Genomic DNA, 112,758 nt, shown 5'->3' with positions numbered 1-112,758 from the left:
CGAGAAGCGCGAGAAGCGCTGCGGATCGCCGGCAAAGGCGGCGCGCAGATCGAAATCCCGATTCTCCTGACGATGCCGCTCAAGCGCGGCGAGTGCGGTCTCGTAGGCGCTCATGTCGATGCTACTCCTTGGCTTGCGGCGCGGACATTAGGTCGCGCGGGGTCAAATGTGAAGCGGCAATGCCGGCGCCGCGCCGGTGGCGCAACAGCTTAGTCCAGGGTTGCGGCGCGGTGGCCATGGGGTTAGGCTCCGCGGCCGGAGAGGAAGCCATGCCGACCAGAAACGACGATGCCCTTTGGGCGGGCCTTTTCAAGATATCCCCCGATTCGAGCCAGACCCTGCAGGCGCAGATCCGCCAGGCGATCGTCTCGGCGATTCTCGACCGGCAGATCGCGCCGTCCATGCCGCTGCCCTCCTGCCGCGTCCTGGCGGAAAAGCTGGGCGTGGCGCGCGGCACGGTGGTGCTGGCCTTCCAGCAGCTTGTCGACCAGGGCTTCCTGATCGCCCGCGAACGGCGGGGCCATTTCGTGAACCCGGAGGTCCTGGCGGCACCCCCGCCCGCCCCCCTCAAGGAGGCGCGCCCGGCGGCGCAGGTGGACTGGAAGGCGCGCCGCCAGGTGGCGGCGAGCGACATGCCGGACGCGCCCAAGAACGAGAACTGGATGCAGGCGGCCTATCCCTTCGTCTATGGCCAGTTCGATCCGGCTCTCTTTCCCACCGCCGAGTGGCGCGAGTGCAACCGCATGGCGCTGGCGGTGCTCGAAATCCGCAACTGGGCGGCGGACATGGTGGACCGCGACGACCCGCTGCTCATCGAGCAGATCCAGGCGCGCCTGCTCCCGCGGCGCGGCATCTTCGCAAACCCTGACGAGATCATCATCACGCTTGGCGCCCAGCACGCGCTCTACATGCTGGCCACGCTGCTGATGCGCCGCGGCGCGCGGGTGGCCATGGAAAATCCCGGCTTTGCCGATGCGCGCTCCATCTTCCGGCTTGCCGGCGCCGACATCCTGCCGGTGCCCGTGGATGGCGACGGGCTGGACGTCGCCGGCGTGCCGCCGGAGTCCGATTTCGTGTTCGTCACGCCCAGCCACCACTGCCCGTCCATGGTGCCGCTCAGCCGCGCCCGCCGCGAGGCGCTGCTTGCACGGGCGGAGAGAAACGACTGGATCGTCATCGAGGACGATTACGACAGCCAGCTTGCCGAGGAAACGCCCCAGGAAGCCCTGAAGGGACTCGATCACACGGGCCGCGTCATCTATGTCGGCTCCATGTCGAAGACGCTGGCACCCGGCCTGCGCCTCGGCTACATCGTCGCCCCGGCGGAGCTGGTGGCCGAGCTCAGGGCCTTGCGCCGCTTCATGCTGCGCCACCCTCCCGCCAACAACCAGCGCGCGGTGGCGCTATTTCTGTCGCTCGGCCATCACGATGCGCTGGTGCGTCGGCTGTCGGCGGCCTTCGAGGAACGGCGGCGCGAACTGCTGGCCGCCGTGCGCCGCCACATGCCCGGCTGGCAGGCGGCCGACGTTCCCGGCGGCATATCGGTGTGGCTGAAGGGACCGGCGGGCACCGACACCACCGCGCTGGCCCGCCATGCGCGGGCGCGCGGCGTGCTGGTGGAGCCGGGTGCGCGCTTCTTCGACGGGCCGGAGCGGCCCTCGCCCTTCATGCGGCTCGGCATCTCCTCCATCGCCCTGCAGCACATCGAGCCCGGCATCCGCGAACTGGCGGCGGTGGCGGAACGGCGCTCGCAGGCGGCGTGAGCAGACGGCGCCCTCAGCCCTCCTCCTCATCGAGCCTTGGCACTGCCACGCCGGCAAGCTCCGCCGCGGTCAGGCGCGCGGCGCCGGTGCGCGCAAAACGCAGCATCAGCGCCCTGCGCGTGGCCGGCGCCAGGCGATGCTCCGGCGCCTCGCGCAGGATTTCCGCGCCATAGCCGTCGGAGAGAATGAAGCCGCATTCCTCGGGAAAGATCTCGGCAGGCACCTCCGGGTGCGAAGCGAAGAAGAAGCGGTCGGAGTGCAGCCGATAGTCCGGCCATTTGCGATCCACCCGGAAATCCTCCACCGAGGACTTGATCTCGATGATCCAGATGTCGCCCCTGGCCGTCAGAGCCACCAGGTCTGCGCGGCGGCCGGTGGCAAGCGGCAGCTCCGGCAGCACGGCCGCCCCCATGTCGAGCAACAGCCGCTGCACACCGCGGCGGATGACGAGCGCACGTTCGGACTGGCGACCGTCGGCGAGCGGGTTTACGGGAACGGGCGACACGATGGGCATGGAGCAAGAATGCCAGCAAAGGCGACGCGAGGAAAGATCAGCCCTGGCCTGCCATGTCGTCGAGGATCGGGCAGTCCGGCCGCTCGTCGCCGTGGCACGCCTCGATCAGCCTTTGCAGGGTGGCGCGCATGGACTGCAGCTCGCGGATCTTCTGCTCGATCGCCCCGACATGGGCAACCGCGATGCGCCGCACATCCTGGCTGGCGCGCCCCTTGTCGGCATAGAGCGCGAGAAGCTGGCGGCACTCCTCGATGGAGAAGCCGAGGCTGCGCGCCCGTTTCAGAAAGGCGAGCCGGTGCGCATCCTCCTGGCTGTAGGCGCGGTAGCCATTGCCGGCTCGCGCCGGCGCGATCAGGCCGATGTCCTCATAGTAGCGGATGGTCTTGGGCGGCAGGCCCGAGCGGCGGGCCACATCTCCGACATTCATGAGCTTCTCTCCGTTCGATCGGCACTTCCGTGTTGCCGAATTGCCATAGGGGGCGGGTCAAGGACCAGGTTTGCGTGTGCGCGAGCCGGCTGTTCTTGGCAAAATGTTAACCTTCATTCTAATAATTCTGGAAGGGGCGGTTGCTTTATGGCGCTCGTGACCACGGGGGATTGAGAACTTCATGAATTGGAAACCTTTCTTCGTAGCCGCCACGCTGGGACTGTCGGCGGCGCTCGCCGGCTGCAGCAGCGACGGCAGTCTCAGGCTTTTCACATCCGAGTATGGCGCGGTCACGGATGCCGGCTACCGCCTGCCGAGCGTGCCGATCTCCCAGATACCACGCAAATACCATCGCCAGATCGTCTCCTACGAGACCAAGGAGAAGCCGGGCACGATCATCGTCGACACCAAGGAGAAGTACCTCTACTTCGTCATGGACGACGGCAAGGCCATGCGCTACGGCATCGGCGTCGGGCGCGAGGGCTTCGAGTGGTCCGGCGTGGCGCGCGTGGCGATGAAGCGCGAATGGCCGACCTGGACACCGCCGGCCCCGATGATCCGGCGCCAGCCCGAGCTCGCCAAGTGGCGCGGCGGCATGCCGCCCGGCCTTTCCAACCCGCTCGGGGCGCGGGCGCTCTATCTGTTCGACCGGGGCGGAGACACCGGCTACCGCCTGCACGGCACACCGGAGTGGCAATCCATCGGCCGCGCCGTCTCCTCCGGCTGCATCCGGCTTCTCAACCAGGACATCATCGACCTCTACAATCGTGCCGAGATCGGCGCGAAGGTGATCGTCAGGTAGTTTCGGGAGGGCGGAACCAGCCACGCTTCAGCGCGGCGCGCGCTTGGCCAGAATGCGCTGCAGCGTGCGCCGGTGCATGTTCAGCCGGCGCGCGGTTTCGGAGACGTTGCGGTCGCACATCTCATAGACGCGCTGAATGTGCTCCCAGCGCACGCGGTCGGCCGACATGGGATTTTCCGGCGGCTCTGCCTTTTCTCCCGGCTGGCGGGTGAGCGCGGCATAGATGTCGTCCGCGTCAGCCGGCTTTGCGAGATAGTCCACCGCGCCGAGCTTCACCGCCGTCACCGCCGTGGCGATGTTTCCGTAGCCCGTCAGGATGATGGCGCGCGCGTCCTCGCGCTTCTCGCGGATGGCGGAGACCACGTCGAGACCGTTGCCATCGCCAAGCCGCATGTCCACGACCGCAAAGGCGGGGGCCGCCGCCTTCACCTTGGCCAGCGCCTCGGCCACCGTCTCGGCCGTTTCCACGGCGAAACCGCGCCCCTCCATCGCCCGCGCCAGCCGCGCCAGGAAGGGGCGATCATCGTCGACGATGAGCAGGGTGCGCTCCTCGCCGGGAGCGGTTTCGGCCTGTCCGTTTGCTGCTTCGGTCATGGTGCACTTGCCTCTTTTTCGGCTAGATTTAGCCTCACCGGCGAATCTTTTCCACCTTTCGCCCTCATGAGCCGCCGCTTTCGACCGCCAGGAAGCGTTCGCGCGGCCAGCGGATGTCCACCGTGGCGCCCTTCCCCTCGCCGCCCGCATTGGCAAAGGCGATGGTGGCGCCGGAGCGCTCGAGAAGCGTCTTGGCGATGAACAGCCCCAGCCCGAGCCCGCCGCCGGCGCTGCCCGCCGGGCGGCGCGACATGTAGGGCTCGCCGATGCGGTCGATGATGTCGGCAGGAAAGCCCGGCCCGTCGTCGGTGATGGTGATTCGCACGGTGTCGGCATCCCACCACCATTTCACCGTCACCACCTCGCGCGCGAAATCGACGGCGTTTTCCATCAGATTGCCGAGACCGTAGAGAACGCCGGGATTGCGACGGCCCACCGGCTCCGGCCCCTCCGTCCCGCCCGGCTCCAGCCGGATCTCGATGCCGAAATCGCGGTGCGGGGCGGCCGTCTCCTCGATCAGCGAGGTAAGCGGCAGCCGGGCCATATGGGCCTCGCCCGCCGAGGAAAGGCTGGTGAGCTGTTTCAGGATTTCCCGGCAGCGCTCGCTCTGGGTGCGCAGCAGCGTCACGTCCTCCTGGAAGCGCGGGTCGTCGCCCAGCGCCTTCTCCATCTCGCGCGCCACGAGCGCGATGGTCGCCAGCGGCGTGCCCAGCTCGTGGGCTGCCGCCGCGGCCAGCCCGTCGAGCGCGGAGATGTGCTGCTCGCGCTGCAGCACGAGCTCCGTGGCGGTCAGCGCATTGGCCAGAAGACGTGCTTCCTCCGCCACGCGATAGGCATAGATGCCGGTGAAGGCGATGGACGAGACGACGGCGATCCACATGCCGGCAACGTAGAGGAACGGCATGGCAAGCTCGGTGCCCGGATACCACGGAAGGGGCATGTGGAAGACGGCGAGCAGGCTCGTCAGCCCGACCACGAGCAGCCCGAGAAGGCTGGTCCACAGGAGCGGCAGCGAGGTGGCGGAAATGACCACCGGCACCGTCATCAGCAGCGAGAAGGGGTTGGTGAGCCCGCCGGTGAGGAACAGGAGCCCCGCAAGCTGCAGCGCATCGAAGGTCAGGATGGCAAGGGCGGCCATGGGCGGCAGAAGCTGCGAGGCGGGATAGCGGAAGGTGAGATACAGGTTGAGCCAGGCGGAAGCCGCTATCAGCACGAAGCAGGGGCCGACGGGCAGCGGAAAGCCCATCCAGAAGGCGACGGCAAGCACCGCGGCACTCTGGCCGACGATGGCAAGCCATCTCAGCCGGATCAGCGTGTTGAGCCTCAGGCTGCGGCCCTGGCGGGTGTCGGGTGTTCTCAGGTCGTCCAGCATCGGCGCCTTTATGGGCTGGAGATCGTCGATGGCCAAGCGTTATTTGAGCGCCGCGATGCCACCTGCCACCGCAGCGCCCGCCGTCAACCCGAGCGGGACTTTGCCCGCCGCGTGGGCGCGGCGCGGGCGGGGTCTTCCGGCCAGACGTGTTTGGGATAGCGCCCGCGCATCTCGGCACGCACGTCCGCCCAGGAACCGCGCCAGAAGCCCGGCAGATCCTGCGTCTTCTGCAGCGGGCGGTGGGCCGGCGACAAAAGCTCCAGCGTGAGCGGGACACCGCCCGCCGAGGGATGCTCGGTCAGGCCGAAAAGCTCCTGCACGCGCACGGCCAGCACCGCCTCGCCATTCTCGTAGCGGATGGGAAGCCGGCTGCCTGTCGGTGCGGTGAAGTGGCTGGGTGCTTCGCTGTCCACGCGGCGCTGCAACGCGAAGGGAACGAGCGTCATCAGCCCGTCGGCCAGGGCGCGCCCCGAAATTGCGGAGAGTGCCGCCTCGCCCTTCAGAAAGGGCAAAAGCCATTCCTCCAGCCGCGCGGTCAGCGCCGCGTCCCCGACGTCCGGCCACGGCGCCCCCTGCCTGACATGCAGAAAGGCAAGCCGGGCCCGCAACTGCTCCGCCTCGCGGCTCCAGGGCAGGATGGCAAGGCCGTGCGCGCGCACCGCATCGAGGACCGCCCGGTCCGCCGCCGCACCCCGGGGCGCCGGCAAAGCCTGCTCGCCAAGCAGGATGGCCCCGAGCCGCCGCACCTCGCGCTGGCGCACCGCGCCCCTTTCGCGGTCGAACAGGGTTTCCACCCGGGTCTCGATGCGGTGGCCGAGGCCAGCCAGCACCTCCTCCTCGCGCACCGCCGCTGCCGCTGCGATGCGGGCATTGCGCGCGCGGCCCTGCAAATCCGCCACCACCAGAAAGGGCTCGCGAACCAGCCGCTCGGCAGGGTCGATCTCTCCGCCGCGCCCATTGGCAAGCAGGAAGCGCCCCGGGGCGCCGCGCGCCTTTGCCACGCGATCCGGCCAGGCATGCAGCAGCAGCGGCCCGGCGGTTGCCGCGCCGTCCTGCGCGCTCTCGCCGCCGGCCTGCCGCGCCAGCCTTTCGGCCAGACTGTGCGCAGCCTTCGCGCGGGGGCCGCGCTCCGAGGCGAAGCGCGAAAGCCGCTCGTCGAGATCGACGCCCGGCCCGCCCAGCCCGCGCTCCGACAGGACAACGGCCAGCCTGGCCGCCGCCAGCGCCCGGCCATGGCGTGCCGCGACCGTGACCATGTGCGCCAGCCGCACCGGCAGGGCCAGGCGACGCATCGCCCTGCCCTCCTCGGTCAGTCGGCCGGCATCGTCCAGCGCGCCCAGCGTGCGCAGGAGCGCGCGCGCCTCGTCGAGCGCGGCCTGCGGCGGCGGGTCGAGAAACGCAAGGCTTGCCGGATCGGTGACCCCGAACGCGGCGCAATCGAGGAGAAGACCGGAAAGGTCCGCCTCCAGGATTTCCGGCGGGGTGAAGGCCGGCAGCGCCGCCGTCTGCTCCCTGCGCCACAGCCGCACCGCCACACCGGGTGCGGTGCGCCCGGCGCGGCCTGCCCTTTGCTGCGCCGAGGCGCGCGAGACGCGCACCGTCTCAAGCCGCGTGAGCCCGGTGTCCGGCTCGTATCGGGGCAGCCGCGCAAGCCCGCTGTCCACCACAGCCGTAACGCCGTCGATGGTGACGGATGTCTCGGCGATGGCGGTTGCCAGAACCACCTTGCGACGCCCTTGCTGCGCCGGGCGGATGGCGGCATCCTGCGCGCGCCCTTCGAGGCCGCCGTGAAGGACCACGAGGTCGATGTCGCCGGGCAGGCGGCCCTCGAGCGCCTGCTGCGTGCGCGCGATCTCGCGCTGGCCCGGCAGGAAGGCGAGCACGCCGCCGGCCCCCTCCGCCACCAGCCCGCGCACCGCAGCCGCCACGGCCTCTTCCACCGGCTGATCGGGCGGCCTTTCCACATGGCGGATGTCGACGGGAAAGCTGCGCCCCTGGCTTTCGAGCACCGGGGCATTGCCGACGAGCCCCGCCACGCGCGCGCCGTCGAGGGTGGCCGACATGACGAGAAGGCGCAGGTCCGGCCGCAGCGCGCCCTTCACGTCGATGGCCAGCGCCAAGGCGAAATCGCCATCGAGAGAGCGCTCGTGAAACTCGTCGAAGATCAGCGCCGAGACGCCTTCGAGCCCCGGATCGTCGACGATCATGCGGGCCAGGACGCCCTCGGTGACGACGAGGATGCGCGTGCGCGACGAGACCTTGCGCTCCATGCGCATGGCATAGCCCACCGTGCCGCCCGGCTCCTCGCCGATGAGCGCGGCCATGCGCCGCGCGGCCGCCCGCGCGGCAAGCCTTCTGGGCTCCAGAAGCACGATGCGCCCGCCCGCGCTCCATGCCTCGTCGAGCAGGGCGAGCGGCACCAGCGTCGTCTTGCCGGCGCCGGGCGGCGCCACAAGAACGGCCCGGCCTTGCGTTTCGAGCGCGGCGCGCAGCGCCGGCAGCACGGCGCAGACGGGCAGCGAAGGAAGCGGGCGCGCGCTCATGCGCCGATCTTCACGATCTCGCCGCCGGCGGCACGGGCATCCGCCATGTCGTGGGTGACGAGCAGGACCGGCAATCCGCTCTCGCGCGCCTTGGAAAAGACAAGCTGGCGCATCTGCTGGCGCAGCTGCGTGTCGAGCTTGGAGAAGGGTTCATCGAGAAGCAGCATGCGCGGCTCGGAGACCAGCACCCGGGCCAGCGCCACCCGCGCCTTCTGGCCGCCCGAAAGCGTGGCGGGGTCGCGCCCGCCCAGGCCGGCCATGCCGACGCCGCACAGTGCCGCTTCGGCGCGGCGCCGGCGCTCGGCCCGGCCCTTCACGCTTTCGGGCAGAGCGAACATCAGGTTGCCGGCGACACTCATGTGCGGAAAGAGCAGGGGATCCTGGAAGAGGATGCCCACATGCCGTTCCTCCGCCGGCAGCGCCGTGATCTCCACGCCGTCCACCAGCGCCCGTCCGCACGCCGTGAAGGCAGGGTCGAGAAAACCGCCGAGATAGGCAAGAAGGCTGGACTTGCCCGCCCCCGAAGGCCCCATCACGGTAAGCACGGCACCGGGCGGCACATGGCGGGTGAGCGAGACGAGCAGGCGCCCGCCAAGCGCGATCCGCACTCCGTCGAGGAAAAGCCCTTCCATCCTCAATGTGTCTCTCTCACACCTGCATGTCGCGGAAGCGCCGGAATATCAGCGCCGGCACGAGGGTGGCAACGGCAAAGCCCAGCATCGGCAGAAGCATCTGCCAGAAGGCATAGACGCCGACGACGCGCCTGTCGCCGCCGGAGGCCAGCGCCACCGCCTCGGAGGTGATGGTGGTAAGCCGGCCCGCGCCGACGAGCACCGTAGGCAGATAAAGCCCAACGGACACGGCAAAGCCGATGGCGCCCATGGTGAGGATGGCGCGCGTCATCATCGGCAGGCGGACCAGGAACAGCCGCTGCCACCGCTGCTTGCCGAAGCCCGCCGCCAGCCGATCGAAGCGCCGGTCGAAGGCATGCCAGGGATCCTTGAGCGCCAGATAGGCATAGGGCATGACGAAAACGAGGTGCGAGAGCACCAGCGCGGGCATGGTGGCAAGCGTTCCCGTGTAGATGAGAAAAAGCTGGAGCCCGAAGACGAAGGCCACCTGCGGCACCAGAAGCGGCAGGTAAAGCAGCATCAGGGCCGGCCCCGGCCGGCGCCCCGTTTCCTCCTCGCGCATCAGGCACAAGACGGAAAGCAGCCCGGCGATGAGGGTGGATAGAAACCCGGCGGCAAGCGTCGTCAGCAGGGGATCGGCGATGCGCGGCAGAACGCGGATCCAGCTCTTCAGCGTGAAGGTCGCAGGCAAGGCGTCGGGAAACTGCCAGAGCCCGGCAAAGGACCAAAGCGCCAGCGTGGCGAGCCCGGCGAAGACGGCACCGGCGGAAAGCACCATCGCGCCGAGCGCCATGCCGCGCACGGCGGCATCGCGCCGCATGCGCAGGCCGCCTTCCACGGCCAGGATGCACAGGGCCCGCCCTGCCCGCTCCAGCCCCACCCAAAGGGCAAGGGCGAGCGCGGTGACGGCGAGCTGCAAGAGCGCACCGGCCGAGGCGAGATGACGCATGGCGAGATTGGGATCGTTCATCCACTCGACCAGCCGCACGGCAAGCGGCGCCGGCCGCGTCGGCCCCAGGATCACGGCCACGTCGACCACCGAGGTGGCGAAGGCGATGACGGCGAAGACCGGCAGCCGAATCTGCCGGTAGACCGCCGGCCACAGGCCACCGAGGAAACCGGCCACCCGCCCGTAGCCCATGGACGCGGCGAGCATGCGCGTCTGGGCGAGCGGCACCTGCGGCAGGGCGGCAAGCACCATGAGAAGCAGGAACGGCACCTCCTTGGCCACGAGCCCCGCCATCATGGAAAGCCCCATCGGATCGTGCACGATCAACAGGTCCGGCGGGCGCTGCCAGCCCGTCAGCCATGGCGAGGCCAGACGGGCCAGCATGCCCGAAGGCGCGATGAGGAAGGCCAGTGCAAAGGCGGCCGCGGCATGCGGCAGCGAAAGCAGCGGCGAGACGAGATGCTGCAGACGCGCAAACAGCCGCGTGCCCGCCCAGCCCGCCACGAACAGCATGACGATGGCAATCGACAGGAGGGTCGAGGCAAGACCCGTTGCCAGGCTGATGGCCGCCGACGTCCAGATCGCCGGCTGCGCCAGGAGCGCGCGCAGATGATCGAGCGTCAACGTGGTGCCGCCCAGCGCAGGCAGAAAGCCGAAGGCGGGAAGGACGGTCCCGGCCAGGCCGAAGGCGACCGGCCCGGTCAGCAAGACCACGGTGAGGAGCGGGCCGAGGCGTGTCAGCATGGGCAGGCCCCGCAGATTCGCGCGCCGCTCAATTCTCCGCCGTGTAGCGCCGCTTCCACTCCTCCTCGATGCGCTCCATCCAGCTTGGATGCGGCTCGGGCAGTGCGGGGCCAAGCTCCTCCGGCGCCAGCGTGGCGGGCCCCAGCTCAAGCGCGGCAAAGCGCGCGCGGTCCTGCGGCCCGAGCTTGTCCATCGCCAGCACGGTGGGATCTCCCCACACGGCGGGGTCCTGCTTGCGCGCCTGGGCCTCGGGCGACAGAAGGAAATTCGCCGTCACCAGTGCTCCGGCCTTGGCGGAGGCATTGTAGGGGATGGCGACAAAATGCGTGTTGGCCAGCGTGCCGGCGGGGAAGGTGAAGGAGCGCACGGTGTCCGGCAGCTCGCCATTGGCGATGGCGCTCGAAGCCTCCGCGGGATTGAAGGCGAAGATGATGTCGAGCTCGCCGTCGGCCAGCAGCTGCTTCATGGCCGGATAGTTCCGGGGAAAGATGCGGCCGGACCGCCAGGCGACCGGGTGCAGCGCGTCGAGATAGGCAAACAGCGGCGCGGTTACCGCCTGGAAATCCTCCTCCACCACGGGCTTCAGGAGAACGGAGGCGTCTTCCACCTTCTCCGTGAGCACCTGCTTGAGGAAGGACGAACCGATGAAATCCGGCGGTCGGGGATAGGAGAACCGCCCCGGATGCGCCTCGGCCCATCGCAGCAGCGCCTCGGCGCTGTCGGGCAGCGCATTCTTCTCCACGCGCGCCGAATCGTAGAAGAAGACCAGCTTCGCCATGCCCCAGGGGCTCGCCAGCCCGTCCACCGGGATGGTGAAATCGGTAAGAATCGTCGGCTTGTTCTCGTGATCGACATGGCGCCAGTTGGGCAGCGCCTGCGCCCAGCCCGGCGCGAACAGAAGGCCGCGCCGCTTCATGGCGGCGAAGTTCTCGCCGTTGATCCAGACGAGGTCCACCGCGCCGCCCGTGTCGCGCCCGGCCGCCTTCTCCGCCACCACCGTGGCCACGGCCTTGGCCGTATCATCGAGCTTCACATGAACCAGCCGCACACCATGGCGACGCTCAAGCTCGCCCGCTGCCCATTCGATATAGGCGTTGATGTTCTCCGACCCGCCCCAGGCGTTGAAATAGACCGTCTGGCCCCGGGCCTTCTCCACAACCTTGTGCCAATCGGCGGGATCGACCTCCCCGGCCCGCGCCGAGACGGCGGCAACCACAAACAGGATGGCGGCGAAGATTCGTGTCGGCAAGGCGATGTCCTTTCCCGTCGATGCTTGTGTCGCAGATTGGGCACGGGCCGCCGGCAAATCAATGCCATGGCACTCGCGCCGCGCTCACTTCGCCGTGAAAGCGCGCTGGCGCGTTGCGACATTTCCGCCCCTGCGCGTCCAAGCATGACATGTGCAGTCAGGTTTATGTTGACAGCGCCCCGCAAGACAGGTTTTTATGCCGCCATCCGAAGGATGCGTTCCTTTGATCTCCGGGCCTTGAACCCGCTGCATCGGAGAACGCCATGCCGGCCGGAAGCCGACAACGGGGCGCGCTCCCCGCCCGGGTCGGTGCCCGCCGATGGCATTTTCCCGCTACAGCTTCAAGACCGGACAAAGGGCCGCGGTTTCGGTTTGCTCCTGGAGACCAGCGCGGAAGCCATGCTCGTCTGTCATTGCAACCTCATCACGCAGAAGGAGATCGAGGAAACCATCGTCTCGATGCTCGACGAGGATCCCTGGCAGCTCATCGTTCCCGCGAAGGTTTATCACGCGATGGCCAAGCGTGGTCGCTGTTGCGGCTGCTTTCCAAATGTGGTGGAAACGATCATTCGAGTCACCGAAGAGTATCACCGCGATACCCATGGCGGCGATGCGGAGATCGTGACATATTTGGACCGTGTGCGCGCGCTGCGCGAGAAATTCGGGAGCAGATTCAGTGAAAGGCGACAAAAAGGTTATCGAGCGGCTTAACGAAGCGCTGTTCCTCGAGCTCGGTGCGGTGAACCAGTACTGGCTTCACTACCGTCTGCTGGAGGATTGGGGCTACACCAAGCTCGCCCGCAAGGAGCGGGCCGAATCCATCGAGGAGATGCACCACGCCGACAAGCTGGTGGAGCGCATCATCTTCCTCGAAGGACACCCCAACCTGCAGACCGTGGCGCCGCTGCGCATCGGCCAGAACGTGAAGGAAGTGCTGGAAGCCGATCTCGCCGGCGAGTATGACGCGCGCGCGTCCTACAAGGAGTCCCGCGACGTCTGCTACAAGCAGGGCGACTATGTCTCCATGAAGCTTTTCGAGGAGCTTCTGGCCGACGAGGAGGGCCACATCGACTTTCTGGAAACCCAGCTCGAGCTTCTGAAGACCCTGGGCGAGGCAAAATACGCCCAGCTCAATGCCGGCCCCGCCGACGAGGCGGAGTAGGCGCCGTTTCGTGCACCGCCGGCAGGCACAGGGTGTGAGGAAGGCTGCGGCGCTGCGACTTGCGCCGCGGCCCATTGCGCGGAAAGGGCATGAGCCAAGCCGTCAACAGCCTGCTCGATCGCTTCGGACGCTTCCTTGCCCGGCGCCTGCAGCGCGAGTCCTCGGGTTACCAGCCCTACACGCCTTCCGACCCGGAAACGCTCCACCGCACCCTGCAGCCCGGTGACATCCTGCTTGTCGAGGGCAACCAGCATATCTCGGCGGCGATCAAGTATCTGACCCAGTCGACGTGGAGCCATGCGGCGCTCTTCGTTGGCGATGTGCTGCCCGAGCCCGCCGATGGCGGCGAACGGCCGCGCCTGATCGAGGTCAATCTGGGCGAGGGCTGCGTGGCCGTCCCGCTGTCCAAGTACCGCACCTACAACACGCGCATCTGCCGGCCGAGTGGGCTGACGCCGGAGGACCGGGACGCCGTCATCGCCTTCATGGTGGAGCGGCTGGGGCTGAAATACGACATGCGCAACATCATCGACCTGTTGCGCTATTTCCTGCCCACGCCGCCCGTGCCCGTGCGCTGGCGGCGGCGCATGATCGCGCTGGGCTCCGGCGATCCGACGCGGGCCATCTGCTCGTCGCTGATCGCCCAGGCCTTCCAGTCGATCTCCTATCCCATCCTGCCGCGCGTGGTGCGCGAGCCGGGCGAGGCATCGGCCGAATCCACCTACTCCCGGCAGGAGATCCTGCAGATCCGCCACCATTCGCTGTACACGCCGCGTGATTTCGACCTTTCGCCCTATTTCCAGATCGTCAAGCCGACGCTCGCCTTCGGCTTCGACTACAAGACCCTGAAGTGGGCGCGGGAGGAGCGGGCCGAGAGCGACAAGCAGCGCCAATAGGCAAGGCCCGCACGGCGGGGCGAAAATCACACCTTCCCTTCGCAGCCGCATTTGCTCTATACGCGCCTTCATGACCGAGACGCCCATTTCCCGCATCCGCAACTTCTCCATCGTCGCGCACATCGACCACGGCAAGTCGACGCTCGCAGACCGGCTCATCCAGATGACCGGCAGCCTGGAGGAGCGCGAGATGAAGGAGCAGGTGCTCGACGCCATGGATATCGAGCGCGAGCGCGGCATCACCATCAAGGCGAACACGGTTCGCCTGGAATACGACGCCCGGGACGGCCAGCACTATGTGCTGAACCTGATCGATACGCCGGGCCATGTGGACTTCGCCTATGAGGTCTCGCGGTCGCTGGCCGCCTGCGAAGGCTCGCTCCTGGTGGTCGATGCGAGCCAGGGGGTGGAGGCGCAGACGCTGGCCAATGTCTATCAGGCGCTCGACAACGACCACGAGATCGTGCCCGTGCTCAACAAGGTGGACCTGCCGGCGGCAGAGCCCGAGCGCATCAAGCAGCAGATCGAGGACGTCATCGGGCTGGACGCCGCCGACGCGCTGGAAATCTCCGCCAAGACCGGCCAGGGCGTCGAGGATGTGCTGGAGGCCATCGTCCATCGCCTGCCGCCCCCCAGGGAGGGCGACGCGACGGCCCCCCTGAAGGCCCTTCTGGTCGATTCCTGGTACGACGCCTATCTCGGCGTCATCGTCCTCGTGCGCATCATCGACGGCGTGATGACGAAGGGCCAGACCATCCGCATGATGGGAACGGGCGCGAAGTATCAGATCGACCGCATCGGCGTCATCACCCCGAAGATGGTGATGGTCGAGTCCCTGGGCCCGGGCGAGATCGGCTTCATCACCGCTTCGATCAAGGAAGTGGCCGATACACGCGTGGGCGACACCATCACCGAGGACAAGCGGCCCACCGCCAGGCCGCTGCCGGGCTTCAAGCCGGCGCAGCCGGTGGTCTTCTGCGGCCTCTTCCCCGTGGATGCCGCCGATTTCGAGGACCTGCGCGCGGCGGTGGGCAAGCTGCGGCTCAACGATGCCAGCTTCTCCTACGAGATGGAAACCTCCGCCGCCCTCGGTTTCGGCTTCCGCTGCGGGTTTCTGGGGCTTCTGCACCTGGAAATCATCCAGGAGCGGCTGGCCAGGGAGTTCGACCTCGATCTCATCGCCACCGCGCCGTCCGTGGTCTACCGCATGCAGCTGACCGACGGCCGCACGGTGGAGCTCCACAACCCGGCGGACATGCCGGACCCGGTGAAGATCGCTGCCGTGGAGGAACCCTGGATCCGCGCCACCATCCTGACGCCGGACGAACATCTGGGCGCCATCCTGAAACTGTGTCAGGAGCGGCGCGGCATTCAGGTGGATCTCTCCTATGCCGGCAACCGTGCCATGCTGGTCTACGACCTGCCGCTCAACGAGGTGGTGTTCGATTTCTACGACAAGCTGAAGTCGATCAGCCGCGGCTATGCCTCCTTTGACTACCAGCTCACCGACTATCGCGAGGGCGATCTGGTGAAGATGCAGATCCTCGTCAACGGCGAGCCGGTGGACGCGCTGTCGATGCTCGTGCACCGCTCCCAGGCCGAGCGGCGCGGCCGCGCCATGTGCGAGAAGCTGAAGGACCTCATCCCCCAGCACATGTTCCAGATTCCCATTCAGGCGGCCATCGGTGGGCGCATCATCGCCCGCGAGACCATCCGCGCGCTGAGGAAGGACGTGACGGCCAAGTGTTATGGCGGTGACGTGACGCGCAAGCGCAAGCTTCTGGAAAAACAGAAGGAAGGCAAGAAGCGCATGCGACAGTTCGGCAAGGTGGAGATCCCGCAGGAAGCCTTCATCCAGGCCCTGAAGATGGGGGATTGAGGCCGGCGGGCAGCCTGCCCTTCCGCCCGCCTCAGCACCCGGTCGTCCATCGCCCTGCCGCTTCAGCACGCCCCGGGCTTGACGATGCGATGGTCCGCGGCGCGGGCCTCGCATGCATTGGGGAAGGTGCGGAAGCGGCTGCCGCGACGGGCACAGACGGGGTTGTATTCCCGCGTGCAGGCCTGCGGACGCTGCGGCCTGCTCGACTGCGGCCGGCAGGCACCGGAATAGACCGGGCGGTAGCCCTCCGCCTGTGCGCGGCAGGCGTTGGAGAAGGTGCGCTGGCGCTCGCCGCGGCGGGCGCAGACCGGCGCATATTCCTGGGTGCAGACCTGCGGACGCGGCGGAGGATAGGAACCGACCCCTTCCTCCACGACGACGGTGCAGGCGGCGAGAATGGCGCCCGCAAGGGCTGCGGCGATGCCGGCGGACGATTTGAAGACCTTCACGGAACAATCCCCTCTTCTAGACCGGTTCATCGTTTCAATGAAACGCTGATCCGGTTCATCTCTTTGTTTTTGCCGCATTTGTGCGACGCCAGATGATTCCATCTGGCTGCAAAATGCTGTGGCTGATCGCGCCTGAAGCGTTTCCGGCCGCCCCACCGGGCCTCGGCCACGGCAGCTTAGCGCAAGTCTCGCACGAGGTCTTCATCGGGAAAGCACGTGGCAGGCCGGCCAGCCTGCTCCTGCCAGCGGCCGATGGAGCGGCGCGTCTTGAAGCCGGCAAGCCCGTCGGCGCCGCCGACATCGTGGCCACGGGCCTGCAGCGCGCGCTGCAAGGTGGCGATGTCGGCGCGGCTCAGCCGGTCGACCGGCTGCCAGGGCGCGGCGAAGACGATGTCGCCATACATGATGCGGTCGGCCGCGTGACCGACGAAGAGGGCGTAGAGATCGCTCTCGTTGTAATCCTTGAGGCGGTAGAAATTCGGCGTGACGAGGAAAGCGGGGCCGCGCCGGCCGGCCGGCATCATCAGATAGCCCTCGCCCCGCAGCTCATGGACAGGGAAAGCCCTGCCGCCCATGCGGACGACGCCCATCGCCGCCCAGTCAGCGATGGGCCGGCCCTGGTCCGGCCCTTCCAGCGTGCAGGAGACCCCGGGCGGCACAATCACCTCGAAGCCCCAATCGCGCCCGGCAAGCCAGCCATGGCTTGCCAGATAGTTGGCGATGGAGGCGAGCGTGTCGGGCACCGAGTTCCAGATGTCGGCGCGGTCGTCGCCGTCGAAATCCACGGCGTATCTGAGATAGGAGGTGGGCAGAAACTGCGGCTGGCCCAGCGCGCCGGCCCAGGACGAACGCATGGTCTCGGGCCGCACCCCGCGCCTTTCCACCATCTCCAGCGCCGCCAGCACCTCCTCCCGGAACATCGCCTTGCGCGTGGAAAGAAAGGCCTTGGTGGCCAGCACCTCGAAGGCATCGTGCGGGATGCTGGCGCTGCCGAAGCCCGATTCGCGGCCCCAGATCGCCAGCACGATGCCGCGCGGCACGCCATAGCGCCTCTCGACCGCGGCGAGGGTGGCGGCGTGGCGCCGGGCCAACCGCCGCCCGCCGGCAACCACGCCCTCGACGTGCCGGAAATAGGCGGCGGGCGCGCGGAACTCGGCCTGATGCTGGACGCCGCCACGCGGCGCGCTCTCGCCCGGCAGCACGAGGTCCGGCAGTTCCAGATTGGGCTTCACGCCTCCCAGCGCGGCATTGAAGGTGGCTGCGGAGATGCCCCGCGCCTGCGCCTCCTTCCACAGGTCGCCCGCGAGCCACCGGGCAAAGAGTCGGTCCACATTCTGCGCCATGGCGGCAGGGGATGCCAGGAGCGCGGCGAGCAGAAGAATGCCGGCGCCGAGGATCGCCGGCAGGGGCCGGCGCGACTGTCTTTCCGTGAGACGAAACATTCCTCCCATCTCAGAACGCCGTTCGCGACTTCAGCGCCGCGGCGAGCGTGCCCTCGTCGAGATAGTCGAGCTCGCCGCCAACCGGCACGCCATGGGCCAGGCGGGTGACCTTCACCTCCAGGCCGGCCAGCCGGTCGATGATGTAGTGCGCCGTCGTCTGGCCCTCCACGGTGGCGTTGACGGCCAGCACGATCTCGGCGACGCCGCCTTCTGCCACGCGGGCCACCAGCCCGGCAATGTTGAGGTCGTCAGGCCCGATGCCGTCGAGAGGCGACAGGGTGCCGCCCAGCACATGATAGCGCACGTTCATCGCGCCGGCCCGCTCCAGCGCCCACAGATCCGCCACGTCCTCGACCACGATCAGCGTGGCCTGCTCCCGGCGCGGGTCGGTGCAGATGGTGCAGGGGTCTGCGGTGTCCACATTGCCGCAGACGGAGCACACCCTGACCTTTTCCAGCGCCTCGGCCAGCGCCGCCGACAGCGGCGCGAGAAGCAGCTCCTTCTTCTTGATGAGATGCAGCGCGGCCCGCCTGGCCGAGCGCGGCCCCAGTCCCGGCACCTTGGCCAGGAGCTGTATCAGGCGTTCGATCTCGGGGCCGGCAATTCGCTTGGACATGGCAACAGGCGGTGAATGGTGAATGGTGAATGGTGAATGGTGAATGGTGAATGGTGAATGGGAGGTTCCGGAAAGGCTCGATCCCGTCAATCTCCCATCGGTTCACCGCCTGCCGCTCGCATCATCCCTTGACGGCCGCCTTCAGAACGGCAGCTTCATGCCCGGCGGGATGGGCAGGCCGGCCGTCATCTCCTGGGTCTTCTTCTGCATTTCCGCTTCCACCTTGGCCTTGGCATCGTTGTGGGCGGCCAGAATCAGATCCTCCAGAATCTCCACCTCGTCCTCCTTGAAGAGCGAGGGGTCGATGTGAAGCTTCTTCATCTCGAAGCGGCCGGAAAGCGTGACCTTCACGATGCCGCCGCCGGACTGGCCTTCCGCCTCCATATTGGCGATCTCCTCCTGCATGGCCTGGAATTTGGCCTGCATTTCCTTGGCCTTGCTCATCATGCCCATGAGGTCGCGCATCTTCTTCTCCAATCGCGCTTAGATGTCATCGTCGTCTTCGGCGTCCGGCTCGGGCGGCAGCGGCTCGCCGGCCGCCGGCTCCCCGGCCGCCACGTCGGGAATGCGCACATCGAGGATGCGCGCGCCGGGAAAGCTTCTTAGAATTGCCGCCACCGTGGGATCGGTGCGCGCATCGGCAAGTGCCGATTCGCGGCGGCCCTGTTCTTCCTCCGCCAGCGTCTTGCCGCCCTCCTCATGCGAGAGGGAAACCACCCAGCGCCGGCCCGTCCAGTTCTGCAGGCGGTTGTTCAGATCGCCCAGAAGGGTCTTCGGCGCATCCGGCGTCAGGTTGACGGTCAGGCGACCGGGCTCGATGCGCACCAGCCGCACGCAGCGCTTCAACTGCACCTTGAAGGCCAGGTCCCGGTGGGTCTCGGCCAGAGAGGCGATGTCGGCAAGACCGGTGAGCGCGACGGCCTCCGCCGCCGGCACCTCCCGAGCGGCAGGAGCGGGATCCGTCTCCTCAAGGGTCGCCTCGCGCAGAAGCCGCATGGTCTGTCCGCTGCCGACGGCTGCCGGAACGGAAGCGGCGGCGACGGCGCGCGCCCCGCCGCCCGGCGGAAGGGAAGCCGGCCTTGCCCCTGCTGCCGGGGGCGTGGATGTGCCTGCCGGCAGATCCTCCAGCGCTTTCAGCGCCTCGTCGAGGGTGGGCAGGTGGGCGGCATGGGCGATGCGGATCAGCACCATTTCTCCCGCTGCCACGGGGCGGGCGGCGGATTGCACCTCCTGAATGCCCTTGAGCAGCATCTGCCACGCGCGCGAGAGCACACGCACGGAAAGCGCAGCGGCGAACTCCCGTCCGCGCTCGCGCTCGGCCTGCGAAAGGGCGGCGTCCTCCGCGGCCTCGGGCACGAAACGCAGCCGCGTGACCAGATGGTTGAACTCCGCCAGGTCGGCAAGCACGGTTGCCGGGTCGGCGCCCGTGTCGTACTGGGCGCGGAACTCGGCCAGCGCCGCCGCCACGTCACCCTTCATCAGATGCTCGAACAGGTCGATGATGCGCGCCCGGTCGGCAAGGCCCAGCATGTCGCGCACCGTCGCGGCCGTTACCCTGCCCGCCGAATGGGCAATCGCCTGGTCGAAAATCGACTGGGCATCGCGCATCGAGCCTTCTGCGGCGCGCGCGATCATCGCCAGCGCTTCGTCCTCCGCCTCCACCCCTTCGAGCCCGGCAATGCGCGCCAGGTCGGCCTTGATGAGCGCCGCATCGATGCGGCGCAGGTCGAAGCGCTGGCACCGCGACAGAATGGTGATCGGAACCTTGCGGATCTCGGTGGTGGCGAAGATGAACTTCACATGCGGCGGCGGCTCCTCCAGCGTCTTCAACAGGCCGTTGAAGGCCTGGTTGGAGAGCATGTGAACCTCGTCGATGATATAGACCTTGTAACGCGCCGCGACGGGAGCATAACGCACCTGGTCGATGATCTCGCGGATGTCGTCGATGCCCGTGTGGGAGGCAGCGTCCATCTCGATCACGTCGACATGGCGCCCTTCCAGGATCGCCTCGCAATGCTCGCCCATCTCTTCCAGATGGATCGAGGGCGCGTCGACCGTGGCGGTCTTGTAGTTGAGTGCGCGCGCCAGAATGCGCGCCGTCGTGGTCTTGCCGACGCCGCGCACGCCCGTCAGCATCCACGCCTGGGCAATGCGGCCGGCGGCGAAGGCGTTGGTCAGGGTGCGCACCATCGGCTCCTGGCCGATAAGCGCGGAGAAATCGCGCGGCCGGTACTTGCGGGCCAGAACCCGGTAGGCGCCGGCACTGGTCTTGTCCATCTGCCCGGCGTCGTTCATCGGCTCGTCGCGCTCCCGTGATGGCATTTGCGGAAGGAAAGGCTCCGCAGCACCCCGAGTTTCCCCTTCGAGGCGTGGCCGCGTCAATGGGTCGAGCGGGGAAAAGGTGGGAGGCTGGCACGGTGACCCGTGCCGAAGCTCGTTAGGGCTGCTTCCTTCCGGACCTGACCCGGTTGGCGAGTGGCGCGTCCACCACCAACCTCCCGCGCCCCATATCGTCAATCGTGCCGGCAAATGCAAGGGCAATCGGCGACAAAGGAAAGGCTTGCAGCGGAAACGCGCGCACTCTAGCCTTCCGGGAAAAAGGGAGGGAAACGCCATTGCTGCCGGGTGGGAAGGGAGGATTCGAGCTCGATCCGCGGCTGGAGGAGGAAAGCCTGCCTGTCGCGTGGCTGGGCCTTTGCGAGCTGCGCATCCGGGACGACCGGCGCTGGCCCTGGCTCTTGCTGGTGCCGCAACGGCCGGGCGCGGAGGAGGTGCACGATCTCACGCCGCTCGACCAGGCGATGCTGAGCTTCGAGACCAATCTGGTGGCCAAGGCGCTGAAGGAGATGACGGGCTGCACCAAGATCAACTGCGCCACGCTCGGCAATGTGGTGCGGCAGCTTCACGTGCATGTGATTGCCCGCAGCGAGGGCGATCCCGGCTGGCCCGGCCCGGTGTGGGGCCATGGCATGCGCGAGCCCTATCGCAGGGAAGACCTCCACAAGGTGGCCGCGCAGATACGCAGCCGGCTGGAGGAAGACGCCGGCTGAGGATGAGGGCACATGGATTCGACATGGCCGGGTAGCGGGCCGCAGATGCAGGCGCAGATCGCGTTTGCCGGCAACCGCATCGACCCGCAATCGGAGAAGCGCGGCGACGATGCCGCCGAGCAGGCGCTGGCCGCCCCCGGAGCGCGGCTGATGCTGATGCGCGAGGGGCGGCTGTGCCTGAAGACGGGACAGGGCGCCTTCGACGCCTATTTCTCGCCTGCCGAGGCAGCCGGCCTGTCGGCGCGCATGGACGAGGCGGTGCTGCTTGGCCACACCGAGGGCGGCCCGGTGCTGGCCGCTCCCCACGACCACGACAGGGAGTCGCTTCCCGAGGGCATCAAGGCCATCGACTTTCGCTCCATCTACATCCAGGGGCTTCTCGACGCGCCCGACCTGGGCGCGCTGGCGCAGGGGGCGGCCCTCCTCGCCTGGCACGAGACACACCGCTATTGCGGACGTTGCGGCGGCGGGACGACGATGCGCGCCGGCGGCTACCGGCGGAGCTGCCCGCGCTGCGGGCGCGAAAACTTCCCGCGGACCGACCCGGTGGTCATCATGCTGGCGGTGCGGGGCGAGCGGTGCCTGCTCGGGCGCAGCCCGCACTTCGCGCCCGGCATGTATTCCTGCCTCGCCGGCTTCATCGAGCCGGGCGAGACGATCGAGCGGGCGGTGCGCCGCGAAACCCTGGAGGAATCGGGCGTTCGCATTGGCCGCGTGCGCTATTGCGCCAGCCAGCCATGGCCATTTCCCCACTCGCTGATGATCGGCTGCATCGCCGAAGCCGAAAGCGCGGCGGTGGACCCGGATCTGAGCGAGCTGGAGGATTGCCGCTGGTTCGCCCGCGACGAGGTGATGCGCATGCTCGCCGGCACCCACGAAGCCGGGCTGACCGTGCCGCCCGAAGGCGCCATCGCGCGCTATCTGATCGCCGGCTGGGCGCACCGGTCCGCCACCGAGACCTCGGGTGCGTGAAGCATCCTGCAGCCGGATGAAATCATCTGGCGTCGCACAAATGCGGCAAAAACAAACGGATGCACCGGATCAGCGTTTCAAGGAAGCGATGAACCGGTCTAGTCATCGTCCTCGCTCTGCGTGGCGCGGAAGGGGTGGGCGGCATAGACGCCCAGAATGCGCACCTCGCGCGAGAAGAAGCCGAGCTCTTCCAGCGCCAGCGCCACGTTGCGATCGTCGGGATGGCCCTCGATGTCGGCATAGAACAGGGTGGAGAAGAACTTGCCGCCGAGCTGATAGCTCTCCAGCTTGGTCATGTTCACGCCATTGGTGGCAAAGCCGCCCATGGCCTTGTAGAGCGCGGCCGGCACGTTGCGCACCCGGAAGATGAAGGTGGTGACCATGGGCTGGTCCGGCGTCGTGCGCTGCGCCCATCGCCGCTCCTTGGACAGGACCACGAAGCGGGTGACGTTGTTTTCCGTATCGTCCACATTCTCGGCCAGGATCTCGAGCCCGTAGAGCTCGGCCGCCAGGCGCGGCGCAAGGGCTGCGTTGCTGCGCACCTTCTCCTCGGCCACGAAGCGCGCCGCCCCCGCCGTATCGCCCGCCACGCACGGCTTCCAGCGGTGCCTGCGAATGATCTTGCGGCACTGGCCCAGCGCGTGGATATGGCTGTAGACGGCCTTGATCTCCGACTGCCGGACCCCCGGCAGCGCCATGAGCTGGAAGCGGATGGGCAGGAAATACTCGCCGACGATATAGAGCCCCGAATGCGGCAGCAGGTGATGGATGTCGGCCACCCGCCCGGCGATGGTGTTCTCGATCGGGATCATGGCGAGATCGGCCTTGCCGGTCTCCACCGCGTTGAAAGCGTCCTCGAAGGTGGCGCAGGGCAGCGGCTCCATGTCGGGATACATGTTGCGGCACGCCGTGTCGGAGTTGGCTCCGGGCTCTCCCTGGAAGGCGATCCTGTTGGTCTTCTTCGGCCCCATTCCTATTCTTCCGTCCTGCCTGTCAGTATCCGCCTGGCACGCTCCAGATCCGCCGGCGTGTCGACGCCGAGCGGCACCGAGCGCACGATCTCGGCATCGATGCGCATTCCCGCCTCCAGCGCCCGGAGCTGCTCCAGCCGCTCACGCCGTTCAAGCGTCGAGGGGCCGAGCCGCACGAAACGCTCGAGTGCGGCGCGACGATAGGCATAGATGCCGACATGGTGATAGAGCGGCCCCTCACCCCATGGTGCGGTGGCGCGGGTAAAGTAAAGCGCGCGCAGCCTGGTGGCGGGCATGTCGAGCGGCGTGCCGACGATCTTGACCACGCTCGAAGCCGTCTTCTCCGCCTCGTCCTCGATCTCCACGCCCAGCGTGGCGATGTCCACCGCGTCATCCTCGAGCGGCCGCATGACGGCGTGGATGTCGGAGGGCGGGATGGTGGGCAGGTCGCCCTGCAGATTGATGACCAGATCGGCGCGGCGGTCGGGGTCGATTCGCTCCAGCGCCTCGAAGATGCGGTCCGAGCCCGATTCGTGATCGGCGCGCGTCATCACGCTTTCCACCCCTTCGGCAGCGAGGGCAGACGCGATTTCCGCCGTATCCGTGGCCACGACGACGCGCCCGACATCGCTTTCCAGCGCCCGCCGTGCCACATGCGCGATCATCGGCTTTCCGGCGATCTCCGCCAGCGGCTTTCCGGGCAGCCTTGTCGAGGCCATGCGGGCGGGTATGAGGACGATCGTTTTCATGGAAGCTCGGGCTGGTTTGGCGGGCTTTTCGAAAAGTGGCAAAAGGTCTCACTGGAAGGAGCCTTATATGTGTTGCAAGACGCAAGCAAAAGACCTAGTTTCCGCGCGATTTTACCGGCAGCGGCCGAACGCGGGGGACACGGGGAAACGGTGTGGATGACGCCGCCTCGCCGCGGGCGTCCGGAAAAGGGAACCTCAGGTCGAATGGACTCTTTTGAACTCAACAAGATCATCGGCGCATTTCTCGGCGTGGTTTTCGTGGTTTTTACCGTCAGTCTCGTCTCTGACGCCCTGTTTCACGCACCCGCGCCGGAAACGCCAGGCTATGCAATCGCCGTGCCCGAGGAGGGCGAAGGCCAGGACCAGGGTGGCGAAGAGGCACCTCAATCCGTGCTGCCGCTTCTGGCCTCGGCGGACGCCTCGGCCGGCGCAAACGTCTTCAAGCGCTGCCAGGCCTGCCACACGGCGGAAGAGGGCGGCCCCAACAAGGTGGGCCCGAATCTGTGGGACATCGTCAACCGCCCGGTCGCCGGCCATGAGGGCTTCAGCTACTCCTCGGCCCTGCAGGAGTTTGCGCAGGGCGGCGAGGTCGTCTGGGACTACGAGCATCTCGATCATTTCCTGGAGAGCCCGAAGGGGTTGGTGCCAGGCACCGCGATGGCCTTCGCCGGCCTCAAGAAGATCGAGGATCGTGCCGATCTGATCGCCTATCTGCGCAGCCTGTCCGACAGCCCGGCCCCCCTGCCGGAGGTGGCGGAGGAAAGCACCGACGAAGGGGCCGCCCAGGAAGCAGCACCGGCCGTCGGAGGCGCGCAGGCCGCGCCCATGGAAAACGGTGCTGCCGACGGCGAACCGGCCGCCCAGGAGGGCGATGGCGCGACGGACCAGGGCGCGGAAGACGGCGGCGCCGGACAGGATGCCACCGTGCCGGCCAGCGAAGCGCAGGCACCGGATGCGGAAGAGCAGGCGCCGGCCGGCGACGGCCAGTAGAAGCCTCGGGATCTTCGCAGAAGAAACCAGGAAAGCCGGCCCCGCGCCGGCTTTTTCGTTGCCTGCTCCGGCAGGCGGCGCGCCGCGCCGCGAAGCCCGTGGCCGACACCATTTGTCTTTGTTATCCGATGCACTACTCTACGCGTAAGCGATGGGAAGTGGGAGGCTGGAGACCATGCACGTTTCGGACCATGCATCGGGCGCAAGCAGAAGGCTTTCGGGCCTTTTCAGCCTGCTTATGGCACTGCTCGTCGCCGCTGCCCTTCCGGCGGGCGCACAGGAATGGCGAACCTCCTCCTCCCTCATCCACCCGGAGGCGGAAACGGCGCCTTTCGAGCGCTACGACCATGTGAACCCCGACGCCCCGAAGGGCGGGACGCTGAACGCCTCGGTGATCGGCACCTTCGACAGCTTCAACCCCTTCATCGTGCGCGGCAATCCGGCGGCGGGGCTCACCTTCTTCGGGGGATTTCTGTGGGAAACGCTGATGCAGCAGTCGCCGGCGGAGCCCGGCACCAGCCACCCGCTGATTGCCGCGGCCTTCCGCTATCCCGACGACTATTCCTCCGCCACCTACCGCCTCAACCCTGCAGCACGCTGGCACGACGGCACCCCGATCACGGCGGAAGACGTGGTTTGGTCGCTCGCCACGCTGAAGGAGATCAGCCCGCAGCACAGGCACTACTTCGCCAATGTCGAGGAGGCCGTGGCGCTGTCCGAGCACGAGGTGGAATTCCGCTTCGACCAGGCGGGGAACCGGGAGCTGCCCCATATCATGGGCGACCTGCCGGTGCTGCCCAGGCACTGGTGGGAGGGAACCGACGCGCGGGGCAACCGGCGCGACATCACCCAGCCCACCCTGGAGCCGCCCCTCGGCAGCGGCCCCTACCGGATCGCCAGCTTCAGGGCCGGTTCGGAGATCGTGTGGGAGCGCGTGAAGGACTACTGGGGAGCGGCGTTGCCGGTGAACATCGGGCGCTACAATTTCGACCGCCGCCGCTACACCTATTTCCTCGACGACAATGCGGAGTTTCTTGCCTTCACCAAGGGCGGAACGGAGGACATTCGCCGCGAGGTGAGCACGCGGCGCTGGTCGCAGAACTACGACTTCCCCGCCGTGCAGGCGGGCGACGTCATCAAGCGGGAGTTCACGAGCACCGGCATCGAGGCGATGCAGGCCTTCGTCTTCAACCTGCGCAAGCCGCGCTTCGCCGATCGGCGGGTGCGCAGGGCCCTGACGCTCGCCTACAATTTCGAGGAGCAGAACCGCACCCATTTCTTCGGTCTCAACCGGCGCTTCAGCAGCTATTTCGAGAAGTCGGAGCTGGCGGCGACCGGCCTGCCCGAAGGCAGGGAGCTGGAAATTCTGGAGATGTACCGGGACCAGCTTCCACCGGAGCTTTTCAGCGAGGAATTCACGCTGCCGGTCTTCGATTCGCCGCGCGCCGAGCGCGAACATCTGCGCGAGGCCGTGCGCCTGTTCGGCGAGGCGGGATGGGAGATCCGTGACGGGCGCATGGTGAACAAGGAAACGGGGCGGCAGTTCACCATCGAGTTCCTCGGCATCGCGCCGACCTCCGAGATCATCGTCAGCGGCATCATCCCCAACCTGCGCAAGATCGGCATCGACGCCCGGCTGCGCATCGTCGACACCTCGCAATACATCCAGCGCGTCCAGAACTTCGATTTCGATGCCACGACGGGACGCTTCGCGCAGTCCATGTCCCCCGGCAACGAGCAGCGCGACTACTGGAGCTCGGCTGCCGCAGACATTCCCGGCTCGCGCAACCTCGCCGGCATCAAGGACCCGGTGGTCGATGCGCTGGTGGACAGGATCATCTACGCCGAGGATCGCGAGGAGCTGGTGGCGGCCACGCGGGCGCTCGACCGGGTGCTTCTTTGGAACCACTACATGGTGCCTCAATACTATCAGCCCACGCTGCGCTATGCCTACTGGAACAAGTTCGGCATTCCCGAGAAGCAGCCGGCCTATGCGGGCGTGGACATCGAATCCTGGTGGGTTGACCCGCAGCGTCAGGCCACACTTGCGGCCAAATATGACAGCATCAATTGAGCCCATGACGATTCGCTCTTCGATCCCTTCGCGCCGCGCCTTTCTGAAGCTTTCGGGGGCTGCCGTGGCCTCCTCGCTGGTGGGCGGCAGTGCCTTTGCGCAGACGCCGGCAGACCGGCCGCTGCACGGGCTTTCCGCCTTCGGAGAGCTGAAATATCCGCCGGGCTTCACCCAGTTCGACTATGCAAGCCCCGATGCGCCGAGGGGCGGCACCTTCGTCTTCCAGCCCGGCTACTGGGTGCACAACCAGAACGTCACCACCTTCAACACGCTGAACAGCTTCGTGCGCACGGGCGATGCACCGCCGCGCATGGAGCTGTGTTTCGACTCGCTGATGGTGCGGGCGTGGGACGAGCCGGACGCCGTCTACGGGCTCGTCGCCGAAACCGTCACGCTGTCGCCGGACCGCAACAGCTTCACCTTCCGGCTTCGCCCGCACGCCCGCTTCCACGACGGCTCGCCGCTCACCGCGCAGGACGTGGCCTTCAGCTATCTGCTCCTGAAGGAGAAGGGGCATCCCGATTTCGTGCTCCCGCTGGGCGAGATGGAGGCCGTCGAGGTTCTGGGGGCGCATGAGGTGCGCCTCGCCTTCAGCGGCAGACAGTCGGCGCGTTCCATCCTCGACATCGTGCTCTTCCCCATCCTTTCCAGGGCTTCTCTGGAAGGCAGTTCCTTCGACAGCTCGACGCTGGAGCCGCTTCTGGGCTCGGGTCCCTATCGGGTGGGGCGTTTTTCCGCCGGGCGCTACGTGGAATATGATCGCGTGGAGGACGACTGGGCGCACGACCTGCCGGCGCGGCGCGGCCTCTTCCACTTCGACCGCATTCGCGTCGAGTTCTACGCCGACCGCAACGCCGCCTTCGAGGCGTTCAAGAAGGGCGAAACCCTGTGGCGGGAGGAGTTCACCTCGCGCCTTTGGGCCAATGGCTATGACTTTCCCGCCATGTCCGAGGGGCGCGTGGTGCGGCGCGAGTTTCCTTCCGAGCTGAGGCCCTCCTTGTATTGCAAGGCGCTCAACCAGAGGCGGGCGCGCTTTCGCGACCCGCGCGTGCGCGAGGCAATCGCGCTGTGCTTCGACTTCGAATGGGCCAACCGCACCTTGTTCCACGGCCTCTACCAACGCTCCCAATCCCCCTTCGAGCGATCGCCCTACCGGGCGGAGGGACGGCCCTCCCCCGAGGAGCTTGCTCTTCTGGAGCCATTGCGCGGACGGATTCCCGAGGCGGCCTTCGCCGAAGCGGTCACGCAGCCGGCCTCCGATGGCTCGGGCCGGGACCGGAGACTGCTGCGCCGTGCAAGCCGGCTTCTGGAAGAAGCTGGCTGGAGGCGGCGCGACGGCGGCCTCTACAATGCCGAGGGCGAGCGCTTCACCCTGGAATATCTGGTGCGCGACGAGGTTTTCCTGCAGTTCGAGTCGAGCTTCATGGCGAATCTGCGCGCGCTCGGCATCGACGCCCGCATCCGCCGGGTCGATCCGGCGCAATACCAGGCGCGCAAGCTCCGCTTCGATTTCGATCTGATCGAGGTCGCCTACCTGCTGGGCGCCACCCCCACCCATGACACGCTCGTCCAATTCTTTCACTCGCGCTCCGCGACGGTCGAAGGCTCGAACAATTTTCCCGGCATGGCCGACCCTGCGGTCGATGCGCTCGTCGATGAAGTCGGCCGCGCGAAGACACGCCAAGCCTTCGTCACCGCCATGCGCGCCCTCGACCGGGTGCTGCGGGCACGCCGGGACTGGATCCCGAACTGGCACTCCGCCCACCGCCGCGTGGCCTATTGGGACATGTTCGGCTTCAAGGAACCGAAGCCCGATTACTTCTTCCCCGTCGAGGCGCTGTGGTGGTACGAGGAAGAAAAGGCGAAGGCGATTGGCAAAGCGTAGCGGCGGCGTGAGAACCATCCTGTTGACGAGACCCCTGCGCGGAGCGAACGGCTGATGGGCGCCTATATCCTTCGTCGGCTTCTGCTGATGATTCCCACCCTGTTCGGCATCATGGCCATTTCCTTCATCGTCGTGCAGTTTGCACCCGGAGGGCCGGTCGAACAGGTGATCGCCCAGCTTACCGGACAGGGCGGCGGTGCCGACGCGCGACTGGGCGGCGGCGGCGCGGACCTTGGCGCGCGGGAGTTCGAGGCATCCGAAGGCTCCTCGCGCTATCGCGGCGCGCAGGGGCTCGATCCCGAATTCATCGCCCAGCTCGAGAAGCAGTTCGGCTTCGACAAGCCGGCGCATGAGCGCTTCCTCCTCATGCTGTGGAACTATATGCGCTTCGACTTCGGGGAGAGCTATTTCCGCGACATCTCGGTGGTCGATCTGATCGTCGAGAAGATGCCGGTATCCATCTCGCTCGGCCTGTGGATCACACTGATTTCCTACGGGATTTCCATTCCGCTGGGCATCCGCAAGGCGGTGAAGGACGGCTCCCCCTTCGACGTGTGGACGAGCGGCGTGGTGATCGTGGCCTATGCGATTCCCAGCTTCCTGTTCGCCATCATGCTGATGGTGCTGTTTGCCGGCGGCTCGTTCTTCGACTGGTTCCCGCTGCGTGGACTGACCTCCGACAACTGGCACGAGCTTTCCTGGCCGGCGCGCATCGTCGACTATTTCTGGCACCTGACGCTGCCGCTCACCGCGCTCGTGCTTTCGGCCTTCGCAACCACGACGCTTCTGACCAAGAACTCCTTTCTCGACGAGATCCGCAAGCAATATGTTATCACCGCGCGGGCGAAGGGGCTCAACGAGCGGCAGGTGCTCTATGGCCACGTCTTCCGCAATGCCATGCTCATCATCATCGCCGGCTTTCCCGGTGCCTTCATCTCCTCCTTCTTCACCGGCGCCCTGCTCATCGAGAGCATCTTCTCGCTCGACGGGCTGGGGCTGCTCGGTTTCCGGTCGGTGGTCGACCGGGACTATCCCGTGGTCTTCGCCACCCTCTACATCTTTTCGCTCATGGGCCTTCTCATCAATCTCCTCTCCGACATCATCTACACGCTCATCGACCCGCGCATCGACTTCGAGCGGAGGGACGTCTAGATGCCGGCGGTTCGGGTGGAAAGACGGGCCGAGGCCAAGGGGCTGCCCGCCCGCCGGCCATGGCTTTCTCCCATCAATCAGCGGCGTTGGCAGAACTTCAGGGCCAACCGGCGCGGCTACTGGTCGTTGTGGATCTTCCTTGTCCTGTTCGTCCTTTCGCTGTTTGCGGAATTCCTGGCCAACGACAAGCCCATCCTGGCTTCATACAAGGGGGAGATCCTGTTTCCGGTGCTCGTCGACTATCCGGAAGAGAAGTTCGGCGGCTTCCTGGCCGTCACGAACTACCGCGACCCCTTCATTCAGGAGGAGATAGAGGCCAATGGCTGGATGATCTGGCCGCCCATCCGCTATTCCTACCGCACCGTCAACAGCGAGATCCCCGAGGCCGCGCCGGCCAAGCCCTCGTGGCTCTACACGAAGGAGGAACGCTGCCAACGCTACGAAGAGGGCGTGGACGACCCGCGCTGCACGATTGGCAACTGGAACTGGCTGGGCACCGACGACCAGGCGCGCGACGTGCTTTCGCGCGTCATCTACGGCTTCCGCATCTCCGTTCTCTTCGGGCTGGTGCTCACCGCCGCTTCGGCGATGATCGGCGTTTCCGCGGGGGCCGTGCAGGGCTACTTTGGCGGCTGGACGGACCTTCTCTTCCAGCGCTTCATCGAGATCTGGTCATCGGTTCCGGTGCTCTACCTGATTCTCATCATCGCCGCCGTCCTGCCGCCCGGCTTCTGGGTGCTGCTCGGCATCATGCTGCTTTTCTCATGGGTGGCCTTCGTCGGCGTGGTGCGCGCGGAGTTCCTGCGTGCGCGCAACTTCGAGTATGTGGCGGCGGCCCGCGCGCTCGGCGTGCCAAACCGCACCATCATGTTCCGGCACCTGCTGCCCAACGCCATGGTGGCCACGCTCACCTTCCTGCCCTTCATCCTCAACGGCTCGATCACCACGCTCACCTCGCTCGATTTTCTGGGCTTCGGCCTGCCGCCAGGTTCGCCTTCGCTCGGCGAGCTTCTGCGCCAGGGTCAGCGCAACCTGGATGCGCCGTGGCTCGGCATCACGGGCTTCTTCAGCCTCTCCATCATGCTGTCGCTTCTCATCTTCATCGGCGAGGCCGTACGCGACGCCTTCGATCCCAGGAAGACGTTCAAATGAGCGAGGCGCTGCTTTCCATTCGCGACCTTTCCGTTGCCTTCGCCCAGGGCGGGGAGCAGACGCTGGCTGTCGATCGCGTCTCCTTCGACATCGCGCCGGGCGAGACGGTGGCGCTTGTCGGCGAGTCTGGCTCCGGCAAATCCGTCACGGCGCTGTCGGTGCTGAAGCTTCTGCCCTATCCCGCGGCCAGCCATCCGTCCGGCCAGATCCTCTATGGCGGCCGCGACCTTCTGGCCGGTGACGAGCGGGAGCTGCGCCGGGTGCGCGGCAACGAGATCACCATGATCTTTCAGGAGCCGATGACCTCGCTCAACCCGCTGCACACGATCGAGAAGCAGATCGGGGAGGTGCTGAAGCTGCATCGCGGCATGGGCGACGCCCAGGCCAGGGCGCGAACGCTGGAGCTTCTCGCCCAGGTGGGCATCCAGGAGCCGGAGCGCCGCCTGCAAGCCTTTCCGCATCAGCTTTCGGGCGGGCAACGCCAGCGCGTGATGATCGCCATGGCGCTGGCCAACGAGCCCAAGCTGCTGATCGCCGACGAGCCGACGACGGCGCTCGACGTCACCGTGCAGGCGCAGATCCTGGCGCTCCTCGCGCGGCTCAGGCGCGAGAACGACATGTCGATGCTCTTCATCACCCACGACCTGGGGATCGTGCGCAAGGTGGCGGACCGGGTGTGCGTCATGACGGGCGGCAGGATCGTTGAGAGCGGACCGACGGAGACGATCTTCTCCCGCCCGCAGCACGCCTATACGCGCCATCTCCTTGCCGCCGAACCGAAGGGCGAGCCGCCGAGGCCGGACCCGAACGCCGAGAAGGTGATGGAAGGCGAGCGGATCAAAGTGTGGTTTCCCATCAAGAAGGGGCTGCTTCGGCGCACGGTCGACCATGTGAAGGGTGTCGACGGGGTGGACGTGACGGTGCGGGCCGGCCAGACGCTGGGGGTTGTGGGCGAGTCCGGCTCGGGAAAGACGACGCTGGGCCTGGCGCTTTCGCGCATGATCGCCTCGCAAGGCGAAATCCGCTTCGCAGGCGCGCGCATCGACGACAGGTCGTTCCGCCAGATGCGGCCGCTCAGGCGCCAGATGCAGATCGTCTTCCAGGATCCCTATGGCAGCCTCAGCCCGCGCATGTCCGTCGCCGAGATCATTCAGGAGGGGCTGCGCATCCATGAGCCGCGCCTTTCCGCCGAAGAGCGCGACCGCATGGTGGTGGACGTGCTCGAGGAGGTCGGCCTCGACCCGGCGGCGCGGTTCCGCTATCCGCACGAGTTCTCCGGCGGGCAGCGGCAGCGCATCGCCATCGCCCGGGCGATGATCCTCAAGCCCCGCTTCGTGATGCTGGACGAGCCCACCTCCGCGCTCGACATGAGCGTGCAGGCGCAGGTGGTGGACCTTCTGCGCGACCTGCAGAGGCGGCACGATCTTGCCTATCTCTTCATCAGCCACGATCTCAAGGTGGTGCGCGCGCTGGCCAACGAGGTGATCGTCATGCGCGCCGGCAAGGTGGTGGAGGCCGGCACGGCGGAGCAGATCTTCCATTCGCCCAAAACCGATTATACGAAGGCCCTGATCGCCGCCGCCTTCGACATCGAGGCGGTGCCCGGCGGCGTTGTGAGCGAGTAGCGACGAGGTCATGGTGAAAGACAGAAAGAGCGGCGGCCGCGTTCTCCTTTCGGTGACGGGCATGCACCCGCAGCCCTGGTATGCGCTTCTGTCGAAGGAGCGCGAGGTCGTGCTCGAACCGGAAGGACCGGAGGACCCGACCATCGACTATGCGGTGGTGTGGAAGCAGCCGCGGGGGCTTCTGAAGCGCCTGCCCAACCTGAAGGTGATCTTCTCCATCGGTGCCGGGGTGGACCATATCCTTGCCGACCCCACCCTGCCCGATGTGCCCATCGTGCGCGTTGTCGCCGACAATCTCACCCAGCACATGGTCGAATATGTGTGCTGGCGCGTGCTCGACCATCACCGCCAGGGCAGGCTCTATCGCGCGCAGCAGCAGCGCCGTCTGTGGCACGAGCCGGCGCAGCCGCCGGCAGAAGCCGTGAGCGTGGGCATCATGGGGTTTGGCGCGCTGGGGCGGGCGGCCGCGCGCGCCCTGCGCGGGCTTGGCTTTTCCGTCAATGGCTGGAGCCGGCGCCCGCACCCGATGGAAGGGGTGAGAAGCTTTGCCGGCCAGGAGGCGCTGACGCCGTTTCTCAACGCGACGGATATTCTCGTGGTGCTTCTGCCACTGACCGCCGCGACGCAGGGCATTATCGACTATTCGCTGCTCGGCCGGTTGCGGCGCGACGGGCCGCTGGGCGGCCCCTGCCTCATCAACGCTGGGCGCGGCCGGCTGCAGCGCGAGGCCGACATTCTGCGTGCGCTCGAAGAGGGGATATTGAAGGAGGCGAGCCTGGACGTCTTCGAACAGGAGCCGCTGGCGCGGACGAGCCCGCTGTGGGAGCATCCACGCGTCTTCATAACGCCGCATGCGGCGGCCACCTCCGATCCGGTGCACCTGGTGCCGCCGATGCTTGCGCAGATGGCGGCGTTCGAGCGGGGAGAAAAGCTCGAAAACCTGGTGGATCGCGCGGCCGGTTATTGAGCGCCGGCGCGCGCGCCATGGGAAAAGCGAGCCGGGCCGGGCGATTCGCTACGCAGGGCGTTCAACGCGACACGGAAGACCTTTCATGCTCATCGCCTTCGACATCGGCGGCACCACCATCAAGGCGGCGGCGGTGCGTTCCCTCGATTCCGTCGAGCCGCTGCGGCGCGTGCCCACTCCCACCGGGGATTTTGAGGCGTTCGTGGCCTGCCTGAGGGGCATCGTCGCGGCGGCGGCGGAAAGGCCGCGCGGTATCGCGGTCTCCATTGCCGGCGTGATGGACCCGGAGACGAAAGCCGCCATCTGCGCCAACATCCCCTGCATCCACGGGCGCAGGCTGGAGGCCGATCTGCGGCGGGAGCTGGGCCTTCCCGTGGTGCTGGCCAACGACGGCGACTGCTTTGCCCTGGCCGAGGCGGCCGTCGGCGCGGGCCGCGGCCACCGCATCGTCTTCGGCGCCATTCTGGGCACCGGCGTGGGCGGCGGGCTGGTCGTCGAGGGGCAACTTGTCAACACCGAGGGCGGATTTGCCGGCGAATGGGGGCATGGGCCGGTGGCCGCCGCCCATGCCGGCAATCCGCCGGTCGCCATTCCGCCCCTCGCGTGCGGCTGCGGACAGAAGGGCTGCCTGGACGCCGTGGGCGGCGCACGCGGCATGGAGCGACTGCACCACCTCCTGCACCAGGAAAGCCGCACATCCGAGGAGATCGTCGCCGCATGGCAGGGCGGCGAGCCGCAGGCCGGGCGCACGGTCGAGGTGTTTGTCGATCTGGTGAGCGGGCCGCTCGCCATGGTCGTCAATGTCACCGGCGCCGGCATTGTGCCGGTGGGCGGCGGGCTTTCCAACGCGCATCCCCTCATCGCCGCGCTGGACCTTGCGACGCGCCAGCGCACGCTGCGCCGGTTCGACCGTCCTCTGGTGGTGCCGGGCGCCTGCCGGGTGGAGCCGGGGCTGATCGGAGCCGCGCTGCTGGGCTTCAGGACACTGGACGATGCGCGACATCCTGCTTGAAGTGTGTGTCGACAGCCCGTGCGGGCTTGCCGCCGCCATCGAGGGCGGGGCGGACCGAATCGAGCTCTGCAGCGCGCTGTGCGCGGGCGGCCTCACGCCCTCGGCGGGGCTCGTGGCGGCAGCGGCCGGGGCGCCCGTGCCGGTCTATGCCATGATCCGCCCGCGGGCGGGCGATTTTGCCTATTCGCAAGCCGAGCTGGAGGTGATGGCACGCGACATCGAGGCAGCGCGGGATGCCGGGCTCGCCGGCGTCGTCTTCGGCGCCGTGGGGCGCGACGGACGCCTCGACCAGTCGGCGCTGCGGCTGCTGATGGCGCGCGCGGCGGGGCTGGGAACCACGCTGCACAGGGCCTTCGACCTCGTTTCCGAGCGCGCTCAGGCCATCGAGACGGCGGTTGCCCTCGGTTTCGAGCGCATCCTGACCTCCGGCGGCGCGCCCACGGCATTGCAGGGCCTCGACACGCTGCAAGAAACGGTTGCGCTGGCCGGCGGGCGCATTGCCATCATGCCGGGGGCGGGGATAAGGCCGGAGACGGTGGACACCCTGCTGGCGCGGTTGCCGGTGGGTGAAATCCACGCCTCCTGCTCCGTGGCGGAGGCATCTCCCGATCCGCGCCTTGCCGCGCTCGGCTTCCAGCCGAAGGCGGACCGGCGGACGGACGCCGGCCTGGTCCGCGCGCTGAAGAGGCGCCTTATGGCCGCCTGAAAGGCCGCCCGCCATGCGGCCGGGCCGTCAAAGGCGCGGCGCAAGCGGCGCAAGCGCACAGAAGCGTTGCCAGTCCTTTGCCGCGCGCGGCGTCCACGCCGCCTCGGCAACGGCGCACAGGCGCGGAAAGACCAGATGGTTGAAATAGGCCCTGGAGATGAAGTTCTCGGTCCAGATGCAGGCCTGGATGCCCTTCATCCGTTCCTTCAGCCGGGCGGGGAAATCGCCCTCAGCCTCGTATTCATAGGTGCGGCGGGGCGGCACGGTGCCGGCCCAGCTTGCCCCCGGTTCCTGCCAGGCATCCGCCTGAACCATGTCGAGATAATATGCCTGGCCCGGCGTCATGACGACGTCATAGCCCTGCTCGGCGAGCGCCATGCCGATCTCCGGGCTCTGCCAGGCCATCAGCAGCGTTCCCTCGGGTTCGACCCCACCGCCATGGGCAACCTCGTTCCAGCCCGCAAGCAGGCGCCCGCGCTCGGCCAACATCGCCTTGATCCTGCGCAGGAAAAAGGATTGCAGGCCGGAGGTGCCGGCGATGTTCTCCCTCTCCATCAACGCCCGGGCGAGCGGCGAGGCGAGCCACGCCCCCTCGGCCACCTCGTCGCCGCCGACATGGATGTAGCGGGAGGGGAACAGGGCCACGAGCTCGTCGAACACCCGGCCCAGCACCTCATAGGTGAAGGGCACGGCCGGGTTGAGCGCGTTGTTTGGATAGCCCTGGACGGAGAAATAGCTCTCCGGCGCTTCCTGGCCGTCCACCAGCTCCGGCAGGGAGACGAGCATGGCTTCCGAATGGCCGGGTATGTCGATCTCCGGCACCACCTCCACATGCAGGGCCGCGGCATGGGCCACCAGGGCCCGCACCTCGCCCTGCGTGTAGTATCCGCCGCGCGGCGCGGCGCCATCGCCGAGCTGGGGCAACAGCGGACCGTCGGGGCTGCGCCGGCTGCCGATCTCCGTGAGCCTCGGATAGGCCTTGATCTCGATCCGCCACGCCTCGTCATCCGTCAGATGCCAGTGGAAGACGTTGAGCTTGTTCCAGGCCAGGATGTCGATGAAGCGGCGCACATCCTCCACGGGGAAGAACTGGCGCGAGACATCGAGATGCGCGCCGCGCCAGGCATGGCGCGGCGCGTCCGCCACCGCGCCGGCGGCGGGGAAGCGGAAGCGTTCGGGGTTCCTGCGCGCGCCATGCAGAAGCTGGGCAAGGCTGACGAGGCCATAGAACCGGCCGGCCGGCCCGCCGAAGCCGAGGACGATCTTCTCGGGAGCGATGTCGAGCGTGTAGGCTTGCGCCGCAAGATCCTGGCGCTCCCGAAGAGCGAGCGCCCGCCCCGCAGGCACCCGTGCAAGGCTGAAGGGAACATGATCGTTGGGGAAAAGCCGATGGAAGAGCGACAGCACCTCGGACACGGCCTGCAGGCTGCCGCCCGGCGTGCCGACTTCGGGATAGAGGGCTACGGGAACATCCTGACCGGGCTCGAGCCTGCAGGCCGCCGGCCAGGGCAGCAGGGCGAAGGGCTGTGCAACCCGCCCCTCGGGCAGGAGCGGCGGCGGCGGCGCGCTCTCCCCCATTTCCAACATGAGGTCGCCGAAGGCGACGGGCAGATGGCGCCCGTCTGCCAGGGTTACATAGGCGGATTTGACGCCGTCCGTGCGGTGAACGGCCGGGCGCGTGAGCCCCTCGACCGTGAAGGTCCACGCACCGCCGGACGCCAGCTCGAAGCCCGCCGGTGGCGCGTATTGGTGAAAATTGGCGTGGCGGCGAAGCAGCGTGGCGTTGCCGCAGCGGTGTTCTTCGGCGGTGCGGGTGAGCGAGGTGTAGGCGAATCTGAAATCGCGCATCGCCTCGCCCGACAGGTTGAAGAGGGTGAATGTGAAGCGGCCGTTCGCATTCTCGACCGGCATCCAGGAACATTCCACGCGGAAAGGGGCGACGGGCATCGCAAACCTCGACTATCGGCAGGATCGAAAGGATCGCCTCGGCGGCAGGGGCGGCCGACATCCGGTTTCCGGCGCGCCGGGTGCGGGGCGAACGGTGGAGCACCGGAGACCCCGCTCGATGCGGAAGCGCCACCCGGCGACGGACGTCTTCAAGAAACGAGGCCATCCCTCAGTCGCCCAGCGGCTGGCGGTCGTCCTCGTCCCTGTGGGTGACGAGTTCCTTCTTGATGCGCCTCAACGTCACCGCCGCATGATCGCGGATGCGGTAGGCGACGATGTTGGCGACGATATCGACCAGCGCCAGATAGGCGTAGCGTGTCGATGTCGGTCTGTAGATGTTGCTTCCCTCCGGCAGGTCCACCGGCACGGTCAGGTCCGCCGCCTCGGCGAGCGGGCTTTCGCTCTGGGTGAATGCGATGGTGAAGACGCCGCCGTCCTGGGCGAGGCGGAAGGCGCGCACGAGCTCCGCATTGCGGCCGGAGAAGGAGGAGCCGACCAGCACGTCGTCGGGCTGGGCGGCGGCCGCCAGCATGAGCTGCATGCCGTGGTCGGTGCTGGCGGAGACCCGCAGGCCGAGCCGGAAGAGGCGGTTCTGGATCTCGTTGGCAATCATCGAGGAATTGCCGCCGGAGCCGAAGGCATAGATCATCGGCGCTGCGGCAATCCGCTCGGCCGCCTGTTCCAGCCGCGCGACATCGAGCGCGCGGTGGAAGGAAAAGAGCGCCGACTGCGCCTTGCTGACGATGTCCTCGGCAACCTCGGCGGGAGAGGCGGCCCTGGCCTCGGGATTGAGATAGCGCGCGCCGATGAAGGATGTCTTGGCCAGGCGCACCTTGAAGTCGGAGAAGCTCTGGCAGCCGAGCCTGCGGCAGAAGCGCGTGACCGTGGGCGGCGAGACCTCCACCCTTCTGGCAAGTTCGATGATCGAGGCATTGACCGCGAAATCGAAATCGTCGAACAGGATGTCCGCGATGCGCTGCTCGGCCTGGGAAAGCTGGTCCCTGCGCTCCTGCAGCATCATCAGAATGTCCATGCGCGCCTCCCCGGCTCTGCTTCCGCCAACCGCCCCCGCAGGGCGCGGCCCCTGCCATCCCGCCGCCAACCGCCAGGGACGGTCTGGGATCCGCCGCCATCGCCTCGGGCCAGGGAAGACAGGGTGCCATCTACGCAAATTATTTTCTGCATCAATTGACAATTCACCACACAGAAGCGATTTTGGCTATAACAAAGCGGAATTTATGAAAAGAATTTAGATGCGCGATCCCTTCGCCAACCCGTTTCCCGGCTCCGACACCGCCCGCCATGCCATCTGGACCATGCTGGTCGAACGCGACATCGACGCCTTCCTCGCCACCGACTGGAACATGGTCGCGGAGGATTTCATACAGGACGGCTTCATCGGCATCGACGCCTGCGGCAAGGAGAATCCCGACCTGTGGCGCCTCAACTTTCCCACCCTTGCCGCCTATCGCGACGAGTGGCTGCGCCAGGCGCGGGCGTTTGCGGCCCGCAGCTATGGCGAGGACCCGAGGGCCGCGCTCTTTGCCACCACCACGCTGGAGGACATCGAGATCGAGGGCGAGACGGCGCTGGCGCGCAAGAAGTTCGATGGCAGCATCCAGCTTGCAGACGGCACCCGCGACATTCTGAAGTGGCAGACGCTCTATTATTGCCGCCTGCACCAGGGCAGATGGAAGATTGCCGGTTTCACCGGCTATCTTCCCCACCCGATGGGCGCCTCGTGACGGTGCACAGCAAGAAGAAAGGCCGAAAGGGTGCGTCTGTTCACCGCTGCACTTGCCACTGAGACCAACACGTTTTCGCCCATCTGCATCGACCGCCGGGCTTTCGAGGCTTCGCTCTACGCACCGCCGGGCCGGCACCCGCCGACGCCGACGCTTTGCACGGCACCCATCACCGTCGGGCGCGGGGTGGCGGCCCGGAAGGGCTGGACGCTGATCGAGGGAACAGCCGCCTGGGCAGATCCGGCGGGGCTCATCAACCGCGAAACCTATGAAGAGCTGCGCGACGAGATCGTGGAGCAGCTCAGGGCCGCCATGCCGGTCGATGGCGTGGTGCTGGGTCTGCACGGCGCCATGGTCGCGAACGGCTATGACGACCCGGAAGGCGACCTTCTGGCCCGCATCCGCGAGATCATCGGCCCCGACGTTCTGCTGTGCGCCGAACTCGACCCGCACAGCCATCTGACGGCAAAGCGCACGGCGCTCGCCGATTTCTTCGTTGCGTTCAAGGAATTTCCGCATACCGATTTCGTGGAGCGCGCGGAGGACCTCTGGCGCATCGCGGTGGCAGCGCTGGAGGGGCGGGCAAGGCCCGTCATGTCCGTCTTCGACTGCCGCATGATCGACGTCTTCCCCACCTCGCGCGAGCCCATGCGCTCCTTCGTGGACCGGCTGACGCAGATCGAGGCGCGCGACCCCGACATCCTGTCCCTCTCGGTCATCCACGGTTTCATGGCGGGCGATGTGCCCGAAATGGGCACCAAGATCATCTGCGTCAGCAACGGCAAGGCGGAGAAGGGAGCACGGCTGGCACGCGAGCTCGGCATGGAGCTGTTTTCCAAGCGCGGCTCCTTTCTCATGCCGCAGGTGGACGAGAAGGACGCGGTGGCGGAAGCGCTGGCCGCGCCGGAAGGGCCGGTCGTCATTGCCGACATGTGGGACAATCCGGGCGGCGGCACGGCGGGAGATGCCACCATCGTGCTGGCCGAGCTGCTGCGCCGCGGCGCGAAGGATGCCGCCGTCGGCACCATATGGGACCCCATCGCGGTTCAGATCTGCATGGCGGCGGGCGAGGGAGCGGAGATTCCGCTGCGCTTCGGCGCGAAATCGGCACGGGGAACGGGCGATCCCGTCGACGGGCATGTTGAGGTGGTGCGGCTGGTGCGCAATGCCCAGATGCGCTTCGGCGAAAGCCTGGCGCCCTTCGGCGATGCCGCCCATATCCGGCTGGCCGGGATCGACATCGTTCTCAACACGACGCGCGCGCAAAGCTTCGATCCCAGCCTTTTCGAGGTGATGGGCATCGACCCGCGCACGAAGAAGATCCTCGTCATCAAATCGACCAACCATTTCTACAGCGCCTTTTCCCGCATCGCCACGAAGATCATCTATTGCGCCGCCGGCACGCCCTATCCCAACGATCCGGCAAGGACGCCCTATCGGAAGGCGCGGCGCGACATCTGGCCGATGGTGGAGAACCCGCACGATCAGGAGGCTGCTTCGGCATGATTTCGGCCCATCCCAGCAATCACATCCTGAGCCTTTCGACGCCACGGCCGGTCATCGACGAGGACGTGATGGCGGCCAACATCGCGCGCGTTCAGGCCTACATGGACGCGCATGGCCTTGCGTTCCGCCCGCACATCAAGACACACAAGATCATTGCCGTGGCCGAAGCGCAGAGGATGGCGGGCGCGGCCGGCATCAACTGCCAGAAGGTGAGCGAGGCGGAGGTCTTCGCCGCGGCCGGCTTCGAGGACATTCTCATCACCTACAACATCCTGGGCGCGGAGAAGCTCGAACGGCTTGCCGCGCTCAATCGCCGCATCCGGGCGCTGAAGGTCACGGCCGACAGCGCGATCGCGATCGAGGAGCTGGCACGCCGCTTCTCGCCCGAAAGGCCGCTTGCGGTGCTCGTCGAGTGCGACACGGGCGGCGGGCGCTGCGGGGTGCAGACGCCGCAGCAGGCCGCAGCGCTTGCCAGGCAGATCGCCGGCAGCGGCGGCCTGCGCTTCGGCGGGCTGATGACCTATCCGAAGCCGCGAAGCGCGGCGGCGGTGGAAGCCTGGCTGTCGCAGGCCGCGGCGCTCTGCGCGCGCGAGGGCCTTGCCTGCCCCATCGTCAGCAATGGCGGCACGCCGAGCCTGTTCGAGGCGCATCTGGTGCCTTCCGCCACGGAGCACCGGGCCGGCACCTATGTCTACAACGACCGGGCGATGGTGCGCGCGGGGCACTGCGCCCTCGCCGACTGCGCCATGCACATCCTGGCCACCGTGGTCTCGCGGCCGACCGCCGAGCGGGCGGTGATCGACGCCGGTTCAAAGGCGCTGACCTCCGATCTTCTGGGCTTTGCCGATTTCGGTCACGTGATCGAATATCCCGATGCCGCCATCACCGGCCTTTCGGAAGAGCACGGGGTGCTGGACCTGTCGCGCTGCATGGACGCGAGGCCCACAATCGGCGAGACGATCCGAATCGTGCCCAATCACACCTGCGTGGTCTCCAACCTGTTCGACGAGATGGTCTTCCACCGCGGCGGGGTGGTGACACGGGTCGAGAAGGTGGCGGCGCGCGGCATGGTCTGGTAGGCGCCGCGCTTTCCCGCTCACCCGGCAGCGGCCAGAAGTTCCGGGTCGATCTGCGTCATCTCGACACGCCGCTCGAAGGCGACGCCGTTCTCGTCGAACAGGTGGCAGTCGGCTGCCATGATGCCGGTCTGCAGCGGCTCGTCAGCGCGCACCGGGGCGGCGCCGTCGACAAGCGCGCAATAGTTCTCGCTCTCGCTGCCCGGCAGCGCGGCATAGACCACGGTGCTGGCGCCCAGCCTTTCGATGACGGTGGGGGTGACGGTCATGGCGAGATCGCCGCCGCCGAGCCGGATGTGCTCCGGGCGAATGCCAAGCGTGAGCGGCCTGCCCTCCATGCCGGGACGCGGTGCGACGGGCACGGTGATGGCGCGGCCTTCATACTCGACCTCCATGCCCTCCGGTCCCGCCGCCTTGCACTTGACGGGAAGGAAATTCATCTTCGGATTGCCGATGAAACCGGCCACGAACAGATTCTCCGGCTTGTGATACAGCTCCAGCGGCGCCCCGTTCTGGGCGATCTCGCCGGCGTTCAGGACCACGATGCGGTCGGCCATGGTCATGGCTTCCACCTGATCGTGGGTCACATAGATCATCGTTGCCTTGAGCCGCTTGTGCAGCTTTGTCAGCTCGATGCGCATCTCGGCGCGAAGGGCCGCGTCAAGGTTCGAAAGCGGTTCGTCGAAGAGGAATATCTTGGGCTCGCGCACGATGGCGCGGCCGATGGCCACGCGCTGGCGCTGGCCGCCGGAAAGCTGGCCGGGCCTTTGCTGCAGCCGCTCCTGAAGCTGCAGCACGCGGGCTGCAGCCTCGACCTTCTCGCGAAGCGCGTCCTCCCTCATTCGTTCCACCCGCAGCGGGAAGGCGATGTTCTCGAACACCGTCATGTGCGGATAGAGCGCATAGGACTGGAAGACCATGGCGATGCCGCGCTTGACCGGCGGCAGTTCGTTCACCGTCACGCCGTCGATGCGGATCTCGCCGCTGGTGATCGCCTCCAGGCCCGCCAACATGCGCAGCAGCGTGGACTTGCCGCAGCCGGAAGGGCCGACGAAGACGACGAACTCACCCTTCTGGACATCAAGGTCGATGCCCTTGATGATTTCGACGGCGCCGAAGCACTTGCGGAGATTGGAAAAGGTTAGCTGACCCAAGGCACCTCACTTGCCGCCGTCCCCGGCCGCCCTGGGCGGGGGATGTGGCGGACCGATGTCGTCTCGATTGCGCGATCAACCTGCATTCTGCCATCCGTGCTGCGCGGCGCGACGGCCGCGGGCGGCGAAGCCGCAGCACGGGCAGCGGCTTCGCCCATCGCCGGTGCAGGCTACCTGTAGGCTTCGATCTCCCCGGCGGTCTCCTTGAGCGCCGCCTCGGGCTCCTTCGTTCCCGTCACCACCGCCTGCACCATGTCGATCATGGCGTTCTGGAACGCCTTGTAGTCGGTGAAAAGCGGCTCGGGCCCGCCGAAGGCGATGCCGTCGAGGAAAGGCTTCCAGGTGGGATCCTCCTCCACCATCTGCTCCACACCCGGCACGGGGCGCAGCGGCGTGAGGCCATGCGTCTTCTCGTAGAAGAACTGGTGCACCGGGTTGGTCAGCCATTTGGCGAGGTCGATCGCCTTGTCCTCATAGCCGGTGCCCTTGAAGACGGCCAGGCTGTCGGTGATGAGCAGCGTGCCGGGACCCTTTGCCTGGGGGCCGAGCGGCAGGGGCGCCACGCCCCAGTTGAGCTCCTCGTTGAGGCGCACGCGCACCCAGGGGCCCTGCTGGATCATGGCGACCTTCCGGTCGTTGAACAGCGCGGTCAGATCGTCCTGCTCATAGGCCGTCGGCCCCTCCTGGGCGACGTCGACCATCTTGCCGTACCAGGCGAGCGCCTCCAGGTTCTGCGGGCTGTCGAGCACGATCTCGCCGTTCTCGTCGATCACCTGGCCATTGTTGGTGTACACCCAGTGCAGATACTGGTGCATGGTGTTGTCGAAGGTCTTGGCCGAAAGGCCGTAGCCCGCCGCGTCCGTCTTTTCCTTGATTGTCGCGGCCATGTCGTAGAGCTCCTGCCAGGTTTTCGGCGGCGTCTCCGGGTCGAGGCCGGCCTGCGCGAACAGATCCTTGTTCCAGTAGAGCGCCTTGGTGGAAAAGGCGACGGGAACGCCCCATTGGGTGCCGTCATAGGTGACGGTGGAAACGATGTTGGGATAGTAGGACGCCTTCTCCTCCTCGCTCATTGGAACGGGCACGATGAGGTCGTTCTCGGCGAACTGCTTCAGCGTGCGCGAGCCGACATAGGCCAGCCCCACCGGCGTGCCGGCGGCGGCCAGGGTGGTGATCTTCTCCTGGCACTGCGACCAGCCGATGATCTCCACATCGACCGTGTAGCCGGGGTTGTTTTCCTCCCACTCGGCAATGAAGCGGTCATAGCCCTCGGCCAGCGAGTCGCCGCACTGGATCATGGTGATGGCCGTGTCCGCCTGCGCCGTGGCTGAGGCGGCCGCCAGAAGGGCGGCCGTGGCCGCGCCGAGCAATCCTGTTCTGATCATGTCCGTTCCCTTTCTTGGTTCCCTGAAGGTGGAGGTTTCCTGCGGTGTGTTCATCTGGTTCTTGTCTTCCTTTTCTCCCCATTCGCCGCGCAGTGCCGTTCCGCGCGGTGAATTCACGTTTTCAAGGCGCCGGCGGTCATTCCCGCCACGAGATAGCGCTGCAGAAAGATGAAGACGACGAAGACCGGCAGGACGCCCAGGAAGCTTGCCGCCATGAGTTCGTTCCAGATCACGTCCTGGCGGCCGAAAAAGGCGTAGAGGCCAACCGGCAGCGGCATGTACTCGGTCTTCGAATTGAAGGTGAGCGCATAGATGAACTGCTGCGCATAGATGGTGAGAAACGAGTAGATGGCCACCACCGAAATGCCGGGCATGGCGAGCGGCAGGATGACGCGCCGGAAGGTGTAGAAGCGGCTGGCGCCGTCGGCGAGCGCCGCCTCCTCCAGCTCCTGCGGGATGCGCAGCATGTAGGTGCGCAGCAGCCAGATGCCGGTGGGAATGATGAAGGCCACGCCCGGCACGATCATGGCGAAATAGGTGTTGAGCAGGCCGAGGGTGCGCATCAGCCGGAAGAGCGGGATGAGCAGCACCGCGCCGGAAAACATGTTGACGGCCAGAAACGCGCCGAGCAGCGGGCCGCGCCCGCGAAACTCGAAACGGGCGAAGGCGTAGGCCGCCGGCGTTATGAGGATCACGCCGATCAGCGTGCCCACCGAGGCAATGAGGATGGAGTTGAAGATGTAGCGCCCGAGCAGCGGCACCCGCTCCCACATGGTGAAATAGGCATCGAAGGAGGCCTTCTCCGGCCAGAACCTGTATGGCGAGGAGAACAGGTGGGTGAGCGGCTTCAGCGAGACCAGGAACCCCTCGACGAAGGGGGCCAGCACGAAGCCCAGAAACAGCGCCACGCCGGCGTAGATGCCCGCCAGCTCATACCAGCGATAGCGGTCGATCATGGTGTTGGGCTTGCTCATCATCGTATCGTCGCTCCCGAAAAGCGGCTGACGAGGCGGAAATAGAGGAAGCAGAAGACCGACAGGAAAATGCAGATCAGCACGGCGCGCGCGGCACCCTCGCCGAACTTGTAGGAGCCGATGGCCGTGCGGTAAGTGTCGATGATCATCGTCGTCGTCTGGCCGGAAGGCCCGCCCTGGGTCAGAATCCAGATGATGTCGAAGGAGTTGAAGGTGGCGATCAGCGACAGCATCGACATGGTGATGAGCGCCGGCACGATGAGCGGCAGGGTGATGCGGCGGAAGCGGTAGAAGCGGCCGGCACCGTCCACCCACGCCGCTTCGTAGAGGTCGCGCGGGATCGACTGGATGGCGGCCAGCAGATAGATCGTCACCATGGGCACGCCGATCCACACATCGGTGACGATGGTGGCCCAGAAGGCGGTGGTGCCATAGGCGAGAAAGGGCAGCGGCCCCTCGACGATGCCGAGGCGCTGAAGCAGGCCGGAGATCATGCCGAACTCGCCGTTGTACATCCAGCCCCACATGAAGATGCCGATGGCCATCGGCACGATCCACGGCGGCATGGTGAGCACGCGAAAGAGGGTGCGGCCAGGCACGGCGGCATTAAGCATCACCGCGCCGAAGGTGCCGATCAGCATCTTCAGCGCGACCGAGCAGAACGTCCAAACGAGCGTGCGCACGATCACGTCTGAAAAGCCGCGCTGGAAGATGTTGCGGTAGTTCTCGAAGCCCACCCGGTCATAGGTGCGCCGCAGCGAGGCATTGGTGAAGGAGAGATTGATGGTGTCGACGAGCGGATAGGCGACGATCACCAGGACGTAGAGCAGGGCTGGCGCAAGCAGGACCCAGGCGAAGACAATGGCGCTTTGTCGGATCGTCATCGCCACGCCTCACGCCGCCTGCGGCATGAGCGCCTCGTCGAAGCGCTCCCAGAGGGGAGAAAGATCGACCACCTGCCTCTTGCGCCGCGCCTCGTCGATCGCCAGCGCCAGAACGCCCGCCTCCATGGCCTCGACGGCGGAGACGGGCAGCGGCGCGCCGCTGCGCATGTGGGCGATGATGTCTGCCGCCATCTGCTCGTCGGCGCCATAGTGTTGGGAGAGCGCCGTGCGGTTGGCGTATCTCTCCTCCACCAGCTTGCTGCCGGTATGCGCGTCGTGAATGTCCAGATAGCCGCGGATGAAATCGCCCTCGGCCATGCCCTTCGAGCCGATGATGCAGAAACGGCGGAACTGGTCCGGCACGTTGAGATTGGTGTGGAAGGCCATGGCGGCCCCGCTCGCATATTCGACGATCGCCGTCTGGAAATCGACGATGTCGGCATCGCTGTCGAACACCCTGTCGCTGCCGAGCCAGCCGCTCGGCTTGCGGTGATAGACGCCCATATCGTCGATGCCGTCATTGGCCGGCGCATTCTCGGGCACGAAGCTCTTGCGCCCGCCGAAGCTTGCCGCGCGCAGAGGCCGTGCCCCCACGATGCCGTTGTAGAGATCGAGGTCGTGGCAGCACTTCTCCAGCATGAAGCTGCCGGAAAATTGCTCGTAGCGACGCCAGTCGCGCATGAAGAAGGCGCCATGCGCCGGCTCGATATGCTCGCAGGCTTCGATGGAGACGACGTCTCCCAGAAGGCCCTCCTCGCGCGCCGCCATGACGCGGCGGAAATGCGGCGAGTAGCGCAGCACCAGACCGACCATCAGCCGCTCCTGCCCATGGCGGGCGAGAAGACGGGCAAGGGCGTAGGTCTGGTCCAGCGTCGTGACGATCGGCTTCTCGCAGAACACCTTCAGACCGGCATCGAGGCCGCAGCGGATGTGCTCCAGATGCATGTGGTTGGGCGAACCGATCATCAGAAGATCGAGCGTCTCGCGGGCCACCAGTTCCTGCGGCGAGGCATAGGCCCGGCCAGCGGAGATCCCGTGCTCCCTGAGGGTCGCCAGGCCGGCGGGCGCCGGGTCCACATAGCCGGCGATCTCGAATGTCGCGTCGAGGGCGCTGAACACATGCCCCAGATAGCCGAGACGAAACCCGAGCCCGATAATGCCAACTCTCATTTCCGGCTGTCCCTCGGAAGCGCTTTGACGTAATTATTTTTCTTAGGTTGTGACAGATTTCCCCTTCAGTCAACGTTTCCGCGCAAATTTTTAGGAAGACATGAAATTGATTTTCATACCTGGTCGAACAAAGCGGCGCAGGCGCCCGCTCACCAAGGGGGCGGGCCTATCGCGGCTGCGGCAGCTTGCGCGGGCGGGTCGGCTGTTTGGCCGCTTCCGTGGGCTGTTCGGTGAAGCCTTCGATGTCGGAGACATCCTCCACGTCGCGCTCGATCTCCAGCGGGCTCACGACATAGGCGGTGGTGAGCTCCGCCACCGAGCGCAGGGCGTGGACGTGGATGCGCTCATAGCCGTGCGAGGCATCGACGCCGAAGGCGATCAGCGCCGTGCGCACGTCGTGGCCGGCCTCCAGCGCGGAGGCGGAGTCGGAGCGATAGTAGCGGAAGATGTCCTTCTGGAAGCGGATGTCCTCCTCCCGGCACAGGTCCACCAGCTTCTTGGTCAGATGATAGTCGAAGGGCCCCGACTGGTCGGCCATGGCGATGGTGACGCCGAATTCGGAGGAGTTCTGCCCCGGGGCCGTGGTGCCGTTGTCGATGGTCACCATGGAGGCGATTTCCGGTGTGACGATGGCGGCCGCACCAACGCCCACCTCCTCGGAGATGGTGAACAGCCAGTGCGTGTCCACCGGCGTGCGCGCCTTGTTCCGGCCCATGGCCTCCAGCGAGGCGAGCGCGATGGCCACGCCCGCCTTGTCGTCGAGATGGCGCGAGACGATGAAGCCGTTGTCGAGAAACTCCGGCTGCGGGTCGATGGCCACATAGTCGCCGACGTCGATGCCGAGCGCCAGCGTGTCTTCGCGACTCCAGGCCAGGGCGTCGATGCGCAGTTCCACATGCTCCCAGCCGACGGGCTGTTGGTCCACCCCGTCGTTGAAGGTGTGGCCCGAAGCCCTGAGCGGCAGGATCGAGCCGCGGAAGCTGCCTTTCTCGGTGTAGATGGTGGCCCGCGCACCCTCCGCGAAGCGGGCCGACCAGTGGCCGATGGGCACGAGCTCCAGGCGGCCGGTCTCCTTGATGCGCTTGACCTGGGCGCCCAGCGTGTCGACATGGGTGATGATGGCCCGCGCCCCGCGCCGGCTTTCGCCGCGCCAGATGGCGCGGATGGCGCCGCGCCGCGTCAGCTCCGGCTCAAGGCCCAGCCGCTCCAGCTCCTCCGTGACGTGGCGGACGATGGTGTCGGTGTATCCGGTGGGGCTGTCGATGGCCAGAAGGGCCCTGAGCTGCTCGGTGAGGTAGTCGACGTCGATCTTCAGTCGCGCCACGAATCACTCCTTGGAGCCGAGCGCCTGCTTCGCAGATTTCGGGCCCGAGCGGGGAAACAGAAGATCGACGAAGCGTTCGGCGGTGGGTTGCGGTTCGTGATTGGCCAGGCCCGGCCGCTCATTCGCTTCGATAAAAACATATTCGGACCGGCTTGGCGACCGTACCATGAAGTCGATTCCCACAACCGGAATGTCGATGGCGCGCGCGGCCCTGCAGGCCGCGTCCACCAGCGCGGGGTGCACCTCCTCCGTCACGTCGTGGATGGAGCCGCCGGTGTGCAGATTGGCCGTCTTGCGCACCACCACTTCCTCGCCCTCGGCCGGTACGGAATCCAGCGCATAGCCCGCCGCAGAGAGGCAACGCCGCGTCTCCTCGTCCACCGGGATCGAACTCTCGCCGCCCGTGGCGGCCGAGCGGCGGCGGGAGAGATGGGCGATCAGCTTCTCGATGCTGCTCACGCCGTCGCCGACCACGCGCGGCGGCCGGCGCACCGCCGCCGCCACGAGCCGGTAGTCGATGACGACGAGCCGCAGGTCCTCCCCCTCGAAACAGGCTTCCACGAGAACCCGGTCGCAAACCTCGCGCGCCGCGGCCACGGCCTTTTCCAGATCCTCGATCGTCTCGATTCCCACGGCAACGCCGCGCCCCTGCTCGCCGCGCGCCGGCTTCACGACGACACGCCCGTGCCTGGCCAGAAACGCCGCCAGCTCGTCGCGCCCGCTTGCCGCGTCGATCTGCTCGGGCACGGCAAGTCCGGCCCGCTCCACCACGCGGCGCGTCACCGCCTTGTCGTCGCAGATCGACATGGCGACCGCCGATGTCAGCTCCGAAAGGCTCTCACGGCAGTGGATGGAACGACCGCCGAAGGACAGCCGGAAGAAGCCGCCTTCGGCATCGGTGATGTCGACGGCGACGCCGCGCCGCTGCGCCTCGTCCACGATGATGCGCGCATAGGGGTTGAGCTGCTCGTAGGCGGCCGGCGGATGGGTGAACAGCCGCTCGTTGATCGGGTTCTTGCGCTTCACCGCGAAGATGGGGACGCGGTGGAAGCCCAGCTTCTCGTAAAGCGCGATGGCCTGCTCGTTGTCGTGCATCACCGAGAGGTCCATGAAGCTGGCGCCGCGCGCCTGGAAATGCTCGGCAAGCCGCCGCACCAGCATCTCGCCGACACCGGGATGGGGGCTTTGAGGGTCGACCGCCAGGCACCAGAGGGAGGAGCCGTTTTCCGGGTCGCGGAAGGCACGGCGATGGTCGACCCCCGTGACCGTGCCCAGAATGTCGCCGGTGCGCTCGTCCTCGGCCACCAGATAGGTGATGGCGCGGCTGTCGCGCTTGCGCCAGAAGAAGTCGGGCCTGACCGTGACCATGCCGCGGCTTTGATAGATGGCGTTGACCGCATCGGCGTCGGCCTCGGTGGAAAGCCGACGAATGAAAAAGCCGCGTGGCCGGCGCTGGCCAGGGCGATAGGTGGCCAGATCCAGCCTGTAGGTGTGGGAAGGATCGAGGAACAGCTCCTGCGGCGCCAGCGCCAGGAGCACGTGCGGATCGCGGATGTAGAACGCGATGTCGCGGCGCGCCGGCCCCTCTTCCCGCAAGGCATCGGCAAGCGCCCGGTTGGATTCGTAGGTCTGGGCGAAAAGCAGCCTGCCCCAGCCGAGATCGAGGGCGACGGATTTCGCCTGCTTCGCGTCCTCCCTTTCGCCCTGTCCCGGCGCCGGGTTCATAATCTCGCTGCGCAACCGCTTGAGGCGATGGCCGAGCGCCTTGTCGCTGCGCCCTCGATGGGCCCCATCCCTTCCCGACATCAGATCAAATCCCGTGGGTCTGCAGCCACAACTCCAGAAGCCCCACCTGCCACAGCTCCGAGCCGCGCAGGGGGGTGATGTGATCGGCCGGAGCTGCGTAGAGTCTGTCCAGATAGTCCTGCCGGAACAGCCCGCGCTCGCGCGCCGCCTGGGCGCCCAGCGCATCGCGCACCAGATCGAGATAGGGACCGTCCACATATTTGAGCTGCGGCACGGGGAAATAACCCTTCTTTCGGTCGATCACCTCGCTGGGGATGATCTGCCGCGCCGCCTCCTTCAGGACACCCTTGCCGCCATGCTTCAGCTTCTCCTCGGGCGGGATGCGCGCGGCAAGCTCGACAAGCTCGTGATCGAGGAAGGGCACCCGCGCCTCCAGCCCCCAGGCCATGGTCATGTTGTCAACGCGCTTGACCGGATCGTCCACCAGCATCACCGAGGAATCGAGCCTCAATGCGGCGTCCACGGGCGTGTCGGCACCGGGCCGCGTCAGGTGGGCGGCCACCAGGGCGCGGCTCGCATCCTCCTCGATCATCCATTCGGGCGAAAGCTCCTTGCGCAGCCGCTCGTGCGGGCGGTCGAAGAAGACCCTGGCATAGTCGCCCACCACGTCGTTCGAGCTCATCAGCGGCGGGTACCAGTGATAGCCGCCAAACACCTCGTCCGCCCCCTGGCCCGACTGGACGACCTTGATGTGCTTCGAGACCTCCTGCGAGAGCAGGTAGAAGCCGACATTGTCGTAGGAGACCATGGGCTCCGACATGGCGCGGAAGGTGCCGGGCAGAGCCTCCATCAGCTTCTCGGAGGGTACGAAGATCTTGTGATGGTCGGTGCCGAAGCGCTCGGCGATGAGGTCGGAATAGGCGAATTCGTCGCCCTTCTCGCCATTTGCCTCCTCGAAGCCGACGGAAAAGGTCATCAACCCGCTCTGCCCGGCCTCCGCCAGAAGGCCGACGATCAGGCTGGAGTCCACACCCCCCGAAAGCAGCACGCCGACGGGAACATCCGCCACCATGCGGCGCTTGACGGCGAGGCGCAGCGCGTCGAGCACCCGGTCGCGCCATTCCTCGCCGCTTAGGGCGGCAAGAGCCGGGTCGCGCTCGTAGGGTGGGTCCCAATAGACGCGGTCGTGCGTCCTGCCATCGGCCTCGATGACGCGGATGGTGGCGGGAGGCAGTTTGCGCACGCCGTTGAGGATGGTGTGCGGCGCCGGCACAACGGCGTGGAAGGTCATGTAGTGATGCAGCGCCACCCGGTCGATGGAGGTATCGACGTCGCCCGCGGCGAGAAGCGCCGGCAGCGAGGAGGCGAAGCGCACGGCCTCCGGCGTCTGCGACAGATAAAGCGGCTTGATGCCGAAGCGGTCGCGCGCCATGACGAAGCGGCCGGTGTCGCGCTCGGCAAGCACGAAGGCGAACATGCCGTGAAAGCGCTCCACGCAACGCTCTCCCCAGGCGTGCCACGCCTTCAGGATCACCTCCGTATCGCCGTTGGAGAAGAAGCGATAGCCCCTGGCTTCAAGCTCGGCACGCAGCTCCGGGTAGTTGTAGATGCAGCCGTTGAAGCAGATGGAAAGCCCCAGTTCGGGGTCCTCCATCGGCTGGCGCGCCTTCTCCGACAGGTCGATGATCTTCAGCCGCCGATGGCCGAGGGCAGCGTTGCCATGCATCACCACGCCGGCCCCGTCCGGCCCGCGCGGGGCGAGGCTGTCCATCATCTTCGACAAGGCGACGGGCGAGGGCCGGGCGCCGTCGAATCTCAATTCTCCGCAAATTCCGCACATGTGAAGCGGCTGATCCCTTTCTGACTTGTGTTTGCGCTGGACAGCGAATTAATTATAGTTGTGATAATTCGATGTCAAATAAATAGCCCCAGCATGAACCCGCAGCCCCAGAACGCACAATCCGCCCGCCGGTTCCCCCATGAGGAGCTGCGCATCGTGGAAAAGGCCGTGCGCCGCATCCTGCGCGCCCACGATCTGCAATCCAAGGCGCTGACCAAGGCCATCGGCCTCACCGCCCCCCAGCTTGCCATCCTGAGGGCAATCGCCGCGCTCGGCGAGGTGACCACCACGGCGCTTTCGGCGCACGCGGATTTGAGCCCGGCCACCGTCATCACCATCCTCGACAAGCTGGAGGAGCGCGCCATCATAGAGCGTTACCGCTCGGCCCAGGACAGGCGCATCGTTCACACGCGACTGACCGACAAGGGCATGGCGCTGGTGGCGAACGCGCCGGAGCCGCTGGGACGCGATTTCGCCGCGCGGTTTGCGCGTCTCGACCCGGCAGAGCGCCGCAGGATCATCGATGCGCTGTGGACCGTGGCCGACATGATGAGCGTGCGCGAGGCCGCGGCTTCCTTCAACCTGGAGAACGGCCCGCCGGCGCGCTGAGGGCGGTGCCGCGACGTGGCATTTTGCCCTGCTTGCGGTGATGGACGCGGGGCGGGCGGGCGACTATGATCGCGCCCGAAACCCAGGAAAGACACAATGGACTACGTACGGTTTTTTTCCGAGGCAATCGACCAGTTGCACGCGGAGCGGCGCTACCGTGTGTTTGCGGATCTGGAGCGGATCGCCGGCGCCTTCCCGCGCGCCATCTGGCGCGCGCAGGGCAAGACACGGGAAATCACCGTCTGGTGCTCCAACGACTATCTGGGCATGGGCCAGCACCCGGATGTGATCGCCGCCATGCGCGAGACGGCGGGCCGCATGGGCTCGGGGGCCGGCGGCACGCGCAACATTTCCGGCACGAATCACCCGCTGGTGGAACTCGAGGCGGAGCTGGCCGACCTGCACGGCAAGGAGGCCGCCCTCGTCTTCACCTCGGGCTTCATCTCCAACGAAGCGTCGCTTTCGACCATCGGAAAGCTGCTGCCGGATTGTCTCATCCTGTCGGACGAGCTGAACCACGCCTCGATGATCGAGGGCATCCGCCGTTCCGGCGCGGAGAAGAAGATCTTCCGCCACAACAATCTCGACCATCTGGAAAGCCTGTTGAAGGCCGCCGGGCGCGAGCGCGCCAAGCTGATCGCCTTCGAATCGGTCTATTCGATGGATGGCGACATCGCGCCCATCGCCGAGATTGCCGATCTGGCGAAGATCTACAACGCGATGACCTACATCGACGAGGTGCACGCCGTCGGCATGTATGGCGCGCGCGGCGGCGGCATCACCGAGCGCGAGGGGCTTGCCCACCGCATGGACGTGATCGAGGGCACGCTGGCCAAGGCCTTTGGCGTGATCGGCGGCTACATCACCGGCTCGGCCGCCATCGTCGATGCCGTGCGCTCCTACGCGCCGGGCTTCATCTTCACGACGGCGCTGCCGCCGGCCATCGCGGCAGCGGCCACGGCCTCCATCCGGCACCTCAAGACATCGAGCGCCGAGCGCGAGCGGCATCAGCGACAGGCGCAGCGCACCAAGGACGTGCTGACCGAGGCCGGCCTGCCGGTGATGCCCTCGCAGACGCACATCGTGCCGCTGCTGGTGGGCGACCCGGAGCTCTGCAAGGCGGCCAGCGACCGGCTTCTGGAGGTGCACGGCATCTATATCCAGCCGATCAACTATCCCACCGTGCCGCGCGGCACGGAGCGCCTGCGCATCACGCCCACGCCCTTCCACTCCGACGCGCTCATCGAGACGCTCAAAGAGGCGCTTCTGGAGACATGGCAGGCACTCGGCATTCCCTTCCAGGACACCGAGAAGGCGCCCGCCGCCCGCTCCGACCGCGTCATTCCCCTGGTGGTTTCCAAGGCCGGCGGTTAGGCTATCGCCCGATCCACGCGGCCAGCCTGTCCGCCGCCTCCTCGATCTGATCCGCCCCGCGGTTGAAGCACAGGCGGAAGAAGCGTTCGCCGCCCGGCCCGAACGCGGCACCCGGCGCCAGACCGACGCCCGTCTCATCGACGATGCGAATCGCGGAGCGCGCGGTTCCCTCCACGCCTTCGACGGCGAGGAAGAGATAGAAGGTGCCCTCCGGCACCGCCAGCCGCACACGGCCGCTCTCCCCAAGGGCGCTGCAGAGCCGGTCGCGGTTGTGGCGCGCCCGGGCCACCTGCTCCCCGATGAAGGCGTCTCCCCCGTCCAGGGCGGCCACGGCCCCGCGCTGCATGAACTCGGCCACGCCGGAGGTGGAATACTGCACCAGGTTCTCGAACATCGGGCCCAGCGCGGGATGCGCCCGGATCCAGCCGATCCGCCAGCCCGTCATCGCCCAGTTCTTCGAGAACGAGTTCACGAAGAGGATACGGTCGTCTTCCTGCGCGATGTCGAAAAGAGAAGGCGCGCGGTCTTCGGCATAGAAAAACCGGGTGTAGATCTCATCGGCAATGATCCACAGCCCCCGCCTTCTCGCAAGGTCGAGCACCGATTGCAGCGTATCGCGGTCCGCCGTCCAGCCTGTGGGGTTGGACGGCGTATTGATGAAAAGGGCGCGCGTGCGCGGCGTGATCGCCGCCTCGATGCGGCCGGGATCGAGGCTCCAGCCATTCTCCGAGAAATCCAGGCACACCGGCACCGGCCGCCCGCCGGCAACGCCAAGGGCGGCGGGAAAGTTGGGCCAGGCCGGGCTCAGATACACCACCTCGTCGCCGGCGCCGGCCACCGCATGCAGGGCGAGCTGGATGGCCTGCATGCCGCCGCCCACGACGATGAACTCCTCCGGTGCGAAGCCGCGGGCGAAGGTGCGGCTATGATAGCGCGCCAGCGCCGCGCGCAGATCGGGAATGCCGGCCTGCCAGGTGTAGAAGGTGTCGCCCGCCGCGAGGCTGGCCGCCGCTGCCTCGCGGATAAAGCCGGGGGTCGGCATGTCACCCTCCCCCACCCACAGCGGAATGAGCCCCTGGCGGCCCCGTGCATGGTCCACCACCGACACGATGCCGCTCGCCGGCGCCGCGCGCGCTTCGGCGCGCAACATCTCCATCAGGCCCATTTCTGTGGTTCCCTGTCTTCGGGCGGGTTGCCGTCTATTTCCTGGCGAGGAGGTCGCGGATCTCGGTGAGAAGCTGGACATCCTGCGGCGGGGCGGCCGGGGCGGCCGGCTGTTCGGCCTGCTTGCGCCGCAGGGTGTTCACCGCCTTGACCATCAGGAAGACGATCCAGGCGAGAATGAGGAAATTGATCACCACGGTGATGAAGTTGCCATAGGCGAGAACCGCGCCCTGCTCGCGCGCCGCCTCGAGCGTGGTGGCGGTGACGCCGGAGGCGAGGGGGAGAAAGTAGTTCGAGAAATCGAACCCCCCGAATATGGCGCCGACGAGGGGCATGAGGATGTCGTCGGTGAGCGACTTGACGATCAGCGAGAACGCACCGCCGATGATGACACCCACGGCGAGGTCCATCACATTGCCGCGGGCAATGAATTCCTTGAATTCATTCAGCATTTCCATTTCCTCCAAGCCAACGCCCAGCGCCGTTTCCGGCCGGCACGCGATGAGAATAGCAGAAGCCGTGCGAATGGTAACCGCCGCCTGCCACGCCTGCCCATGCGAAAGAAGCATTGCGCAGCGCGCACGCTCTGTGCTTGGCTCTGCCATCTTGGGAGGATGAGGGTCCGCTCGCAGTGCAAGGGTGGGTCATCGGCATCATCGCCATCGCCTATGTCACGCTGCTGTTCGTGATTGCAAGCCATGGCGACAGGCGTGCAGCGATCCGCAAGGCGGGATCGCGACCGTTCATCTACGCGCTGAGCCTGGCCATCTACTGTACCTCGTGGACCTTTTTCGGCTCGGTGGGGCTTGCCTCGGAGCGTGCCTTCGAATTCCTCGCCATCTATATCGGCCCGGCGCTCGTCTTCCTCTTCGCCGGCCGGCTCATCGCCCGCATCATCCGGCTCGCCAAGAGCGAGAAGATCACTTCCATCGCCGACTTCCTGGCGGCACGCTACGGCAAGAGCTTCGCCGTGGCCCTCATCGCCACGCTCATCGCCACCGCCGGCACCATTCCCTACATCGCCCTGCAGCTCAAGGCGATCTCGGATTCGGTGAACCTGATGGTGGAGCACTACAACGGCGCCCCGCCGAACATCGACCTGATGATCGGTGACATCTCGCTGATCGTCGCCATGCTTCTCGCCCTCTTCGCGGTGCTGTTCGGCACCCGCCATGCCGACGCCACGGAACACCAGCACGGCCTCGTGCTCGCCGTGGCGGTGGAGTCGATCGTCAAGCTTGCCGCCTTTCTGGCCGTCGGTGTCGCCGTCACCTTCGTGATGTTCGACGGGCCGGCGGACCTCGCGGCCCGCGTGGCCGCCCGGCCGCAGGTGGCCGACGCCTTTGCGTCTGCGACCTCGCTTGCCACCTGGATCGTCATGACGACGCTTTCGGCCTGCGCCATCGTCATGCTGCCGCGCCAGTTCTACGTCACCATCGTGGAGAACAAGCATCCCGACGAGCTGAAGACGGCAAGCTGGCTCTTTCCGCTCTATCTCGTGCTCATCAACCTGTTCGTCATCCCCATCGCCTTTGCCGGGCTGCATCTGGTGGGGGAGAGGACGAATGCCGATCTCTACGTCCTTGCGCTGCCGCTTCTGTCCGGCCACGACCTTCTGGCGCTTTTTGCCTTCATCGGCGGGCTCTCGGCGGCCACGGCCATGGTCATCGTGGCGAGCGTGGCGCTGTCGATCATGATCTCCAACGATCTCGTCATCCCGCTTTTCGTGCGCCGGCTTCTGCGCTCAGACAGCGGCGAAAAGGAGGACTGGTCGGCCGTCATCCTCAACATCCGCCGTGCCGCGATCCTGATCATCCTGTTCGCCGCATTTCTCTACTATCGGGAGATCACCACCAACATCCGGCTGGCGGCCATCGGCCTCATCTCCTTTGCCGCCATCGCGCAGTTCGCGCCCGCCTTCTTCGGGGGGCTCATCTGGCGCGGCGCCAACAGCCGCGGCGCCCTGCTCGGCATGGGCGCAGGCTTTGCCGTCTGGGCCTATACGCTGCTCTTTCCCTCGCTCGCCCCGGCCGGAACGGGCATCATCGTCCACGGTCCCTTCGGCATCGAGGCGTTGAAGCCCCAGGCCCTGTTCGGTACCGTGGCCGAACCGCTGAACCACGGCGTGCTGTGGAGCCTCTCGCTCAACACCCTGTTCTTCATTCTCGGCTCCCTGTCGCGCGCCGCCAGCCCCCTGGAGCGCATACAGGCCGCCATCTTCGTGCCGCGCGACACCGCGCCCATGCCCAACCTGCGCCGCTTCCGCACGGCAGTCACCGTCAACGACCTGAAGGACACCATCTCGCGCTATCTCGGGGTAGAGCGCACCGAGCGCTCCTTCCTCACCTTCGAGGCGCAGCAGGGCGTGCCGCTCAACGGCAACGAACAGGCGGGCATGGCCGTCATCCGCTTTTCCGAACAGCTTCTGGCAAGCGCCGTCGGCTCGTCCTCCGCAAGGCTCATTCTCTCCCTCCTCTTCCAGCGCAACGACGGCTCGCCGCGCGAGGCCATGAAGCTGCTCGACGATGCCTCCATCGCGCTGCAGCACAACCGAGACCTGCTGCAGACCGCGCTCGACCAGATGGAGGAGGCCATCACCGTTTTCGATCAGGATTTCCGCCTCACCTGCTGGAACCGTCAGTTCCGTACCCTCTTCGACCTGCCCGACACGATGGGCCAGGTCGGCGTCTCCCTCGGCCAGATCGTCAACCACCTGATCGCCTGCGGCAACCTCGACCCGGATGCCGAAAAGACGGTGCCCGACCGGCTCATCTCCTTCGGTTCGCCCTGGGAGCTGCGTCTGAAGAAGAGCGGGCGCATCGTGGAAATCCGTTCCAACCTGATGCCGGGCGGCGGCATCGTCGCCACCTATACCGACATCACGGCGCGCGTCGAGGCGGACGAGGCGCTCAAGCGCGCCAACGAGACGCTGGAGCAGCGCGTGGCCAGCCGCACGGCCGAGCTCGTGCGCCTCAACCAGGAGCTGGCGCAGGCGCAGATGCTGGCCGAGGAAGCCAACCTTTCCAAGACCCGCTTCCTGGCCGGGGCCGGCCACGACATCCTGCAGCCGCTGAATGCCGCCCGGCTCTACTGCGCACCGCTCAAGGACAGGACGACGGGCGAGCTGCGCGCGCTGGTCAGCAATATCGAATCCTCGCTGGATTCGGTGGAGACGATCCTGGGCGCGGTGCTCGACATCTCGCGCCTCGACACGGGCGCGCTGAAGCCTTCGCCGAGCGTCTTCCGCCTCAACGGGTTGCTGGGCCAGATCGCCACCGATTTCCAGCCGCTTGCCGCCGAGAAGGGACTGGGGCTTACCATCGTGCCCTCCTCGCTGTCCGTGAGGACGGACCGCAACCTGTTCCGCCGGCTGGTCCAGAATCTGGTCTCCAACGCGGTCAAGTACACACGCCGGGGACGGGTGCTGGTGGGCGTGCGGCGGCGCGGCGCGCTTTTGGAGCTGCAGGTGCTCGACACGGGCATCGGCATTGCCGAGAACGCGCTCAACACGGTGTTTCGGGAGTTCACGCGGCTCGACGAAGGCATGCGCGAGGCGCGGGGGCTGGGGCTGGGGCTGTCCATCGTAGACCGCATCGCGCGGGTTCTCAGGCTCGAGATCCGCATCCGCTCCGAGCCGGGCAAGGGCACCTGCTTCTCCGTGATCCTGCCGGCCAGCGACGCGCCGGCACAGACGCCCAGCGCCGAGCGGGCGCCGGTGCGGCCACGCGCCGGGGTGGCGCTGGCGGGGCTCGATGTCCTGTGCATCGACAATGACGAGCGCATTCTGGAGGGCATGCGGCTTCTGCTGGAAGGCTGGGGCTGCCGGGTGCGCACCGCCCTCGACCTTTCGGAGCTGGAGGAACACCGCCCCCCTTCCGCGCGGCCGGACATCATCCTGGCCGACTATCACCTGGATGGGGAGAACGGGCTTTCGGCCGTGCGCCGGCTGCGCCGCGCCTGGGGGATGGAGATTCCCGCCGTGCTGGTGACCGCCGACCGCACGAGCGAGGTGCGCGCCGCGGCCGAGGCCATGGACGTGACCGTGCTGAACAAGCCGCTGAAGCCTGCCGGCCTGCGCGCCCTTCTTACCCGTTACCGGCAGATGCAGGCCGCCGAGTAGAGCCCCCGCGGGACGGCGGCCTGCGCCCCCAGGGGGCGGGCCCTACACGCCTTCCGAAAGCGGATCGGTGCCGATGCGCGAAAGCCGGATCACCGCCTGGGTGCGGCTGTCGACGCCGAGCTTCTGGAGAATGGCGGAGACATGCGCCTTGATGGTGGCCTCCGAGACGCCGAGCTCATAGGCGATCTGCTTGTTGAGCAGCCCCTCCGCCAGCATGGCGAGCACGCGCGACTGCTGTGGCGTGAGCGTCTGAAGACGGCCGATGAGATCGGAGATTTCGGGATCGCCTTCCTCGCCGAGCTCGATCTCGCCGGGCGTATAGATGCCGCCTTCGAGCACCGTGCTGACGGCCTCGCACATCTCCTCCATGCGCGCCGACTTGGAGATGAAGCCGGAGGCGCCGAGATCGAGAGCGCGGCGGATGGTCTGCGGATCGTCATAGGCCGAGACGACGACGATGGGCATGGCGGGGTTGAGCCCGCGCAGCGCCACAAGCCCCGAAAGGCCGCTGGCACCCGGCATCGCCAGGTCGAGAAGCACGAGATCGATGTCCGGGTCCTGGGCGATCAGCGCCTTGACCTCGTCGAAATCGCCCGCCTCGAGAATGGTGCAGCCATCATCCAGCCCACCCAGCGCCTGCCGCAGCGCGCCGCGGAACAGCGGATGGTCATCGGCGACCACGAAACGGTAGCCCGGCAAGCGTTCCTCCCCCATTGTCCCGCCGCGTTTCGTCTTTCTGCTTGTGTGGGCAGGAAGCCTGATTATGCGGGGATGGCCGCGCTTTTCAAGCCAGTTGCGCGATTGTTCTTGTCCGGCGGCACGCAAGGGCGCAAAATGGGCAAGCCGCATTGCCCCGGTTCGACCCGCCGGCGCGCTGACGCAATGGGGCCAGCAATGGAGAAGATTCGCAGGATCGCGCTTGTGTGCATCGGCCGGGCCGTGATGTTCGGCGCGTTTGCCATCGGGCTTATCATGATCAGCCTGTCCTTCGATCCCGCCCTCGCCTTCATGGCGGGCGCCCTGCTCACGCTGGCCATGGCGGAGATTCTCGTGGTCAAGGCGCTGATCGCGCCGCGGCAGAACCCGCGGCACACCGAGGTGTGGGGCTATCTGGACAAAAGCTCCCGCCCGGCGGGTGCGTCCGGCAGGGCCGTCTTCCTCTGCGTGCTGCGCGATGTCTACGCGCTTTTCGCCCGGCGCAGCTACACCGTCGCCTGCACCTTCTTCGCCGCCTCGCTGGTTCTGCGCTTCTTCGGGATGACCGCGGTCTAGACCGGTTCATCGTTTCAATGAAACGCTGATCCGGCCCATCTATTTGTTTTTGCTGCATTGTGCGACGCCAGATGATTCCATCCGGCTGCAGAATGCTGTAGGCTTACGTGCGTTCGGGCGTGCCCGTCTCGCCGCCTTCCGGCTGGTTGAAATCCTGCTCAAGCCCCTTCACGATGTCCATGAAACGGCGGAAGAAGCGCTCCATGAGGCCCAGCGTCTGCTCGAACTCCTCTTCGGAAGGCAGCTGCGAGGCTTGCCCGCCGGCACGCTCTTCGAGTGCCTCCACCCTCGCCTCCAGGGCGGCGAGGCGTTCGCGCAACGTCTCGATCTCGGCCTCATAAGCCGCCCGCTCGTCGGCGGCCACGCTGCACACGAGATCGCCCGACCGCTCGCGGCACAGCGAGATGGCCCCGGTGCGGGTGTCCATGCGCATGTAGCCGCTGTCCGTCTTTTCCAGATGGAAGCGCCCCGTTTCCTCGGCATGAAGGGGGGTGGGAAGCATCGCCACAAGCGCCAGGATGGCGGCGGCACGCGGAATTCGCATCGGTCTTACTCCCAGATTTCGGTTGCCTGCCCCGGCATAGGCAAGGAATGCGCCGCAAATAGGATCGTGCAAAAATCGGCATCGGCGCGCGGAGCCACTTTCGCTCCCCCGCCAATGGCATTATAGGCGCCCTGATGGCAAAGCTGATCTACAAGATCTGTCCCGCCGCGCTGTGGCACGAGGCCGAGCGGGAAGGCGTTTTCGACGGCGCGCCGGTGGACCGCGCGGACGGCTTCATCCATTTCTCCACCGGGACCCAGCTTCGCGAGACCGCCGAGAAGCACTTTTCCGGCCAGACCGACCTCGTGCTGGTGGCGGTGGACGAGACCGCCCTTGGAGAAGCGCTGCGATATGAGGTCTCGCGCGGCGGCCAGCTCTTCCCGCATCTCTATGCTCCCCTGCCGCTGGCGGCGGTGCGCTGGGTGCGGCCCCTGCCACTCGGCCCCGATGGCCGGCATCGTTTTCCACCCACAGAATGAAGCGTTTCATCGACCTTGCGAGCCGGTCGCTGCTCACCTCGCTCGACCCGGAGCGGGCGCACGCCCTGTCGATCGCCGCGCTGAAGACCGGCGTTCCGCTCTCCTGCCCGCCGCCGGCCTCGCAACGGCTGTCGCGCACCCTGGCGGGGCTGCACTTTCCCAATCCGCTGGGCATGGCCGCCGGCTTCGACAAGAATGCCGAGGTGCCGGATGCGCTGCTGCGGCTGGGCTTCGGCTTTGCCGAATGCGGCACGGTGACGCCGCGCCCGCAGGAAGGAAACCCCAGGCCGCGCGTTTTCCGGTTGATCGAGGAGCGCGCCGTGATCAACCGGCTGGGCTTCAACAACGAAGGCCACCAGAGCGCCTATTCCCGCCTGCTGGCGAGGGCGCCGCACGGCGGCATCGTGGGCGTGAATATCGGCGCCAACCGCGACAGCGCCGACCGCATCGCGGACTATGAGGAGGGGGTGCGTGTCTTCTCCACCGTGGCCTCCTACCTGGCGGTCAACATTTCCTCGCCCAATACGGCCGGCCTGCGGGCCCTGCAGGAGCGCCAGGCGCTCGGCGAGCTTCTGTCGCGCGTGATGGCCGCCCGCGACAGGCAGAACAGGGGCCTTGGGGCGCCCACCCCGGTTTTCCTGAAGATCGCGCCCGACCTTTCCGAGGCGGCGCTGGCCGACATCGCGGCGGAGGTGCTGGACAAGCGGGTGGACGGGCTCATCGTCTCCAACACCACCCTGTCGCGCCGAGGCGTGCGAGACCCCGCCGGCGGGGAACCGGGCGGCCTGTCCGGTGCGCCGCTCTTTGCCCGCTCGACCCGCGTGCTTGCCAGGATGCGCCGGCTGATCGGGCCGTGGCTGCCGATCATCGGGGTGGGCGGCGTCGATTCGGCGGAAACGGCGCTGGAGAAGATCCGGGCCGGGGCTGACCTTGTGCAGCTCTACACCGGCATGATCTACGAGGGGCCCGGCCTTGCCGCGCGCATCCTGCGGGAAATGGATGCCTATCTGGAATCCCGCGGCGTGACATCCATCGCCGAAATCCGGGACAGCCGTGTGGAGGCGTGGGCGGCCCAGCCGCTCGATTGAGTCATGTCAGGCAAATGTCTGGCGCGCCCGCTTCGGCAGGATGGCGGCGAGGCTCAGCCCGCGCGCGATCATGAAGACGTGCAGCGCCGCCCACAGGCCGTGATTGCCGAAGGCGGCGCCAAGGCCGAAGACGCACGCCACATAGACGGCAAGGGACAAGAGCATCATGTTGCGCATGTCGCGCGACCAGGTGGCGCCGATGAAGACACCATCCATCTCGAACGCTAGCACGCCGCTGAGGGCGACGAGCGCGGCCCAGGGGAGATAGGCCGACGCCGTCTCGCGCACCTGCGGCGCGGTGGTGACGAAGGCCACGAGGCCCTCCCCGAAGATCAGGAAGATGGCCGTCGCCGCCGCGGCCAGGGCAAAACCCCAAAGCGTGGTGAGCCAGACCGCCCGACGGAAGGCGACGGCCTGGCGCGCACCGACCGCCCGCCCGGCCAGCTGCTCGGCGGCGGTGGCGAAACCGTCGAGGAAGTAACCGGAAATCAGCCAGAAGTTCAAAAGCACCGCATTCGTCGCCAGCGTGACGGTGCCGAGCTGTGCGCCCTGCCGCGTGAAGAGCGCGAAGGCGGCCAGGAGGGCGAAGGAGCGCACCATGATGTCGCCGTTGAGCGCCAGCATGCGCGTCATCGCCGCCACATCGAGAACGCGTGCGGCAGCAGGCAGCGGCGCGCCGGCGAAACGCCGCGCCAGAACCGCAAAGCCGACCGCCGCACCGGCGGCCTCGCCGCACACCGTGCCCCAGGCCACGCCCTCCAGCCCCCAGCCGAGCACCAGCCCCAGGAGAACAGAAAGCGCGACGTTGGAACCGTTCAGGACGACCTGCAGCAAGAGCCCCAGGCCGCCCTCGCCGCGCCCCAGGACATAGCCCAGTATGGTGAAGTTCATGAGGGTGAGCGGCGCGGCCAGCATGCGGATGCCGATATAGAGCTCCATGGCCTCTGCCACAGGGGGCTCGGGGCTTATGAACCATGTGCCCAGCGCAATGACGGCGGCCGTCAGCACGATGAGAACCACGCCCGCCGCGGCCGCCACGGCCAGCGAGCGCATGAGGATGGCGCGCTCCTCCTCCGCATCGCCGCGGCCATGCGCCTGCGCCACCAGCCCCGTGGTGCTCGCGCGCAGGGAATTGAAGGTGTTGAAGACGACGTCGAAGACGATGGCCCCGGCCGCCAGGCCGCCCAGCAGCGCCGCCTCGCCGAGCTGGCCCACCACCGCGGTGTCGGTGATGCCGAGCAGCGGCGTGGTGAGATAGGCGAGGGTCATCGGAACCGCGATCGCAAGGACGCGCCGGTTCGTCACCTCGACGGGCGGACGTGGGCGGGCTTCGGGCAAGGCTTGATCCACGATTCGGTCCGCGCGGCTGGGCAGGGCGATGCGGCATCACTGCCTCGTGCGCCGGGTGGCGCGCAAGGCACTGTGCCCATGTTTCCGATGGGCCAGCCTACCGCCGGTAGCTCAAGAGCCGGAGGATGAGGAAGACGGGCACCACGATGACCGCCCCCAGCAGGATGTAGCGGAAGACGTTCTCGAGGGCGGAGAAACCCATGTTCCAGACACGCAGGATGGCATCGCGCAGGGCATCGAGAATGTCCCAGGGCGACCAGTGGAAGGCGCTCATGACGAAGCCGACGATGAGCGAGATCACCAGCAGCTTCACGATCACGCGCAGCGGGCTGTCGCCCAGAAATCTCGTCAATGCGGACACGGCTTCACCCCTTCGAGAACGTCAAGTGCCGGCCATGCACATACGGGCTGCGCATGGCCGGCGCAAGGGCGGGCCGGCCCTCATTCCTGCAACGCAGGCATCAGCTTGGGATCGGGCTTCTCCGCGTGCTCCGGCAGGTCCTTCGAGGCCAGATAGGTGTAGAACATGGGCACCACGAAGAGGGTGAAGACGGTTCCCACCAGAATGCCGGTGAAGATCACCAGCCCCATGGAATAGCGCGCCGCCGCACCCGCGCCGGAGGCCGTGATGAGCGGGATGACGCCGAGAGACATGGCCCCCGTCGTCATCAGAATGGGCCGCAGGCGCACGCGGGCCGAGGCGACGATGGCATCGCGCCGGCGCATGCCGTGGATCTCGCGCTGCTGGTTGGCAAATTCCACAAGCAGGATGCCGTGCTTGGTGATCAGCCCGATCAGCGTGATGAGGCCGACCTGCGTGTAGATGTTGAGCGTACCGAGCCCGAGATTGAGCGGCACGATGGCGCCGAAGATCGAAAGCGGCACCGACATCAGGATGATGAACGGATCACGGAAGCTTTCGAACTGCGCGGCAAGAACCAGATAGATCACCACCACCGCAAGCACGAAGGCGATGAGAATGGTGTTGCCCTGTTCCTGCTCCAGCCGCGACTGGCCGGAATAGTCGATAAAAAAGCCGGCAGGCAGGTTCTGCCTGGCGATACTCTCCAGCGTCTGCAGGCCGGTGCCCGTGGTCACGCCGGGCCGCGGCAGCGCCGAGATGGTTGCGGAGTTCAACTGGTTGAACTGCTCGATGGAGGCCGGAGAGGCATTGGTGGAGATGTTCACCACCGCCGACAGCGGCACCATCTCGCCGGTCGCGCTGCGCACGAACAGATCCCCCAGCCTCTCCGGGTTGTCGCGGTATTCCTGAGGCACCTGCATGATGATGTTGTAGCTGTTGGAATCGCGGTCGAAACGGGCAACGGAGCCGCCGCCCACCAGCAGGCTCAGCGTACGGGCGATCTGGCTGACCGGCAGGTTGAGCGCCGCCGCGCGGTCGCGGTCGATGGAGATCGTCACCTGCGACGCATCATAGGACATCGAGTTCTGCACCACGATGAAGCGGCCGGAGGCTTCCGCCTGCTGCTTGATGGCCTCGGCCACCTCATAGACCTGGCTCGGGGCGCCCGTCGACTGTATGACCAGCGAGATCGGCATCCCGCCGCCCGCGCCCGGCAATGTGGGCGGGGAGAAGACCAGCGCCTCGACACCCGTGGACCCGGAGATTCGCGCCTGAATGTCCTGCTGGATCTCAGCCTGGGTGCGTTGCCGCTCCGCCCAGTCCTTGAGGGCCCAGACGGCGAAGGCCTCGTTGGTGTCGCCGCCGAAGGCGACCGCGGAGAAGCTGGCTCTCAGCTCCGGCAGGTCGCGGGTGGCCTCCATCATCTCGTCGACATAGCCGGCCGTGTACTGCGATGTCGCATGGCGCGGTGCCGTGACCAGCGAGAACAGCGCCCCCTGGTCTTCCTCCGGCGCCAGCTCGCTGGAGGTCTTGAAGAACATGAAGGCCGTGACCGAAACGAGCGCGACGACGACCATCAGGGTCACCGGCCGGTATTTCAGAGACCCGGCGACCAGCCGCTCGTAGAGGTTCTCGATGCGCTCGAAGCTGCGGTCCACCAGCGCCTGGAAACGGCCGGGCTCTCCCGGCTTGAGTAGGCGCGCCGACATCATGGGGGTGATGGTGAGCGCCACAACGCCCGACAGGATGACGGAACCGGCAAGCGTCACCGCGAACTCGCGGAACAGCGCGCCGGTGAGCCCGCCGGTAAAGGCCAGCGGTGCAAAGACGGCGGCGAGCGTGATCGTCATGGCGATGATGGCCGAGGAGATCTCCCGCATGCTGTTGAAGGCCGCCTGGATGGCGGACAGCCCTTCCTCCATGTGGCGATGGATGTTTTCCACCACGACGATGGCATCGTCGACCACAAGACCGATGGCCAGCACCATGGCGAGCAGGGAGAGCAGGTTGATCGAGTAGCCGAAGGCGAAAAGCACAAAGCAAACGCCGACCAGCGACAGAGGAATGGTGATGATGGGCATCAGCACCGAGCGGAAGGAGCCCAGGAAGAGCAGGATGACGAGAATGACGATCACCACCGCCTCGCCGATGGTCTTGAACACCTCCTCGATGGAAGCGGCGATCTGCTCCGTCGCGTCATAGACCATGGTGATGGTCATGCCTTCCGGCAGGCTTTCCTGGATCAGGGGCAGTTCCTTGAGCACCGCCGCGGCCGTGTCCAGCGGATTGGCCGCAGGGGTGGGAAAGATGGCGATGAATGTGCCCGGTTCGCCGTTGAAGTTGACGATCGTGTCGGTGTTCTCGGCGGCAAGCTCGACACGGGCCACATCGCGCAGGCGCACCACACCGCCATTGCCGTCCGACTTCAGCGGCAGCGCGGCGAAGGCTTCCGGCGTCTGCAGGGTGGATTGCACGGTGATGGAAGACGCGACCCTGTCGTTCTGCGTCTTGCCGGGCGAGGAGAGGAAGTTCGAGGCGTTGATGGCATCCAGCACCTCGCTCGCCGTCATGGCGCGGGCGGCGAGCTTGATCGGGTCGATCCACACACGCATCGAATAGTCCGCCGCGCCGAGGATCTGCACCTCCGCCACACCCTGGATCGTGGAGACGCGCGGGCGGATGACGCGGTCGATGTATTCGGTGAGCTGCTCGGCGGTCATGTTCGGGTTCTGCAGCGCCAGATACATGATGGCAAACTGGCCGCCCGTTCCCTTGACGATGACCGGATCCTCCGCCTCGTCGGGCAGCTCGCCACGCACGCCCTGAACCTTCGACATCACCTCGGTGAGCGCCGTGTCGGGATCGGACCCGAGCTTCATCTGCACCGTCACCTGACTCATCGAAGGACGGCTCTGGGAGGTGACATAGTCGATGTTCTCGGTGGTGGAGACGGCACGCGCGATGGGCGCGCTGATGAAGCCCTGAATCAGGTCGGCGCTGGCGCCAGGATAGGAGGTGGTGATCGTGACGACCGTTTCCTCGACTTCCGGATACTGGCGCACCTGCAGGTTGACGAGGCTCTGGAAGCCGAGAAGCAGGATGATGGCGCCCAGCACCGTCGACAGGACCGGGCGGCGGATGAAGATGTCGGAGAAATTCATTGCATCACCGCCTGCGCCGTGCCGCCGGCGCCTTGCGTGCCTTCTTCGGCGAGGGTGACCGGCGCGCCGTTGCTCAGGCGGTTCTGGCCGGCGGTCACCACCCGGTCGCCGGCCGACAGGCCGTCGAGGATCTCAACCATGTCGCCGCTGCGGCGGCCCGTCTTCACGAAGACCTGGCGCACCACAAGTGCCGCAGCTTCCCCGGTGTCCGCATCGGCCTCGCCCACGCCTTCTCCACCCTCGTCGCTCGGGCGCACGACATAGACGTGGTCGCCGTAGAGGCTGGTGACCACAGCAGTCTGGGGAAGGGTCAGCACGTCGCCCTCCTCCGGCATCACCACATGCACCTGCGTGAACTGGCCGGGCGTCAGCCTGCCATCGGGATTGGCCACTTCCGCGCGCACATTGGCGAGGCGCGAGCTCGGGTCGATCTTGGGGTCGATGCCGCGAACGATGCCGGTGTGCGGGGTGCCGTCTGCGCCGTCCGCGCCAAGGCGCACCGGCTGGCCGATCTCCAGAAGGTAGAACGACTGTTCGGGAACGGTGAAGTCGACCCGCATCGTGGTCAGGTCCTGCAGGGTGGCGACGATGGTTCCCGGCGTGATGTACTGGCCGAGCACCACCTTCGGAATGCCGATCACGCCGGAAAAGGGCGCGCGGATCTGCTTCTGGTCGAGTGCCGCCCTGGCCTTTTCCACCGCCGCGGCGGAGACCTGCGCAGCGGCACGGGCGGAATCGACATTCACATCCGTGCCGACCTCGCGGCGCTGCAGCTCGATCGCCCGCCGCAGGCTGGTCTGGTCCAGATTGGCCCGCGCCTCGGCAGCGGCCAGCTCGGCGCGCTCGATGGCGTCGTCGAGCTGCACCAGGACGGCACCCTTCTCGACATGATCGTTGGCCTCGAAGCCGATGTGGCTGACGATGCCGGAGACCTCGACGGTCAGATCGACGCCGTTGATGGCGCTCACCGTGCCGATGGCCTCGATGGTGGGCGTCCAACTGGTGGGTTCGAGAACCACGGTGGAGACCGGAACCGGCTGCACCGGCATATTCGCGAAGAATTGCCGGATCATCCTGTCGCGGAACAGGTTGTAGCCCACCAACCCCCCGACAATCAGCACAAGGAGGACGAATGCAATGACGAATCGCTTGATCATACCCGGAGAAATCCTCGTTCCTGGACGCCGCCCGCCAAGATCAGACTTCCCCCCTGTGCGGCGATGGCGATAGCGAAGTATATGTTTCCGCCGGCTTGTTCAAGAACGCCGGTCGCCCGTGCGCTCAATTTACTTTCGGGAACTGGAAGAAGCTCTTGCAGAGGCTGGAGCGGGCGATGGGGATCGAACCCACGACATCAAGCTTGGGAAGCTTGCGTTCTACCACTGAACTACGCCCGCGCGCGGCCAATTAAATCGCTGCGCGGAGGCGGCCTGTCAAGCGGCTTTTCCGTGGCGGCAGCGCTTGACGCGGCGGCGTTTGCGCACCACTTCTGCGCCGGGGTCTCCATCAACCGACGTTGCCAACCGTGAACGCGCTCAAGCAAATCATCGAATCGCCCCGTTTCGAGGCGGCGATCATCGCTCTCATCGTCGTCAACGCCTTCACCCTGGGCCTGGAGACGTCGCAACGGGCGATGGCTGCTGCGGGCCCGCTGCTCATCGTGCTCGACCGGATCATCCTTGCCGTTTTCGTGATCGAGCTCCTGCTGCGTTTCCTCGTCTACCGGCTGCGCTTCTTCCGCGATCCCTGGCGCATCTTCGACCTGGCGGTGGTGGCCATCGCGCTCGTGCCGGCGACGGGCAACCTTTCGGTCCTGCGCGCGCTGCGCATCCTGCGGGTGCTGCGGCTGGTGAGCGTGGTTCCCTCGCTCAAGCGGGTGGTCGGCGGGCTGGTGGCCGCACTGCCGGGAATGGGCTCGATCATCCTGCTGCTCGGCCTGCTCTTCTACGTCTTCTCGGTCATGGCCACGAAGCTCTTCGGGCAGGAATTTCCCGACTGGTTCGGCACCATCGGCCACTCCGCCTATTCCCTGTTCCAGATCATGACGCTGGAAAGCTGGTCCATGGGCATCGTGCGGCCGGTCATGGAGGTCTATCCCTGGGCCTGGCTGTTCTTCATTCCCTTCATTCTGTGCACCACCTTCACGGTGCTCAACCTGTTCATCGGCATCATCGTCTCGGCCATGCAGGCCGAGCACGAGGCGGAAGCCACGGCCGAGCGCAGCGCATTGCAGCAGGAACAGGCCGCGATCCTGACGGAGCTTAAGGCACTGCGGGAGGAGGTGAGGGCCCTGCGCGGAGCCGGGCAGCCCTGAGGGCATGCCGGCGCCTGCCGGTGGGCGGGCTCAGCCGGCGCGGAAATGCTTCGACAGCTTGAGCGCCTGGCCCTGATAGTGCGACTTGAGGCCAGCGCCATAGAGCCGGTCCGGCAGGGCGCTCATGCGCTCATAGACGAGGCGGCCGACGATCTGGCCATGCTCCAGAATGAAGGGCACCTCGTGGCTGCGCACCTCCAGCACGGCGCGGCTGCCGGTGCCACCGGCCGCAGAGTGGCCGAAACCGGGGTCGAAGAAGCCCGCATAGTGAACGCGGAACTCGCCCACAAGCGGGTCGAAGGGCGTCATCTCCGCCGCATAGGCGGGAGGCACATGCACCGCCTCGCGCGAGACCAGGATGTAGAACTCGTCCGGGTCGAGCACCAGATCGGCCGCCCCGTGATTGTAGAGCGGCTCCCAGAAGTCCGGCACCGCATAGGCGGCCTTGCGGTCGACGTCGATGAGCCCCGTGTGGTGCTTGGCGCGATAGCCGATGAGCCCGCCCGGCCCGCCGCCGAGGTCGATGGAAAGGGCGATGCCGCCGCCGGAGATGTTCGGCCTTTCCGCGGCCACCAGCGTCTCGCGCGCATGCAGGGCGGCCAGGGCCTCCCCGTCGAGCTGGGCGTTGCCGCGGCGCAGGCGTATCTGCGAAAGCCTGGAGCCGGGGCGCACCACGATGGGAAAGGTGCGCGGGCTTACCTCCAGATAAAGCGGCCCGGCATAGCCGGCCGCGATCTTGTCGAATTCCTGGCCGCGGTCGCTCATCACCCGGGTGAAAATGTCGAGCCGGCCCGTCGAGCTTTTCGGATTGGCCGAAGCCGAGACATCCGCCGGCAGAGCGAGGCTTTCCATGAGCGGGATGATATAGACGCAGCCGACCTCGAGAACGGCGCCCTCGTCAAGCCGGAACTGATGCAGCTTCAGCCGCTCCAGCTTTTCGGCCACGCGGCAGCCGGGACCAGGAAGGAAGCTGGCACGCACGCGATAGGCCACCTCGCCCAGCCGCAGGTCGAGGCTTGCCGGCTGGATCTGATCGGCATCGAGCGGGCGCGCCGCCGACAGCGCGCCGGCCTCGAACAGCGCCGCGATCTCCTTATCCGGCAGGATGCCCGCAGATGCCATGGCTTCTTCCCCAAAAGGCTGACCTGCGACGTTTAGCGCCGCGTACGATTGACGCAAGCCATTCCCGCGTCTAAAGGGATTTTATCCCGTGGTGATTTGGCCGGTCGGCTTGCAGCCACGTTAAAGAAGTCGCTAAAAGGCCGCGCTCGATGCTCGACCGGCTTTCGCGGCCGGTTTTTGTTGGGCAGAGACGATGACGAAGAATCCCGACGACTGGAAACCCCAAACCGCTCTCGTGCATGGCGGATCGCTGCGCTCGCAGTTCGGCGAGACGTCGGAGGCGATCTACCTCACCCAGGGCTTCCTCTACCAAAGCGCCGAGGCCGCCGAAGCTCGCTTCAAGGGCGAGGAGCCGGGCTTCATCTATTCGCGCTATGCCAATCCCACCGTCGACATGTTCGAGAAGCGCATGTGCGCGCTGGAGGGGGCAGAGGATGCGCGCGCCACGGCCTCCGGCATGGCCGCCGTCTCGGCCGCGCTTCTGTGCTCGCTGAGGGCGGGCGACCACGTGGTGGCAGCGCGGGCGCTCTTCGGCTCCTGCCGCTGGGTGGTGGAGACCCTGATGCCGCGATGGGGCATCGAGACCACGCTGGTCGACGGGGCGCGGATTGCGGCCTGGGAGGAGGCGGTGCGCCCCAACACCCGGCTCTTCTTCCTGGAAAGTCCCACCAACCCGACGCTGGAGGTCTGCGACATCGCCGCCATCGCCAGCCTGGCCGACAGCATCGGCGCGCGGCTGGTCGTCGACAATGTCTTTGCCACGCCCATCCTGCAAAAACCCCTGGAGCTCGGCGCTCACGTCGTCGTCTATTCCGCCACCAAGCACATCGACGGCCAGGGGCGCTGCCTGGGCGGCGTCATCCTCTCCGACAAGGCGTGGATCGACGAGCACCTGCACGATTACTTCCGCCATACCGGCCCCAGCCTCTCTCCCTTCAACGCCTGGACGCTGCTGAAGGGCTTGGAGACGCTGCCGCTGCGCGTGCGCCAGCAGACGGAGAATGCCGGCCGCGTGGCCGATTTCCTGGCCGGTCATCCCAAGGTCTCCCGCGTCATCTATCCCGGCCGCGCCGATCACCCGCAGGCCGACATCGTGGCGCGCCAGATGAAGGGCGGCTCGACGCTCGTCTGCTTCGACCTTGCCGGCGGCAAGGAAGCGGCCTTCGCTTTCGAGAACGCGCTCGGAATCATCGGGATCTCCAACAATCTGGGCGACGCCAAGAGCCTCGTTACCCATCCCGCCACGACGACGCACAAGAACCTCGACGAGGCGGCGCGCGCCGAGGCGGGCATCGGCCCCGGCACGCTGCGCCTGTCGCTGGGGCTCGAGGACCCGGAAGACCTGTTGCGGGACATCGAGCAGGCGCTGGCACGGGCCTGAGCCGGCAGCACGCCATTTGGAACCGGGCGCGGCTGCTGGTAAGTCTGTCTTTCCGATTCGCCACGACGGATGTTGCGATGGAGCGTCTTGCCGGTCGAGTGATCCTGGCATGGGGGTGGCAGCGCCGGCTTCTCTCCTTTCTCGGCGGAGCCGTCGCCTCGCTGGCGCTCGCCCCGGTGGACTTCACCGCCGCCTGCTTCCTGGCCTTTCCGCTGCTTGTCTGGCTGCTCGACGGCGCCGTGGAGGGCAGCGGCCGCCTTGCGCGGCTCCTGCCGGCATTTTCGGTGGGATGGTGGTTCGGCTTCGGCTACTTTCTGGCCGGCCTGTGGTGGGTGGGGCCCGGCCTTTCCGCAACACCCGGTCTTGCGGCCTGGGCTGCGCCGCTCGCCATGCTGGGCCTGCCGGCACTTCTGGCCGTTTTCCACGGCCTGGCCACGCTTCTGGCCTGCGGGCTGTGGAGCGATGGGGCGGGCCGAATCGCTGCACTGGCCTTCGGCTTCGGCGTTGCGGAGTGGCTGCGCGCCGGCCTCATCCCCGATCTGGCATGGAATGCCATCGGCTACACCGCGATGCCGGTGCCGGTTCTCATGCAGGCGGCCGGCCTCGTGGGCGTGGCGGGCGTCGGCGCGCTTGCCGTGTTCGTTTTCGCGGCACCGGCGCTTCTGGCCACCGGCCGGCAGGCGCAGGCCGGCCTGGCCATGGCCTTTCTGCTGGCAGCGGCCATGACCGGCTACGGCGCGGTGCGGCTCGCCACATCGCCGCAGGCCGCAGAGTGGCTGGCGGTGCGCATCGTCCAGCCCGGAATACAAACGCCCGGACAGCCATTCGAGAAGGCCCTGGAACGCTATGTGAGCCTTTCGCGCAGCCCCGGAACGCAGGGAGCTTCCGCTCCCCGGCTCATCCTGTGGCCGGAGAGGGCCGTGCCCTTCGTGCTGGCCGAGCGGCCGGACCTGCTCGGCGCCCTGGCCGGCGCCGTGGAGGAGGGACAGGTGCTGCTTGCCGGGGCCCTTCGCGCCGAGGCCGGCACACGGCATCTCTACAGCGCGCTTGTCGTCGTGGACGAGGAAGGACGGATCGTCGATGCCTCGGACAAGGTGCATCCGACGCTTTTTCCCGACGGTTGGCCGGTGGGTGCCCTTCTCGAAGGTGCGGGGGCAGCGCGCCTTGCGCAGGACGGCCGGCGCCGCCTGCTGCCGGTCAGCGGGAAGACAAGGGCACTGCCGCTGATCGGCACCGAGGCTGCCATCCCCGGTCCCGGAGCGGAGATGGCGGGCGAAGCGCACCTCGTCATCAATCCGGTTTCCTTTGCCGGGTCTTCTGGAACGCCAGCCGTCTATCAGCATCTGCGTCAGGCGCAGCTTCGCGCCGTGGAAACGGGGCTGCCGCTGATCGTCGCGGCCGCCGGCGGCGCCTCGGCGGCCATCGACGCCAACGGCCGGATCATCGACGCCCTGAGGCCCCGCGCGGCTGGCGTTCTGGACGTGAAATTGCCGCTTTCAGGGGCAAAAATTGTAGATAGCCGGCATATGTGGATGCGTGAGCTGACATTTGTCGCGCTTTTTGGCATTCTTTCATTGCTATTAAGCATACGTAGCCGAGCGATTTGACATTGGTCGCCAGCGCTCCACATATGCGTACGCGAACAATTTGGCACGCTAACAATTTACGCGTTTGCAGCCGGGGGGCGGACCCGCAGGTGAGGCGCGAGCTCGTTGGGTGTCTCCAGCCGATACCGAGGGATCGATGCAAAACAACAAGAAGAAACCGAATCCGATAGATGTCCATGTGGGAAGCAGGATAAGACTGCGCCGCAACATGCTGGGCATCAGCCAGGAGAAGCTGGGAGAGAGCCTGGGCATCACCTTCCAGCAGATCCAGAAATACGAGAAGGGCACGAACCGCGTCGGCGCCAGCCGCCTGCAGGCCATTGCCTCGATCCTGAACGCGCCGGTGTCCTTCTTCTTCGAGGGCGCACCCGGCGAGGACGGCGCGCCGGCCCCGGGCATGGCGGAGGAAGGAGCGGCCTTCGTCACCGACTTCCTCAACACCTCCGAGGGCATCCAGCTCAACCGTGCCTTCGTGAAGATCTCCGACCCCAAGGTGCGGCGGCGCGTTCTCGAACTGGTCAAGGCGCTGGCCGCCGAAACCCCCGCCAGCGAATAGCCCTCCCTTAACGAGGAAACGTCCTTCGCCGCGGCGCGGAAGACGCCGGCGAAAGCCATTTTTCTTGACCGGATCGCTGGCGATTGGCTAACAAGATGCCCGCCAGATGCCGGCGCCGTGCCGGCTTTTTTCTCAGAGGGGTTACCCGTGGCGCGCAAGAACTATCTCTTCACCAGCGAATCCGTTTCCGAAGGTCATCCAGACAAGGTCTGCGACCGGATCTCCGACGAGATCGTCGATCTGGTCTATCGCGAGGCAAGAAAGGTCGGCATGGACCCCTGGAAGGTCCGTGTGGCCTGTGAAACGCTGGCGACCACCAATCGCGTGGTCATCGCCGGCGAAGTGCGTGTGCCGGACAGCCTGCTGAAACGCGACAAGGCCGGCAACATCATGAAGGACAAGAGCGGCCATCCGGTCATCAATCCGACGAAGTTCAGGTCCGCTGCGCGCCGCGCCATCCGCTCCATCGGCTACGAGCAGGACGGCTTCCACTGGAAGACGGCCAGGATCGACGTGCTGCTGCACGGCCAGTCTCCAGACATCGGCCAGGGCGTCGACAACGCCGCCGACCGGCAAGGCGAGGAAGGTGCCGGCGACCAGGGCATCATGTTCGGCTATGCCTGCCGCGAGACGCCGGATCTCATGCCCGCGCCGATCTACTATGCCCACCGCATCCTTCAGCGCCTTTCCGAGGCCCGCAAGGCGGGCGAGGGCGAGGCCGCGAAACTGGGCCCCGATGCCAAGAGCCAGGTGACCGTTCGCTATGTCGACGGAAAGCCGGTCGCCGTCACCGAGATCGTGCTGTCGACCCAGCATCTCGACCCCACCTGGGACAACAGGAAGGTGCGTGCGGTCGTCGAGCCCTATATCCGCGAAGCGCTGTCGGAAGGCGGAATCGCCATCGCCGAGGACTGCAACTGGTACATCAACCCCACCGGCAAGTTCGTGATCGGCGGACCGGACGGCGATGCTGGCCTGACGGGCCGCAAGATCATCGTCGATACCTATGGCGGCGCCGCGCCGCATGGCGGCGGTGCCTTCTCCGGCAAGGATACAACCAAGGTCGACCGTTCCGCCGCCTATGCGGCGCGCTACCTGGCCAAGAACGTGGTGGCCGCCGGTCTGGCCGAGCGCTGCACCATCCAGCTCTCCTATGCCATCGGCGTGGCGCAGCCGCTCTCGGTCTATGTGGACCTGCACGGCACCGGGCGCGTGACGGAGGAGGAGGTGGAAATCGCCATCCGGCAGGTGATGGATCTCTCGCCCTCCGGTATCCGCCGGCATCTGGATCTCAACCGTCCCGTCTATGCCAAGACCGCCGCCTACGGCCATTTCGGCCGCAAGCCGGGGCGCGACGGCTCCTTCTCGTGGGAACGCATGGATCTGGTCAAGGCGCTGAAACAGGCCCTCGCCGCCGCCGCGTGAGGATCGCAGGCGGCAATGACGGCCAGTCACCCCGAAAGGGCGAGCGAAGCCTTCTTCGGCCGCCGCCGCGGCAAGCGCCTGCGCGCCGGCCAGCAGGAGGCGCTGGAGAGGCTGTTGCCGCGCCTCGGTCTCGACCTTCACCAGCCGCCGCCGGCCGACGTCCGTTCGCTTTTCGCGCGGCCGGTGGAGGCGGCGCGGCTGGAGATCGGGTTCGGAGGGGGCGAGCACCTGCTCTGCGAATTGGAGCACCATCCGCAGACGGGCTTCATCGGCGTCGAGCCCTTCGTCAACGGCATGGCCAAGCTGCTGTCGGCGCTGGGGGAAAAGGTTCCAGCCAATCTGCGCGTCTATGACGACGATGCCGCCGCGCTGCTCGATTGGCTGCCGGATGCCTGTCTTTCCGGCATCGACCTGCTGTACCCGGATCCCTGGCCGAAGAAGAAGCACTGGAAGCGGCGCTTCGTCGGCCAGGCCAATCTCGACCGCTTCGCGCGCGTCATGCAGCCCGGAGCCATCTTCCGCTTCGCCTCCGACATCGACACCTATGTGAACTGGACGCTGCTTCACTGCCGCGCCCACCCCGCCTTCGACTGGCGGGCGGAAAGCGCGGAAGACTGGCGCAGGCCCTATGAGGGCTGGCCGGGCACGCGCTATGAGGCCAAGGCGCTGCGCGAGGGGCGCAGGCCCGCCTATCTGACCTTTGTGCGCCGCTAGACCGGTTCATCGTTTCAATGAAACGCTGATCCGGTCCATCTCTTTGTTTTTGCTGCATTTGTGTGACGCCAGATGATCTCATCTGGCTGCAAAATGCTGTAAAGGTTCAGCGGCGGGTCATCTCGCGAAACCGCTCGGGGTCGATGCCAAGACGCATCAGGTCGTCCGGGCGGGCGGGCCTGCGGTCGCGCAACGCAGCCGATACCGCGATGGCGCTGCCCACCGTATCGAAGAACTCGCCGAAGCCGGCCATGAAGCGACGCATGCGCATCCTGCTCTCCTGTCACTGTGCACTGCAGCATGGATATAAAGGCCGGGAGGGTGTGGAGGTAGCGGGTTTCAGGCATGCCGGCCATGCATTTATGCAGTGCAGCATCGGCGTGACGCGCCATGCCATGGGCCTGGGCGGAAGCGGTCTTCAGGGATGGTGAAAAGCCCCCCTTCCCTTCCCGATCACCCGCCGTCTATACTTGATCATCCGAAGCAATCCCTGGTGCTTGATGCTGGACGACAAAAAGGCAAGCCGCAGCGGCAAGCGAAGCGGGCAGCTTCGCACGCCGGCATTTCTGAGAAACCTGCGCGGTGTCAGGAACTGGAAGGAGGCCACTGCCTGGCTGGAATGGCGCGGCATCGAGGACATCGAGTGCATCACGCCGGATCAGGCGGGCGTTGCACGCGGCAAGATGATGCCGTCGAAAAAATTCACCTCCAACACCTCCCTGGCGCTGCCCTCGGCCGTCTTCATGACGACCATCTCCGGCGAGTACCCGGAAAGCGGAAACGGTTTCGTCTATCCGGAGGACGATGGCGATCTGAAGCTCGTGCCGGACCTGTCCACGCTGTCTGTTGTGCCATGGGAGAGCGACCCCACCGCGCAGGTGATCTGCGACCTGGTGCACCAGGACGGGCGCGTGGTCGAGTTCAGCCCGCGCAACGTCTTGAGGCGCGTGGTGGAACGCTATGCCGAGCACGGGCTCAAGCCCATCGTGGCGCCGGAGATCGAGTTCTATCTGGTGGACAAGAATCCCGATCCCGACTACCCGCTCACCCCGCCCGTCGGCCGCACCGGCCGGCCGATCGGCGGCGGCCAGGGCTATTCCATCGCCGGGGTCAACGAGTTCGACGAGCTGATCGACGACATCTACCACTTTTCTGAGACGCAGGGTCTGGAGATCGACACGCTGATACACGAGGAGGGGGCCGGACAGCTCGAAATCAACCTTCGACACGGCGACCCGGTGGAGCTTGCCGATCAGGTGTTCCTGTTCAAGCGCACCATCCGCGAGGCGGCACTGAAGCACGACACCTATGCCACCTTCATGGCCAAGCCCATACAGGACCAGCCGGGCTCGGCCATGCACATCCACCAGTCGGTGGTGTGGGCGAAGGACGGCCGCAATGCCTTTTCCGATAAAGCCGGCGGCGAGACGGAAATCTTCCACCACTTCATCGGCGGGCTGCAGCGCCACATCCCCAATGCTCTCATCATGCTCGCCCCTTACGTGAACTCCTACCGGCGGTTGACACAGGGCAGCGCCGTCCCGGTCAACACGCGCTGGGGCTATGACAACCGCACCACCGCCTTCCGCGTGCCGCGCTCGGACCCGGAGTCGCGGCGCGTGGAAAACCGCATCCCCTCCTCCGACGCCAATCCCTATCTGGCGCTTGCCGCCTCGCTGGCCTGCGGGCTTATCGGCATTCTGGAGAAGATCGAGCCCGATGCGCCGGCCGGCACCGCCGTGAACCAGGATGCAATCGAGCTGCCGCGCGGGCTTTTGGAAGCCGTGGCGCTGTTCGAGGGCGACGAGGCGCTGCGCGAGGTGCTGGGCGAATCCTTCACCACCACCTATGCGGCGATCAAGCGAGCCGAGTTCGAGACCTTCATGAAGGTGATCAGCCCCTGGGAGCGGGAATATCTGTTGTTGAACGTGTGATCTTCAGCGCGCGGCAGGTTCGGCCTGCCCGTTTCCTCATCCTTGCTGCCGGCCCCTCACTCTTCGCTCGGAACATGCCCTACCAATCCCCCATTTCCCCTGGCTACTCCTGGTACGAAGCGACGGTGGGCGAGCGGCCGGACTATCCGCCGCTCGACGGCGATCTTGCCGTGGACGTCGCCATTGTCGGAGGCGGCTTCACGGGTCTGTCGGCCGCCGCGCATCTCGCCAGGGCGGGCGTCGATGTCGCGCTGGTGGAGGCGCATCGCTTCGGCGACGGTGCCTCGGGGCGCAATGGCGGCCAGTTGGGCACCGGCCAGCGCGCATGGGCGGAGGAGCTGGAGGCCGAGCTGGGCTTTGACCGCGCCAAGGCGCTCTTCGACCTGGCGGAGGAGGCCAAGGCGCATCTTCTCGACTTCGCCGCGGCCAATCGCATCGAGATCGACTACATGCCCGGCCAGCTTTCCGTCGCGCACAAGCGGCGCTATGTGGACGAGTACCGGGCGCATGCCGAGATCATGGCGGAGCGTTTCGGCTATCCCCACATCGCCTTCATGGACCGGCAGGAGACGGCGGAACGCCTGGGCTCCACACGCTATTTCGGCGGCACGCGCGACACGGGCACCGGCCATATCCATCCGCTCAAGCTGGTTGTGGGCACGGCACGTGTGGCAGCGGCGGCGGGCGCCAGGCTTTTCGAGCAGACGAAGGCGCAAAGAATTTCCACGGCGGCCGGCAAGGTGCGAATCGCCACGCCGCATGGGACGATCACCGCCGAAAGATGCCTGCTGGCAACCAACGCCTATGGCGAAACGCTGGAGCCCGTCACTGCGGCCCATCTCATGCCCATCGGCTCCTTCATCGGGGCGACCGTGCCGCTGGGCAAGGACAGCCCCGTGCTGCCGGGGGGCGAGAGCGTTGACGACTCGCGCTTCGTGGTGCGCTACTTCCGCAGGTCGCGGGACGGGCGTCTGCTGTTCGGTGGCCGCGAGGCCTATTCGAGAAACGACCCGAAGGACATCCGCTCGCAGATCCGACGCCAGATCAGCGAAATCTATCCCGCGCTCGGGGATGTGGAGATCACTCACGCCTGGGGCGGCTATGTGGGCATCACCGTTCCGCGACGGCCCTTCGTACGCGAGGTGATGCCCGGCGTCATTTCGGCGGGCGGCTATTCCGGCCATGGCGTCTTGCTGGCGAACTTCATGGGCCGGCTCTATGCGGAGGCCGTGACGGGAAACCGCGACCGGCTCTACCTCTTCAAGGAGCTGAAGATCCCGCCCTTCCCCGGCGGACAGCGCCTGCGCCCCCTCCTCCTGTTCCTGGCGCTCAACTGGTATGCGCTGAGGGACAGGATCTGACTGCCCTCAGGCCAAAACCTCAGCAAGCAGGCCGGTAGCGCTGCACGATGCCGTTAATGTTGTCCCCGCCCAGGCCCGCGTCTCTCGCCTCAGCATAGATCTGCATGGCAAGCGCCGTCAGCGGCGTCGCAGCACTGCCCTCCCGCCCGGCATCGGCAACGAGCCTCAAGTCCTTCGCCACCAGGTCGATCGGGAAGAGCGGCTTCCAGTCGCCAGCCAGCATGGCAGCTCCCGCCCCGCGCATCGCCGGGCTGAAGACCGCCGTATCGGACAGGATAGGCAACACCCTGTCGGCATCGACCCCAATGCCGTCCGCCAGGCCGATCATCTCCGCCATCGCCGCCAGCTGGACGGCAAACAAGCCGTTGACGATCAGCTTCGCCGCTGCCCCGGCACCGCTTTCCCCGCAGTGACGCAGCGCCTTGCCCATTTCCGCCGCGCGCGGACGGAACTTTTCCACCGCTGCCGCATCGCCGCCGGCGAGGAATATCAGCTCTCCTGCTTCCGCCTGGGGCCGCGACCCGACAACGGGCGCATCGAGAAAGCCGATGCTGCGACTGGCGGCACGAGCGGAAAGCGTACGCGCCCAGGCGGGGCCAACGGTCGAGCACTCGACCGCGAGTGCCTCCTCGGGCAGCGCGGCCAGCGCCCCGCCCTCTCCCAGCCAGACCGCGCAGGAGGCTTCCTCGTCGCGCACCATCGCAATGCAGCATTCGGATATGGCGGCGGCCTCAGCGGGCGATGCAGCCAAACGGGCGCCGCCTTCCACAAGGTGCTCTGCCCGGTCCGGCGTGCGGTTCCAGACGATCACCTGATGACCTGCGGCGAGAAGCCGCCCAGCCATGCGTACGCCCATCGCACCCAGACCGAGAATGGCGACAGCAGTCATTTCCGGGCGCTCCAGGCAAGGGCCGGGTCGGCCATGAAGGTCTCCTTCGGCGTGGCCACCAAATGGTTGGCATAGTTGGAGACGGTCTTGGCAGCGATGATCACAAGCAGGTCGAGGACGTGCCGGGTCTCGTAGCCAGCGTGCATGAACGCTTCCACCTCCCGTGCCTCCAGTTTGCCCCGCTCGTGCACGAGCGCCAGCACGAAGCGGCGCAGCGCCTCCAGCCGTGCATCCTCCAGCGGCCGGCCGCCGCGCAACGCCGCAAGCTCCGCTTCCGGCAATTCCGCCTGCCGCGCCAGGAATGTATGGGCGGCCACGCAATATTCGCAGCCATGAAAAGTCGAGACGGTGAGGAATGCAACTTGCCGCTCCACCGGGGTGAAGTCCGTCTCTTCGGCCAGTGCGAACAGGGCCTCGTAGGCCTTCAGCGCCGCAGGGCTGGCGGCCAGCGCGCCGTGCAAATTGGGAATGAATCCCCAGTTCTCGCCCACCTCGCGAAGCAAGGCGCGTGACGGCTCGGGCGCGGTATCGGGCGTGTGAATCTGGAAGGAATGCATGTCGACCTCTCTTGCCTGGTAGAACCGGCGCGAGGATGCACATGATGGTTTGTGCATTAAATCCGTTGTCCTGCACAAGTTTCATGCGATATTTACATGAATGGATACGGAGCAGCTTTCTCTCTTCGCTGATGTCGTCGCCAGCGGCAGCTTCGCCGCGGCGGCAAAGAAGCGCGACCTCGACCCCTCTTCCGTCTCCCGTGGCATCAAGGCGCTGGAGGCGGAGCTCGGCGCCAGGCTCTTTCAGCGCACCACGCGCCGCATCGGCCTGACGGAGGCGGGGGAGCGCTTCCTGGCACGCATCGAGCCGGTGCTGGCCGAGCTGGAACTGGCCAGGGGCGAGGTCCGGGCGGCGGCAGATTTGCCGGCGGGGACGCTGCGCCTGACGGCCTCGATCGCCTTCGGCCAACACCGCATCGTGCCGCTCCTGGGCGCGCTTAGAATGCGATACCCGCAGCTTGGCCTGCACTGCATCTTCAGCGATGCCAATCTCGATCTCGTGGCGGAGCGCATAGATCTCGCCGTCAGGCTCGGCCCGCGCGTCGAGGGCGACCTTGTCGCCGCCAAGCTTGCGGACACGCGATACCGCGTCGTCGCCAGCCCCGACTATCGCGACAGGCATCCGGTGGCGGTGCCCACGGAACTGGCAAAACACCGCTGCATCCTCTTCGACCTTCCCGCATATCGCTCGCGCTGGATTTTCCGCGAACCGTCCGGCAGGTTGGAGGACGTGCCGGTTGACGGTGACCTCACCCTTTCCCCGGTGGGCAGCATCCGCGATGCCGCGTTGGCCGGACTCGGCCCGGCGCTGCTACCGGACTGGCTGATCGGTAGTGACTTGGAACGCGGCGCACTGGTCGATCTCTTTCCTGGCCACGACGTCACGGCCACAACCTTCGAGACAGCCGCTTACGCCGTCTATCCCAGCCGCGCCTTCCTCCCCCGCAAGGTGCGGGTGGTGATCGACTTCCTGCGAGAATCCCTTCGCCGGCCGCCCTCACAGTGGCCAGAAGAACAGGATCGCCGGCACACCGACGGCGAGAATGAGGAGCTCCAGCGGTAGGCCCATGCGCCAGTAGTCCCCGAAGCGGTAGCCGCCCGGTCCCATGATGATGGTGTTGTTCTTGTGGCCGATGGGCGTGAGGAAGGCGCAGGAGGCGGCCACCGCGACCCCCATCAGGAAGGGATCGGGCGAGACGTCGAGCGCGCGGGCGACCGACAGCCCCACGGGGGCGGCAATCAGCGCCGTTGCCACGTTGTTGAGGAAGTCCGACAGCGTCATGGTCACGACCATCAGAATGGCCAGGATTGCCCAGGCCGGCAGCGCCCCGGTCTGCGCCACGATGGCCTCTGCGATGAGGCGTGTGCCGCCCGATTCCTCCAGGGCCAGGCCGAGCGGAATGAGCGAGCCCAGAAGCACGATCACCGGCCACTCCACCGCCTCATAGACCTCCCGCGGGCCGACCACGCTGAACAGCGCATAGACGGCGACCGCCCCGGCCAGCGCTACGGCGAGGGGCAGAAGCCCCGCCACCGCTAGAGCGACGGCGATGGCGAAGACGGCGATGGTGAACAGCGCCTTGCTGCGCTGGATCACGGTGTGGCTCTTCTCCGCGAGCGGCAGCACGCCGAGCCACTCGGCCGCATCGGCCACACGGCTCTCCGGCCCGAGCAGCAGCACGACGTCGCCGGGCTGGATGGGCAGGTTGCGCACGCGCTCGCGGAAGCGCCGGCCCTGGCGCGACACGCCCAGCAGCGTGACGCCGCGCCGGTAGAGCAGCCGCAGGTCGAGGGCAGTGCGGCCCACCATGCGCGCATTGTCGGGCACGATGGCTTCCACCAGCGTCAGCGACTTGCCGGTCAGCCCTCCGTGCTCGTCGGCGCCCGCCGGGCTCAGGCCCGCCGCGCCGATGAAGGCTTCGATGGACTTCGGGTCGCCCTCCAGGACAAGATGATCGCTCTTGCGGATCTCCTCGCTGGCCGCAAAGCCCGGCAGGCGCTTGCCGCGGCGCACCAGGCCGAGAATCGAGACGTCGTGCTCGTCGGCAAGGGGATAGAGGTCGGAGGGCGAGCGGCCGATCACCTTGGACCCCTCCTTGACCCCCGCCTCGACGACGAACAGGCCGGTCTCGCCGCCCCCGCCGGCCGTGGCGCGCTTGCCCGTGTCGGGTATCAGGCGCCAGCCGATGGTGGTCACGAAGGCGATGCCGACCAGCGCGCAGACGAGGCCGACCGGGGAATAATCGAACATGGAGAACGGCGCACCCAGCGCCCTGTCGCGAAACTGGGCCACCACGATGTTGGGAGGCGTGCCGATCATGGTGATCATGCCGCCCAGAATCGTGGCGAAGGACAGCGGCATGAGCGACTGCGCGACAGGCCGCCTGGCCTTCTCCGCTGCCTCCATGTCGAGGGTCATAAGCATGACGAGCGCGGCGACATTGTTGATGACGGCGGAAAGGGCGGCCCCCACCACCGACATGATGCCGATATGCGTGGACAGGGAACGCCCGGCCGAGAGCACGAAACGGGCCACAAGCTCCACCGCGCCGGCGTTCACCATGGCCCGCGAGACGATGAGCACCAGCGCAATGATGACAACGGCCTCGTGGCCGAAGCCCATGAAGGCATGATCGGCCGGCACCACGCCGCCCGCGACGGCGACGATGAGGGCGGCAAACGCCACCAGATCGTAGCGGATCCGGCCCCACACCAGAAGGGCGAAGACGAGGCCGAGCAGCGTGAAAAGAAAGATCTGGTCGTAGGTCATGAAAAACGGGTTTCGAAGTGGCGGGACGCCCCGCCTCTATCAGATGCAGCGCCCGCCATCCACCTCCAGCGCCACGCCGGTGATGAAGGCTGCCTCGTCGGAAGCCAGCCACAGCGCGGCATTGGCAATGTCGAGCGGCGTGGAGAGCCGTCCGAGCGGGATCGAGGCGCGGAACCGGGCGCGATTCTCGGGCGTGTCCTCGCCCATGAACAGGGAGAGCATGCCGGTCTCCCCGGCCACCGGGCACAGGCAGTTGACGCGAATGTTGCTGGGCGCCAGCTCCACCGCCATCGACCTGGTGGCGGCGATCGCCCAGCCCTTGGAGGCGTTGTACCAGGTCAGGCCGGGGCGCGGGCGCAGCCCGGCCGTGGAAGCGGTGGTGAGGATCACCCCGCCGCCCTGACCCGCCATGACGGGCACGACGGCAAGCGCGGCATGGTAGATCGCCTTCATGTTGACCGCGGTGATGCGGTCGAAGGTTTCCTCGTCCACCTCGACAAGGCCGCAGTTGCGGTGCGTGAAGCCTGCATTGTTGACCATGATGTCGATGCGGCCATGGGCGTCGAGCGCGGCCTTCACCATGGCCTCCACGTCGGCCTTGCGCGAGACGTCGGCGGCAACGGGCAGAGCCGCCGCGCCGATCTCGCCTGCCACGCGGCGCGCACCGGCGGCATCCAGGTCGGCGATCACCACCTTTGCGCCCTCTTCGGCGAAGCGCCTGGCCATGCCCTCTCCGAAACCAGATGCCGCCCCCGTGATGATCGCCACCTTGTCCTTCAGTCGCATCGCAATTTCCCTGCCGATCCCATCCTTCCGGGCCGCCAATCCCGCCTGCACGGCTTGTATTGCGGCTCCGCTGGCCTATCCTGCCCGAGTCCGGCGCGGCGGGAAAGCCTGCCGCTGCCGATCGTGACGAGGCAGGGAGGATCGCCCCGCCATCGGGAAGGCATCGGGGCCGGCATTCTTAACTGGCATTCTTAAATCGATTAGACTAAGAGCATCCTCGAATAATGGGCCCTTACGGCGACCAAGCGCAGGCGGAGCGACAATGACAAGCCAGACGATACCGGTCGATCCCTTCGATCTCGTGGTGTTCGGCGCGACAGGCGACCTTTCGGAGCGCAAGCTCCTGCCGGCGCTCTATCAGCGCCAGCGCGCCGGCCAGTTCTCGGAGCCGACGCGCATCATCGGCTCCTCCCGCTCCGAGCTCAGCGACGAGCAGTTCCGCGCCTTTGCCCGGGAGGCGATCGGCACCCATGTGGCCAACCAAGACATCGAGGACGACGAGCTGGCCCGCTTTCTGGAACGGCTGTCTTACGTTCCGGCGGACGCGAGGTCCGGCAAGGGCTTCGACAAGCTGAAGGAAAAGCTGGGCGACAGCCGGCATGTCCGCGCCTTCTACCTCGCCGTGGCGCCCGGCATCTTCGGCGACATCGTGGACAAGATCGAGCGGTTCGATCTGGCGACGCCCACGTCGCGTATCATCGTCGAGAAGCCGATCGGCCGCAGCCTGGAGACGGCCAGGGAGGTGAACGCCGTGGTGGGCCGCGTCTTCGACGAGACGCGCATCTTCCGCATCGACCACTATCTGGGCAAGGAGACGGTGCAGAACCTGATGGCGCTGCGCTTTGCCAATGCCCTCTACGAGCCCTTGTGGAACTCCGCCCACATCGACCACGTGCAGATCACCGTGGCCGAGTCCGTGGGGCTCGAAGGCAGGGCCGGATATTACGACAAGGCCGGGGCACTGCGCGACATGGTGCAGAACCACATTCTGCAGCTCCTGTGCCTGGTGGCGATGGAGGCGCCGGCCTCGCTCGACGCCGATGCCGTGCGCGACGAGAAGCTCAAGGTGCTGCGTGCGCTGCGGCCCATCGACCGGCACAACGCGGAGCGGGTGACGGTGCGCGGCCAGTATCGCGCCGGCGCTTCCGGCGGCGGCGCCGTGAAGGGCTATCTGGAAGAGCTGGAGGGCGGCGCCAGCGATACGGAAACCTTTGTCGCCATCAAGGCCGAGATCGAGAACTGGCGCTGGGCCGGCGTGCCCTTCTACATGCGCACCGGCAAGCGGTTGGCGGCGCGCGTCTCCGAGATCGTCATCCAGTTCAAGCCCATCCCGCATTCGATCTTCGGCGAGCAGGCCGGCCGCGTGTTTCCCAACCAGCTCGTCATCCGCCTGCAGCCCGACGAGGGCGTGAAGCAGTGGATCATGATCAAGGATCCCGGTCCCGGCGGCATGCGCCTGCGCCATGTGCCGCTCGATATGAGCTTTGCCGAGTCCTTCTCCGTGCGCAACCCGGATGCCTATGAACGGCTGATCATGGACGTGATCCGCGGCAACCAGACCCTGTTCATGCGCCGCGACGAGGTGGAGGCGGCATGGCGGTGGATCGATCCCATCGTGGCCGCCTGGGAAGACCTCGCCCAGGGGGTGCGGGGCTATACCGCCGGCACCTGGGGACCGTCGGCGGCCATCGCCCTCATCGAGCGTGACGGCCGCACCTGGCACGAGAGCGTCTAGCCATGAAGGCCGTCTGGCACGAATTCGCCGAACGCCGGATGCTGGCGGAGACGCTGGCCGACGCCGTGGCGGAACGCCTTGAGAAGGCCGTGGCCGCGCGCGGCGCGGCGACGATTGCGGTGTCCGGCGGCAGCACGCCGCCCCCCTTCTTCAAGGCGTTGTCGCAGCGGAAGATCGACTGGGCGCGCGTGACGGTGACGCTGGTGGACGAGCGCTTCGTCCCGCCCGCCTCCGACCGCTCCAACGCGCGGCTCGCCGCCCAGCACCTGCTGCAGAACGAGGCCGCGCGCGCCGCCTTCGTGGGCCTCTATCACGACACTGCCGACGTCGAGGCGGCGGCGGCGGTGGCCGAGCAGGAGATCGCCACGCTGCGGCAGCCGCTGGATGCCGTGGTGCTCGGCATGGGAACCGATGGGCACACGGCGTCGTTCTTTCCTGACGCGGGGAACCTCGACGCGCTGCTCGACCCGCAGAGCCCGCGGCACGTCCTGCCCGTCCATGCGCCGAGCGCCGTGGAGCCGCGCCTGACGCTTTCCATGCCGGTTCTGTGCCCGGCGCGCCACATCGTGCTGCACATCGAGGGGGAGGAAAAGAAAAGGGTGCTCGAAGCCGCACTCGCGGCGAAGGACGGACCGATGCCGCCGGTGCGCGCCGTTATCGAGAATGCCGCCCAGCCCGTCCACATCTACTGGGCCGCGAAAAAGGACAGCAAGCCATGACCGCACGACGAGAGATCGAAGCCGTCACAGCCCGTATCCGCGAGCGCTCGCGCGCCAGCCGCGAAGCCTATCTGGCGCGCGTGGAGCACGCCGCCTCCAAGGGGCCGCACCGCACCGTGCTGTCCTGCGGCAACCTGGCCCATGGCTTTGCCGCCTGCGCGCCGGGCGACAAGGCCGCCCTTGCCGGCGACTCGGTGCCCAATCTGGGCATCATCACCGCCTATAACGACATGCTCTCCGCGCACCAGCCCTACGAGCCCTATCCGGGGATCATCAAGAAGGCAGCGCACGAGGCAGGCGGCGTGGCGCAGGTGGCCGGCGGCGTGCCGGCCATGTGCGACGGTGTGACCCAGGGCCAGCCGGGAATGGAGCTTTCGCTGTTCTCGCGCGATGTGATCGCGCTTGCCGCGGCGGTCGGCCTGTCGCACAACATGTTCGATGCTGCCGTCTTTCTCGGCATCTGCGACAAGATCGTGCCGGGGCTGATGATTGCAGCGCTGAGCTTCGGCCATCTGCCGGCGGTCTTCATTCCCGCCGGGCCGATGACCAGCGGCCTGCCCAACGACGAGAAGGCCAAGGTGCGCCAGCTCTATGCGGAGGGCAAGGTCGGCCGTGAAGCGCTGCTGGAAGCGGAGGCCAAGTCCTATCACGGACCGGGCACCTGCACCTTCTACGGCACGGCCAATTCCAACCAGATGTTGATGGAGATCATGGGCCTGCACACGCCGGGCTCCTCCTTCGTCAACCCCAACACGCCGCTGCGCGAGGCGCTCACCAAGGAGGCCGCGAAGCGGGCGCTGGCCATCACCGCGCTCGGCAACGAGTTCACGCCCGTCGGCCGCATGATCGACGAACGCGCCATCGTCAACGGCGTGGTGGGGCTCAACGCCACCGGCGGCTCGACCAACCACACCATGCACCTCGTCGCCATCGCGGCGGCGGCCGGGATCAAGCTGACCTGGGCCGATATCGCCGATATCTCCGAACATGTTCCGCTGCTTGCGCGCGTCTATCCGAACGGGCTTGCCGACGTGAACCACTTCCACGCCGCAGGCGGCATGGGCTTCCTGGTGCGCGAGCTGCTGGACGGCGGATTCCTGCACGAGGATGTGCAGACCATCTGGGGCCCCGGCCTCAGGTCCTATGCCGTGGAGGCGAAGCTGGCCGAAGACGGCACCGTGGCGCGGGAACCGGCCCCCAGGCAGAGCGGCAACGAAAAGGTGCTGGTGCCGGTTGCCAAGGCGTTCCAGCGGACGGGCGGCATCCGCGTGCTGAAGGGCAATCTCGGCCAGGCCATCATCAAGACCTCGGCGGTCAAGCCCGAGCACCGCGTGGTGGAGGCGCCGGCCATCGTCTTTTCCGCGCAGGAGGAGCTGCTGGCGGCCTTCAAGGCGGGCACGCTGGAGCGCGATTTCATCGCCGTCATCCGATACCAGGGACCGAAGGCCAACGGCATGCCGGAGCTGCACAAGCTGACGCCGACCCTGGGCGTGCTGCAGGACCGCGGCTACCGCGTGGCGCTCATCACCGACGGGCGCATGTCCGGCGCGTCCGGCAAGGTGCCGGCCGCCATTCACGTGACGCCCGAGGCGGCGGATGGCGGTGCCATCGCCAAGGTGGAGGACGGCGACATCATCCGCCTCGACGCCGAGGCCGGCACGCTGGAGCTCAAGGTGGACGCGGAGGAGCTGGCCGCGCGCACCCCGCGCCCGGTGGACCTCGCCCCCTCGCACACCGGCATGGGACGCGAGCTTTTTGCCGGGTTCCGGGCGCTGGTCTCGCGCGCCGAGGAAGGCGCCGCAATCTTCTGAGGCAAGCCAAGGAAAGCCGCCCGAAAGCGGCCTTCCTTCATCGCGGCATCACTTGCCGTGCTTCCAGGCCGTGGGGTCGATGTCCAGGTCGGGGAACTTCTCGGGCGACAGAACCGGCCGCGCGACACCATGCTTCAACTGTTCCCGGAAGTCGGCAAGGATGCGCAGGACGATCGGGAACAGCATGATGATCGCCATGAGATTCACCAGCGCCAGCAGGCCCATCAGCGGATCGGAGAAGAAGAACACCGCCGTGGCGCCCGGCGCCGTGGCACCCAGGAACACGATGGCCATCACCGCAATCCGCAGCACGTGCACGGAGACGGGATTGGTGGTCATGACCGCAAGCGCGTTCTCGCCCAGATAGTAGTTGTACATGATCGAGCTGAAGGTGAAGAGCAGGATCGCGAAGGTCAGGAAATACTGCGCCCATTCGCCCACATGCGAGACCAGCGATTGCTGGGTGAGCACGACGCCGTCTATGTCCGTCGCACCCGGCACATAGACATCGCTCAGAAGAATGATGAAGGCGGTGCAGGAGCAGATCACGATCGTGTCGATGAAGACAGAGAACGACTGGGTGATGCCCTGGCTGATGGGATGGCGGACATCGGCCGTGGCCGCCACATTGGGCGCCGAGCCCAGGCCCGCCTCGTTGGAGAACAGGCCGCGGCGCATGCCCTGGGCGATTGCCGCACCCATGCCGCCGCCCACCACCTCCTCCAGTCCGAAGGCATTGGCGAGAATGGTCCACAGAACGCCCGGTATCTCGGTGATGTTGATGAGGATGATGACGATCGTCATTCCGAGGTAGCCGAGCGCCATGATCGGAACGATCACGTCGGCCGCCTTGGCGATGCGGCGAATGCCGCCGTAGACGATGAAGCCCGCGATGACTGTCAGCGGAAGCGCCGTCCAGATCCTGTCGATGCCCAGGCTGTCCTTTGCGGCCCCGGCAAAGGTGTTGCCCTGAAACGCGTTGAAACCGAACGCGAAGGCGGCGATCAGACAGACTGCATAGAGAACCGCAAGCCAGCGATACTGCCGGCCCAGCCCGTGGAGGATATAGCTTGCCGGTCCGCCGCGATAGGTGCCGTCGCCCTGCGAGCGCTTGAAGAGCTGGGCAAGGGAACATTCGACAAGGCTGGTGGCCATGCCGATGAGGGCGGTGGCCCACATCCAGAACACGGCGCCGGGACCGCCGAGCGTGATCGCCACCGCCACGCCGGCAATGTTTCCGCCGCCGACGCGGCCGCCCACGGAGACGAGGAGTGCGGCGCGCGCGCTCACCGCGTTGGGGTCGGCGGTCTGGTTCTTCGATGAAAGAACCCGGAACATCCGTCCGAAATACTCGAACTGGACGAAGCCGCTCATCACCGTGATGAACACGCCGAACACCACGAGAAGGGGGACCAGAGCCCAGCCCCACGTCAAATCTTCTATCAGGCCGAAGAAGCCGACAACGACGTCCAAGGTCCCCTCCTCCATCTCTTTCCGCCAAGAAGCCAACAGTCGTAAATTGCGCTCTTCTGCCGTTTATTATCGGTTGCGCGCAACAACCATAGTCGCCTTATACACAATCTAGTGGTGCGGTCCCAACAGATGGGTACCCATCTATCTCGACAAGTCAGCCCACTAGTAGGTTGTTCGCCGCTCGTCGCTCGGCGGCCTGCCGAACTGTTGGCGGTAGCTCTGGGCGAAATAGGAGTGCGAGGTAAAACCTGTTGCCACGGCCACGTCCAGGATGGGCATGTTCGTCTGGCGCAGAAGCTGGCGCGCCCGCTCGAGCCTGAGCCGCATGTAGTAGCGGCCAGGCGTCTGCCCCAGATGGCGCAGGAAAAGCCGCTCAACCTGCCGCACCGAAAGGCCCGCCGCCCTGGCCAGATCGGCCGCCGACAGAGGCTCGTCCAGCTTTTCCGCCATCAAAGCGACGATCTTCTGCAGCTTCTCCGACTTGCCGGCGAGGTCGCGCTCGGGGCCGACGCGCTGCCGGTCAACGGGAGAGCGAATCCGCTCGTGCTGGAACTGGTTGGCAACCTCATTGACGAGGCTGCTGCCGAAATCGGCGCGGATGATCTCCAGCATCAGGTCGATCGAGGTGGAGACCCCGGCGCAGGTATAGCGTTTACGGTCGATCTCGTAGACATTGCCGGTGCACTCGATCTCGGGAAAACGCTCCCTGAAACCGGCGCGATTCTCCCAGTGGATCGTGCAGCGATGACCGTCGAGCTGCCCTGCCTCCGCCAGAAGCAGGGAACCGGCCGCCAGAGCGCCGAGCGCACGGCCCTGGCGCCCCCAGGCGCGCAGCGCCGCCAGCACCCTGTTCTTTCCGGGGAACTCCGTCGTCAGCCCGACGCACACAAACAGGATGTCGACGGGCGGCACATCGCCGATCGCATGGTCCACCTTGATGGGCAGGCCGTTGGAGGCCATCACCGCCTCGCCATCCGCGGAGACGGTCGTCCAGCGGTAGAAATCGCGGCCCATCAGGCGATTGGCCGAGCGGAAGGTGTCGATCGCCGCGGCGAGCGAAAACATCGAGAACCTGTCGACCAGCAGAAAGGCGAATTGCTGCCCCTGCACCGCGGCATCGTTCATGACGGCACCCTCCCCGGGATGCGGCGGAACCCGATAAGCCATGTCGTCCGACCCTGCCGGAGACCGGGAAACGAGGCCGAGGCCCGTCTCGATCCGATCTCCTTCCTCCCCAACAACTGCACGAGGTGGCGGTGAATGCCAAGAGCCTAACGGTCAACAACAGGTGTGGAGCGGCTGTCGGACTGCGCGCACGGGCCGGCCGCGGCGGCGCCTTTTTTATCCTTCCGTCGCGGGTTTGCAGGGCCGGAACGCAGAATCGAAACAGGCCGGGGCCACAGGGCCTCCGGCCTTCTCCCGCGCGGCAGGTGTGTCGCGTGCGGAGGGCGTTCAGCCCCTCCGCGCCGAAACCAGCATGGCCGCCACCCTGTTGAGCGCGTCCACCTTCGCCTCGGCAGAGCCGCTCCCGTAGGCGTCCTCGAGCGTGGTCACGATCTTGCTGAACTGCTCGAACTCCTCGCCCGCCGCAGCCACGCTCAGCGGCTGGTCGTCATAGGCATCGACGAAAAGCTGGGCGGCGTAGGAAATGAGCAGAAGCGCGGCGGCATTTTCCGGCTCGCCTGCCATGCGGGCACGCGCCGCGCGGGCGCACGCATCATAGGCGCGCACGCCGGCCCCCCTTTCGTTGAGACCCTTTGCGAGCTCGATGAACATTTGCTTCTCCTTTACACCCTGTCGCGATAGCCCGAAATACACCGCTCCCCATGCGCCGGCCGCGGGCGGCTCACGGCATGCTGACGCTCCAGAAGATCGGCGTCATGGGATCGAAAACCGTCACCGTCCCCTCGCCCGTCTCCACCTTTGCGGGGAACGCGACGGGCGCGTCGCGGCGCTCCAGCGTAACATGCTGCTCGTTGGGCGGCAGGCGATAAAAGCCGGGCCCGTTGAGCGATGTGAACGCCTCCAGGCGGTCGAGCGCCCCTTCCTCCTCGAAGACATGCGCCAGGCAGGACAACGTGTTGGGCGCGGAAAAGATGCCTGCGCAGCCACAGGCGCACTCCTTGAGCGGATCGACATGGGGCGCTGAATCCGTGCCGAGAAAGAAACGGGCATCGCCCGATGTGGCGGCCCTGCGCAGGGCAAGGCGGTGCTCTTCGCGCTTGGCGACCGGCAGACAGTAGTAATGCGGGCGGATACCGCCGGCCAGAATGGCATTGCGGTTGATCATCAGGTGGTGGGTGGTGATCGTCGCCCCCATGGTCCCGTCCTGGGCGCGGACATAGTCCACCCCCTCCCGCGTGGTGACATGCTCCATGACCACGCGCAGGCCGGGGATGCGGCGGCGCAGCGGGTCCAGCACCGTCTCGATGAAGACGGCCTCGCGGTCGAAGATGTCGATCCGCGGGTCGGTCACCTCGCCATGCACGCACAGCGGCATGCCGATTTCCGCCATGCGCTCCAGCACGGGGTAGACGCGGGCGATGTCGCGCACGCCGCTCTGCGAGTTGGTGGTGGCGCCGGCCGGATAGAGCTTGACGGCCGTGACCAGACCATCGCGGAACCCGGCCTCGACATCCGCCGCGTCCGTCTCCTCGGTGAGGTAGAGCGTCATCAGCGGCGTAAAGTCCAGGCCTTCGGGCAGGGCGGCCATGATGCGGCGGCGGTAAGCCTCGGCATCGGCGCATGTGACCACCGGCGGCACCAGATTGGGCATTACGATGGCGCGGCCGAAATGCGCTGCGGTGTAGGGCAGGACGGCCTTGAGCACCGCGCCGTCGCGCAGGTGGAGATGCCAGTCGTCCGGCCTTCTGATCGTCAGTTTCTTCATGGCGCTTCCGTCAGGAACTCGTGAACAATGTCGGTGGCGGCGAGGAAGTCGGCAAGCTCCATCGCTTCCTGCGGGTTGTGCGAGCCGTTCTGATTGCGCACGAACACCATGGCGGAGGGAACGCCTGCGCCCGCGAAGACGGCGGCATCGTGCCCACCGCCGCTCGACATCACGAAGGGCTCCTGCCCCGACCGGCCCATCGCCCGCAACAGCCGCTCGACAAGGACGGAATCGCACAAGGCCGGCTCGACGCGCATTTCCTCGTCCAGCTCGAAGCGTACCTTGCGGTCGCGCTCGATCTGGCGCATCTCGGCACGCAGAAGGTCGCGCATCTCGTCCAGCGTCCTCGCGCTCTGGCTGCGGATATCGAGGCTGAAGGAGACCGAATCGGGTATGCGCGACATGGCATGCTTCTCCGGATCCGTGGCCACGATGCCGCTGGTCAACACCAGATCGTCGCCCTTTGCAAGGATGGTTGCCCAGCTTTCGTCGAGGCGCACCAGCAGATCGGCCATGGCAAGGACGGGATCGCGGCGGAACGCGCGCGGCACGGCGCCGGAATGGCCGGCCTCGCCCAGGCAGCGCACGGCACGGTGGCGAATGTTGCCGCGAATGCCGGAAACGACGGCGGCCGGGATGTCCTTGCCGATGAGAAGGGGCCCCTGTTCGATGTGCAGCTCCACATAGGCAGCGACCGCCGACAGGTCGATGAGGGGCACGCCGGCGCGTACCCGGTCCATGTCGACGCCGACATCGGCCATATGGGCGTCGAGCGACCGTCCGTCGCCCTTGTGCTTCGCCTTGAGCTCCTGCGCGCCCAGCGTTCCGGTTAGCGCCTTGGAACCGATGTAGCAGGGGCCGAACCAGGCGCTTTCCTCGCCGCGCATGGCCAGCACGTGAACAGGAACGGGAAAGCGGATGCCCCGCCTTTTTGCCCGCAGCAGGCAGAGAAGGCCGGTCACGACGCCGGCAAGCCCGTCGAAATTGCCGCCGAAGGGCACGCTGTCCACATGCGAGCCGACGAGGATGTAGCGCGCCGCCCGGCGTGCGCCCGGCAGGCAGAAATTGGCGTTGCGGCCGGCATCGTACCAGACCTCGAGGCCCTGGCTGCGCGCGAAATCCCCGAGGAAGGAGAGCGTTCTGGTCTCCACGTCGGAGAAGGCGGGGCGGCTCACGCCCTCGACATCTGGCGAAAGCCTTGCCACTTCCTCGAACAGGAAGGCGGCGAGGCGCCGTTCCTCCTCGCGTTCGTCCATGGCAATGTGCCGGGCCGCCGTCATGGCGCGGCCTCCATGAAGACCACACCCGCCTTCTGCTCCCCGTCGATCACGGTGCCGATGAGGTCGCGCACGGAGGCGATCCCCTCGCGCTCCAGATAGCGCTCCAAATCGGCGATGATGGTGAGCATCGCCGTGGGATTGATGAAGGTGGCCGTGCCAACCTGCACGGCAGTGGCGCCGGCGATCAGGAACTCCACCACATCCTCCGCAGTGGCGATGCCGCCACAGCCGATCACCGGAATGCCGGTTGCCTTGGCGCACTGGTAGGCCATGCGCAGGGCAATGGGCTTCAGCGACGGGCCGGAAAGCCCGCCCATCAGGTTGCCGAGCTTGGGCCGGCGGGTGCGGATGTCGATGGCCATCGCGAGCAGTGTGTTGGCGACCACCAGCGCATCCGCGCCTCCTTCCTCGGCCGCCCGTGCCACCTCCGGCGTCTCGCCCGTATTGGGCGTGAGCTTCGCCCACAGGGGCAGGCGGGTGGCCCGGCGCAGCTTGCGCATCACCTCATAGGTGGAGGAGGGGCGGATGGCGAAGGCCTTGCCGTCCTCCTCGATGTTGGGGCAGGAGATGTTGACCTCGATGGCGGCCACGCCTTCGACCGAGACCTCCGCGCACAGCGCGGCGAACTCGTCTGCCGTGTTGCCGGAAATCGAGACCACCAAGGGCGTCTCATAGTCCCGGTAGAAGGGCACGACCTTCTCGAGGAAGGCGGCCACACCCTTGCTCGGGATGCCGATGGAATTGAGCATCGAGCCGCCGACCTCGCACACGCGGGGCGTCGGATTGCCATCGCGGAAGCCGCGGGTGATGGTTTTCGTCACATGCGCGCCGAGGCACTCGATGTCGAAGACCTCCGCCAGCTCCTCCGAAAAGGTGCCGGAGGCCGGCATGACGGGGTTCTTGAGCGTGAGGCCCGCGATGTCGACCGAGAGATCTACCACGGCATCGCCTCCTGCATGTCGAAGACGGGCCCCTCGCGGCACACGCGCAGCTGCACGGTGGCCCCGTCCTTGCGGAATGGGCGCACGCAGCAATGGCACATGCCGAGGCCGCAGGCCATCTGCTGCTCGAGCGCGATCTGGCCGGGGATGCCGTGACGCTTGCCCATGCGCTGCAGGAGGGCGAGCAGCCGGTTGGAGCCGCATGTGTAGAAGGCGTCCACACCCGCACCGGCAATCAGGCCCTCCAGAAGGCTTTCGAGATGCGCCACGTCCGAGGTGCCCTCGGCATCGGTAACCGTGATGACATCGGCGCCGAGATGGCGGAAATAGTCGACCGACATCAGAAGGTCGGGCCGGCGCGCGCTGCAGATCGCCGTCAGATGCCGGCCGAGCCGATGCGCCTCCAGCGCCAGAGGCGCCAGGGTGGCAAGACCGACACCGCGGGCAAGGAGTACGAGCCTCTGCCAGTCTTCGGCGATATGGAAGCCACGGCCGAGCGGCCCCAACACGTTGAGCCGGTCTCCCGGCGCCAGATGGAACAGCGCCCGCGTGCCTGCGCCCGCGACCTTGTAGAGAAAGTGCAACGTGCCTTCCTGCGGATAGAAGCCGTAGATGCTCATCGGTCGGCGCAGATAGGGCTGGTCGGTGCCGGCGGATGGGCACAGCAGGTGGAAGAACTGCCCGGCCCGGCAGCGCGCCAGCATCTCCGGCGGCGCCTCCACCACGAGACGCATGTATTCGCCATTCACCGGCTGGTTGGCGCGCACCGCCAGATCGCGCTCGAAGACGGTCGGCTGGGGCCGGCCGGAGGCCATGGGCGGGTTCTGCGTCAGCATGTCGGTCATCCGAACACCAGATCGGGCAGGAAGGTGGAAATCGGGGGCACATAGGTGATGATCGCCAGCGCCACCAGATTGGCGAGCACGAAGGGCCAGATGCCGGAGATGATGGTCATCACCGGCCTGCCCAGCGTGGAGGAGGCGACGAACAGGTCGAGCCCGAAGGGCGGCGTGATCATCCCCACCGAGATGTTGAGCGTGACGATCATGCCGAAATGAACCGGATCGACGCCGAGCGCGGTGGCGACGGGATAGAGCGGCGGCACGAGGATGAGCAGCGCCGAGTTCGGGTCGATGAACATGCCGGCAATCAGGAAGGCCACGTTCACCACCAGCAGGAAGACCACCGGCCCGGCATCGACGGCCGACAGGAAGCCCAGAATGTGGTTCGGCACCTGGGCCAGCGTGATGAAGTAGGACAGAAGGCCGCCAAGCGCCAGCAGGATGAAGATGATGGCGGTGGAGACGGCGGCGCGCTCGGTTACCCTGAACAGCTTGCCGAGGCTGAGCTCGCGAAAGACCACGGCCTCCACGAAAATGGCGTAGACGACGCTGACGGCGGCGGCCTCCGTGGGCGTGAAGAACCCCGAATAGATGCCGCCCAGGATGATCACCGGCATGCCAAGCGCCCAGCCGGCATGGCGGATGGCGGCGAGCCGCCCTGCCCAGCCGATGCGCTCGCCCGCCGAGACGCCGCTGCGGCGCGCTTCGATGGCCACCAGAACGGCAAAGACGAGGCCGAGCACGAGCCCGGCCGCCAGGCCGGCCACGAAAAGCCGCGCGACGGAGGTGCCCGTCATCCAGCCATAGATGATGAAGGTGATGGACGGCGGAATGAGAAGCGCGGTCTCGGCGCTGGAGGCGATGAGGCCGAGCGAGAACTTCTCGCTGAAGCCCACCTTGCGCATTTCGGGAAACACGAGCCGGCCCATGGCCGCCACGGTGGCGGGCGCGGAACCGGAAACGGAGCCGAAGGCCATGGAGCCGCCGATGATGGTGTAACCCACGCCGCCCTTGCGATGGCCGAGCAGCGACTGGACGAGGCCGGTCAGCCGCCGGGCGATCTGCCCCTCGCCCATGAGCTCAGCCGCCAGGATGAAGAAGGGAATGGCAAGCAGGGTCGAGTGGTTGATGCCGCCCACCACCTTCTGCACCACCACGGGGTCGGGCAGCGTGCCGTAGAAGATCTGCTTGATCAAGAGGGCCGGCACGCCGAGCACGAGAAACATCTCGAACCCCGTGACGAGCAGCAGAGCGGCGACGGCGACGATGAGGAGAAGCAGGATCATGCGTCTTGCGCCTCCCCTGGCGGCTGGCGGTCGAGGAGGCCCAGGAGACCGAGCAGATAGCGCAGCGCAAGCAGCGCGAAGCCGATGGTGGGCGCGACATAGATCCAGCCCATGCGGATGCCGAGCGTCGGGCTCTCCTGGCCGGTGCCGAAGACGAATCCCGTCATCTTCCAGCCGAGCCATGCGAGATAGAGCGAGAAGAGCAGGCCCACCGCGTCGATGATGCGGCGGAGCGGCAGCCCCGTGGCCGCGGCGATGCGCGCACGCCAGGTGTCGACCGCCACATGACGGCCGATCTCGAGCGCGTAGCCGATGGCGAGGAAGACCAGATAGAGGTTCATGATCCTGACGGCCTCCTCGATCCATGCGAGATCGGAGGCCAGCGGGCTTTCAGTGGCGCGCACCACCACATTGACGAAGTAGAGGCCCACCATCGCCAGGAATATCACCACCAGCGCCGACCGCTCCGCGGTGCGCAGGATCGAAAGCACATTGCGCATTCAGCTGCTCCACGGGCCCTTCAACGGGCCGTTTCGCCGTTGCGAACGGGCAAGAGCGGGCGCGGCCAAGGCCGCGCCCGCAGGCCCCCCAGCCTTTACTCGGAAAGCTTGGCGTATTCCTGCTCGTAGAGCGCGATCAGCTCCTCGCCCTCTGCGCCCGCCCGCTCGACATAGGCGGCGCGGGTGGCCGGATACATGGCCTCCCGGAAGGCGGCCTTCTCCTCCGGGGAAAGCTCGTGCACCGTGACGCCGGCTGCCTTGATCTCCTCAAGCGACGCGGCGACGGCGGCCTGCTTGTGGGCGATCAGATCGGGGATCACCTCCCTGAAGGCGTCGACGATGATCGTCTGATAGTTCTCCGGCAGGCCGTTCCAGAAAGCGGTGTTGAAGAGGATCACGTCCTCCATCGCGCCGTGGTTGGAGAGCACCAGATGATCCTGGACCTCGTAGAACTTCATCGCGCGGATGGTGTCGAGCGGGTTTTCCTGACCATCGACCACGCCGGTCTGCAGCGAGGTGTAAAGCTCGCCGAAGGGCAGCGCGATGGCGGAGGCGCCCAGGGCGTTGAACTGTTCGATCAGGATGTTGGAATCCATGACGCGGAACTTCTGGCCCGAAAAATCCTCCATTCCGGCGATGGGCTTGCTGGAGGTGAAGTTCTTGCGGCCGTTCGGCCACAACATCAGGCACTCCACGCCACGCGTGTCGAAGGAATCGCACAGCGCCTGGCCGAAGGCACCGGCGCGCAGCGCCTGCGCCTTCTCCTCATCCTCGGGCAGCAGGAAGGGAATGTCGAGGATGGAGATGGCGGGATTGAAGCCGCCGAGGAAAGCCGCCGGCGCGACGGTCGCCTCCAGCGTGCCGAGCTGCACGCCTTCCGTCATCTCGCGCTGCTGGCCGAGCTGGCCCTGCGGAAAGATCTGGAACTCCACGGCGCCATCCGTGCGCTCGGCCACGAGCTCGGCCACCTTTTCCAGATGGACATGCCGGGACTGCTGGGTCGATTCCAGATGGCCGATCTTGGCCACGAACTCCGCCGCCCAGGCGCCGGATGCGAATGCGGCACCGGCCGCGGCAAGAACGGCCGTTGCGGCCAGCTTGCGAATTGAATGGTTCATCGTTCCACCTCTTTCCTTATTGGCACGGATCGGCACGGAAAGGCCCAGCCTAGCAGCACACAATAGCGTGTCAACGATTTTTCTCAAAAATGAGACTTTCTCGATTTTCGTATAATAATTGATCTTGATGGCGAGAATTGAGCCGTCCGTTGACAAATGGGCACGCGCCGCCCGATAAGGCGACAGCCTCGCAAGTCACGGGAATCTGCCTTGACGCAAGAAGACTCGATCCGTTTCAGCGATATTGGCGCCCGGCTGCGCGCCTACCGTCTGGGCAAGGGCCTCACGCCCGACGCGCTGGCGCAGAAGCTCGGAATCTCCCGCGCCGCGCTCTATCGTGCAGAAAAGGGCGAGATCCGCAAGATCGAGATGCTGACCTCGATTGCCAACGAGCTGGGCGTCTCCCTGCCCAGCCTTCTGGGTGTCGGCGTCGAATATGTGAGCACCGCGACGGCCTTCTTCGAGCGCATGCGCCAGCTCGAAGAATCCTGCGAGCAGATCATCGGCCTCTTCAGCCCGGTCTCCTACCTTCTCACCTCCGACGCCTATGACACGGTGCTGGGGGAGGTGATGAAGGAATCGATCCCCGAAGGGGCCGATCCCGACGGCGCCTCGGAGGAGGCCGTCGAGGCGCTGATGGAGATTCTCAAGGCGCGGAAGGAAGCCTTCCGCGCCCGCCGCCCGCTGATCGTCAGCCTCATTTCCTCTGCCGATCTCGAACGGTTTCTCCTGCACGGTCTGGTGGGCCGCCATGACCTGCCGGCGGAGACGATCGAGCGCCGCAGGCGGATGGCGCGCGGCGAGGCCGAATACATCCTGACGATGCTGCGCGAGCAGCCCATCGGCGTGCAGATCGGCATCGTGCGCGAGCCCGTGCCGGCGACGAGCTTCCAGATCTTCCGCCAGGCGGACCGCTCCATTCTCGCCATCAGCCCGTTCCGGCTCGGCGAGCGGCCCAATGTCCGACTGGGTGTCGCCTTGATCACCTCCGCATCCGAGGCCATGGCGCTGCACGAGGACATTGCGGCGCGGCTTTGGCACAACGCGCTCAAAGGGGCGGACGCCGTGGCCTGCCTGGAGGCCATGATCGAGAAATACGCGATCGCCGGAAAGGCGGGCGGCTGAGCGCCATCCGGCCCGGCGACGGGGTCTTCCGCTTCAATAGGTCGTGCGGCCGCCGGAGAGATCGAAGACCGAGGCGGTGGTGAAGCTGTTCTCCTTCGAGACCAGCCAGGCCACCATGGCGGCGGCCTCCTCCACCTCCAGAAAGCGACCGCGCGGAATGCGCGACAGCATGTACTGGATGAACTCCTCGGTGAGGGTGTCCAGGATCCGCGTCCTGGCGGTGGCCGGCGTGATGGCGTTGACCGCGATGTCGTAGCCGGCAAGCTCCTTGCCCAGCGACTTGGTGAGCCCGATGACCCCCGCCTTGGCCGCCGAATAGGCGGAGAGATTGGGATTGCCTTCCTTTCCGGCGACCGAGGATATGTTGACGATGCGCCCGTAATTGCGCGCCTTCATGGCGGGAACCACCACCCTGTTCACATAGAAGGTGCCGTTCAGATTGATCTCCACCACGCGGCGCCATTCGTCGGGATCGTATTCCTCCAGCGGCGCGTTGGAGCCGGCAATGCCGGCCGAGTTCACCAGGATGGAGATCGGCCCCACCTCCTTCTCCACCTCCGCGTGAACGCGCTCCAGCGCCGGCAGATCGGTGATGTCGACCGTCTTGGCCGATGCCGCAGGCCCCAGCATGCCGGCCGCTTCCGCAAGGAGCGCGGCATTCACATCCCACAGGCTCACCCGCGCGCCCGAGTCGATCAATCTCCTGGCGATGGCAAGGCCGATTCCCTGCGCGCCGCCTGTTACCACGGCCACCTGGCCTTCAAGGTCGATCCTGTTCACGTCGCCCTCCCTCCGGTTGATGAGGCGCGGTCAGAGCGGCCGCCTGCGCCGCCCGCCTATTGCAGGTGAAACATCTTTGCGAGAGGCACCTGCACCGGCGCGTTGTCGGGCAGGGTCTCCATGATGTCGGCCATCGCGTCCCACCAGCGGCGCACCACGGCGTTGGCGGGCAGCGCCTCCATGCCGTGGTCGTCGGCGCGCGTCAGGATGGCGAAAAGATGATGGGTTTCCTCGTCGAGCCAGATGGAATAGTCTGAAATGCCTGCGCCGCGCAGAAGGGCGGCCAGTTCCGGCCAGATCTCGTCGTGCCGGCGCTTGTATTCGGCAGCCTGGCCCGGATTGAGATTCATGCGAAAGGCAAATTTTTCCGGCATCCGCTTCCTCCCTCCCTTCTCCGGTGTATTGCGGATCGTCGCGCCAAACAAGCCGGCTCGTCCCGCCGGCGGGCACATCCTGCCCGCCACTGTGACCCCGGGGACATAGTGCATTTCTCCAGAACCCGTTAAGGTGCCGCGGTGGCGGGAGATTCTGGTGCCAAGGCGGGGTGCCGTGCCGCCCCTGGAAGGACTGACGATGAACGAGAACTACGACGCTTACGCCGTCGCCATCATCATCGCCTTCGGCGCGCTCATCATTGCCGGGCTGATGGGGGCGGCGCTGGTCTATGGCCAGCGCGATGCCTTCTTCTTCGCGCTGGGCGCCTCTGCGGCTGCCTGGCTTTCCGGCTATGCCGTGTTTCTGGACCGGCCGCGCAGCTTCATGGTGCTCGTCGGCCTGTCCGTGGCCATGGCGGTGGCGGCAACGCTGGTGCTGGCCTTCTGAAATGGCGGCGGGGCGGCCTGCCTGTCCCCATGCTCAATTCAGCGAAACCTTCTCGCCCGGCAGGTCGAGAGAGAAAGCAGGAATGTCCACCTCCAGGGTGGCGCCCTGCGCCGTGCGCATGGTGTAGCGGCCCACCATGATGCCGGAGGATGTCGTCAGCGGGCAGCCCGAGGTGTACTGGTAGCTGTCACCGGGGTTGAGCTCCGGCTGCTCTCCCACCACGCCCTCGCCCCGCACCTCCTGGGTGCGTCCCAGCCCGTCGGTGATGCGCCAGTAGCGCGACAGAAGCTTCACCGCCTGGCCGGACCGGTTGGCGATGGTGACCTGATAGGCCCACACATAGCGGTTTTCCTCCGGGGCCGACTGCTCGGGCAGGAAGAAGGGCTCGACACACACCTCTATGCCGTGGGTCAAAGCGCGATACATGGGTCCATTCCCCTTCAGGCGCCGCCTCGCAAGGGTCTGACGACATTGTGACAGCTGATATGTATCCAGCAAGGCTATAGGTCAATGCGGATGTCTGACGGCAGGGAGAAAGCGGGTGATCGACGGCTGGGGCAAACGCAGGCTTGAGCCATCCCTCGACCGGCTTGCGGCGGGACTGCAGGCCGCCGGCATTTCGGCAAACGCCATGACGGTTTTCGGTCTTGCGACGGGGCTTGCCGCGGCGCTGGCGATTGCCGCCGGCCATTTCTGGAGCGCCCTCGCCCTTATCCTGGCAAGCCGGTTGAGCGACGGGCTGGACGGCGCGCTGGCCCGCCGCGCCGGCAGCACGGATTTCGGAGGCTATATCGACATCGTTTTCGACTTTGCCTTCTACGGCGCCGTGCCGCTCGGCTTCGTTCTCCACGATCCCGCCGCCAACGGCGCTGCCGGGGCGGTTCTGCTCTTCGCCTTCTATGTCAACGGGGCGAGCTTCCTGGCCTATGCGGCACTGGCAGAGAAACGCGGCATGCGGACGACGGAAAGGGGCGAGAAGTCCTTCTTCTTCACCACCGGGCTGGCGGAAGCGGGCGAGACGCTGATCGCCTTCGCGCTCGCCTGCCTCTTTCCCCTCTGGTTCGCGCTCATCGCCTATGTCTTCGCCGCTGTCACCCTCTATACGGCGGTGGCGCGGATGATGCTGGCGCGGCGCGCCTTCCGCTAGTATCGCGGAGGGCGCGCGGGCATCCCTCGGCGGTTCTCCTTTCGCCCGGCAGCCTAATTCTCCGCCTGCGGCACCGAGACCGGATGGCGGCGGCGGCGCTCCGCGGAGCGTCCGCGCACGATGCGCACGCGTTTCACGCGGCGCGGATCGGCGTCGAGCACGTGGAACTCGAAGCCGGGAATCGCCTGCACCACCTCGCCACGCGCCGGCACGCGGCCGAGGGTATTGAAGATCATGCCGCCGATGGTGTCCACATCCTCGGCGTGCTCGCCGGCGCCGAAACCATCGCCGATCACCTCGGCCACATCCTCGATCTCGGCGCGCGCATCGACGACGAAGATGCCATCGCCGCGCTTTTCGATCATCGGCTCGTCCTCGTCATGCTCGTCCTCGATGTCGCCGATGACCATCTCGACGATGTCCTCCAGCGAGACGAGGCCGTCCGTACCGCCATACTCGTCGATCACCAGCGCCATCTGTGTGCGGCCGGCCTGCATGCGCGCCATCAGGTCGGAAGCGAGCATGGAAGGCGGAACGAACAGAAGCGGCCGCATGATGTTGAGCTCCTCGATCGTGCGGCCAAGGTCGACACTGCCGAGCTGGAGGGGCTGGTCGGGAGCGTTCTTGCGCGTCCCGCGCGGCTTCTTCTGGCGCGACGAGCGGATGAGGTGTGCCACCACGTCGCGGATATGCACCATGCCGCGCGGATCGTCGAGCGATTCGGCGTAGACCGGCATGCGCGAATGCGCGCCCCGCTCGAAAATGTTGAGAAGCTCGCCCAGCGTCGTGGAAAGCTCGACGGCGTCGATCTCGGCGCGCGGCACCATCACATCCTCGACGCGCAGCTTGCGCAGACGCAGGATGTTCTGCAGCATCGCCCGCTCGCCGGGCGAGAAGGGCGTTGCATCGGGCGTGTGCTCGTGCAGCACCTCGGCGATGTCGTCGTGAAGCGCCGAGCCGTTGCGCAACCCGAAGAAGGCCGCCAGCCTGCGAAGAAGGGAAGGTCTTTTCTGGGCCTCTGGAGGCGGTCGACTCGACCCCTCCTCTCCCTCCGCGGGAGCACTGCCCTCGCCGTCCGGCACGCGGTCGGCGGCGGTCATGGATATATCGCTCATCGTCTTTCAGTCGTTGATGCCCAACAGTTAGGCGTAGGGATCGCCAATGGCAAGACCTTTCAGGATACGCCGCTCCAGACTCTCCATCTCCTCGGCCTCTTCATCCGTTTCGTGATCGTAGCCTGCCAGATGCAGGAAACCGTGAACGATCAGGTGAACGAGATGGTGCTCGAATGCCTTGCCTTCGGCGGCGGCCTCGCGTTCGACCGTCTGGCGCGCAAGGGCGATGTCGCCCAGATGCGGCGGCTCGCCGGGCGGCTGCGCACCAGGCGGTGCCGGGAAGGAAAGCACATTGGTCGGCTTGTCCTTGCCGCGAAAGCGGGCATTGAGGGAACGGATCGCCTCGTCGTCGGCAAACAGGATGCCGATCGCCTGCCCGCCTTCGACGCCCGCCTCGGCGGCGGCGGCCCCAACCGCGCGCTGCGCCAGCGCCTGCAGGGTGGCGTGCGATGGCCAGCCTTCCGCCTCGATGCTGACTTCGAGAAGGAAGGGGAATGGGGGCGGCCGGTCAGCCATCTTTTCGAGGGGTCGGGGCGGTTCCGCCCGTGCCCTTGCGATCGTAGGCATCGACGATGGCGGCGACCAGCGGATGGCGCACCACATCCTTCTCCGTGAAGCGGACGGTGACGATGCCTTCCACATCCCGAAGCACCTGCAGCGCCTCCACCAGGCCCGAACGCGTGTTCGGCGGCAGGTCGATCTGGCTGGGATCGCCTGTCACGATCATGCGGCCGTTCTCGCCGAGGCGCGTCAGGAACATCTTCATCTGCATGGGCGTGGTGTTCTGCGCCTCGTCGAGGATCACCACCGCGTTGTTGAGCGTGCGCCCGCGCATGAAGGCGAGTGGCGCGATCTCGATGACATCGGCGGCCAGCGCACGCTCCACCTTGTCGGCCGGCATCATGTCGTAGAGCGCGTCGTAGAGGGGCCTCAGATAGGGATCCACCTTCTCGCGCATGTCACCCGGCAGGAAGCCCAGCCGCTCGCCCGCCTCCACCGCCGGACGCGAGAGCACGATGCGGTCCACCATCCCGCGCTCCAGCAGCATGGCGGCATAGGCGACGGCAAGGAACGTCTTACCCGTGCCCGCCGGACCGATGCCGAACACAAGCTCGGCCCGTTCCAGCGCGCGCATATAGGCATCCTGGTTGGGCGAGCGGGCATAGACGGTGCGCTTGCGCGTGGAAATCTGGGCGGCAGCGAGCTTTCCCTTGCCTTCCATGGTGGGCAGGCTCAACTGATCGTCTGCTGCCTGGGCGAGCCGCAGCGCGCCGTCCACCTCCGAGGCGGAGAGTTCCGTTCCGCCCTGCACGAGCTCGTAAAGATAGTCGAGGGCCCGGCGTGCCTGCTCGGCGGCCAGCGGCTCCCCCTTGATGGCGAGCTGGTTGCCCTTGGAGTGGATGTCCACACCGAGCTTCTGCTCGATGCGCGCCAGATTCTCGTCGAACGGGCCGTACAGTACGCCGGCAAGCTTGTTGTTGTCGAAGGTCAGCACAATGTGCGCCATGTCGGACGCCCCGGCGGGCGTGCTCTTCAACCGCGGGCCAGCCGTCAAGCGTGTTCCTCCCCCAAGGCGGACGCGCCGTCGCGCCCAAGGCCGCTGCCCGGCACGGGAACGGCGAACAGGCTGTTGGGACCCGCCCTTTCGACGCGCACCCGCACGATGTCTCCAATCGCACCCGCCTTCTCGTCCACCACCACGGGCTGCAGCCACGGCGAACGGCCAACAAGCTGGCCGGCCTGGCGGCCGGGCTTTTCCAGAAGCAGGTCGATGGTGGCGCCGACCAGGCCCTGCGCGAAGGCTTGCTGCTGCTCGGAAAGCAGCGCCTGAAGCCGCTGCAGGCGCGCATCCTTCACCGCTTCCGGCACCTGTTCCTCCATCTCCGCGCCGGGCGTGCCGGGGCGCGCCGAGTACTTGAAGGAGAACGCCTGGGCATAGCCCACCGCGCGCACGATGCGCATCGTCTGCTCGAAATCTTCCTCCGTCTCGCCGGGGAAGCCGACGATGAAATCGCCGGACATGGCGATGTCGGGCCGGGCGGCGCGGATCCTGTCAATGAGACGCAGATACTCCTCGGCCGTGTGACGGCGGTTCATGGCCTTGAGAATACGGTCGGAGCCCGCCTGCACCGGCAGGTGGAGATAGGGCATGAGCTTCGGCAGGTCGCGGTGGGCGGCAATCAGCGCGTCATCCATGTCGCGCGGGTGGCTGGTGGTGTAGCGCAGCCGCTCGATGCCCGGCACCTCCGCCAGGCGGAACAGGAGTTCCCCCAGGCCCCATTCCCGCCCGTCTGCGCCCTCGCCGTGCCAGGCATTGACGTTCTGGCCAAGCAGGGTGAGCTCACGCACGCCCGCAGCCGCCAGGCGCTCGGCCTCGGCGACGATCTGCGCCACGGGCCGGGAAACCTCCGCACCGCGCGTGTAGGGCACCACGCAGAAGGTGCAGAACTTGTCGCAACCCTCCTGCACCGTGAGAAAGGCGGTGACGCCACGGCTTCGCACCGCCCTCTTTCCGGGCGCCGGCAGGTGCTCGAACTTGTCTTCGACGGCGTAGTCCGTCTCGACGACCTTCTGGCCGCGCCGGGCGCGCGCGACGACCGAAGGCAGCCGGTGGTAGGTCTGCGGGCCGATGACCAGGTCAACCGCCGGGGCGCGGCGCAGAATCTCGTGCCCTTCCGCCTGCGCCACGCAGCCGGCCACGCCGATGACCGTCTCTCGGCCCTGCCGGGCGCGCGCCTCCTTGAGCTGGCGGATGCGACCGAGCTCGGAATAGACCTTTTCCGCCGCCTTCTCGCGGATGTGGCAGGTGTTGAGGAGCACCAGATCGGCCTCCTCCATGGCCTCGGTCGGCACATAGCCCTCGGCCGCCAGCGCGTCGGCCATGCGCTGGGAATCATAGACGTTCATCTGGCAGCCATAGGTCTTGACGAAGACCTTTCTGGACACGGTGCGTGGCGGGCCCGCCTCATGGGCGGCCTCGCGGCTGATCGTCTCCGGCGTCGCGTTCTGTTCCATGCCGGTTTCCTAACGTTTTTGCGTGTCAAAAAACAGACGGTTTTTCGCTGTCGCGCGCCTTTTGCGTCTCACGACCGCGCAGGGCGGCCACGAGCATTCGCCGCACCTCGCCTTCGGCAGCGCGCGCCACCGCCTTACGGTCCGAATTGGCACAAAATGGGATCGGCTCTCCAAAATGCACGTCGACCTCCATCCTGCCCGCGTCGAGCAGCATCCTGAGATGCGGAAGAAGCGCGGTCTGGCCGATCCAGGCGATCTGCGAGCGCTCGCGCCGGTCGAGCGGCAGGCCGTTGCGGCGCATATAGGCTATGGCCACCGGCTGCACCAGCACCCGCTCGCCGCCGCTTCCCACAAGCGCCTGCTGGGCCGCCCCGAACAGCGTCGACTTGAAGGGCTGGACGCGGCTTCCCTCCCCGGTGGTGCCTTCTGCAAACAGCACCATGGGGTCGCCGTCGGCAAGGCGCCCGGCGATCTCGCGCGCCTGCAGGGGAGAAGCGCGGCGGCGCTCCCGCTCGACGAACACGGAGCGCTGCAGCCGCGCGAAACTGCCCGCCACGGGCCAGTCGCGCACCTCGGCCTTGGCGATGAAGTGCATGCCGTCCAGCGATCCCAGCACCATGATGTCGGTCCAGGAAACATGGTTCGCGGCAATCAGCAGGGGGCGTTGCGTGGCCATCCGGCCGTGCACGCGCACGCGAATGCCGAGAACCCGGAGGGCGAGCCTGTGCCACAGTCGCGGTATCACCCGGTCGCTCCACCAGCCGGTGCGTATCGCCAGCGCCTGGGCGAGCATCATGGGCGGCGTCCACAGCGCCACCGGCAGGAGGGCGGCAAGGAGGCGGAGCGTCGAAAGGACGGTGCGCGGGCGCATGACGGTCTCTAGCCCAGATCGCGGCGCATGACGAGGGCGTTGGTACGGCCTCTCGCCTTGTTCTCGTAGTAGTCCGGGCGCCGGCCCACCTCGCGGAAGCCCAGCCGGCGATAAAGCGCGAGCGCCGGCTCGTTGTTTTCATCCACCTCCAGAAACAGCGACCCGACGCGCTCGGCATACAGCCGGCGCAGCACCGCATCCATGAGCAGACGGCCAAGCCCGCGGCGGCGATGCTGCCGGGAAACGGCGATGGTGAGGATCTCAGCTTCGCCCGCCGCCTGCCTGGCAAGCACGAAACCGGCGGGCGCCTCGTCGCGCGCTCCCACCTCCACCGCCGCAAAGCCAAAGACGGCGTCCTGGGCCAGAAGCGCGGCGAACTCGTCGGCCGTCCAGGGACGGGCAAAGGCCTGCCGGTGCAGCGCGGCCAGCGCCTCGCCGTCCGCCTCGTCGAGCGGACGCACGGTGAAATCCCTGCGTCTCAAGCGGGCAAAGGGAAGCGCCATCATCCGTCCTTCAGCGGCAGGGCGAAGGCATCCTGCGGCCTGGCATCCGCAGCGCGCAGATAGAGCGGCCTTGGCCTGTCGCCGGGCCGGCGCGCAGCGGCCAGGCGCGCATAGCGGGCGATGTCGGCCGTCGCCGCCAGGGCTGCCATGTCGAAGCCCTGGCCGGCGGCTTCGACGACCAGCGGCGCGGCATTGCCGGCCAGAACCGGACGATCGGCACGGGCGCCTTCCGCAATCGTGGCAATCGGGGCCAGCGCCGGCCCCTCGACCAGACCGCCGGCGGCATCGAAACGGGCCATATGGAGACTGTCGGGCCGATTGCCCGTCACGACGAGCACCGGACGGCCAGGGAAGGCATCGCGGGCCTCGGCGGCGAGCGCCTCCAGCGTGGTGATGCCGATGGCGGGAACCCGCAGGGCCAGCGCCAGGCCGCGCGCCGCCGCCACGCCGACGCGCACCCCGGTGAAGGAGCCGGGACCGACGCAGACGGCGACGGCATCGAGATCCCGATAGGCAAGACCAGCGCCTTCCAGGGCCTCGGCGACGACGGCCATCACATGCTCGGCATGGCCCTTGCCGAGATCGCGCACGGCGCGGCCCTTCTCCACGCCTTGGGTGGAATCGAGGACGCAAGCCGCGCACAGGGCTGCAGCCGTGTCGATGGCAAGGATGTTCATGGCTGTCGCGCGCTCACCCTCGGCGCAGGGCCGTCATCGCGCCGCAGCACTTTCCGCTTCGGCACGGGCCCTGTCCCTCGCCTTCTTCTCCAGCCGCCGGGCATGCAGGACCGGCTCTGTATAGCCATTGGGCTGCTCCCGCCCCTTGAAGACGAGGTCGCAGGCCGCCTGGAAGGCGATGGAACCCTCGAAATCGGGGGCCATCGGCTCATAGGCGGGATCGCCGGCATTCTGCCGGTCCACCACCTCGGCCATGCGCTTCATCGTCTCCATCACCTGTTCGCGCGTTACCACGCCGTGATGCAGCCAGTTGGCGATGTGCTGGGAGGAGATGCGCAGCGTCGCGCGGTCTTCCATCAGGCCGACATCGTTGATGTCCGGCACCTTGGAGCAGCCCACGCCCTGATCCACCCAGCGCACCACATAGCCGAGGATGCCTTGCGCGTTGTTGTCGAGCTCGCGCTGGATCTCTTCCGGCGTCCAGTTGGGCCGCTCCGCGACGGGCACCGAGAGAATGTCGGAAAGCTTCGCGCGCGGCCGCTTCTTCAGGCTTTCCTGCACGGCCTTCACATCCACCTTGTGATAGTGCGTGGCGTGCAGGGTGGCGGCGGTGGGCGAGGGCACCCAGGCGGTGTTGGCACCGGCCCTCGGGTGGCCGATCTTGCTGTCCAGCATGGCGGCCATCATATCGGGCATCGCCCACATGCCCTTGCCGATCTGCGCCCGGCCCGACAGGCCGCAGGCAAGGCCGATATCGACATTCCAGTCCTCATAGGCCCGGATCCAGGCGGCTTCCTTCATGTCGCCCTTGCGGATCATGGGCCCCGCCTCCATGGAGGTGTGGATCTCGTCGCCCGTGCGGTCAAGAAAGCCGGTGTTGATGAAGACGACACGGGAAGCGGCGGCGCGGATGCACTCCTTGAGATTGACCGTGGTGCGCCGCTCCTCGTCCATGATGCCCATCTTGATGGTGTCGGCGGGCAGGCCCAGGGCCTTTTCCACGCGGGCGAACAGCTCCACGGCAAAGGCCACCTCCTCCGGTCCGTGCATCTTCGGCTTCACGACATACAGGGAGCCGGCGCGGCTGTTCATGCGCCGGCCCTGCGGGCCGATGTCGTGCAGCGCGATCATGGCGGTAAACATGGCATCCATGATGCCTTCGGGCACCTCGTTGCCGTCGCGGTCGAGGATGGCCGGGCTGCTCATCAGATGGCCGACATTGCGAACCAGCATCAGCGCGCGGCCGGGCAGGCGATAGGTGCCGCCGCCGGCGGCGGCAAGTGCCACGTCCTCGTTGAGCCTGCGCTCAATCGTCTTGCCGCCCTTCTCGAAGGTGGCGGTCAGATCGCCCTTCATCAGGCCGAGCCAGTTGCGATAGACGACGACCTTGTCCTCCGCGTCCACCGCGGCGACCGAATCCTCGCAATCCATGATGGTGGTCATGGCCGATTCCAGAATGACGTCGGCAATGCCGGCCCTGTCCGTCCTGCCGATGGGGTGCTCTCGGTCGATGACGAGGCGGATGTGCAGGCCGTGGCGGGCAAGCATCACCTCGCGCGGCCGCGCCGCCTCCCCGTCATAGGCGACGAACTGGGCGGGCTCCTTCAGCCCCACCGTGCCTGCGCCGGTGGCCACCAGGAGCCTCTCTCCGTCCACCGCAAGGCCGGTCGCCTCGCGCCAGCGGGCGCCGGCGAGCGGGGCACTCTCGTCGAGGAAGTCGCGCGCCCAGGCGATCACCTTCTTGCCGCGTTTCGGATTGTAGCCGCCGCCACGCTCCGCGCCGTCCGCCTCGGAAATGGCATCGGTGCCGTAGAGTGCATCGTAGAGCGAGCCCCAGCGGGCATTGGCGGCATTCAGCGCATAGCGGGCGTTCATCACCGGCACGACGAGCTGCGGCCCGGCCACCTGGGCGATCTCGGGATCGACATTGGCCGTGGTGATCTCGAAATCCGGGCCTTCGGGAAGCAGATAGCCGATCTCGCGCAGGAAGGCTTCATAGGCAGCCGGGTCGCGTGGCGCGCCGTTTTCGCGGTGCCAGGCATCGATCTTCGCCTGCAGGGTGTTGCGCGTCGCAAGCAGGGCGCGATTGCGCGGCGAAAGGGAATGCACGATATCGGAGAGGGCCCGCCAGAAGGCCCCTGCCTCGGTGCCGGTTCCCGGCAGCGCCTCCTCCACCGCGAAATCATGCAGCTTGCGGGCGACCTTCAACCCCTCGATTTCGATGCGATCGCTCATTGCGACATTCTCCCAGAACTTGCCTGCCCGCGTTTTGACCACGGTGGGGCCTGGGGGTCAATCGCCATCCGGCATGCGGCGATGCCGCATTCGGCGTTGATGCCGCCGCCCGCTTCGGCTATGTAGGCGCGGCGTGCCTGCCGCCCTCAGCGGCGCAGGCCCTGCACCCGTAGCTCAGCTGGATAGAGCGCTGCCCTCCGAAGGCAGAGGTCACAGGTTCGAATCCTGTCGGGTGCGCCATTTCTTCTGATTTTGATTCAACATGCTGGAGTGCGTGCACGGGCAAGGCATCCGGGGCGGTGCGGCCGGTCTGCGCTCGGCGCGCTATGGCAATGGCCCGAGATAAGTGGATTGCGGCCGGATGAGCCTTCCCGAGAGGCGCTGTTCGCGCGCGTGGGCAATCCATCCCCCCACGCGCCCGGCAGCGAAGATGCAGGTGAAGGCGCTGCGCGGGATGCCGAGCGCTTCCAGAAGAAGTGCTGTGTAGAACTCCACATTCGTCTCTAGCCGCCGTTGCGGCTTGCGCCTTCTCAGGGCGGCGAGCGCCGCCGCCTCGACCGCTTCGGCAAGACGCAACCTCTTCTCGTCCACCGCCCCGACCTGCGCCAGACGATCGAGGGCGGTGCGCAACGCATCGGCCCTGGGATCGCGCACCCGGTAGATGCGGTGGCCGAAGCCCATCAGCCTTTGTCCCCCGGCCAGGGCCTGCTCGACCCAAGAGGCCGCGTCCTGCGGCCTGCCCACGGCATCCAGCATGTCGAGCACGGGACCGGGCGCGCCGCCGTGCAGCGGCCCCTTGAGCGCGCCCAGGCCGGCAACCACCGCCGAGGTGAGCCCCGAGCCGGT

General features: G+C 66.8%; 103 protein-coding genes, 2 tRNA genes, 1 other RNA gene and 1 riboswitch (2 of these 107 running past the window's edge). Of the genes, 42 read left to right on the top strand and 64 right to left on the bottom strand.

The window, feature by feature from the left end; translation table 11 throughout:
- Positions 1–120, bottom strand: partial view of a glucose-6-phosphate isomerase gene (gene pgi / locus NYR58_RS07865; RefSeq protein ID WP_378074775.1) — the start only. 1,518 nt of this gene lie to the left of the window's left edge; the window shows 120 of its 1,638 coding nt (coding positions 1–120); it begins with the start codon at positions 118–120; the stop codon falls past the left edge of the window.
- A 149-nt stretch (positions 121–269) separates the two neighbouring features.
- On the opposite strand from pgi, the gene pdxR reads away from it, so the two are divergent.
- Positions 270–1,763 carry a MocR-like pyridoxine biosynthesis transcription factor PdxR gene (gene pdxR, locus NYR58_RS07860; RefSeq protein WP_261519937.1) on the top strand — a complete coding sequence of 498 codons (1,494 nt, stop codon included), beginning with the start codon at positions 270–272 and terminating at the stop codon, positions 1,761–1,763.
- A gap of 13 nt (positions 1,764–1,776) precedes the next feature.
- Here the strand turns inward: pdxR and NYR58_RS07855 are convergent, their stop codons facing one another.
- Positions 1,777–2,277 carry an MmcB family DNA repair protein gene (locus NYR58_RS07855; protein ID WP_261519936.1) on the bottom strand — a complete coding sequence of 167 codons (501 nt, stop codon included), beginning with the start codon at positions 2,275–2,277 and terminating at the stop codon, positions 1,777–1,779.
- Positions 2,278–2,314: 37 nt separating this feature from the next.
- A complete protein-coding gene (cueR, locus tag NYR58_RS07850; RefSeq protein WP_261519935.1) occupies positions 2,315–2,704 on the bottom strand; it encodes a Cu(I)-responsive transcriptional regulator in 390 nt (129 codons plus the stop codon).
- A 181-nt stretch (positions 2,705–2,885) separates the two neighbouring features.
- Here cueR and NYR58_RS07845 point away from each other — a divergent pair, with 181 nt between their 5' ends.
- Entirely contained in the window at positions 2,886–3,506 is a 621-nt protein-coding gene (locus NYR58_RS07845) for a L,D-transpeptidase (protein WP_261519934.1), read from the top strand.
- Between the two features lie 27 nt (positions 3,507–3,533).
- Here NYR58_RS07845 and NYR58_RS07840 read toward each other — a convergent pair whose 3' ends face one another.
- The 6 genes from NYR58_RS07840 to NYR58_RS07815 form a co-directional block, all read right to left on the bottom strand.
- A complete protein-coding gene (locus NYR58_RS07840) occupies positions 3,534–4,100 on the bottom strand; it encodes an ActR/PrrA/RegA family redox response regulator transcription factor (RefSeq protein WP_261519933.1) in 567 nt (188 codons plus the stop codon).
- A gap of 64 nt (positions 4,101–4,164) precedes the next feature.
- A complete protein-coding gene (locus NYR58_RS07835) occupies positions 4,165–5,472 on the bottom strand; it encodes an ActS/PrrB/RegB family redox-sensitive histidine kinase (protein ID WP_261519972.1) in 1,308 nt (435 codons plus the stop codon).
- Between the two features lie 83 nt (positions 5,473–5,555).
- Positions 5,556–8,015: an ATP-dependent helicase HrpB gene (hrpB, locus tag NYR58_RS07830; RefSeq protein WP_261519932.1), complete on the bottom strand. Its 2,460-nt coding sequence runs from the start codon at positions 8,013–8,015 to the stop codon at positions 5,556–5,558.
- Positions 8,012–8,647 (bottom strand): ATP-binding cassette domain-containing protein, encoded by a 636-nt coding sequence (locus NYR58_RS07825; protein WP_261519931.1) that lies wholly within the window; start codon positions 8,645–8,647, stop codon positions 8,012–8,014. Before NYR58_RS07825 ends, hrpB begins: the two co-directional genes overlap by 4 nt.
- Positions 8,648–8,663: 16 nt before the next feature.
- Positions 8,664–10,340, bottom strand: a complete 1,677-nt coding sequence (locus tag NYR58_RS07820; protein WP_261519930.1) for an ABC transporter permease — start codon at positions 10,338–10,340, stop codon at positions 8,664–8,666.
- Positions 10,341–10,368: 28 nt separating this feature from the next.
- Positions 10,369–11,589: an ABC transporter substrate-binding protein gene (locus NYR58_RS07815; RefSeq protein WP_261519929.1), complete on the bottom strand. Its 1,221-nt coding sequence runs from the start codon at positions 11,587–11,589 to the stop codon at positions 10,369–10,371.
- Between the two features lie 399 nt (positions 11,590–11,988).
- On the opposite strand from NYR58_RS07815, the gene NYR58_RS07810 reads away from it, so the two are divergent.
- The 4 genes from NYR58_RS07810 (at position 11,989) to lepA (ending at position 15,526) form a co-directional block, all read left to right on the top strand.
- On the top strand, positions 11,989–12,300 hold the full coding sequence (locus tag NYR58_RS07810) for a (2Fe-2S)-binding protein (protein ID WP_261519971.1): 312 nt from the start codon (positions 11,989–11,991) through the stop codon (positions 12,298–12,300).
- The gene (gene bfr, locus NYR58_RS07805; protein ID WP_261519928.1) at positions 12,266–12,751 is read left to right on the top strand and encodes a bacterioferritin; all 486 of its coding nucleotides are present in this window, start codon (positions 12,266–12,268) and stop codon (positions 12,749–12,751) included. The genes NYR58_RS07810 and bfr overlap by 35 nt, the downstream gene beginning before the upstream one ends.
- 89 nt (positions 12,752–12,840) lie before the next feature.
- Entirely contained in the window at positions 12,841–13,647 is an 807-nt protein-coding gene (locus NYR58_RS07800; RefSeq protein WP_261519925.1) for a YiiX/YebB-like N1pC/P60 family cysteine hydrolase, read from the top strand.
- 70 nt (positions 13,648–13,717) lie between these two features.
- Positions 13,718–15,526 carry a translation elongation factor 4 gene (gene lepA / locus NYR58_RS07795; RefSeq protein ID WP_261519924.1) on the top strand — a complete coding sequence of 603 codons (1,809 nt, stop codon included), beginning with the start codon at positions 13,718–13,720 and terminating at the stop codon, positions 15,524–15,526.
- A 62-nt stretch (positions 15,527–15,588) separates the two neighbouring features.
- Here the strand turns inward: lepA and NYR58_RS07790 are convergent, their stop codons facing one another.
- From NYR58_RS07790 to ffs, 6 genes are all read right to left on the bottom strand, one after another.
- Positions 15,589–15,975: a Kazal-type serine protease inhibitor domain-containing protein gene (locus NYR58_RS07790; RefSeq protein WP_261519923.1), complete on the bottom strand. Its 387-nt coding sequence runs from the start codon at positions 15,973–15,975 to the stop codon at positions 15,589–15,591.
- Between the two features lie 176 nt (positions 15,976–16,151).
- Positions 16,152–17,417, bottom strand: a complete 1,266-nt coding sequence (locus NYR58_RS07785; protein WP_261519922.1) for a lytic murein transglycosylase — start codon at positions 17,415–17,417, stop codon at positions 16,152–16,154.
- A gap of 10 nt (positions 17,418–17,427) precedes the next feature.
- On the bottom strand, positions 17,428–18,033 hold the full coding sequence (recR, locus tag NYR58_RS07780) for a recombination mediator RecR (protein WP_261519921.1): 606 nt from the start codon (positions 18,031–18,033) through the stop codon (positions 17,428–17,430).
- Between the two features lie 141 nt (positions 18,034–18,174).
- On the bottom strand, positions 18,175–18,498 hold the full coding sequence (locus tag NYR58_RS07775) for a YbaB/EbfC family nucleoid-associated protein (protein WP_261519920.1): 324 nt from the start codon (positions 18,496–18,498) through the stop codon (positions 18,175–18,177).
- Between the two features lie 18 nt (positions 18,499–18,516).
- Entirely contained in the window at positions 18,517–20,328 is a 1,812-nt protein-coding gene (locus NYR58_RS07770) for a DNA polymerase III subunit gamma/tau (RefSeq protein WP_261519919.1), read from the bottom strand.
- A 106-nt stretch (positions 20,329–20,434) separates the two neighbouring features.
- An RNA gene (gene ffs / locus NYR58_RS07765) (signal recognition particle sRNA small type) lies at positions 20,435–20,532 on the bottom strand.
- 116 nt (positions 20,533–20,648) lie between these two features.
- Between ffs and NYR58_RS07760 the strand changes: the two genes are divergently transcribed.
- Positions 20,649–21,083: an HIT family protein gene (locus NYR58_RS07760; protein ID WP_261519917.1), complete on the top strand. Its 435-nt coding sequence runs from the start codon at positions 20,649–20,651 to the stop codon at positions 21,081–21,083.
- 12 nt (positions 21,084–21,095) lie between these two features.
- Positions 21,096–22,055, top strand: a complete 960-nt coding sequence (gene nudC / locus NYR58_RS07755; RefSeq protein ID WP_261519916.1) for an NAD(+) diphosphatase — start codon at positions 21,096–21,098, stop codon at positions 22,053–22,055.
- Positions 22,056–22,153: 98 nt separating this feature from the next.
- Here nudC and NYR58_RS07750 read toward each other — a convergent pair whose 3' ends face one another.
- Together NYR58_RS07750 and NYR58_RS07745 are read right to left on the bottom strand one after the other, a co-directional pair.
- Entirely contained in the window at positions 22,154–23,026 is an 873-nt protein-coding gene (locus NYR58_RS07750) for a prephenate dehydratase (RefSeq protein ID WP_261519915.1), read from the bottom strand.
- 2 nt (positions 23,027–23,028) lie between these two features.
- Positions 23,029–23,775, bottom strand: coding sequence for a 3-deoxy-manno-octulosonate cytidylyltransferase (locus tag NYR58_RS07745; RefSeq protein ID WP_261519914.1), 747 nt, complete (start codon positions 23,773–23,775; stop codon positions 23,029–23,031).
- Positions 23,776–23,979: 204 nt separating this feature from the next.
- Here NYR58_RS07745 and NYR58_RS07740 point away from each other — a divergent pair, with 204 nt between their 5' ends.
- The 9 genes from NYR58_RS07740 to NYR58_RS07700 all read left to right on the top strand — a co-directional run bounded on the left by NYR58_RS07740 (position 23,980) and on the right by NYR58_RS07700 (position 35,338).
- Positions 23,980–24,765 carry a c-type cytochrome gene (locus NYR58_RS07740; protein ID WP_261519913.1) on the top strand — a complete coding sequence of 262 codons (786 nt, stop codon included), beginning with the start codon at positions 23,980–23,982 and terminating at the stop codon, positions 24,763–24,765.
- Positions 24,766–24,940: 175 nt separating this feature from the next.
- Positions 24,941–26,839, top strand: a complete 1,899-nt coding sequence (locus NYR58_RS07735) for an extracellular solute-binding protein (protein ID WP_378074613.1) — start codon at positions 24,941–24,943, stop codon at positions 26,837–26,839.
- Positions 26,840–26,843: 4 nt separating this feature from the next.
- On the top strand, positions 26,844–28,724 hold the full coding sequence (locus NYR58_RS07730) for an extracellular solute-binding protein (RefSeq protein ID WP_261519912.1): 1,881 nt from the start codon (positions 26,844–26,846) through the stop codon (positions 28,722–28,724).
- Positions 28,725–28,778: 54 nt separating this feature from the next.
- The gene (locus NYR58_RS07725; protein WP_261519911.1) at positions 28,779–29,876 is read left to right on the top strand and encodes a microcin C ABC transporter permease YejB; all 1,098 of its coding nucleotides are present in this window, start codon (positions 28,779–28,781) and stop codon (positions 29,874–29,876) included.
- Positions 29,877–31,028: an ABC transporter permease gene (locus NYR58_RS07720; RefSeq protein WP_261519910.1), complete on the top strand. Its 1,152-nt coding sequence runs from the start codon at positions 29,877–29,879 to the stop codon at positions 31,026–31,028.
- Positions 31,025–32,653: an ABC transporter ATP-binding protein gene (locus NYR58_RS07715; protein ID WP_261519909.1), complete on the top strand. Its 1,629-nt coding sequence runs from the start codon at positions 31,025–31,027 to the stop codon at positions 32,651–32,653. Before NYR58_RS07720 ends, NYR58_RS07715 begins: the two co-directional genes overlap by 4 nt.
- Positions 32,654–32,714: 61 nt before the next feature.
- A complete protein-coding gene (locus NYR58_RS07710; RefSeq protein ID WP_261519969.1) occupies positions 32,715–33,620 on the top strand; it encodes a 2-hydroxyacid dehydrogenase in 906 nt (301 codons plus the stop codon).
- Positions 33,621–33,705: 85 nt separating this feature from the next.
- Positions 33,706–34,632 (top strand): ROK family protein, encoded by a 927-nt coding sequence (locus tag NYR58_RS07705; protein ID WP_261519908.1) that lies wholly within the window; start codon positions 33,706–33,708, stop codon positions 34,630–34,632.
- A complete protein-coding gene (locus NYR58_RS07700) occupies positions 34,613–35,338 on the top strand; it encodes a copper homeostasis protein CutC (protein WP_261519906.1) in 726 nt (241 codons plus the stop codon). Before NYR58_RS07705 ends, NYR58_RS07700 begins: the two co-directional genes overlap by 20 nt.
- A 27-nt stretch (positions 35,339–35,365) precedes the next feature.
- Here NYR58_RS07700 and NYR58_RS07695 read toward each other — a convergent pair whose 3' ends face one another.
- Together NYR58_RS07695 and NYR58_RS07690 are read right to left on the bottom strand one after the other, a co-directional pair.
- The gene (locus NYR58_RS07695) at positions 35,366–37,285 is read right to left on the bottom strand and encodes a beta-N-acetylhexosaminidase (protein ID WP_261519905.1); all 1,920 of its coding nucleotides are present in this window, start codon (positions 37,283–37,285) and stop codon (positions 35,366–35,368) included.
- Positions 37,286–37,454: 169 nt separating this feature from the next.
- Positions 37,455–38,318: a MurR/RpiR family transcriptional regulator gene (locus NYR58_RS07690; protein ID WP_261519903.1), complete on the bottom strand. Its 864-nt coding sequence runs from the start codon at positions 38,316–38,318 to the stop codon at positions 37,455–37,457.
- Between the two features lie 220 nt (positions 38,319–38,538).
- Here NYR58_RS07690 and NYR58_RS07685 point away from each other — a divergent pair, with 220 nt between their 5' ends.
- From NYR58_RS07685 to NYR58_RS07675, 3 genes are read left to right on the top strand one after another with little or no spacing between them, the layout of a single operon-like run.
- On the top strand, positions 38,539–39,030 hold the full coding sequence (locus NYR58_RS07685) for a hypothetical protein (RefSeq protein WP_261519902.1): 492 nt from the start codon (positions 38,539–38,541) through the stop codon (positions 39,028–39,030).
- A gap of 30 nt (positions 39,031–39,060) precedes the next feature.
- Complete coding sequence (locus NYR58_RS07680; RefSeq protein ID WP_261519900.1) at positions 39,061–40,536, top strand: M81 family metallopeptidase; 1,476 nt, start codon at positions 39,061–39,063, stop codon at positions 40,534–40,536.
- Positions 40,533–41,615 carry a D-TA family PLP-dependent enzyme gene (locus NYR58_RS07675; RefSeq protein WP_261519899.1) on the top strand — a complete coding sequence of 361 codons (1,083 nt, stop codon included), beginning with the start codon at positions 40,533–40,535 and terminating at the stop codon, positions 41,613–41,615. The genes NYR58_RS07680 and NYR58_RS07675 overlap by 4 nt, the downstream gene beginning before the upstream one ends.
- A gap of 17 nt (positions 41,616–41,632) precedes the next feature.
- On the opposite strand, the gene NYR58_RS07670 is transcribed toward NYR58_RS07675, so the two are convergent.
- From NYR58_RS07670 to NYR58_RS07635, 8 genes are all read right to left on the bottom strand, one after another.
- Entirely contained in the window at positions 41,633–42,766 is a 1,134-nt protein-coding gene (locus NYR58_RS07670; protein ID WP_261519898.1) for an ABC transporter ATP-binding protein, read from the bottom strand.
- A 170-nt stretch (positions 42,767–42,936) separates the two neighbouring features.
- Positions 42,937–44,148: an ABC transporter substrate-binding protein gene (locus NYR58_RS07665; RefSeq protein WP_261519897.1), complete on the bottom strand. Its 1,212-nt coding sequence runs from the start codon at positions 44,146–44,148 to the stop codon at positions 42,937–42,939.
- Between the two features lie 113 nt (positions 44,149–44,261).
- A complete protein-coding gene (locus NYR58_RS07660) occupies positions 44,262–45,122 on the bottom strand; it encodes a carbohydrate ABC transporter permease (RefSeq protein ID WP_261519896.1) in 861 nt (286 codons plus the stop codon).
- Positions 45,122–46,006, bottom strand: a complete 885-nt coding sequence (locus NYR58_RS07655; RefSeq protein WP_261519895.1) for a carbohydrate ABC transporter permease — start codon at positions 46,004–46,006, stop codon at positions 45,122–45,124. Before NYR58_RS07655 ends, NYR58_RS07660 begins: the two co-directional genes overlap by 1 nt.
- Positions 46,007–46,015: 9 nt before the next feature.
- On the bottom strand, positions 46,016–47,176 hold the full coding sequence (locus NYR58_RS07650) for a Gfo/Idh/MocA family protein (protein ID WP_261519894.1): 1,161 nt from the start codon (positions 47,174–47,176) through the stop codon (positions 46,016–46,018).
- A 166-nt stretch (positions 47,177–47,342) separates the two neighbouring features.
- Complete coding sequence (locus NYR58_RS07645) at positions 47,343–48,500, bottom strand: osmoprotectant NAGGN system M42 family peptidase (RefSeq protein WP_261519893.1); 1,158 nt, start codon at positions 48,498–48,500, stop codon at positions 47,343–47,345.
- A 3-nt stretch (positions 48,501–48,503) separates the two neighbouring features.
- On the bottom strand, positions 48,504–50,306 hold the full coding sequence (gene ngg / locus NYR58_RS07640) for an N-acetylglutaminylglutamine synthetase (RefSeq protein WP_261519892.1): 1,803 nt from the start codon (positions 50,304–50,306) through the stop codon (positions 48,504–48,506).
- Between the two features lie 4 nt (positions 50,307–50,310).
- Entirely contained in the window at positions 50,311–52,086 is a 1,776-nt protein-coding gene (locus NYR58_RS07635) for an N-acetylglutaminylglutamine amidotransferase (RefSeq protein ID WP_261519891.1), read from the bottom strand.
- A 93-nt stretch (positions 52,087–52,179) separates the two neighbouring features.
- Here NYR58_RS07635 and NYR58_RS07630 point away from each other — a divergent pair, with 93 nt between their 5' ends.
- On the top strand, positions 52,180–52,695 hold the full coding sequence (locus tag NYR58_RS07630) for a MarR family winged helix-turn-helix transcriptional regulator (protein WP_261519890.1): 516 nt from the start codon (positions 52,180–52,182) through the stop codon (positions 52,693–52,695).
- A gap of 96 nt (positions 52,696–52,791) precedes the next feature.
- Positions 52,792–54,069, top strand: a complete 1,278-nt coding sequence (hemA, locus tag NYR58_RS07625; protein ID WP_261519887.1) for a 5-aminolevulinate synthase — start codon at positions 52,792–52,794, stop codon at positions 54,067–54,069.
- Between the two features lies 1 nt (position 54,070).
- On the opposite strand, the gene NYR58_RS07620 is transcribed toward hemA, so the two are convergent.
- On the bottom strand, positions 54,071–55,234 hold the full coding sequence (locus NYR58_RS07620) for a pyridoxal phosphate-dependent aminotransferase (RefSeq protein WP_261519886.1): 1,164 nt from the start codon (positions 55,232–55,234) through the stop codon (positions 54,071–54,073).
- Between the two features lie 34 nt (positions 55,235–55,268).
- Entirely contained in the window at positions 55,269–55,685 is a 417-nt protein-coding gene (gene mscL, locus NYR58_RS07615; RefSeq protein ID WP_261519885.1) for a large conductance mechanosensitive channel protein MscL, read from the bottom strand.
- A gap of 179 nt (positions 55,686–55,864) precedes the next feature.
- Between mscL and NYR58_RS07610 the strand changes: the two genes are divergently transcribed.
- Positions 55,865–59,353 (top strand): PAS domain-containing hybrid sensor histidine kinase/response regulator, encoded by a 3,489-nt coding sequence (locus NYR58_RS07610; protein WP_261519884.1) that lies wholly within the window; start codon positions 55,865–55,867, stop codon positions 59,351–59,353.
- A 42-nt stretch (positions 59,354–59,395) separates the two neighbouring features.
- Here NYR58_RS07610 and NYR58_RS07605 read toward each other — a convergent pair whose 3' ends face one another.
- The gene (locus NYR58_RS07605) at positions 59,396–60,067 is read right to left on the bottom strand and encodes a response regulator transcription factor (RefSeq protein WP_378074614.1); all 672 of its coding nucleotides are present in this window, start codon (positions 60,065–60,067) and stop codon (positions 59,396–59,398) included.
- 180 nt (positions 60,068–60,247) lie between these two features.
- Here NYR58_RS07605 and NYR58_RS07600 point away from each other — a divergent pair, with 180 nt between their 5' ends.
- On the top strand, positions 60,248–60,625 hold the full coding sequence (locus tag NYR58_RS07600) for a hypothetical protein (protein ID WP_261519882.1): 378 nt from the start codon (positions 60,248–60,250) through the stop codon (positions 60,623–60,625).
- 103 nt (positions 60,626–60,728) lie between these two features.
- Here NYR58_RS07600 and NYR58_RS07595 read toward each other — a convergent pair whose 3' ends face one another.
- The gene (locus NYR58_RS07595) at positions 60,729–61,169 is read right to left on the bottom strand and encodes a hypothetical protein (RefSeq protein WP_261519880.1); all 441 of its coding nucleotides are present in this window, start codon (positions 61,167–61,169) and stop codon (positions 60,729–60,731) included.
- A 134-nt stretch (positions 61,170–61,303) separates the two neighbouring features.
- Here NYR58_RS07595 and NYR58_RS07590 point away from each other — a divergent pair, with 134 nt between their 5' ends.
- Positions 61,304–61,648 carry a DUF952 domain-containing protein gene (locus NYR58_RS07590; protein ID WP_261519879.1) on the top strand — a complete coding sequence of 115 codons (345 nt, stop codon included), beginning with the start codon at positions 61,304–61,306 and terminating at the stop codon, positions 61,646–61,648.
- Positions 61,645–62,736 (top strand): quinone-dependent dihydroorotate dehydrogenase, encoded by a 1,092-nt coding sequence (locus tag NYR58_RS07585; protein ID WP_261519877.1) that lies wholly within the window; start codon positions 61,645–61,647, stop codon positions 62,734–62,736. Before NYR58_RS07590 ends, NYR58_RS07585 begins: the two co-directional genes overlap by 4 nt.
- A gap of 6 nt (positions 62,737–62,742) precedes the next feature.
- Here NYR58_RS07585 and NYR58_RS07580 read toward each other — a convergent pair whose 3' ends face one another.
- The 5 genes from NYR58_RS07580 to NYR58_RS07560 form a co-directional block, all read right to left on the bottom strand.
- Positions 62,743–64,086 carry an MATE family efflux transporter gene (locus NYR58_RS07580; protein ID WP_378074615.1) on the bottom strand — a complete coding sequence of 448 codons (1,344 nt, stop codon included), beginning with the start codon at positions 64,084–64,086 and terminating at the stop codon, positions 62,743–62,745.
- Between the two features lie 97 nt (positions 64,087–64,183).
- Positions 64,184–64,447: a DUF6460 domain-containing protein gene (locus NYR58_RS07575; protein WP_261519876.1), complete on the bottom strand. Its 264-nt coding sequence runs from the start codon at positions 64,445–64,447 to the stop codon at positions 64,184–64,186.
- 80 nt (positions 64,448–64,527) lie between these two features.
- The gene (locus NYR58_RS07570; RefSeq protein ID WP_261519875.1) at positions 64,528–67,611 is read right to left on the bottom strand and encodes an efflux RND transporter permease subunit; all 3,084 of its coding nucleotides are present in this window, start codon (positions 67,609–67,611) and stop codon (positions 64,528–64,530) included.
- On the bottom strand, positions 67,608–68,768 hold the full coding sequence (locus NYR58_RS07565) for an efflux RND transporter periplasmic adaptor subunit (RefSeq protein ID WP_261519874.1): 1,161 nt from the start codon (positions 68,766–68,768) through the stop codon (positions 67,608–67,610). Before NYR58_RS07565 ends, NYR58_RS07570 begins: the two co-directional genes overlap by 4 nt.
- 165 nt (positions 68,769–68,933) lie before the next feature.
- Positions 68,934–69,008: transfer RNA gene (locus NYR58_RS07560), tRNA-Gly, on the bottom strand.
- Between the two features lie 128 nt (positions 69,009–69,136).
- On the opposite strand from NYR58_RS07560, the gene NYR58_RS07555 reads away from it, so the two are divergent.
- A complete protein-coding gene (locus NYR58_RS07555; protein WP_261519873.1) occupies positions 69,137–69,925 on the top strand; it encodes an ion transporter in 789 nt (262 codons plus the stop codon).
- Positions 69,926–69,955: 30 nt separating this feature from the next.
- Here the strand turns inward: NYR58_RS07555 and NYR58_RS07550 are convergent, their stop codons facing one another.
- Positions 69,956–71,047: a 2'-deoxycytidine 5'-triphosphate deaminase gene (locus tag NYR58_RS07550; protein ID WP_261519872.1), complete on the bottom strand. Its 1,092-nt coding sequence runs from the start codon at positions 71,045–71,047 to the stop codon at positions 69,956–69,958.
- Between the two features lie 78 nt (positions 71,048–71,125).
- Positions 71,126–71,203: riboswitch (SAM riboswitch) on the top strand.
- A 37-nt stretch (positions 71,204–71,240) separates the two neighbouring features.
- On the opposite strand from NYR58_RS07550, the gene NYR58_RS07545 reads away from it, so the two are divergent.
- The 5 genes from NYR58_RS07545 to trmB all read left to right on the top strand — a co-directional run bounded on the left by NYR58_RS07545 (position 71,241) and on the right by trmB (position 76,730).
- Positions 71,241–72,428, top strand: coding sequence for an O-succinylhomoserine sulfhydrylase (locus NYR58_RS07545; protein ID WP_261519871.1), 1,188 nt, complete (start codon positions 71,241–71,243; stop codon positions 72,426–72,428).
- Positions 72,429–72,505: 77 nt separating this feature from the next.
- Positions 72,506–74,035: an apolipoprotein N-acyltransferase gene (gene lnt / locus NYR58_RS07540; protein WP_261519870.1), complete on the top strand. Its 1,530-nt coding sequence runs from the start codon at positions 72,506–72,508 to the stop codon at positions 74,033–74,035.
- A gap of 136 nt (positions 74,036–74,171) precedes the next feature.
- Positions 74,172–74,591, top strand: a complete 420-nt coding sequence (locus NYR58_RS07535; RefSeq protein ID WP_261519869.1) for a helix-turn-helix domain-containing protein — start codon at positions 74,172–74,174, stop codon at positions 74,589–74,591.
- Between the two features lie 147 nt (positions 74,592–74,738).
- Entirely contained in the window at positions 74,739–76,016 is a 1,278-nt protein-coding gene (gene metK / locus NYR58_RS07530) for a methionine adenosyltransferase (RefSeq protein WP_315903327.1), read from the top strand.
- A gap of 15 nt (positions 76,017–76,031) precedes the next feature.
- Positions 76,032–76,730, top strand: coding sequence for a tRNA (guanine(46)-N(7))-methyltransferase TrmB (gene trmB, locus NYR58_RS07525; protein WP_261519865.1), 699 nt, complete (start codon positions 76,032–76,034; stop codon positions 76,728–76,730).
- A gap of 106 nt (positions 76,731–76,836) precedes the next feature.
- On the opposite strand, the gene NYR58_RS07520 is transcribed toward trmB, so the two are convergent.
- Complete coding sequence (locus NYR58_RS07520) at positions 76,837–77,001, bottom strand: hypothetical protein (RefSeq protein ID WP_261519864.1); 165 nt, start codon at positions 76,999–77,001, stop codon at positions 76,837–76,839.
- A 229-nt stretch (positions 77,002–77,230) separates the two neighbouring features.
- Between NYR58_RS07520 and NYR58_RS07515 the strand changes: the two genes are divergently transcribed.
- Together NYR58_RS07515 and NYR58_RS07510 are read left to right on the top strand one after the other, a co-directional pair.
- A complete protein-coding gene (locus NYR58_RS07515; RefSeq protein WP_261519863.1) occupies positions 77,231–78,664 on the top strand; it encodes a glutamine synthetase family protein in 1,434 nt (477 codons plus the stop codon).
- Positions 78,665–78,738: 74 nt separating this feature from the next.
- Positions 78,739–80,025 (top strand): NAD(P)/FAD-dependent oxidoreductase, encoded by a 1,287-nt coding sequence (locus tag NYR58_RS07510; protein ID WP_261519862.1) that lies wholly within the window; start codon positions 78,739–78,741, stop codon positions 80,023–80,025.
- 19 nt (positions 80,026–80,044) lie between these two features.
- Here the strand turns inward: NYR58_RS07510 and NYR58_RS07505 are convergent, their stop codons facing one another.
- The gene (locus NYR58_RS07505) at positions 80,045–80,914 is read right to left on the bottom strand and encodes an NAD(P)-dependent oxidoreductase (RefSeq protein WP_261519861.1); all 870 of its coding nucleotides are present in this window, start codon (positions 80,912–80,914) and stop codon (positions 80,045–80,047) included.
- Complete coding sequence (locus tag NYR58_RS07500) at positions 80,911–81,471, bottom strand: carboxymuconolactone decarboxylase family protein (protein ID WP_261519860.1); 561 nt, start codon at positions 81,469–81,471, stop codon at positions 80,911–80,913. The genes NYR58_RS07505 and NYR58_RS07500 overlap by 4 nt, the downstream gene beginning before the upstream one ends.
- A gap of 100 nt (positions 81,472–81,571) precedes the next feature.
- Between NYR58_RS07500 and NYR58_RS07495 the strand changes: the two genes are divergently transcribed.
- Positions 81,572–82,534, top strand: coding sequence for a LysR family transcriptional regulator (locus NYR58_RS07495; RefSeq protein ID WP_261519859.1), 963 nt, complete (start codon positions 81,572–81,574; stop codon positions 82,532–82,534).
- Here NYR58_RS07495 and NYR58_RS07490 read toward each other — a convergent pair.
- Both NYR58_RS07490 and NYR58_RS07485 read right to left on the bottom strand, forming a co-directional pair.
- Positions 82,469–84,241, bottom strand: coding sequence for an SLC13 family permease (locus tag NYR58_RS07490; protein WP_261519858.1), 1,773 nt, complete (start codon positions 84,239–84,241; stop codon positions 82,469–82,471). The two genes, NYR58_RS07495 and NYR58_RS07490, sit on opposite strands and share 66 nt — an antisense overlap.
- Before the next feature lie 39 nt (positions 84,242–84,280).
- Positions 84,281–85,027, bottom strand: a complete 747-nt coding sequence (locus NYR58_RS07485; protein ID WP_261519857.1) for an SDR family oxidoreductase — start codon at positions 85,025–85,027, stop codon at positions 84,281–84,283.
- Positions 85,028–85,289: 262 nt separating this feature from the next.
- Between NYR58_RS07485 and zwf the strand changes: the two genes are divergently transcribed.
- The 3 genes from zwf to edd are packed head-to-tail and all read left to right on the top strand — an operon-like array spanning position 85,290 to position 89,292.
- Complete coding sequence (gene zwf / locus NYR58_RS07480) at positions 85,290–86,762, top strand: glucose-6-phosphate dehydrogenase (RefSeq protein ID WP_261519856.1); 1,473 nt, start codon at positions 85,290–85,292, stop codon at positions 86,760–86,762.
- Positions 86,763–86,764: 2 nt separating this feature from the next.
- Positions 86,765–87,481 carry a 6-phosphogluconolactonase gene (gene pgl, locus NYR58_RS07475; RefSeq protein ID WP_261519855.1) on the top strand — a complete coding sequence of 239 codons (717 nt, stop codon included), beginning with the start codon at positions 86,765–86,767 and terminating at the stop codon, positions 87,479–87,481.
- Complete coding sequence (edd, locus tag NYR58_RS07470) at positions 87,478–89,292, top strand: phosphogluconate dehydratase (RefSeq protein ID WP_261519854.1); 1,815 nt, start codon at positions 87,478–87,480, stop codon at positions 89,290–89,292. The genes pgl and edd overlap by 4 nt, the downstream gene beginning before the upstream one ends.
- Before the next feature lie 48 nt (positions 89,293–89,340).
- Here edd and NYR58_RS07465 read toward each other — a convergent pair whose 3' ends face one another.
- The 10 genes from NYR58_RS07465 to NYR58_RS07420 all read right to left on the bottom strand — a co-directional run bounded on the left by NYR58_RS07465 (position 89,341) and on the right by NYR58_RS07420 (position 99,622).
- A complete protein-coding gene (locus tag NYR58_RS07465) occupies positions 89,341–90,765 on the bottom strand; it encodes an alanine/glycine:cation symporter family protein (protein WP_261519853.1) in 1,425 nt (474 codons plus the stop codon).
- 162 nt (positions 90,766–90,927) lie between these two features.
- Complete coding sequence (locus NYR58_RS07460; RefSeq protein WP_261519852.1) at positions 90,928–91,890, bottom strand: GlxA family transcriptional regulator; 963 nt, start codon at positions 91,888–91,890, stop codon at positions 90,928–90,930.
- Between the two features lie 327 nt (positions 91,891–92,217).
- Positions 92,218–92,541: a hypothetical protein gene (locus tag NYR58_RS07455; protein WP_261519851.1), complete on the bottom strand. Its 324-nt coding sequence runs from the start codon at positions 92,539–92,541 to the stop codon at positions 92,218–92,220.
- A 70-nt stretch (positions 92,542–92,611) separates the two neighbouring features.
- Positions 92,612–93,655, bottom strand: coding sequence for a dihydroorotase (gene pyrC / locus NYR58_RS07450; protein WP_261519850.1), 1,044 nt, complete (start codon positions 93,653–93,655; stop codon positions 92,612–92,614).
- Positions 93,652–94,935: a Zn-dependent hydrolase gene (locus NYR58_RS07445; RefSeq protein ID WP_261519849.1), complete on the bottom strand. Its 1,284-nt coding sequence runs from the start codon at positions 94,933–94,935 to the stop codon at positions 93,652–93,654. The genes pyrC and NYR58_RS07445 overlap by 4 nt, the downstream gene beginning before the upstream one ends.
- Positions 94,932–95,876 (bottom strand): dihydroorotate dehydrogenase, encoded by a 945-nt coding sequence (locus NYR58_RS07440; RefSeq protein ID WP_261519848.1) that lies wholly within the window; start codon positions 95,874–95,876, stop codon positions 94,932–94,934. Before NYR58_RS07440 ends, NYR58_RS07445 begins: the two co-directional genes overlap by 4 nt.
- Positions 95,870–96,712: a dihydroorotate dehydrogenase electron transfer subunit gene (locus NYR58_RS07435; RefSeq protein ID WP_261519847.1), complete on the bottom strand. Its 843-nt coding sequence runs from the start codon at positions 96,710–96,712 to the stop codon at positions 95,870–95,872. The genes NYR58_RS07440 and NYR58_RS07435 overlap by 7 nt, the downstream gene beginning before the upstream one ends.
- Before the next feature lie 5 nt (positions 96,713–96,717).
- Positions 96,718–98,004 (bottom strand): TRAP transporter large permease, encoded by a 1,287-nt coding sequence (locus NYR58_RS07430; protein WP_261519846.1) that lies wholly within the window; start codon positions 98,002–98,004, stop codon positions 96,718–96,720.
- Complete coding sequence (locus tag NYR58_RS07425; protein WP_261519845.1) at positions 98,001–98,504, bottom strand: TRAP transporter small permease; 504 nt, start codon at positions 98,502–98,504, stop codon at positions 98,001–98,003. The genes NYR58_RS07430 and NYR58_RS07425 overlap by 4 nt, the downstream gene beginning before the upstream one ends.
- 95 nt (positions 98,505–98,599) lie before the next feature.
- Entirely contained in the window at positions 98,600–99,622 is a 1,023-nt protein-coding gene (locus tag NYR58_RS07420) for a TRAP transporter substrate-binding protein (RefSeq protein WP_261519844.1), read from the bottom strand.
- Between the two features lie 210 nt (positions 99,623–99,832).
- On the opposite strand from NYR58_RS07420, the gene NYR58_RS07415 reads away from it, so the two are divergent.
- Positions 99,833–100,747 (top strand): helix-turn-helix domain-containing protein, encoded by a 915-nt coding sequence (locus tag NYR58_RS07415; RefSeq protein WP_261519843.1) that lies wholly within the window; start codon positions 99,833–99,835, stop codon positions 100,745–100,747.
- Between the two features lie 33 nt (positions 100,748–100,780).
- Here NYR58_RS07415 and NYR58_RS07410 read toward each other — a convergent pair whose 3' ends face one another.
- Together NYR58_RS07410 and rhaM are read right to left on the bottom strand one after the other, a co-directional pair.
- Positions 100,781–101,527, bottom strand: a complete 747-nt coding sequence (locus NYR58_RS07410; protein ID WP_261519842.1) for an SDR family NAD(P)-dependent oxidoreductase — start codon at positions 101,525–101,527, stop codon at positions 100,781–100,783.
- Between the two features lie 56 nt (positions 101,528–101,583).
- The gene (gene rhaM, locus NYR58_RS07405; protein ID WP_261519841.1) at positions 101,584–101,901 is read right to left on the bottom strand and encodes an L-rhamnose mutarotase; all 318 of its coding nucleotides are present in this window, start codon (positions 101,899–101,901) and stop codon (positions 101,584–101,586) included.
- Positions 101,902–102,058: 157 nt separating this feature from the next.
- Here rhaM and NYR58_RS07400 point away from each other — a divergent pair, with 157 nt between their 5' ends.
- The gene (locus NYR58_RS07400; protein WP_261519840.1) at positions 102,059–102,349 is read left to right on the top strand and encodes a hypothetical protein; all 291 of its coding nucleotides are present in this window, start codon (positions 102,059–102,061) and stop codon (positions 102,347–102,349) included.
- Positions 102,350–102,382: 33 nt separating this feature from the next.
- On the opposite strand, the gene apaG is transcribed toward NYR58_RS07400, so the two are convergent.
- Complete coding sequence (gene apaG, locus NYR58_RS07395) at positions 102,383–102,775, bottom strand: Co2+/Mg2+ efflux protein ApaG (protein ID WP_261519839.1); 393 nt, start codon at positions 102,773–102,775, stop codon at positions 102,383–102,385.
- Positions 102,776–102,890: 115 nt separating this feature from the next.
- Here apaG and NYR58_RS07390 point away from each other — a divergent pair, with 115 nt between their 5' ends.
- Positions 102,891–103,496, top strand: coding sequence for a CDP-alcohol phosphatidyltransferase family protein (locus NYR58_RS07390; protein WP_261519838.1), 606 nt, complete (start codon positions 102,891–102,893; stop codon positions 103,494–103,496).
- Positions 103,497–103,549: 53 nt separating this feature from the next.
- Here the strand turns inward: NYR58_RS07390 and NYR58_RS07385 are convergent, their stop codons facing one another.
- Genes NYR58_RS07385 through NYR58_RS07350 form a run of 8 tightly spaced genes read right to left on the bottom strand, consistent with a single transcriptional unit; the run spans position 103,550 to position 111,912 of the window.
- Positions 103,550–104,611: a hemolysin family protein gene (locus NYR58_RS07385; protein ID WP_261519837.1), complete on the bottom strand. Its 1,062-nt coding sequence runs from the start codon at positions 104,609–104,611 to the stop codon at positions 103,550–103,552.
- A 27-nt stretch (positions 104,612–104,638) separates the two neighbouring features.
- The gene (gene ybeY, locus NYR58_RS07380; RefSeq protein WP_261519836.1) at positions 104,639–105,127 is read right to left on the bottom strand and encodes an rRNA maturation RNase YbeY; all 489 of its coding nucleotides are present in this window, start codon (positions 105,125–105,127) and stop codon (positions 104,639–104,641) included.
- Positions 105,120–106,118, bottom strand: a complete 999-nt coding sequence (locus NYR58_RS07375; protein WP_261519835.1) for a PhoH family protein — start codon at positions 106,116–106,118, stop codon at positions 105,120–105,122. The genes ybeY and NYR58_RS07375 overlap by 8 nt, the downstream gene beginning before the upstream one ends.
- Positions 106,119–106,162: 44 nt before the next feature.
- Complete coding sequence (gene miaB / locus NYR58_RS07370; RefSeq protein ID WP_261519834.1) at positions 106,163–107,626, bottom strand: tRNA (N6-isopentenyl adenosine(37)-C2)-methylthiotransferase MiaB; 1,464 nt, start codon at positions 107,624–107,626, stop codon at positions 106,163–106,165.
- Between the two features lie 25 nt (positions 107,627–107,651).
- Positions 107,652–108,497, bottom strand: coding sequence for a lysophospholipid acyltransferase family protein (locus NYR58_RS07365; protein ID WP_261519833.1), 846 nt, complete (start codon positions 108,495–108,497; stop codon positions 107,652–107,654).
- Between the two features lie 8 nt (positions 108,498–108,505).
- Entirely contained in the window at positions 108,506–109,000 is a 495-nt protein-coding gene (rimI, locus tag NYR58_RS07360; RefSeq protein ID WP_261519832.1) for a ribosomal protein S18-alanine N-acetyltransferase, read from the bottom strand.
- Positions 109,000–109,677 (bottom strand): tRNA (adenosine(37)-N6)-threonylcarbamoyltransferase complex dimerization subunit type 1 TsaB, encoded by a 678-nt coding sequence (gene tsaB, locus NYR58_RS07355; protein WP_261519831.1) that lies wholly within the window; start codon positions 109,675–109,677, stop codon positions 109,000–109,002. Before tsaB ends, rimI begins: the two co-directional genes overlap by 1 nt.
- 33 nt (positions 109,678–109,710) lie before the next feature.
- A complete protein-coding gene (locus NYR58_RS07350; protein WP_261519830.1) occupies positions 109,711–111,912 on the bottom strand; it encodes a malate synthase G in 2,202 nt (733 codons plus the stop codon).
- Between the two features lie 163 nt (positions 111,913–112,075).
- Between NYR58_RS07350 and NYR58_RS07345 the strand changes: the two genes are divergently transcribed.
- Positions 112,076–112,152 (top strand) — tRNA-Arg (locus tag NYR58_RS07345).
- An 84-nt stretch (positions 112,153–112,236) separates the two neighbouring features.
- Here NYR58_RS07345 and NYR58_RS07340 read toward each other — a convergent pair.
- Positions 112,237–112,758, bottom strand: the 3' portion of a protein-coding gene (locus tag NYR58_RS07340) for a citrate synthase (protein ID WP_261519829.1). Its footprint extends 561 nt past the window's final position; the window shows 522 of its 1,083 coding nt (coding positions 562–1,083); the start codon falls outside the window, past its right edge — the gene reads right to left on this strand; it ends in the stop codon at positions 112,237–112,239.

The organism is Chelativorans intermedius (assembly GCF_025398255.1).
GTDB lineage: Bacteria > Pseudomonadota > Alphaproteobacteria > Rhizobiales > Rhizobiaceae > Chelativorans > Chelativorans intermedius.
The sequence above is the reverse complement of the archived record's forward strand: the minus strand, read 5'-3'. Positions and strand labels throughout refer to the sequence as shown.

Bases quoted from the DNA above. Each gene is read 5' to 3' on its own strand.
- miaB (WP_261519834.1), bottom strand. From the start codon at position 107,626: ATGGAACAGAACGCGACGCCGGAGACGATCAGCCGCGAGGCCGCCCAT.
- NYR58_RS07505 (WP_261519861.1), bottom strand. From the start codon at position 80,914: ATGACTGCTGTCGCCATTCTCGGTCTGGGTGCGATGGGCGTACGCATG.
- NYR58_RS07740 (WP_261519913.1), top strand. From the start codon at position 23,980: ATGGACTCTTTTGAACTCAACAAGATCATCGGCGCATTTCTCGGCGTG.
- NYR58_RS07600 (WP_261519882.1), top strand. From the start codon at position 60,248: ATGGAGAAGATTCGCAGGATCGCGCTTGTGTGCATCGGCCGGGCCGTG.
- pdxR (WP_261519937.1), top strand. From the start codon at position 270: ATGCCGACCAGAAACGACGATGCCCTTTGGGCGGGCCTTTTCAAGATA.
- NYR58_RS07590 (WP_261519879.1), top strand. From the start codon at position 61,304: ATGGCAAAGCTGATCTACAAGATCTGTCCCGCCGCGCTGTGGCACGAG.
- NYR58_RS07495 (WP_261519859.1), top strand. From the start codon at position 81,572: ATGGATACGGAGCAGCTTTCTCTCTTCGCTGATGTCGTCGCCAGCGGC.
- tsaB (WP_261519831.1), bottom strand. From the start codon at position 109,677: ATGAACATCCTTGCCATCGACACGGCTGCAGCCCTGTGCGCGGCTTGC.
- NYR58_RS07570 (WP_261519875.1), bottom strand. From the start codon at position 67,611: ATGAATTTCTCCGACATCTTCATCCGCCGCCCGGTCCTGTCGACGGTG.
- ngg (WP_261519892.1), bottom strand. From the start codon at position 50,306: ATGTCGGGAAGGGATGGGGCCCATCGAGGGCGCAGCGACAAGGCGCTC.
- zwf (WP_261519856.1), top strand. From the start codon at position 85,290: ATGACAAGCCAGACGATACCGGTCGATCCCTTCGATCTCGTGGTGTTC.
- NYR58_RS07770 (WP_261519919.1), bottom strand. From the start codon at position 20,328: ATGAACGACGCCGGGCAGATGGACAAGACCAGTGCCGGCGCCTACCGG.
- NYR58_RS07750 (WP_261519915.1), bottom strand. From the start codon at position 23,026: ATGGGGCCGAAGAAGACCAACAGGATCGCCTTCCAGGGAGAGCCCGGA.
- NYR58_RS07445 (WP_261519849.1), bottom strand. From the start codon at position 94,935: ATGACGGCGGCCCGGCACATTGCCATGGACGAACGCGAGGAGGAACGG.
- NYR58_RS07420 (WP_261519844.1), bottom strand. From the start codon at position 99,622: ATGAACCATTCAATTCGCAAGCTGGCCGCAACGGCCGTTCTTGCCGCG.
- NYR58_RS07745 (WP_261519914.1), bottom strand. From the start codon at position 23,775: ATGAAAACGATCGTCCTCATACCCGCCCGCATGGCCTCGACAAGGCTG.
- NYR58_RS07685 (WP_261519902.1), top strand. From the start codon at position 38,539: ATGCGCGATCCCTTCGCCAACCCGTTTCCCGGCTCCGACACCGCCCGC.
- NYR58_RS07800 (WP_261519925.1), top strand. From the start codon at position 12,841: ATGAGCCAAGCCGTCAACAGCCTGCTCGATCGCTTCGGACGCTTCCTT.
- NYR58_RS07775 (WP_261519920.1), bottom strand. From the start codon at position 18,498: ATGCGCGACCTCATGGGCATGATGAGCAAGGCCAAGGAAATGCAGGCC.
- NYR58_RS07605 (WP_378074614.1), bottom strand. From the start codon at position 60,067: ATGGGGGAGGAACGCTTGCCGGGCTACCGTTTCGTGGTCGCCGATGAC.
- rimI (WP_261519832.1), bottom strand. From the start codon at position 109,000: ATGGCGCTTCCCTTTGCCCGCTTGAGACGCAGGGATTTCACCGTGCGT.
- NYR58_RS07585 (WP_261519877.1), top strand. From the start codon at position 61,645: ATGAAGCGTTTCATCGACCTTGCGAGCCGGTCGCTGCTCACCTCGCTC.
- NYR58_RS07375 (WP_261519835.1), bottom strand. From the start codon at position 106,118: ATGGCGCACATTGTGCTGACCTTCGACAACAACAAGCTTGCCGGCGTA.
- NYR58_RS07835 (WP_261519972.1), bottom strand. From the start codon at position 5,472: ATGCTGGACGACCTGAGAACACCCGACACCCGCCAGGGCCGCAGCCTG.
- NYR58_RS07840 (WP_261519933.1), bottom strand. From the start codon at position 4,100: ATGACCGAAGCAGCAAACGGACAGGCCGAAACCGCTCCCGGCGAGGAG.
- NYR58_RS07350 (WP_261519830.1), bottom strand. From the start codon at position 111,912: ATGAGCGATCGCATCGAAATCGAGGGGTTGAAGGTCGCCCGCAAGCTG.
- NYR58_RS07665 (WP_261519897.1), bottom strand. From the start codon at position 44,148: ATGATCAGAACAGGATTGCTCGGCGCGGCCACGGCCGCCCTTCTGGCG.
- nudC (WP_261519916.1), top strand. From the start codon at position 21,096: ATGGATTCGACATGGCCGGGTAGCGGGCCGCAGATGCAGGCGCAGATC.
- NYR58_RS07520 (WP_261519864.1), bottom strand. From the start codon at position 77,001: ATGCGCATGCGTCGCTTCATGGCCGGCTTCGGCGAGTTCTTCGATACG.
- NYR58_RS07515 (WP_261519863.1), top strand. From the start codon at position 77,231: ATGCTGGACGACAAAAAGGCAAGCCGCAGCGGCAAGCGAAGCGGGCAG.
- recR (WP_261519921.1), bottom strand. From the start codon at position 18,033: ATGTCCAAGCGAATTGCCGGCCCCGAGATCGAACGCCTGATACAGCTC.
- pyrC (WP_261519850.1), bottom strand. From the start codon at position 93,655: ATGAAGAAACTGACGATCAGAAGGCCGGACGACTGGCATCTCCACCTG.
- NYR58_RS07820 (WP_261519930.1), bottom strand. From the start codon at position 10,340: ATGCTGACACGCCTCGGCCCGCTCCTCACCGTGGTCTTGCTGACCGGG.
- NYR58_RS07435 (WP_261519847.1), bottom strand. From the start codon at position 96,712: ATGCTGACGCAGAACCCGCCCATGGCCTCCGGCCGGCCCCAGCCGACC.
- NYR58_RS07785 (WP_261519922.1), bottom strand. From the start codon at position 17,417: ATGTTTCGTCTCACGGAAAGACAGTCGCGCCGGCCCCTGCCGGCGATC.
- apaG (WP_261519839.1), bottom strand. From the start codon at position 102,775: ATGTATCGCGCTTTGACCCACGGCATAGAGGTGTGTGTCGAGCCCTTC.
- NYR58_RS07595 (WP_261519880.1), bottom strand. From the start codon at position 61,169: ATGCGAATTCCGCGTGCCGCCGCCATCCTGGCGCTTGTGGCGATGCTT.
- NYR58_RS07490 (WP_261519858.1), bottom strand. From the start codon at position 84,241: ATGACCTACGACCAGATCTTTCTTTTCACGCTGCTCGGCCTCGTCTTC.
- NYR58_RS07650 (WP_261519894.1), bottom strand. From the start codon at position 47,176: ATGAGAGTTGGCATTATCGGGCTCGGGTTTCGTCTCGGCTATCTGGGG.
- NYR58_RS07430 (WP_261519846.1), bottom strand. From the start codon at position 98,004: ATGATCCTGCTTCTCCTCATCGTCGCCGTCGCCGCTCTGCTGCTCGTC.
- NYR58_RS07690 (WP_261519903.1), bottom strand. From the start codon at position 38,318: ATGGACATTCTGATGATGCTGCAGGAGCGCAGGGACCAGCTTTCCCAG.
- NYR58_RS07385 (WP_261519837.1), bottom strand. From the start codon at position 104,611: ATGAGCGATATATCCATGACCGCCGCCGACCGCGTGCCGGACGGCGAG.
- NYR58_RS07500 (WP_261519860.1), bottom strand. From the start codon at position 81,471: ATGCATTCCTTCCAGATTCACACGCCCGATACCGCGCCCGAGCCGTCA.
- NYR58_RS07845 (WP_261519934.1), top strand. From the start codon at position 2,886: ATGAATTGGAAACCTTTCTTCGTAGCCGCCACGCTGGGACTGTCGGCG.
- NYR58_RS07705 (WP_261519908.1), top strand. From the start codon at position 33,706: ATGCTCATCGCCTTCGACATCGGCGGCACCACCATCAAGGCGGCGGCG.
- cueR (WP_261519935.1), bottom strand. From the start codon at position 2,704: ATGAATGTCGGAGATGTGGCCCGCCGCTCGGGCCTGCCGCCCAAGACC.
- NYR58_RS07655 (WP_261519895.1), bottom strand. From the start codon at position 46,006: ATGACGATCCGACAAAGCGCCATTGTCTTCGCCTGGGTCCTGCTTGCG.
- rhaM (WP_261519841.1), bottom strand. From the start codon at position 101,901: ATGCCGGAAAAATTTGCCTTTCGCATGAATCTCAATCCGGGCCAGGCT.
- trmB (WP_261519865.1), top strand. From the start codon at position 76,032: ATGACGGCCAGTCACCCCGAAAGGGCGAGCGAAGCCTTCTTCGGCCGC.
- NYR58_RS07700 (WP_261519906.1), top strand. From the start codon at position 34,613: ATGCGCGACATCCTGCTTGAAGTGTGTGTCGACAGCCCGTGCGGGCTT.
- NYR58_RS07730 (WP_261519912.1), top strand. From the start codon at position 26,844: ATGACGATTCGCTCTTCGATCCCTTCGCGCCGCGCCTTTCTGAAGCTT.
- hemA (WP_261519887.1), top strand. From the start codon at position 52,792: ATGGACTACGTACGGTTTTTTTCCGAGGCAATCGACCAGTTGCACGCG.
- NYR58_RS07675 (WP_261519899.1), top strand. From the start codon at position 40,533: ATGATTTCGGCCCATCCCAGCAATCACATCCTGAGCCTTTCGACGCCA.
- NYR58_RS07455 (WP_261519851.1), bottom strand. From the start codon at position 92,541: ATGTTCATCGAGCTCGCAAAGGGTCTCAACGAAAGGGGGGCCGGCGTG.
- NYR58_RS07855 (WP_261519936.1), bottom strand. From the start codon at position 2,277: ATGCCCATCGTGTCGCCCGTTCCCGTAAACCCGCTCGCCGACGGTCGC.
- NYR58_RS07825 (WP_261519931.1), bottom strand. From the start codon at position 8,647: ATGGAAGGGCTTTTCCTCGACGGAGTGCGGATCGCGCTTGGCGGGCGC.
- NYR58_RS07810 (WP_261519971.1), top strand. From the start codon at position 11,989: ATGCTCGTCTGTCATTGCAACCTCATCACGCAGAAGGAGATCGAGGAA.
- pgl (WP_261519855.1), top strand. From the start codon at position 86,765: ATGAAGGCCGTCTGGCACGAATTCGCCGAACGCCGGATGCTGGCGGAG.
- NYR58_RS07565 (WP_261519874.1), bottom strand. From the start codon at position 68,768: ATGATCAAGCGATTCGTCATTGCATTCGTCCTCCTTGTGCTGATTGTC.
- NYR58_RS07535 (WP_261519869.1), top strand. From the start codon at position 74,172: ATGCAAAACAACAAGAAGAAACCGAATCCGATAGATGTCCATGTGGGA.
- mscL (WP_261519885.1), bottom strand. From the start codon at position 55,685: ATGCTGAATGAATTCAAGGAATTCATTGCCCGCGGCAATGTGATGGAC.
- NYR58_RS07460 (WP_261519852.1), bottom strand. From the start codon at position 91,890: ATGAACGATGCCGCGGTGCAGGGGCAGCAATTCGCCTTTCTGCTGGTC.
- edd (WP_261519854.1), top strand. From the start codon at position 87,478: ATGACCGCACGACGAGAGATCGAAGCCGTCACAGCCCGTATCCGCGAG.
- NYR58_RS07725 (WP_261519911.1), top strand. From the start codon at position 28,779: ATGGGCGCCTATATCCTTCGTCGGCTTCTGCTGATGATTCCCACCCTG.
- NYR58_RS07715 (WP_261519909.1), top strand. From the start codon at position 31,025: ATGAGCGAGGCGCTGCTTTCCATTCGCGACCTTTCCGTTGCCTTCGCC.
- ybeY (WP_261519836.1), bottom strand. From the start codon at position 105,127: ATGGCTGACCGGCCGCCCCCATTCCCCTTCCTTCTCGAAGTCAGCATC.
- NYR58_RS07510 (WP_261519862.1), top strand. From the start codon at position 78,739: ATGCCCTACCAATCCCCCATTTCCCCTGGCTACTCCTGGTACGAAGCG.
- NYR58_RS07720 (WP_261519910.1), top strand. From the start codon at position 29,877: ATGCCGGCGGTTCGGGTGGAAAGACGGGCCGAGGCCAAGGGGCTGCCC.
- NYR58_RS07635 (WP_261519891.1), bottom strand. From the start codon at position 52,086: ATGTGCGGAATTTGCGGAGAATTGAGATTCGACGGCGCCCGGCCCTCG.
- NYR58_RS07545 (WP_261519871.1), top strand. From the start codon at position 71,241: ATGACGAAGAATCCCGACGACTGGAAACCCCAAACCGCTCTCGTGCAT.
- NYR58_RS07695 (WP_261519905.1), bottom strand. From the start codon at position 37,285: ATGCCCGTCGCCCCTTTCCGCGTGGAATGTTCCTGGATGCCGGTCGAG.
- hrpB (WP_261519932.1), bottom strand. From the start codon at position 8,015: ATGAGCGCGCGCCCGCTTCCTTCGCTGCCCGTCTGCGCCGTGCTGCCG.
- NYR58_RS07710 (WP_261519969.1), top strand. From the start codon at position 32,715: ATGCACCCGCAGCCCTGGTATGCGCTTCTGTCGAAGGAGCGCGAGGTC.
- NYR58_RS07735 (WP_378074613.1), top strand. From the start codon at position 24,941: ATGCACGTTTCGGACCATGCATCGGGCGCAAGCAGAAGGCTTTCGGGC.
- NYR58_RS07660 (WP_261519896.1), bottom strand. From the start codon at position 45,122: ATGAGCAAGCCCAACACCATGATCGACCGCTATCGCTGGTATGAGCTG.
- NYR58_RS07550 (WP_261519872.1), bottom strand. From the start codon at position 71,047: ATGGCATCTGCGGGCATCCTGCCGGATAAGGAGATCGCGGCGCTGTTC.
- NYR58_RS07620 (WP_261519886.1), bottom strand. From the start codon at position 55,234: ATGGGCCTGATGGAGATGTTGCGCGCCGAAGCGCGCGCGGCGCCGGCG.
- NYR58_RS07485 (WP_261519857.1), bottom strand. From the start codon at position 85,027: ATGCGACTGAAGGACAAGGTGGCGATCATCACGGGGGCGGCATCTGGT.
- lnt (WP_261519870.1), top strand. From the start codon at position 72,506: ATGGAGCGTCTTGCCGGTCGAGTGATCCTGGCATGGGGGTGGCAGCGC.
- NYR58_RS07630 (WP_261519890.1), top strand. From the start codon at position 52,180: ATGAACCCGCAGCCCCAGAACGCACAATCCGCCCGCCGGTTCCCCCAT.
- lepA (WP_261519924.1), top strand. From the start codon at position 13,718: ATGACCGAGACGCCCATTTCCCGCATCCGCAACTTCTCCATCGTCGCG.
- NYR58_RS07365 (WP_261519833.1), bottom strand. From the start codon at position 108,497: ATGCGCCCGCGCACCGTCCTTTCGACGCTCCGCCTCCTTGCCGCCCTC.
- NYR58_RS07425 (WP_261519845.1), bottom strand. From the start codon at position 98,504: ATGCGCAATGTGCTTTCGATCCTGCGCACCGCGGAGCGGTCGGCGCTG.